The 115,343-nt window shown below is 60.9% G+C and carries 90 protein-coding genes, 3 tRNA genes and 1 pseudogene (1 of these 94 running past the window's edge); 50 read left to right on the plus strand and 44 right to left on the minus strand.

The window, feature by feature from the left end; translation table 11 throughout:
• Positions 1–281: 281 nt before the first annotated feature.
• A complete protein-coding gene (locus AC3A5O_RS19135; RefSeq protein ID WP_487753566.1) occupies positions 282–2,078 on the minus strand; it encodes a methyl-accepting chemotaxis protein in 1,797 nt (598 codons plus the stop codon).
• A gap of 247 nt (positions 2,079–2,325) precedes the next feature.
• Between AC3A5O_RS19135 and AC3A5O_RS19140 the strand changes: the two genes are divergently transcribed.
• From AC3A5O_RS19140 to AC3A5O_RS19150, 3 genes are all read left to right on the plus strand, one after another.
• The gene (locus AC3A5O_RS19140) at positions 2,326–2,592 is read left to right on the plus strand and encodes a DUF4212 domain-containing protein (protein ID WP_122564654.1); all 267 of its coding nucleotides are present in this window, start codon (positions 2,326–2,328) and stop codon (positions 2,590–2,592) included.
• Between the two features lie 11 nt (positions 2,593–2,603).
• Complete coding sequence (locus tag AC3A5O_RS19145) at positions 2,604–4,373, plus strand: sodium:solute symporter family protein (protein ID WP_122564653.1); 1,770 nt, start codon at positions 2,604–2,606, stop codon at positions 4,371–4,373.
• A 239-nt stretch (positions 4,374–4,612) separates the two neighbouring features.
• Positions 4,613–6,664: a TonB-dependent siderophore receptor gene (locus AC3A5O_RS19150; protein WP_487753567.1), complete on the plus strand. Its 2,052-nt coding sequence runs from the start codon at positions 4,613–4,615 to the stop codon at positions 6,662–6,664.
• Between the two features lie 228 nt (positions 6,665–6,892).
• On the opposite strand, the pseudogene AC3A5O_RS19155 reads toward AC3A5O_RS19150, so the two are convergent.
• Positions 6,893–7,225: pseudogene (locus AC3A5O_RS19155) on the minus strand (LLM class flavin-dependent oxidoreductase); the annotation flags it as partial.
• Positions 7,226–7,778: 553 nt separating this feature from the next.
• On the opposite strand from AC3A5O_RS19155, the gene AC3A5O_RS19160 reads away from it, so the two are divergent.
• From AC3A5O_RS19160 to nudC, 23 genes are all read left to right on the plus strand, one after another.
• Positions 7,779–9,188, plus strand: a complete 1,410-nt coding sequence (locus AC3A5O_RS19160) for a circularly permuted type 2 ATP-grasp protein (protein WP_122564651.1) — start codon at positions 7,779–7,781, stop codon at positions 9,186–9,188.
• A gap of 3 nt (positions 9,189–9,191) precedes the next feature.
• Positions 9,192–10,142 carry an alpha-E domain-containing protein gene (locus AC3A5O_RS19165; protein ID WP_003201699.1) on the plus strand — a complete coding sequence of 317 codons (951 nt, stop codon included), beginning with the start codon at positions 9,192–9,194 and terminating at the stop codon, positions 10,140–10,142.
• Positions 10,139–10,936, plus strand: a complete 798-nt coding sequence (locus tag AC3A5O_RS19170; protein ID WP_122564650.1) for a transglutaminase family protein — start codon at positions 10,139–10,141, stop codon at positions 10,934–10,936. The genes AC3A5O_RS19165 and AC3A5O_RS19170 overlap by 4 nt, the downstream gene beginning before the upstream one ends.
• A gap of 689 nt (positions 10,937–11,625) precedes the next feature.
• Entirely contained in the window at positions 11,626–12,228 is a 603-nt protein-coding gene (locus AC3A5O_RS19175) for a transposase (protein ID WP_436278771.1), read from the plus strand.
• Between the two features lie 68 nt (positions 12,229–12,296).
• Positions 12,297–13,859, plus strand: a complete 1,563-nt coding sequence (locus AC3A5O_RS19180) for a ShlB/FhaC/HecB family hemolysin secretion/activation protein (protein WP_487753618.1) — start codon at positions 12,297–12,299, stop codon at positions 13,857–13,859.
• 17 nt (positions 13,860–13,876) lie between these two features.
• The gene (locus tag AC3A5O_RS19185) at positions 13,877–15,676 is read left to right on the plus strand and encodes a DUF2341 domain-containing protein (RefSeq protein WP_305470928.1); all 1,800 of its coding nucleotides are present in this window, start codon (positions 13,877–13,879) and stop codon (positions 15,674–15,676) included.
• Between the two features lie 10 nt (positions 15,677–15,686).
• On the plus strand, positions 15,687–16,112 hold the full coding sequence (locus AC3A5O_RS19190; RefSeq protein ID WP_003201710.1) for an ExbD/TolR family protein: 426 nt from the start codon (positions 15,687–15,689) through the stop codon (positions 16,110–16,112).
• A gap of 2 nt (positions 16,113–16,114) precedes the next feature.
• A complete protein-coding gene (locus AC3A5O_RS19195) occupies positions 16,115–16,819 on the plus strand; it encodes an energy transducer TonB family protein (protein WP_487753568.1) in 705 nt (234 codons plus the stop codon).
• Between the two features lie 38 nt (positions 16,820–16,857).
• Positions 16,858–18,549: a putative porin gene (locus AC3A5O_RS19200; protein ID WP_487753569.1), complete on the plus strand. Its 1,692-nt coding sequence runs from the start codon at positions 16,858–16,860 to the stop codon at positions 18,547–18,549.
• Between the two features lie 15 nt (positions 18,550–18,564).
• The gene (locus tag AC3A5O_RS19205) at positions 18,565–19,212 is read left to right on the plus strand and encodes a DNA repair protein (protein WP_487753570.1); all 648 of its coding nucleotides are present in this window, start codon (positions 18,565–18,567) and stop codon (positions 19,210–19,212) included.
• A gap of 22 nt (positions 19,213–19,234) precedes the next feature.
• Positions 19,235–19,714, plus strand: a complete 480-nt coding sequence (locus tag AC3A5O_RS19210) for a YbjN domain-containing protein (protein WP_122564644.1) — start codon at positions 19,235–19,237, stop codon at positions 19,712–19,714.
• Positions 19,711–20,655: a peptidylprolyl isomerase gene (locus AC3A5O_RS19215; protein WP_122564643.1), complete on the plus strand. Its 945-nt coding sequence runs from the start codon at positions 19,711–19,713 to the stop codon at positions 20,653–20,655. Before AC3A5O_RS19210 ends, AC3A5O_RS19215 begins: the two co-directional genes overlap by 4 nt.
• A gap of 240 nt (positions 20,656–20,895) precedes the next feature.
• Positions 20,896–21,888 carry a LysR substrate-binding domain-containing protein gene (locus AC3A5O_RS19220; protein ID WP_487753571.1) on the plus strand — a complete coding sequence of 331 codons (993 nt, stop codon included), beginning with the start codon at positions 20,896–20,898 and terminating at the stop codon, positions 21,886–21,888.
• Positions 21,889–22,034: 146 nt separating this feature from the next.
• Positions 22,035–22,532 (plus strand): GNAT family N-acetyltransferase, encoded by a 498-nt coding sequence (locus AC3A5O_RS19225; RefSeq protein ID WP_122564641.1) that lies wholly within the window; start codon positions 22,035–22,037, stop codon positions 22,530–22,532.
• A gap of 97 nt (positions 22,533–22,629) precedes the next feature.
• On the plus strand, positions 22,630–23,124 hold the full coding sequence (locus tag AC3A5O_RS19230; RefSeq protein WP_305470935.1) for a hypothetical protein: 495 nt from the start codon (positions 22,630–22,632) through the stop codon (positions 23,122–23,124).
• Positions 23,125–23,216: 92 nt separating this feature from the next.
• Entirely contained in the window at positions 23,217–23,888 is a 672-nt protein-coding gene (locus AC3A5O_RS19235; protein ID WP_122564639.1) for a DUF3313 domain-containing protein, read from the plus strand.
• A gap of 118 nt (positions 23,889–24,006) precedes the next feature.
• On the plus strand, positions 24,007–24,507 hold the full coding sequence (tpx, locus tag AC3A5O_RS19240; protein ID WP_024779993.1) for a thiol peroxidase: 501 nt from the start codon (positions 24,007–24,009) through the stop codon (positions 24,505–24,507).
• 191 nt (positions 24,508–24,698) lie between these two features.
• Positions 24,699–26,015, plus strand: a complete 1,317-nt coding sequence (locus tag AC3A5O_RS19245) for an MdtA/MuxA family multidrug efflux RND transporter periplasmic adaptor subunit (RefSeq protein ID WP_487753572.1) — start codon at positions 24,699–24,701, stop codon at positions 26,013–26,015.
• The gene (locus AC3A5O_RS19250; protein WP_122564637.1) at positions 26,012–29,107 is read left to right on the plus strand and encodes an MdtB/MuxB family multidrug efflux RND transporter permease subunit; all 3,096 of its coding nucleotides are present in this window, start codon (positions 26,012–26,014) and stop codon (positions 29,105–29,107) included. The genes AC3A5O_RS19245 and AC3A5O_RS19250 overlap by 4 nt, the downstream gene beginning before the upstream one ends.
• A 220-nt stretch (positions 29,108–29,327) precedes the next feature.
• Positions 29,328–32,432: an efflux RND transporter permease subunit gene (locus AC3A5O_RS19255; protein WP_487753573.1), complete on the plus strand. Its 3,105-nt coding sequence runs from the start codon at positions 29,328–29,330 to the stop codon at positions 32,430–32,432.
• Positions 32,429–33,910, plus strand: a complete 1,482-nt coding sequence (locus tag AC3A5O_RS19260) for an efflux transporter outer membrane subunit (protein ID WP_487753574.1) — start codon at positions 32,429–32,431, stop codon at positions 33,908–33,910. Before AC3A5O_RS19255 ends, AC3A5O_RS19260 begins: the two co-directional genes overlap by 4 nt.
• A gap of 239 nt (positions 33,911–34,149) precedes the next feature.
• Positions 34,150–34,962 (plus strand): crotonase/enoyl-CoA hydratase family protein, encoded by an 813-nt coding sequence (locus AC3A5O_RS19265; RefSeq protein WP_305470944.1) that lies wholly within the window; start codon positions 34,150–34,152, stop codon positions 34,960–34,962.
• 6 nt (positions 34,963–34,968) lie between these two features.
• Positions 34,969–35,799, plus strand: coding sequence for an NAD(+) diphosphatase (nudC, locus tag AC3A5O_RS19270; protein WP_305492329.1), 831 nt, complete (start codon positions 34,969–34,971; stop codon positions 35,797–35,799).
• On the opposite strand, the gene AC3A5O_RS19275 is transcribed toward nudC, so the two are convergent.
• The gene (locus tag AC3A5O_RS19275) at positions 35,767–36,546 is read right to left on the minus strand and encodes a TSUP family transporter (protein WP_305470946.1); all 780 of its coding nucleotides are present in this window, start codon (positions 36,544–36,546) and stop codon (positions 35,767–35,769) included. The genes nudC and AC3A5O_RS19275 overlap by 33 nt on opposite strands.
• A gap of 373 nt (positions 36,547–36,919) precedes the next feature.
• Here AC3A5O_RS19275 and AC3A5O_RS19280 point away from each other — a divergent pair.
• Together AC3A5O_RS19280 and AC3A5O_RS19285 are read left to right on the plus strand one after the other, a co-directional pair.
• Positions 36,920–36,993 (plus strand) — tRNA-Cys (locus AC3A5O_RS19280).
• Between the two features lie 194 nt (positions 36,994–37,187).
• A tRNA-Leu gene (locus tag AC3A5O_RS19285) sits at positions 37,188–37,274 on the plus strand.
• Between the two features lie 244 nt (positions 37,275–37,518).
• Here AC3A5O_RS19285 and AC3A5O_RS19290 read toward each other — a convergent pair.
• The 4 genes from AC3A5O_RS19290 to AC3A5O_RS19305 form a co-directional block, all read right to left on the minus strand.
• A complete protein-coding gene (locus tag AC3A5O_RS19290; RefSeq protein ID WP_305492330.1) occupies positions 37,519–37,911 on the minus strand; it encodes a RidA family protein in 393 nt (130 codons plus the stop codon).
• 198 nt (positions 37,912–38,109) lie between these two features.
• Entirely contained in the window at positions 38,110–38,772 is a 663-nt protein-coding gene (locus tag AC3A5O_RS19295; protein ID WP_305470951.1) for a hypothetical protein, read from the minus strand.
• 51 nt (positions 38,773–38,823) lie between these two features.
• A complete protein-coding gene (locus AC3A5O_RS19300; RefSeq protein WP_305470953.1) occupies positions 38,824–39,156 on the minus strand; it encodes a chorismate mutase in 333 nt (110 codons plus the stop codon).
• Positions 39,157–39,233: 77 nt separating this feature from the next.
• Positions 39,234–41,096, minus strand: a complete 1,863-nt coding sequence (locus AC3A5O_RS19305; RefSeq protein ID WP_487753575.1) for an NAD(P)-binding domain-containing protein — start codon at positions 41,094–41,096, stop codon at positions 39,234–39,236.
• Positions 41,097–41,213: 117 nt separating this feature from the next.
• Between AC3A5O_RS19305 and AC3A5O_RS19310 the strand changes: the two genes are divergently transcribed.
• Positions 41,214–42,074: a LysR family transcriptional regulator gene (locus AC3A5O_RS19310; RefSeq protein ID WP_305470955.1), complete on the plus strand. Its 861-nt coding sequence runs from the start codon at positions 41,214–41,216 to the stop codon at positions 42,072–42,074.
• A 1-nt stretch (position 42,075) separates the two neighbouring features.
• Here the strand turns inward: AC3A5O_RS19310 and AC3A5O_RS19315 are convergent, their stop codons facing one another.
• The gene (locus AC3A5O_RS19315; protein ID WP_305470957.1) at positions 42,076–43,533 is read right to left on the minus strand and encodes an MFS transporter; all 1,458 of its coding nucleotides are present in this window, start codon (positions 43,531–43,533) and stop codon (positions 42,076–42,078) included.
• A gap of 222 nt (positions 43,534–43,755) precedes the next feature.
• Here AC3A5O_RS19315 and AC3A5O_RS19320 point away from each other — a divergent pair, with 222 nt between their 5' ends.
• Both AC3A5O_RS19320 and AC3A5O_RS19325 read left to right on the plus strand, forming a co-directional pair.
• Complete coding sequence (locus tag AC3A5O_RS19320; RefSeq protein ID WP_305470959.1) at positions 43,756–44,514, plus strand: SDR family oxidoreductase; 759 nt, start codon at positions 43,756–43,758, stop codon at positions 44,512–44,514.
• A gap of 79 nt (positions 44,515–44,593) precedes the next feature.
• Complete coding sequence (locus AC3A5O_RS19325) at positions 44,594–45,100, plus strand: nuclear transport factor 2 family protein (protein WP_305470961.1); 507 nt, start codon at positions 44,594–44,596, stop codon at positions 45,098–45,100.
• Between the two features lie 58 nt (positions 45,101–45,158).
• On the opposite strand, the gene AC3A5O_RS19330 is transcribed toward AC3A5O_RS19325, so the two are convergent.
• Both AC3A5O_RS19330 and AC3A5O_RS19335 read right to left on the minus strand, forming a co-directional pair.
• The gene (locus AC3A5O_RS19330) at positions 45,159–46,553 is read right to left on the minus strand and encodes a heavy metal sensor histidine kinase (RefSeq protein ID WP_487753576.1); all 1,395 of its coding nucleotides are present in this window, start codon (positions 46,551–46,553) and stop codon (positions 45,159–45,161) included.
• Positions 46,526–47,221 carry a heavy metal response regulator transcription factor gene (locus AC3A5O_RS19335; RefSeq protein WP_134924472.1) on the minus strand — a complete coding sequence of 232 codons (696 nt, stop codon included), beginning with the start codon at positions 47,219–47,221 and terminating at the stop codon, positions 46,526–46,528. Before AC3A5O_RS19335 ends, AC3A5O_RS19330 begins: the two co-directional genes overlap by 28 nt.
• A 215-nt stretch (positions 47,222–47,436) precedes the next feature.
• Between AC3A5O_RS19335 and AC3A5O_RS19340 the strand changes: the two genes are divergently transcribed.
• The 3 genes from AC3A5O_RS19340 to AC3A5O_RS19350 are packed head-to-tail and all read left to right on the plus strand — an operon-like array spanning position 47,437 to position 49,507.
• Positions 47,437–48,048 carry a hypothetical protein gene (locus tag AC3A5O_RS19340; RefSeq protein ID WP_109755454.1) on the plus strand — a complete coding sequence of 204 codons (612 nt, stop codon included), beginning with the start codon at positions 47,437–47,439 and terminating at the stop codon, positions 48,046–48,048.
• Positions 48,049–48,099: 51 nt separating this feature from the next.
• Positions 48,100–48,744: a cytochrome b/b6 domain-containing protein gene (locus AC3A5O_RS19345; RefSeq protein WP_439653598.1), complete on the plus strand. Its 645-nt coding sequence runs from the start codon at positions 48,100–48,102 to the stop codon at positions 48,742–48,744.
• A complete protein-coding gene (locus tag AC3A5O_RS19350) occupies positions 48,737–49,507 on the plus strand; it encodes a molybdopterin-dependent oxidoreductase (protein WP_487753619.1) in 771 nt (256 codons plus the stop codon). Before AC3A5O_RS19345 ends, AC3A5O_RS19350 begins: the two co-directional genes overlap by 8 nt.
• Positions 49,508–50,449: 942 nt before the next feature.
• Here AC3A5O_RS19350 and AC3A5O_RS19355 read toward each other — a convergent pair.
• The 4 genes from AC3A5O_RS19355 to AC3A5O_RS19370 form a co-directional block, all read right to left on the minus strand.
• Positions 50,450–51,562: an alkene reductase gene (locus tag AC3A5O_RS19355; RefSeq protein WP_305492335.1), complete on the minus strand. Its 1,113-nt coding sequence runs from the start codon at positions 51,560–51,562 to the stop codon at positions 50,450–50,452.
• Positions 51,563–51,729: 167 nt separating this feature from the next.
• Positions 51,730–53,964: a xanthine dehydrogenase family protein molybdopterin-binding subunit gene (locus AC3A5O_RS19360; RefSeq protein WP_487753577.1), complete on the minus strand. Its 2,235-nt coding sequence runs from the start codon at positions 53,962–53,964 to the stop codon at positions 51,730–51,732.
• A complete protein-coding gene (locus AC3A5O_RS19365; RefSeq protein ID WP_305470973.1) occupies positions 53,961–54,434 on the minus strand; it encodes a (2Fe-2S)-binding protein in 474 nt (157 codons plus the stop codon). Before AC3A5O_RS19365 ends, AC3A5O_RS19360 begins: the two co-directional genes overlap by 4 nt.
• On the minus strand, positions 54,431–55,711 hold the full coding sequence (locus AC3A5O_RS19370) for a cytochrome c (protein ID WP_487753578.1): 1,281 nt from the start codon (positions 55,709–55,711) through the stop codon (positions 54,431–54,433). Before AC3A5O_RS19370 ends, AC3A5O_RS19365 begins: the two co-directional genes overlap by 4 nt.
• A 295-nt stretch (positions 55,712–56,006) precedes the next feature.
• Here AC3A5O_RS19370 and AC3A5O_RS19375 point away from each other — a divergent pair, with 295 nt between their 5' ends.
• Both AC3A5O_RS19375 and AC3A5O_RS19380 read left to right on the plus strand, forming a co-directional pair.
• Positions 56,007–57,206: an MFS transporter gene (locus AC3A5O_RS19375; RefSeq protein WP_305481499.1), complete on the plus strand. Its 1,200-nt coding sequence runs from the start codon at positions 56,007–56,009 to the stop codon at positions 57,204–57,206.
• Positions 57,207–57,300: 94 nt separating this feature from the next.
• Positions 57,301–58,224: a LysR family transcriptional regulator gene (locus AC3A5O_RS19380; protein WP_305483181.1), complete on the plus strand. Its 924-nt coding sequence runs from the start codon at positions 57,301–57,303 to the stop codon at positions 58,222–58,224.
• A gap of 124 nt (positions 58,225–58,348) precedes the next feature.
• Here AC3A5O_RS19380 and AC3A5O_RS19385 read toward each other — a convergent pair whose 3' ends face one another.
• The gene (locus AC3A5O_RS19385) at positions 58,349–58,711 is read right to left on the minus strand and encodes an NUDIX hydrolase (RefSeq protein ID WP_487753579.1); all 363 of its coding nucleotides are present in this window, start codon (positions 58,709–58,711) and stop codon (positions 58,349–58,351) included.
• A gap of 288 nt (positions 58,712–58,999) precedes the next feature.
• Here AC3A5O_RS19385 and AC3A5O_RS19390 point away from each other — a divergent pair, with 288 nt between their 5' ends.
• Both AC3A5O_RS19390 and AC3A5O_RS19395 read left to right on the plus strand, forming a co-directional pair.
• Positions 59,000–59,185 (plus strand): hypothetical protein, encoded by a 186-nt coding sequence (locus AC3A5O_RS19390; RefSeq protein ID WP_305470982.1) that lies wholly within the window; start codon positions 59,000–59,002, stop codon positions 59,183–59,185.
• A gap of 76 nt (positions 59,186–59,261) precedes the next feature.
• Positions 59,262–59,489, plus strand: a complete 228-nt coding sequence (locus tag AC3A5O_RS19395; RefSeq protein WP_014338117.1) for a PLD nuclease N-terminal domain-containing protein — start codon at positions 59,262–59,264, stop codon at positions 59,487–59,489.
• Between the two features lie 33 nt (positions 59,490–59,522).
• Here the strand turns inward: AC3A5O_RS19395 and AC3A5O_RS19400 are convergent, their stop codons facing one another.
• The 3 genes from AC3A5O_RS19400 to AC3A5O_RS19410 all read right to left on the minus strand — a co-directional run bounded on the left by AC3A5O_RS19400 (position 59,523) and on the right by AC3A5O_RS19410 (position 60,705).
• Complete coding sequence (locus tag AC3A5O_RS19400) at positions 59,523–59,948, minus strand: hypothetical protein (protein WP_122564627.1); 426 nt, start codon at positions 59,946–59,948, stop codon at positions 59,523–59,525.
• Positions 59,949–60,068: 120 nt separating this feature from the next.
• Entirely contained in the window at positions 60,069–60,299 is a 231-nt protein-coding gene (locus AC3A5O_RS19405; protein ID WP_092164357.1) for a hypothetical protein, read from the minus strand.
• 151 nt (positions 60,300–60,450) lie between these two features.
• Entirely contained in the window at positions 60,451–60,705 is a 255-nt protein-coding gene (locus AC3A5O_RS19410; protein WP_122564626.1) for a DUF6555 family protein, read from the minus strand.
• Positions 60,706–60,943: 238 nt separating this feature from the next.
• Between AC3A5O_RS19410 and AC3A5O_RS19415 the strand changes: the two genes are divergently transcribed.
• Both AC3A5O_RS19415 and AC3A5O_RS19420 read left to right on the plus strand, forming a co-directional pair.
• Positions 60,944–61,843 carry a polysaccharide deacetylase family protein gene (locus AC3A5O_RS19415; RefSeq protein ID WP_305470985.1) on the plus strand — a complete coding sequence of 300 codons (900 nt, stop codon included), beginning with the start codon at positions 60,944–60,946 and terminating at the stop codon, positions 61,841–61,843.
• A gap of 101 nt (positions 61,844–61,944) precedes the next feature.
• Positions 61,945–62,136 carry a DUF2188 domain-containing protein gene (locus AC3A5O_RS19420; protein WP_305470987.1) on the plus strand — a complete coding sequence of 64 codons (192 nt, stop codon included), beginning with the start codon at positions 61,945–61,947 and terminating at the stop codon, positions 62,134–62,136.
• Positions 62,137–62,321: 185 nt separating this feature from the next.
• Here the strand turns inward: AC3A5O_RS19420 and AC3A5O_RS19425 are convergent, their stop codons facing one another.
• The 3 genes from AC3A5O_RS19425 to AC3A5O_RS19435 all read right to left on the minus strand — a co-directional run bounded on the left by AC3A5O_RS19425 (position 62,322) and on the right by AC3A5O_RS19435 (position 65,446).
• Positions 62,322–64,118, minus strand: coding sequence for a DAHL domain-containing protein (locus AC3A5O_RS19425; protein WP_487753580.1), 1,797 nt, complete (start codon positions 64,116–64,118; stop codon positions 62,322–62,324).
• Positions 64,119–64,379: 261 nt separating this feature from the next.
• Positions 64,380–65,234, minus strand: a complete 855-nt coding sequence (locus tag AC3A5O_RS19430) for an SPFH domain-containing protein (RefSeq protein WP_122564622.1) — start codon at positions 65,232–65,234, stop codon at positions 64,380–64,382.
• A 124-nt stretch (positions 65,235–65,358) separates the two neighbouring features.
• Positions 65,359–65,446, minus strand: a tRNA-Ser gene (locus tag AC3A5O_RS19435).
• 124 nt (positions 65,447–65,570) lie between these two features.
• Between AC3A5O_RS19435 and AC3A5O_RS19440 the strand changes: the two genes are divergently transcribed.
• Positions 65,571–66,242 carry a Bax inhibitor-1/YccA family protein gene (locus tag AC3A5O_RS19440; RefSeq protein WP_122564621.1) on the plus strand — a complete coding sequence of 224 codons (672 nt, stop codon included), beginning with the start codon at positions 65,571–65,573 and terminating at the stop codon, positions 66,240–66,242.
• 474 nt (positions 66,243–66,716) lie between these two features.
• Here AC3A5O_RS19440 and AC3A5O_RS19445 read toward each other — a convergent pair whose 3' ends face one another.
• Positions 66,717–67,154, minus strand: a complete 438-nt coding sequence (locus AC3A5O_RS19445; protein ID WP_122564620.1) for an Lrp/AsnC family transcriptional regulator — start codon at positions 67,152–67,154, stop codon at positions 66,717–66,719.
• A gap of 133 nt (positions 67,155–67,287) precedes the next feature.
• Between AC3A5O_RS19445 and AC3A5O_RS19450 the strand changes: the two genes are divergently transcribed.
• Complete coding sequence (locus tag AC3A5O_RS19450) at positions 67,288–68,181, plus strand: DMT family transporter (protein WP_122564619.1); 894 nt, start codon at positions 67,288–67,290, stop codon at positions 68,179–68,181.
• 19 nt (positions 68,182–68,200) lie between these two features.
• Here the strand turns inward: AC3A5O_RS19450 and AC3A5O_RS19455 are convergent, their stop codons facing one another.
• The 16 genes from AC3A5O_RS19455 to AC3A5O_RS19530 form a co-directional block, all read right to left on the minus strand.
• A complete protein-coding gene (locus AC3A5O_RS19455; RefSeq protein WP_305470991.1) occupies positions 68,201–69,826 on the minus strand; it encodes an NADP-dependent glyceraldehyde-3-phosphate dehydrogenase in 1,626 nt (541 codons plus the stop codon).
• Positions 69,827–70,068: 242 nt separating this feature from the next.
• The gene (locus tag AC3A5O_RS19460) at positions 70,069–70,983 is read right to left on the minus strand and encodes an autotransporter domain-containing protein (protein ID WP_122564617.1); all 915 of its coding nucleotides are present in this window, start codon (positions 70,981–70,983) and stop codon (positions 70,069–70,071) included.
• Positions 70,984–71,277: 294 nt separating this feature from the next.
• Entirely contained in the window at positions 71,278–73,737 is a 2,460-nt protein-coding gene (locus AC3A5O_RS19465) for an autotransporter family protein (RefSeq protein ID WP_487753581.1), read from the minus strand.
• Between the two features lie 181 nt (positions 73,738–73,918).
• Positions 73,919–74,722, minus strand: coding sequence for an endonuclease/exonuclease/phosphatase family protein (locus AC3A5O_RS19470; protein ID WP_487753582.1), 804 nt, complete (start codon positions 74,720–74,722; stop codon positions 73,919–73,921).
• Between the two features lie 225 nt (positions 74,723–74,947).
• Complete coding sequence (locus AC3A5O_RS19475; protein WP_122564614.1) at positions 74,948–75,712, minus strand: PIG-L deacetylase family protein; 765 nt, start codon at positions 75,710–75,712, stop codon at positions 74,948–74,950.
• A gap of 248 nt (positions 75,713–75,960) precedes the next feature.
• Positions 75,961–78,120 carry a glycogen debranching protein GlgX gene (gene glgX / locus AC3A5O_RS19480; RefSeq protein ID WP_122564613.1) on the minus strand — a complete coding sequence of 720 codons (2,160 nt, stop codon included), beginning with the start codon at positions 78,118–78,120 and terminating at the stop codon, positions 75,961–75,963.
• A 227-nt stretch (positions 78,121–78,347) separates the two neighbouring features.
• Positions 78,348–78,701 (minus strand): DUF2934 domain-containing protein, encoded by a 354-nt coding sequence (locus AC3A5O_RS19485; RefSeq protein WP_122564612.1) that lies wholly within the window; start codon positions 78,699–78,701, stop codon positions 78,348–78,350.
• A 20-nt stretch (positions 78,702–78,721) separates the two neighbouring features.
• On the minus strand, positions 78,722–81,508 hold the full coding sequence (locus tag AC3A5O_RS19490) for a malto-oligosyltrehalose synthase (RefSeq protein ID WP_487753583.1): 2,787 nt from the start codon (positions 81,506–81,508) through the stop codon (positions 78,722–78,724).
• The gene (gene malQ, locus AC3A5O_RS19495) at positions 81,505–83,583 is read right to left on the minus strand and encodes a 4-alpha-glucanotransferase (RefSeq protein WP_122564610.1); all 2,079 of its coding nucleotides are present in this window, start codon (positions 83,581–83,583) and stop codon (positions 81,505–81,507) included. Before malQ ends, AC3A5O_RS19490 begins: the two co-directional genes overlap by 4 nt.
• The gene (gene treZ / locus AC3A5O_RS19500) at positions 83,580–85,382 is read right to left on the minus strand and encodes a malto-oligosyltrehalose trehalohydrolase (protein WP_122564609.1); all 1,803 of its coding nucleotides are present in this window, start codon (positions 85,380–85,382) and stop codon (positions 83,580–83,582) included. The genes malQ and treZ overlap by 4 nt, the downstream gene beginning before the upstream one ends.
• Before the next feature lie 7 nt (positions 85,383–85,389).
• A complete protein-coding gene (gene glgA / locus AC3A5O_RS19505; RefSeq protein ID WP_122564608.1) occupies positions 85,390–86,961 on the minus strand; it encodes a glycogen synthase GlgA in 1,572 nt (523 codons plus the stop codon).
• A gap of 648 nt (positions 86,962–87,609) precedes the next feature.
• Complete coding sequence (locus AC3A5O_RS19510; protein ID WP_487753584.1) at positions 87,610–88,572, minus strand: D-2-hydroxyacid dehydrogenase family protein; 963 nt, start codon at positions 88,570–88,572, stop codon at positions 87,610–87,612.
• 11 nt (positions 88,573–88,583) lie between these two features.
• On the minus strand, positions 88,584–89,615 hold the full coding sequence (locus tag AC3A5O_RS19515; RefSeq protein ID WP_487753585.1) for an alpha/beta fold hydrolase: 1,032 nt from the start codon (positions 89,613–89,615) through the stop codon (positions 88,584–88,586).
• A gap of 85 nt (positions 89,616–89,700) precedes the next feature.
• Complete coding sequence (locus AC3A5O_RS19520; protein ID WP_122568558.1) at positions 89,701–90,135, minus strand: YqaA family protein; 435 nt, start codon at positions 90,133–90,135, stop codon at positions 89,701–89,703.
• Positions 90,135–90,581 carry a DUF411 domain-containing protein gene (locus AC3A5O_RS19525; protein WP_060742242.1) on the minus strand — a complete coding sequence of 149 codons (447 nt, stop codon included), beginning with the start codon at positions 90,579–90,581 and terminating at the stop codon, positions 90,135–90,137. Before AC3A5O_RS19525 ends, AC3A5O_RS19520 begins: the two co-directional genes overlap by 1 nt.
• A 233-nt stretch (positions 90,582–90,814) precedes the next feature.
• Positions 90,815–92,809, minus strand: a complete 1,995-nt coding sequence (locus AC3A5O_RS19530) for a methyl-accepting chemotaxis protein (RefSeq protein ID WP_487753586.1) — start codon at positions 92,807–92,809, stop codon at positions 90,815–90,817.
• A 238-nt stretch (positions 92,810–93,047) separates the two neighbouring features.
• Here AC3A5O_RS19530 and AC3A5O_RS19535 point away from each other — a divergent pair, with 238 nt between their 5' ends.
• Positions 93,048–93,236, plus strand: coding sequence for a hypothetical protein (locus AC3A5O_RS19535; RefSeq protein WP_042731964.1), 189 nt, complete (start codon positions 93,048–93,050; stop codon positions 93,234–93,236).
• A gap of 9 nt (positions 93,237–93,245) precedes the next feature.
• Here AC3A5O_RS19535 and AC3A5O_RS19540 read toward each other — a convergent pair whose 3' ends face one another.
• Positions 93,246–93,626 carry a fe2+ zn2+ uptake regulation protein gene (locus AC3A5O_RS19540; RefSeq protein WP_122568560.1) on the minus strand — a complete coding sequence of 127 codons (381 nt, stop codon included), beginning with the start codon at positions 93,624–93,626 and terminating at the stop codon, positions 93,246–93,248.
• 296 nt (positions 93,627–93,922) lie between these two features.
• Between AC3A5O_RS19540 and pvdQ the strand changes: the two genes are divergently transcribed.
• Entirely contained in the window at positions 93,923–96,271 is a 2,349-nt protein-coding gene (pvdQ, locus tag AC3A5O_RS19545) for a bifunctional acylase PvdQ (protein WP_487753587.1), read from the plus strand.
• A gap of 238 nt (positions 96,272–96,509) precedes the next feature.
• Here the strand turns inward: pvdQ and AC3A5O_RS19550 are convergent, their stop codons facing one another.
• Complete coding sequence (locus tag AC3A5O_RS19550) at positions 96,510–97,508, minus strand: FecR family protein (protein ID WP_487753588.1); 999 nt, start codon at positions 97,506–97,508, stop codon at positions 96,510–96,512.
• A gap of 165 nt (positions 97,509–97,673) precedes the next feature.
• The gene (locus AC3A5O_RS19555; protein ID WP_487753589.1) at positions 97,674–102,488 is read right to left on the minus strand and encodes a dermonecrotic toxin domain-containing protein; all 4,815 of its coding nucleotides are present in this window, start codon (positions 102,486–102,488) and stop codon (positions 97,674–97,676) included.
• 211 nt (positions 102,489–102,699) lie between these two features.
• Here AC3A5O_RS19555 and AC3A5O_RS19560 point away from each other — a divergent pair, with 211 nt between their 5' ends.
• Together AC3A5O_RS19560 and AC3A5O_RS19565 are read left to right on the plus strand one after the other, a co-directional pair.
• Positions 102,700–103,731 (plus strand): Ldh family oxidoreductase, encoded by a 1,032-nt coding sequence (locus AC3A5O_RS19560; RefSeq protein WP_122568564.1) that lies wholly within the window; start codon positions 102,700–102,702, stop codon positions 103,729–103,731.
• A gap of 126 nt (positions 103,732–103,857) precedes the next feature.
• Positions 103,858–104,571: a GntR family transcriptional regulator gene (locus tag AC3A5O_RS19565; protein WP_092164402.1), complete on the plus strand. Its 714-nt coding sequence runs from the start codon at positions 103,858–103,860 to the stop codon at positions 104,569–104,571.
• 428 nt (positions 104,572–104,999) lie between these two features.
• Here AC3A5O_RS19565 and AC3A5O_RS19570 read toward each other — a convergent pair whose 3' ends face one another.
• Together AC3A5O_RS19570 and AC3A5O_RS19575 are read right to left on the minus strand one after the other, a co-directional pair.
• Positions 105,000–105,950 (minus strand): PDR/VanB family oxidoreductase, encoded by a 951-nt coding sequence (locus tag AC3A5O_RS19570; RefSeq protein WP_487753590.1) that lies wholly within the window; start codon positions 105,948–105,950, stop codon positions 105,000–105,002.
• A complete protein-coding gene (locus AC3A5O_RS19575; RefSeq protein ID WP_305471020.1) occupies positions 105,947–107,032 on the minus strand; it encodes an aromatic ring-hydroxylating oxygenase subunit alpha in 1,086 nt (361 codons plus the stop codon). Before AC3A5O_RS19575 ends, AC3A5O_RS19570 begins: the two co-directional genes overlap by 4 nt.
• A 282-nt stretch (positions 107,033–107,314) precedes the next feature.
• Between AC3A5O_RS19575 and AC3A5O_RS19580 the strand changes: the two genes are divergently transcribed.
• The 4 genes from AC3A5O_RS19580 to AC3A5O_RS19595 all read left to right on the plus strand — a co-directional run bounded on the left by AC3A5O_RS19580 (position 107,315) and on the right by AC3A5O_RS19595 (position 114,817).
• Positions 107,315–107,740, plus strand: a complete 426-nt coding sequence (locus tag AC3A5O_RS19580) for a GlcG/HbpS family heme-binding protein (protein WP_122568567.1) — start codon at positions 107,315–107,317, stop codon at positions 107,738–107,740.
• Positions 107,741–108,079: 339 nt separating this feature from the next.
• Complete coding sequence (locus AC3A5O_RS19585) at positions 108,080–108,916, plus strand: AraC family transcriptional regulator (protein WP_354338696.1); 837 nt, start codon at positions 108,080–108,082, stop codon at positions 108,914–108,916.
• A 54-nt stretch (positions 108,917–108,970) separates the two neighbouring features.
• Complete coding sequence (locus AC3A5O_RS19590; protein WP_487753591.1) at positions 108,971–109,573, plus strand: LysE family translocator; 603 nt, start codon at positions 108,971–108,973, stop codon at positions 109,571–109,573.
• Between the two features lie 144 nt (positions 109,574–109,717).
• Positions 109,718–114,817: a dermonecrotic toxin domain-containing protein gene (locus tag AC3A5O_RS19595; RefSeq protein WP_487753592.1), complete on the plus strand. Its 5,100-nt coding sequence runs from the start codon at positions 109,718–109,720 to the stop codon at positions 114,815–114,817.
• Here AC3A5O_RS19595 and AC3A5O_RS19600 read toward each other — a convergent pair.
• A protein-coding gene (locus AC3A5O_RS19600) for a class I SAM-dependent methyltransferase (RefSeq protein ID WP_305481516.1) crosses the window boundary here: on the minus strand, positions 114,792–115,343 show its 3' portion. The gene runs 414 nt beyond the window's last position; the window shows 552 of its 966 coding nt (coding positions 415–966); the start codon falls outside the window, past its right edge; it ends in the stop codon at positions 114,792–114,794. The two genes, AC3A5O_RS19595 and AC3A5O_RS19600, sit on opposite strands and share 26 nt — an antisense overlap.

The following is a 115,343-nucleotide window of genomic DNA, read 5'->3' on the forward strand; positions in this document are numbered from 1 at the left end:
GGCTGACACACCGCTTTCGCGAGCAAGCCCGCTCCCACAGTTGTTTTGGGTTGGTTTCAGCATTTGCATACGCCACAGAACCCTTGTGGGAGCGAGCTTGATCGCGATAGCGGAGTGTCAGTTAATGATAATGTCGACTGACCCGACGCCATCGCGAGCAAGCTCGCTCCCACAGTTGTTTTTGGGGTGGTCTCAAGAATTGCATACACCACAAATCCCTTGTGGCGAGGGAGCAAGCTCCCTCGCCACGGGGTAGTTGTCTGGCTTGATTGCGGTGTTGATCACTCCGCCAACAACACCGCCGCATCGAAGCCCACCCGCAAATTGCCCCAATGACGGCCGTCAAAGAAGAACGGGACGTCGATCTCGGTCATGATTTCCCCGGTATCGCGCAGGTAGGTCTGCAGCAGGAAGCGCTGGACGTTGCCCGCCGCGCGCAGGCCGATCGGGTCGTTGAAGATTCGCTTGTTGCGGCACACCGGCAAATCCACTGCCCGGTCGCCGGTCGGCGGCTTGGAGACCCAGCTGTTGTTCACCGGGCAATAGCCCTTGCTGTCGACAATGAACGAAACCTTGCCACCCGGCGTGCTGCGGGTGAGTTTGTCGCATTCTTCCTGGCAGACCTGGGCAAAGCGTTCGGTGTAGCTGGCCATGTACTGCTTGGGATCGGTGCCGGGAATCAGTTGGTAATTCTGATCGAACAGGTTCAGGCCTTCGCGTTGCAGTGCTTCCAGGCGAACCTGTAGGGTGTCGCGGCACTCGCTGGCGCGGGTGATGGCGGCATCCAGCTTGCCGTGGCCGAGTACGAAGCGACCGAGCAGCGCCTGGACCTTTTCGGCCACGCCGGACAGGTCGCGGGTGGCCGTTGCCGAATGCTGCATGCGCTGGTCGATCAACTGGCTGTCGGCATGAATCTGGGTGACCCGATCATTGATCCCGGTGTTGCTGGCGGCGAATTGCTGGATATGGGTGGCGATGTCCGCCAGCTTGCCGTTGGTGGATTCGAAATCGCCGATCATGCTCTCAAAATGGCCAGAGGCGCGTTCCACCACTTTCTGGGTTTCCCGGGCGCTGTGGCTGATTTGCGTGGTCTGTTCGTGAGTGGAACTGACTTCATCGAGCATGGCGTCGATGTTGCGCGAGATATCATCGGTGGCCCGGCTGACGTTTTGTGCCAGGGTCCGCACTTCATCGGCCACCACCGCGAAGCCACGGCCGCTTTCGCCGGCCCGGGCGGCTTCGATGGCGGCATTGAGTGCCAGCAGGTTGGTCTGGGCAGAGATCTGCTGGATCAACCCGACAATCGACTTGATGCTCGAGGAACGCTGGTTCAGGGCGCTCACCAGGGTGGAAAATTCACCGAGGCTGCTGGAAATCTCACTGATGTTGCCGGTCACTTCCAGTAGCTCGGCGTAGGAATCGCGAGCCATGCTCAGGTTCTGGGCGGTGGTGCTGGAGATGCCCTGGGTCTGGCGCGAGACTTCTTCGATGCGGCCCACGGCGGTGTTGCTCTGGTCCATCACTTCCTTGGCGAAGCGGGCCTGGTGGGTGGCGCTGTCGCTGGAGTCGCTGATGTTCTTCAGCGAGCGGGCCGATTCGACGGCGATGTGCACGGTCAGCGCCTGGACGTTGCTGATGATCTCCCGCTGCTTGGCCAGGAATCGGTTGCAGGTGCCGGCCAGCGTGCGGATCTCGTCGTGAGTCACCAGCGGCAGGTCCTTGGACAGATCGCCTTCGCCGTTGGCGATCTCTTCCAGGGCCTTGGTCATGGCGGTGACGGGGCGCACGATGAGATGACGGAAATACCAGACCATGAAGCTGATCATGCCCAGCGTCAGGACCGCGCCGAAGAGCAGGGCATGGGTCAGGCTATCGAGCCGGTCTTCGATCTGCCCCAGCAATGCGCCGTCCAACTGCGCGTTGCGCAACAGCAGCAAAATCTCGGCGCGGGCGCTGAGGGCTACCCAATAGAGCAAGCCACTGACCAACACCAACAGGAAAAGGCTCGACAGCTTTTTGGTGAGGGTATCGAAAAACTGCATTTCGATAGACTCGTACAAGGCCTTTAACGTCTGCATGCCGCTGCTCCTGGGCAAAAAAATCTCTTAATGGAATACATTCGACCGCGAGCGCCAAAGCTTTAGGACGGTAGGGCGATTTGATATCACTCCGGCATCTAGATGCTGTTTAGCGCTCCCTGTGGCGATTAGGCAGGGATGTCAATGCTTAATGGCGCGAATTAGACGAAAGTCGTACTAGCGTCATGCCCAGTGACTGCTACGGTTTGAAGTGCAAAACAATAAAAACAAACGGGAGGGCACCTCCATGTCCACTGAAAAGCAACAGGCTGCGCGCGCCTACTGGAAGGAAAACCTACGCTGGATGGTGATATTGCTGGCCATCTGGTTTCTGGTGTCCTTCGGCTTCGGTATTTTGTTGGTTGATGCACTCAACACCGTCAGTTTCTTCGGTACCCCCTTGGGGTTCTGGTTTGCCCAGCAGGGTTCCATCTACGTCTTTGTGCTCGAGATCTTCTTCTATGTCTGGAAGATGAATCAGCTCGATCGCAAATATGATGTTCACGAAGACTGAGGGCGGCGCACATGGACACAAAAACCCTGATCTATCTGGTCGTAGGCGCCTCCTTTGCGTTGTACATCGCGATTGCAATCTGGACGCGTGCCGGTTCCACCAGCGAATACTACGTCGCCAGCAAGGGCGTGCATCCGGTGCTCAACGGCATGGCCACCGGTGCGGACTGGATGTCGGCGGCATCGTTCATCTCCATGGCCGGGATCATTGCCTTTGCCGGTTACGATGGTTCGGTCTACTTGATGGGCTGGACCGGTGGCTACGTGCTGTTGGCAATGTGCCTGGCGCCGTACCTGCGAAAATTCGGCAAGTTCACCGTACCCGAGTTCGTCGGGGCGCGTTATTACTCGCAGACGGCGCGGGTGGTGGCGGTGATCTGCGTGATCTTCATCTCCTTTACCTATGTGGCAGGGCAGATGCGCGGCGTCGGGATCGTCTTTTCCCGTTACCTGGAAGTGGATATCAACGTCGGTGTCATGATCGGCATGGCCATCGTGTTCTTTTATTCGGTATTGGGTGGCATGAAGGGCATCACCTACACCCAAGTGGCGCAGTATTGCGTGATGATCTTTGCCTACATGGTGCCGGCGATTTTCATCTCGATCATGATCACCGGCAACCCGATACCGCAGTTGGGCTTTATCAGCGAGGCCGCCGGCTCGGGGCAGAGCGTGATCGAGCGGCTCAACGGTTTGGGCGCTGAATTGGGCTTCACCGCCTATACCAATGGCACCAAGTCGACCATGGATGTGTTTTTCATCACCATGGCGCTGATGGTCGGCACCGCGGGCCTGCCTCACGTGATCGTGCGGTTCTTTACCACCCCCACCGTTCGGGATGCACGCAAGTCGGCAGGCTACGCATTGCTGTTCATCGCCATCCTCTACACCACCGCGCCGGCCGTGGCGGCGTTCGCGCGGACCAATCTGCTGACCTCCATCCCTAACGTCAGTTATGCCACCGCGCCGGCCTGGTTCAAGGCCTGGGAAAACTCCGGGCTGATTGCGTGGGCGGACAAGAACAACGACGGCATCATCCAATACAGCCCGGGTGCGGCCCTGGTCGGAGCGCCGAGTTTTACCGGTGAGCGTGGGGCGCATGAGCAACGATTGCTCACGAACCAGCTCTCGCCGGTGCCCAATGAACTCTATGTCGACAACGACATCATGGTGCTGGCCAACCCCGAGATCGCCGGCCTGCCGGGGTGGGTGATCGCGTTGATCGCGGCCGGTGGCCTGGCGGCGGCGCTTTCGACGGCGGCGGGGTTATTGCTGGTGATCTCCACCTCGATTTCCCATGACCTGCTCAAAAGCAACATCATGCCCAGGATCAACGAAAAGCAGGAGTTGCTCGCAGCACGCATTGCCGCCGGTGTGGCGGTGCTGATTGCCGGATTGTTTGGCATCTATCCACCCGCATTCGTCGCCCAGGTGGTTGCGTTCGCCTTCGGGTTGGCGGCGTCTTCGTTCTTCCCGGTCATTGTCATGGGGATCTTCTCCAAACGCATGAACCGCGAAGGCGCGATCGCCGGGATGATCGTCGGGCTGACCTTCACGTTCACTTACATCGTCTACTTCAAGTTCATCAACCCGACGATGAACACGGCTGAACATTGGTGGCTGGGGGTTTCCCCTGAAGGCATCGGTACGTTGGGCATGCTCTTCAACTTCCTGGCTGCTGTGGTGGTGTCACGTTTTACCGCACCGCCACCGGAGCACATCCAGCACCTGGTCGAAGACATCCGCGTACCGAGAGGAGCCGGTGCCGCCATCGACCACTGACCGCACCCGCCCGAGACTGGGAGGGAAGCATCAAGGGTGCCGGACTTATCATCCGGCGCCCTTTTTTGTGCGCAGAGTCAAGCAGGGAGATGTTAGAAAGATTTACTGGGAATCATTCTCAAAGTATATTCGCTCTCATTACTATCCCTCTGTGAGTGCGCGTCTTGAATCGTTCCACCCCTCTCACCTACCGCAATGCCCTCGTCAAATGTGTTTTACCTGCGCTGTCCTGCTGTTTCATGGCAAGCCCCTTGAGGGCACAAGACACTCTGGAGCTGCCCACCACCAACGTGCAGGGCAGTCGTGTCACTCAGGACGAGGGCTATACGACGTCGCAAGCCAGCACGGCGAGCAAGAGCGATGTACCGATCAAGGAAGAGGCGCAATCGATCAACGTGGTGACCCAGCAGACCCTGGCCGACTACCAGGTGCGCTCGCTGAACGACGCGATGAAGTTCGTCAGCGGCGTCAGCCAGGGCAACACCTTGGGCGGCTCGCGGGACTCGCTGGTCAAGCGCGGGTTCGGTACCAACGACGACGGCTCGATCCTGCGCGACGGCGTGCGTTCGAACCTGGGGCACAACTTCAGCGCTACCACCGAACGGGTCGAAGTGCTCAAGGGCCTGGCCTCGATGCTGTACGGCGCGCTGGAGCCCGGCGGCCTGATCAACGTCATCAGCAAGAAACCGGAATATGTTCAAAGCACCACGTTGAGCGGCTCGGCCTACAGCGAAGGTGGCGGCACCATGGCCTTGGACACCACCGGGCCGCTGGGCGACACCGGCCTGGCCTATCGACTGATTGCCGAGCGTAAGCATGAGGATTACTGGCGCAACTACGGCGTCAATGAGAGCACCCTGGTGGCGCCGTCCCTGGCGTGGACGGGGGAACGGGCTTCGTTGAACCTGAGTTATGAATACAACGAATATTCAAATCCGTTTGATCGGGGAACGATATTCACCGATGGGCATCCGGCCGATATCGACTACGACAAGCGTCTTGATGAGCCTTGGGCCAAGAGCGTCGGTATTCGCGAAACGGCCACGGCACGGTTCGAGTATGAGCTGAGCGAGGCGTGGAAGACCCGCGTGACTTATGGGTGGAACAATGATCGGTACAGTCTTTCGATCGCGCAGCCGAGCCTGTCGAAAACCGGTGTTTTTCAGCGAGCCGCCAACGGCGCGCACTACGACGACGAAACCCGTTATGCCAGTTGGGATTTCATGGGCAAGCAAGAGTTGCTGGGCCAGCGTCATGACTTGTTGATCGGCGTCGATAATCAGGTTTCCGATCAGTTTCGTGGCAAGACTTACCGTGGAAAGGCTCAAGCTGGTTTCGATATCACGTCGCCGGTTTATGGCGGTTTGGCTGAGCCCAGTGTGATCAGTACAACTCAAAGTGATCTACGCAATCAGTTGAACTCCAGTTCTGTCTATTTGAAGGACAACTGGCATCTCGATGATCGCTGGATATTGGTATTGGGCGGTCGTTATCAGCACTACGATCAATACAGCGACCAAGGGCTTGGTAAGGACTACGAAGTCAATCGCGATGACAACGGCGACGCCTTCGTACCGTTCCTCGGCTTGGTCTACAAAGCCACCGATACCCTGTCGCTGTACGGCAACTACAGCCGGTCGTTCAAGCCCAATGACACCGTGGATGACGCCGGCAATACCTTCGATCCGGAAGAGGGTCGCAGCTATGAAATCGGCGCCAAGTACGATCCGCTACCAGGCCTGAACATCAACCTCGCGTTGTTCGACATCGTCAAGAAAAACGTCGTGACGTCCTCCACGGTCAATGGCGTGACGCTGTCGGAAGCCGCCGGCAAAGTCGGCTCCCAAGGCCTGGAACTCGACATCACCGGTCGCCTCGCCGACCGCTGGGACCTGATCGGCACATACGCCTATACCCACACGGAAATCCTCGACGATCCGGACGACGAAGGCCATCGTCTGGCCGACGCCCCCAAACACACCGCCAGCCTGTACCTGTCCCACCACCTGAACGTGCCTGCCGAATTCGGTACCTGGCACGCCGGTGCCGGTGCGCGTTATGTCGGCGAACGCGCCGCCAACAACGCCAACGATTTCTGGCTGAGCAGCTACACCGTCGCCGACGCCTTCCTGCGTTGGGAGTCGCCGGTGTTCGGGCACAAGACGTCGTTGCAGCTGAATGTCGACAACCTGTTCGACAAGCAGTACTACCCGTCTTCCACTGGCAGCGAGGTGCAAGTCAATGTCGGTGAACCACGTACCGCTCGCCTGAGTGCCAGCGTAACGTTCTGATCCATTCAGAAAACAAAATGCCCGGACTTTGAAGTCCGGGCATTTTTTGTGGGATCACCTTCACATTTCGGTCGCCATCGCGAGCAAGCTCGCTCCCACATTGGCTGCGGGTGCTCATCCAGTTTGTGTTCGCCATGAATCCCCTGTGGGAGCGAGCTTGCTCGCGATGGCGGTTCAATTGACTGACCAGAACAGGCGCTCCCGCTATCAGACTTCAAGAGCTGCGGATCACCGAAACGCCGGCACTACCTGCTGGATGAACAGCTCCAGGGATTTTTTCTTCTCGGCATGGGGCAGGCTGTTGTCACACCAGAAGCTGAATTCATCCATCCTCAGTTCCTGGTAATACTTGATCCGCTCGACGACCTGCTGCGGGGTGCCGATCATGGTGTTCTTGCGGATGTTTTCCAGCTGGAATTCCGGGCGCTCGGCGAACTTTTCTTCCGGGCTTGGCGCCAGGAAGCCGTTGACCGGCACTTGCTTGTTGCCGAACCAGGCATCGAAGGTGCGATAGAACTTCGAGATCGCCTGGGCGCCGACCTTCCAGCCTTCGAGGTCATCCACTCCATAGACGTGTGATAGGGCTGCTTCGCAGCCCAGCGGGAGCAAGCTCCCTCGCCACGAATATTCATCACCCCGAAGTCCGGTGTGTCAGCTATCGTTGGGTTAATCCCGGCGTTTGAGCGGTGGGTATAAATTTCCCCTTTTCAGGGCATTCGACGCCGGCATCCCGCCTGCGTGCACCGATTCGACCCGTTTGTGGCATTGACGCCGGGAACTGAAATAAACGTTTCAGCCTTCAAACAGTTTTTCGTCGCAAAATCGAAAATAAATTTCGCTTTTCTGTCGTTCTGCGATGGTTTTTCCAGCATTGGTGCGATGCACCGCACTTAGGCACAGCCCTTGCTAAGACTCCAGAACCACAGAGCCAGCCAGAGGTATTCGATACGTAGATAAACAGGGGGGCGCACGTCATCCGGACGCAAAGGCCTGATCAGAGACCCATGCCGAAGAGGTATTCAAGAGAACCAGGGCTCATAAAAAGGCAAGGCCGCACTGAGTGGAATGACGACGTAATAAGAAATGCCGTGTACGACACGGCTGGGAGTTGGCTATGCCCCACGCTTTTTTTAATGAAATGTATGACGCCCAGGGTGACTGCCGCCCGCATTACCAAGCCTTCTCGCGCTGGCTGGCGGACACACCGCTTGAACTGCTCGAACAACGACGCCGCGAAGCCGACCTGCTGTTCCATCGCGCCGGTATCACCTTCACCCTCTATGGGGACGAGCAGGGCACTGAACGGTTGATTCCGTTCGACATCATCCCGCGCAGCATCAAGGCCAGTGAATGGCAAATGGTCGAACGTGGCTGCATCCAGCGGGTCCAGGCCCTGAACATGTTCCTGGCCGACATCTACCATGGGCAGCACATCCTCAAGGAAGGGATCATTCCTGCCGAACAGGTGCTCGCCAACGAGGGTTACCAGATTGCGATGCAGGGCCTGAACCTGCACCGGGGCATCTACGCCCATATCGCCGGTGTCGACCTGGTGCGCGACGGTGACGGCAGCTACTACGTGCTGGAAGACAACCTGCGCACCCCCAGCGGTGTGAGCTACATGCTCGAAGACCGCAAGATGATGATGCGCCTGTTCCCCGAGCTCTTCGCCGCCCAGCGCGTGGCCCCCATCGATCACTACCCGAACCTGTTGCTCGATACCCTCAAAAGCTCCAGTCCCCTGGAAAACCCCACCGCCGTGGTGCTGACCCCGGGACGCTTCAACAGTGCCTATTTCGAACACGCGTTCCTGGCCCGTGAAATGGGCGTGGAGCTGGTGGAGGGGGCCGATCTGTTCGTGCGCGATGACCACGTGTACATGCGCACCACCGCCGGCCCCCGGCAGGTGGACGTGATTTATCGTCGCCTTGACGATGCCTACCTCGACCCGCTGTCGTTCAACCCCGATTCGATGCTGGGCGTGCCCGGGCTGATCGCTGTTTATCGTGCAGGCAACGTGGTGCTGGCGAACGCGGTCGGCACGGGCGTGGCCGATGACAAGTCGATCTACCCCTACGTCGACGAGATGATCCGCTTCTACCTCACCGAAGAGCCGATCCTGAAGAACGTGCCCACCTGGCAGTGCCGCAAACCCCAGGACTTGTCCCATGTGCTGGCCAACCTGCCCGATCTGGTGGTCAAGGAAACCCAAGGCTCCGGCGGCTACGGCATGTTGGTCGGCCCTGCGGCCACTGCGGCGGAAATCGAAGACTTCCGTACACGCCTCAAGGCCCGTCCCGAAGCCTACATCGCCCAGCCAACCTTGAGCCTGTCCACGTGCCCGACGTTTGTCGAGAGCGGCATCGCACCGCGCCACATCGACCTGCGTCCGTTCGTGCTGTCAGGCAAGGAAACCCGCCTGGTGCCCGGCGGGCTGACCCGCGTGGCGCTGCGCGAAGGATCGCTGGTGGTGAATTCGTCCCAGGGCGGCGGCACTAAAGACACTTGGGTAGTGGAGGACTAAGACATGCTTTCAAGAACTGCTTCGGACCTCTATTGGATGTCCCGCTACCTGGAGCGCGCCGAGAACCTGGCGCGCATGCTCGAAGTCAGCTACTCGCTGTCGCTGATGCCCCAGGCCGGGCGCAGCGATGGCCACGCCGAGCTGGCGATGTCACTGCTGGCGGCCGGCACGCTGGACGACTACAACGCTCGTTATGACGCGCTCAACACCGAGCGCATGCTGCATTTTTTTGCCCTGGACGAAACCAACCCCGGCAGTATCTACAGCTGCCTGCGAGCCGCGCGGACCAATGCCCATGCCGTGCGCGGGCGCATCACCGCCGACATGTGGGAAAACATCAACGCCACCTGGCTGGAAATGCGCAACATCGCCAGCAACGGTCTGGGGCGCTATGGCATCAGCCATTTCTGCGAGTGGGTCAAGGAGCGCTCGCACCTGTTCCGTGGCGCGACGTCGGGCACCATCATGCGCAACGATGCCTACTGTTTCATTCGCCTGGGGACCTTTATCGAGCGGGCGGACAACACCCTGCGCCTGCTGGACGCCCGCTACGAGATGTTCGGCGAGGAGTCGGAGGAGGTCAGCGACAATTCGGCCCGCGGCTATTACCAGTGGAGCGCCTTGCTGCGCGCGCTGTCTTCGTTCGAGGCGTTCAACGAGATCTACCGCAACGCGCCCAATGCCGAGCAGGTGTCCGAGATGTTGTTGCTGCGGGCCGACGTTCCGCGTTCGCTGCATGCCTGCATCGAGGAACTGGACCATATCCTCGCCAGCTTGCCGGGCAACAATGGCCGGCCGGCGCAACGCCTGGCCGCCGAGCTGAACGCGCGCCTGCGCTATTCCGGAATCGACGAGATCCTGGCGTCGGGCTTGCACCAATGGCTGACTGATCTGATTGGTCAGATCCGCCACTTGGGCCAGACCGTCCATGAGTCTTACCTGGAGGTCGTATGAAACTGTCCATACGCCACGACACTACTTACAGCTACGCCGATGAAGTCTGCACCAGCATCCAGTTTCTGCGCCTGACGCCCCGGGACACTCAGCGCCAGCGCATCCTGGAATGGCACCTGGAGCTGCCGCGGTTGGTGCGTAGCCAGGTCGACCCTTATGGCAACATCCTGCACGTGATGACCATGGACGAACCCCACGGCGCCTTGGTGCTGACGGCTTATGGTCAGGTGGAGATCGATCAGACGGTGGAGATGGAGGGGGACAGCCAATCGCCGTTGCCGTTCCTGCGTACCAGCCGTCTGACCCAGGCGGATGACGTGCTCAGTGCCTTCGCCGTGGAGCAATGCGGAGCCCGGCGTGATCGAGCGGCGCTGACCGACTTGATGAATGGTCTGGCCGCCCGCATGCCCTACAGCCCGGGCACGACGGCTGTCAGCAGCACCGCCGCCGAGGCGTTTGCCGGGGGGAGCGGGGTGTGCCAGGACCACACCCATGCGTTCCTGGCCTGCGCGCGTAGCCTGGGGATCCCGGCCCGCTACGTCTCCGGATACCTGTGCACCGAAGACGAAAGCCACCTGGCGAGCCACGCCTGGGCGGAAGCCTGGCTGGACGACGGCTGGTACAGCTTCGACGTGACCAACCGCCTGACCCGCCCTGACCGCCACCTGAAACTGGCGATCGGCCTGGACTACCTCGACGCCTGCCCGGTCCGGGGCATGCGCCGGGGTGGCGGGGCGGAACAGATGCAGGCGCGGGTGCAGGTGAGCTCGATGGTGCAAGTGCAGCACCAATAACAGCACAGGCCTCATCGCCAACACCCGATCCCCTGTGGGAGCGAGCTTGCTCGCGATGAGGCCGGCCCCTTCGGCATTAATGCAACCTGACCCTCCGCCATCGCGAGCAAGCTCGCTCCCACACCGGAATGGGTGGTGGACACAAATCTTGTATCCACCCGAGAACCCTTGTGGGAGCGAGCTTGCTCGCGAAGACGGCAGCCCATCCAACATCCCCGCCAACTGACCCATCGCCATCGCGAGCAAGCTCGCTCCCACACTGGAATGGGTGGTAGACACAAATCTTGTAACCACCTGAGACCTCCTGTGGGAGCCGAGCTTGCTCGCGATGGCGGTCGCCCGGCCAACATCGCCGCAAGCTGACCCACCGCCATCGCGAGCAAGCTCGCTCCCACACTGGAATGGGTGGTAGACACAAATCTTGTAACCACCCGAGAACCCTTGTGGGAGCCGAGCTTGCTCGCGATGACGGTCGCCCGGCCAACATCGCCGCAAGCTGACCCACCGCCATCGCGAGCAAGCTCGCTCCCACAAAACCCTCACGCCTCTACACCCTCAAAAATGAAGCTTTCATGACAAAAGTTCGGTAGCACATCGCCATTCCCGTCATGCCTGTGTGACGTGTTCGAGGGGACCTTTCAGGTCGTTTGGAGCCGGGGCGCGAAGCCGGGAGTGAGGCGATGGGGACTATGGAACGTTATTCGAAAGTGGGCATGCAGGAGCTTGACCAGCGGCTGTCGAAGATCGTCGAGGCGGCGCGCAAACAGCCGGTCTCGGTGTATCGCTACGGTGCGCCGTGGGTCTGGATTGTTTCCCAGGATGACTGGCAGGGCGCGCTCAAGGAAGTGTCCAGCTACATTCCGCAAGGCCATTCACTGGTCTTGCTGCGTCCGCAGATCGACGACCTGCTGGATGACCATCGCGATGTGCTGCAAGGCCTCAACGCCGGTGCCCAGATGCTGATCGCGCCGCAAACCGCCATGCACATCCTCTTGCTGCAACTGCTCTATTCGGTGCCCAGCGAGCAGCAACTCTACGAACAACTCAATTACAACCTGCTGTTCCGCTGGTTCGTCGGCCTGGATCTGAACCAGAAGGTCTGGAGTTTCAACGTCCTGAGCAGAGACCTCGCCACGCTGCTGGGCGATGCACGGGCGGTGCGGCTCATCCAGAAAATCATCGGTGAAGTGTTCTGTGGCGCCTTGCTGCAAATGCCGGAGTTCTCCTTGAACTTCGCGCTGCTGCACACCTGGCTGGCCCGGCACGCCACAACATCGACCATAAGCAATTGAGCCGTACTTTGAATTCAGGGGGTGATGTGGAGCATTTCTTCAAATCGCGGCCGGCGCTGTGGGGCTGGCTGTTGCTGGCGGTCGGGGGGCCGTCCGCGTTGGCCGCCGAAGGAGGGCAGGAGGCCGAAGCGGCGCCGGCGCGCCTGGTGGACGTGAACGAGTATTTCGTGCGTGGCAACACCGTGCTCGATGCCCGGGCCATCGAGGAAGCGGTGTACCCGTTCCTCGGTCCGCAAAAGGCCTTGAGCGACATCGAAGGCGCCCGGGAAGCCCTGCAAAAAGCCTATCAGACCCGTGGTTATCAATCGGTGTTCGTCGAACTGCCGGAGCAGAAAGTCGAAGACGGCATCGTCTACCTGCAAGTCAGCGAGACCAAGATCGGTCGGGTGCGGGTGGTAGGGGCCAAGCACTATTCGCCCGTTGAAATCCGCGATGATGTACCAGCGCTGAAGGAAGGCGAAGTACCGGATTTCGCCCGGGTCCAGGCAGAGCTGGCGCTGTTGAACAAGACCCCGGGACGTCAAGTCATGCCGCTGGTGCGCGAAGGCCAGCGCCCCGGGACCATGGACGTGGATTTGCAAGTCGAAGACCAGAATCCCTGGCAAGCCAGCCTGGGGCTGAACAACGACTACAGTGCCGACACCGAAAAGCTGCGCACGGTCGCCAGCCTGGGCTACAACAACCTCTGGCAACTGGGCCACAGCGTTTCGCTGACTTTCTTCACTGCGCCCCAGGACACCGAAAACGCCAAGGTCTGGTCGGGTTCCTATACCGCGCCGCTGAGCGAACGCTGGAGTGTGCAGTTCTCGGGGTACCAATCCGACAGCAACGTCGCCACCGTCGGTGGCAGCAACGTATTGGGCAAAGGGCATTCCTACGGGGTGTCGGCGATCTACAGCCTGCCGTCCACGGGAGCATGGGCCAACAGCTTTTCGGTCGGGGTGGATTTCAAGGACTTCGAGGAAGAGCTGAACCTGGGCGGCGCCAGCGACAAGGCACCGCTCAAGTACGCGCCGTTCACCTTCGCCTACAACGGCTTTCGCTACACCGAACACAGCCAGTTGGGCCTCGGCCTGAGCCTGGTGGCGGGCACCCGGAGCCTGCTGGGTTATGGCAGCTCCGACGAAGAGTTCGACTACAAGCGCTATCGCGCCAGCCCCAGTTTCGCGGTGCTCAAGGGCGACGGCAATTACACCTTTACCTTCGGCAATGACTGGCAGACCGCTTCCAAGGCGGCCTTCCAACTGGCCTCCGGGCCGCTGGTCTCCAACGAGCAATTCTCCGCCGGTGGCGCCACCTCGGTGCGCGGCTATCTGGCCGCCGAGCGCACCGGCGATGACGGCTACCTGCTGTCCCAGGAGTTGCGCACCCCGTCCCTGGCCAAGTTCCTCGGCAGCTATGTCCAGGAGTGGCGTTTCTATGCCTTCGCCGAAGGTGCGCAGCTGTATTTGCGTGACGAACTGCCCGACCAGGATGCCGACTACAGCCTCGCCAGCGTCGGCCTCGGCACCCGTGCGAGCTTGAGCAAGTGGCTGTCCGGCAGCCTCGATTGGGGCTATCCGCTGCTCGAAGGGCCGAACACCTCGAAACAGGAATCGCGCCTGCACTTCAACCTGCAAGCGACGTTTTGAACCCAGGAGTCATGTCCATGCAACGCTTATTGTTATCCCTGTTTATCTGCCTGGGGCTGGTGCTTCCGGCGACCGCCAACGCCTGGTGGCAGGACGACTGGCACTATCGCAAACAGATTTCGGTGGACACCACGCCCCAGGGCGCCGCCATCGCCCAGGCCTTGGGCCGCACCGCATTGCTGGTGCGCCTGCACACCGGCAACTTCACCTTCGACGGCGTCAAGGACGACGGCTCGGACTTGCGTTTCGTCAGCGCCGACGACAAGACCGTGCTCAATCACCAGATCGAAAGCTTCGACCCGTTGATGGGCATGGCGCTGATCTGGGTCGACGTGCCCAACGTTGAGGGCGGCCAACGTCAGGACCTGTGGATGTATTACGGCAACCAGAAGGCGCCGGCCACGAGCAGCGGCCAGTTGACCTTCGACCCGGACTACACCGCGCTGTACCACTTCGACGGCGCCACCGGCGTGCCGCCCAAGGACACCACGGCCTACGGCAACAATGCCCAAGGCGCGGCCGGCGTGAGCATCGACGGCGTGATCGGGCGGGCCGTGCAGTTCAACGGCCAGCCGCTGTTGCTGCCGGCCAGTCCGTCGTTGCAACACAGTGCCGGCGCGGCGTTCACCTTCAGCACCTGGCTGCGCCAGGACCAGTCCAGCGGCGAGCAACTCATCCTGGCCCGTCGCGAAGCCGCCACCAGCTTGTTGGTTGGGGTCAACCAGGGTGTGCCGTTCGTAGCGATCAATGAGCAGCGCGCGGTCTCGACCCAGCCGCTGAACCCTGGCCAGTGGCAGCACCTGGCGCTGACCGCCTCGGGCGACCGGGTCGTGCTGTACGTCAACGGACGTGAAACCGCGAGCCTCGCCGTGGCGATGCCGGCGTTCAATGCGCCGATAGCCTTGGGCGCTGACGTTGCCGCCGGTGCCTTCGCGCCCTTCAGTGGCGCCATGGACGAAGCGCGCCTGTCCAAGGTCGCCCGCCCGGCGCCGTTGCTGTTGGCCGACGCCAATGCCCAGGGCGCCGAAACGAAACTGGTGGCCTACGGTGTCGATGAAGAGCAGTCGGGCTTTGGTTTCGGCAGCCTGGGCTTTCTGCTCAACGCCGTGCCGCTCGACGCTTGGGTGATCATCGGGGTGCTGGTGCTGATGATGTTCCAGTCGTGGATCATCATGATCCGCAAGAACCGCATGGTCAGCCGCCTCAGCGCCGCCAACGAAGCCTTTCGCGAGCAGTTCGCCAGGATCGGCACGCGCCTGGAAATGTTCGCCGACGACCAGGACCTGGCCCAGCGTCTGCAACATTCGTCGCTGTGGCGCTTGTACCTGGTGGCCGTCAAGGAAATCCGCACCCGTCGCGAGCAGGGTGCTGACACCTCGTCGGTGTCAGCGGCCACCATCGAAGCGATCCGCTGTTCCATGGACGGCGTGCGCACCCGCGAGAACCAAGCGCTGAGTTCGAAGCTCTCGTCCCTGTCCAACGCCATCGCCGGCGGTCCATACATCGGCCTGCTCGGCACCGTGCTGGGGATCATGGTGGTGTTCCTCGGCACGGCCATGGCCGGTGACGTGAACATCAACGCCATCGCCCCGGGCATGGCCGCGGCCTTGCTCGCCACCGCCATGGGCTTGTTCGTCGCGATCCCGGCGTTGTTTGGCTACAACCGCCTGATCACCCGCAACAAGGAAGTCAGCGCCGACATGCGGGTCTTCGTTGACGAGTTCATCACTCGCCTGGCGGAGATGCACGGTGAAGGCCAGTCCGGTGAAGCGGCGCATCGCCGTAATCATCACGCCCCATCGTCCGTACCGGCCTGAGGAAATCGCCATGGCTAGCGTAAACGCTTCACACGATGACGACGATGACGCGGCGGTCGACAGCATCAACATCACGCCGCTGGTGGACGTGCTCATGGTGGTGCTGGTGATGTTCATCCTCACCGCCACGGCCCAGGTGTCGGGTATCCAGATCAACCTGCCCAAGGCCAGCGCCTCGGTGTCGTTGTCCGAGGCCAAGACCAAGGCGATTTCGGTGAACGACGGCGGGCAGGTCTTCCTCGATGCCTATCCGGTGACCCTGGCCGAACTGGAAGAGCGCCTGCGCATCGAGAAGGCCCAGAGCCCGGACTTTCCGGTGATCGTGCGCGGCGACGCGACGGTGCAATACCAGAAAGTCATTGAAGTGCTGGATCTGTTGCGGCGCCTGGAACTGTCCCAGGTCGGTCTCGTGACCGGCAAACCGAGCCAGGGCTGATCATGACCGCCAGACTTCCCATCGATCCGCCCCCGGTGAAGACTTCGCCGCTGCGCCTGCTCAAGTGGGCTGCCGGCCTGCTGCTGGGCGCCGTGGCGGCCTGGCTGCTGTGGCAGTGGGCCAACGACATGAGCGGTGTACGGCGAGAGGCGCCAAAAGTGCCAACCATCATCCCGCTGCCGCCTCCGCCCCCACCGCCGCCGGAGAAACCCAAGGAACCCGAGCCTCAGGTCGAGGAAAAGGTGGTCGAGCCAGAGCCGACCCCGGAGCCCGAAGAGGTCAAGCCCGAAGAAGAAGCACCGCCGTCACCGGTGGATGACCTGGCCAACCCGATGCAAATGGATGGCGATGCCCAGTCCGGCGACGACGCGTTCAACATCGGCGCCGGCAAGGGCGGCGGTATGGCCGGGGCAGGGGGCGGGCGCTTGGGCAATGGCACCTACAGCCAGTTCCTGGCGTTCACCTTCCAGCGTCTGCTGCGGGAAAACCCCGACTTGCGCAGCCTGGCGTTCTCGCTGCAGGCCGATGTCTGGCTCAGTGCCGTGGGCGAAATCACCCGGGTCGAGCTGGTCAAGTCCAGCGGCAACCCGCAAGTGGATGAGCAAGTGATTTCCGCCCTGCGTGCCGCGCCCCATTTGAGTGAACGGCCACCGGCCTCCTTGACCTTGCCCGTGCGCCTGTCCTTGCAGGGACGGCGGCCGGGTTAACCGACTATTTGAAGTTTGCCAACAGGAGTTGTGTGCAGATGATTTCCAATGTGAATCGATTGTCGTGGGCGATCGGCCTGGTAGTCCTGAGCCTGGCCGGACACGCGGCCGCGGCCCCGGCGCCTTCGGAAAACGCCACGATCAATCTGATCCGCCTGCTGGTGCAGCAGGGCGTGTTGAAGCAGGACCAGGCCGACGGCCTGATCGCCCAGGCCGAGCGGGAAGCCGTGCAGGCCCGCCAGGCCGCCACGGCGGTTGCCGCAGCGCCCGCCGGGGCACCGGGGGACGTGCGGGTGCAATACGTGCCGAACATCGTGCGTGAGCAGATCCGCGACCAGGTCAAGGCCGAAGTCATGGCCACCGCCAAGCAGGAAAACTGGGCCCAGCCCAACACCTTCCCGGATTGGGTCTCGCGCATCAGTTTTGATGGTGACATTCGCCTGCGGGATGAGTCGCGCTATTACTCAGGCACCAATAGCAACGAAATCGTCGACTTCGCCCGACTCAATGACAAGGGCCCTTACGATGTCAACCCCAACAGCAGTTCCAGCCTGCCGCCGTTGCTCAATACCCGCGAAGACCGGGAAAACCTGTTCCGCCTGCGCGCCCGCCTGGGCATGAAGGCCGTGATTGCCCCGCAATGGACGGCGGGCATCCGCATCGGCACCGGCTCGGACAACAACCCGGTGTCCACCACTCAGACCCTCGGTGGCGGCTTTGGCAAGAAAGACATCTGGCTCGACCAGGGCTACTTGACCTGGAAGCCCTCGGACGAATTGACCCTGACCGGCGGGCGTTTCGCCAACCCGTTTTTCTCCACCGACCTGTTGTATTCCGGTGACCTGAACTTCGATGGCGTGGCGGCGAATTTCAACCACAAGCTCAATCAGGACTGGGGCGTCTTCGGTACTGTCGGTGCATTCCCGGTGGAGTACACCAACGACACCAGCACCAGCAACGGCAGTGACAAGGAAGAGAGCGAGAACAAGTGGCTGTACGGTGCGCAACTGGGGGCCAACTGGGCCATCAACGACAGCAACCGGATCAAGGGGGCGATGGCCTATTACCGCTTCGACGACATCGAAGGCCAGCGTTCTTCGCCGTGTCAGCCCTGGGCCGGTGATCCAGGTTGCGACAGCGATGGTTCGCGGGTGGCGTTCATGCAGAAGGGCAACACCGTGTTCCTGCTGCGCGACATCACGCCCAACCCCCTCAACCCGTCCACCACGCCACAGCCGCAATACGTCGGCCTGGCCTCGGAGTTCAACCTGCTGGATCTGAACTTCGCGTGGGACACCGATCTGCCTGAAGACCTGAAGCTGCGCAGCCAGGCCCATTATGTTCACAACCTGGGCTACGACGAAGGCGAGATGCGCAAGCGCTCCGCAGGGCAGTTCGCCAACAACCTGGACAGCGATGGCGAGGTGGAAAGCGGTGCCAACGCCTGGATGCTCCAGTTCACCCTTGGCAACTCCCTGGAACTCAAGCGCGAAGGCGACTGGAACCTGTTTGCCGGCTACAAGTACATCCAGCCGGACGCCTTGCCGGACGGCTTCAACGATTCGTCATTCCATCTGGGTGGCACCAACGCCAAGGGGTATTTCCTGGGCGGCAACTATGGCTTGGCGAGCAACGTCTTCGCCACCGGTCGCTGGTTGAGTTCCGAAGCGGTGTACGGCGCGCCGTACGACATCGATGTCTTGCAGCTTGAAATCAACACGCGCTTCTAAGCGCAGGGAGGCCTCATGAAAAGGCGAGCCAAATACCCATGCCCGAGTGCGTTGCTGATATTGGGCCTGTTGCTCAGTGGCATGGCTCACGGCGAAGGCCTGGAAGAGCGGCTGCGGGCACAACTGCGCAGCACCACCGCCCAGTTGCAAGCCCTGCAGAGTGAGCAGGCCCAGGCCAGCGCCGCCCGGCAGGCTGCGGAGAGTCAGGCCAAGGAGGCCCTGGCGCAGATCAAGCAATTGACTGCGCAATTGAGCAAGGCCCAGGCCCTGAACGAGCAACTGGCCGGGCATCAGCAAAACCTGCAAAGCCAGGCCCAGGCCCAGGTGGCGGCCAGCAACGAGCAGGTCGGCAAATTCAAGAAAGCCTACGAGGAATTGTTGACCCTGGCCCGTGGCAAAGAGACCGAGCGGGCGCGTTTGGAAGCGCAATTGAGCGAGCGTGACACACAAGTGCAGCAATGTTCGGTCAAGAATCAGCAGATGTACGAAGTCGCCAAGACACTGCTGCATGCCTACGAAACCATCGATGTGACCGACATCATGAAGATCCGCCAGCCGTTCGCGGCCAAAACCCGGGTGCGTTTCGAAGAGCTGGCCCAAGGGTTTGGCGATGATCTCTACAAGAACCGTTTCGATGCGCCCCAGGCCTCGATCACTCACTGAACAGAACAAGGAAGAATCGAACATGACCTCAATGATTGAAAACGTCGGTGCAAAATCCCTGACCGAGTTGTTGCAGGCCGCGGGCTATCGGGTCAACGAAACCGAGCAGAACGGCATCGTGCAACTGCTCAGTGCCAGCCAGGGCATCGGTTTCGCCGTGCGTTTCGGCAATCCTGCGGCGACGGCGGGGGAATACCTGGACTTCACCTTCAGCTGTGCCTTGCGGGTGCAGGGCGAGTTGCCGGCCGGGTTGGCGGAACTGTGGAATGCCTCGCGGCGCTTTGCCCGGTTGTCGCTGCAAGGCGAGTTCCTGGTGATGGAAATGGACGTGGTGGTTGCGGCGGGCGTGAGTGCCGATCATCTGCGCAGCAATCTGGAACTGTGGGATCGACTGTTGCAGGAGTTCATTGTCTACCTGCGTGAATACAGCCAGAACGCGGCGCGGGTGCAAACCCCGGCCGAGCCTGTTGAGGCGCCCTTGGAGGAGGCCGTCGCATCGTGAAAAAGCCGACCTTCGTCATCAGTGCCGCAGCGCTGGGCCTGATCGCCGTGGCGCTGGTGCTGGGCCTGCGGCCGGGCAGCGATCCGGTCGCCGCGGTGCAGACCGCCAGCGTTGTTGCGGCCGACTCGCCGAGCTTGGCCCGATTGGGCAACCAGCAGGTCAGCCCCGAAGAACTCAAGACCTTGCTGGCCGCACTGGCCCCCGAGGTACGCCAGCAAATGCGTGGCAACCGGGCTGCGCTGGAGGGCTGGATCCGTACCCGCCTGGCGGAAAAAGCCGTGTTGGAGCAGGCCGATGCCCAGGGTTGGCGTCAGCGGCCCGAGGTCGAGCGGCAGACGCGAGCGGCGGCTGAGCAGATCGTGTTTCGTGACTATTTACAGTCGGTCAGCCAGGTGCCGGCCGGGTATCCCAGTGAAGACGAGTTGAAGCAGGCTTACGACGCCGGCAAAGCCAACTGGACCGCGCCGGCGCTGTACCGGGTCAGCCAGATTTTCCTGGCGGCCACCGAGCCGCAAACCGTGGAGGCGGTGCGCCGGCAAGCGCTGGAATTGAGTAAAAAGGCCCAGGCGTCGCCCGCTGAGTTCGGTGCCCTGGCCAGCCGTTTTTCCCAGGACCGCACCAGTGCCGAGCGCGGCGGTGACAGCGGTTTCCAGCCGCTGCAGCAATTGGTTCCGCCCGTGCGTGAGGCGGTGGCACGCTTGAAGGTCGGCGCGGTGTCGGACCCGGTGCAAAGCCCGGCAGGGTTCCATGTCATCAAGCTCACCGAACAACAACCGGCCCGAGAGGCGACCCTGGACGAAGTCCGCGAGCGCCTGACCCAGGCCCTGCGTGCCCAGCGCCAGGAACAGATCGCCAAGGCGTACCTGGACGGCATGCTCGACACGGCAACGTTGAGCATCGATGGCGCGCAGTTGAGCAAGGTGTTGGAGGAGGGGCTTTAACCGCGGCATTTTTTTTGATGTGAACACCTTTGTGAGATGACACCTTTTATGGCGAGGGGATTTATCTGTGGGAGCAAAGCTTGCTCGCGATGCAAACGCCTCGGTTCCCAGGGAGACCGCGTCATCTTCATCGCGGGCAAGCCTTGCTCCCACAGATGAATCCCTTCGCCATAGGGAGCAGCGCTGTATCTGGAACGCCGCGCAGCCCCAAGTATTCGTACAACCGACAGGGAGTCACCCATGACCTTCATCGAGCCCGCAGGACGCCAGGCTGTCACCCCATACCGCACCCCATACCGCACCCCGTTGCGTGCCCCCGACCCGTGGCTGGCCATGGCCGGTGGTATCGAGCCGCAGGTGGCGCAGTGTTTCCTGGTCAGTGCCCGTTGCGGCTGCTTCATGCAAGCGGCCCGCAGCCTCAACGTCAAGGCGACCTGGCTGCGCAAGCAGTTGGCGCAGTTGGAGGCGCGGTTGCAACGTACGCTGTTCAGCTTCCAGGGCAGCGCCTTGACCCTCAGTCGCGAAGGCCGGCAATTGCAGGCGCGCTTGATCAGCCTGGCCCACGAAAGCGCGCCGCCCCTGAACGATCAGCCCTTGATTCGCCTGGCCGTGGCCGAGTCGATTCTGCATGACATTCTCGGGCGCGACCTGATTTCGTTGCTGCGACGCAACGCCAGCGTGCGACTGCAGATCATCACCCTGGACAGCGAACTGGCGCTGCAAGCCGTCAGCGCCGACCTGGTGCTGTGGTTGAGCGATGCCCATGCGTCGGTGCCGGGGCCGAGCTTTGCCACGTTGCCCGCAGATCGATTGGCGCGGCTGGACTATGTGCCGCACATCGCCAAACGTTACTCACGACCGGCCACGCGCCCAGACTGTCTGGACGACCTGAACGACTACATGCTGGTGCAATGGCAGGCGGACCGACACGTGGACGGCTTCGCACCGTGGAATGCCTTGATAGAACAACGTCGGGCCGGTGTGGTGCAGGTGCAATCCTACGAATTGATGCTGGAAATGATTCGCTGCAGCGCCTGCATCGGTCTGTTGCCGCAATACATGAGCCGCTTCGATCGAGGCCTGGTGGCGTTGCCGCAAGTGTTCAGCCTGTCGATGCAGCGGCACCTGTGGATGGCCGTCAATGCCCTGGCCGAAGGTTCGCCAGAGGTGCAGATGCTGCGTGAGCTGATCCACCACACACTGGATGAGCGCCGGGATTGGTTCCAGACCTAGTTGCATCACCATAACCCTGTGGGAGCGAGCTTGCTCGCGATGAGGCCAGCACATTCGGTATCAAAACCACTGCCCCACAGGTTTCCCCCACAGCTTGACGCGGCTTATAGTGCTCGGCCTTGTCGCGCCTCCAGGAAGGAGCCCCCATGTCCGAGTCTTCGATCACCCTAGCACGCTTCACTGAAGCCCACATCGCCGGTGTCACCGCGCTCTACAACGACCCGGCGGTGACTCGCCAGGTGTTGCAAATGCCTTTTCAGTCCACCGAAACCTGGCGCAAGCGTCTGGCGACGGATGACGAGCGCTTGCTGAAACTGGTGGCCCTGCACGCGGGTGAAGTCATCGGCAACCTGGGGCTGGAGCAATTTTCGCGGGTGCGTCGGGCCCATTGCGGCAACCTCGGCATGGGCGTGGCTGTCGCCTGGCAGGGCAAAGGCGTGGGGTCGAGGCTGCTGGCCGCGGCGCTGGACGTTGCGGACAACTGGATGAACCTGCGCCGGGTCGAACTGACGGTGTACGCCGACAACGAAGCGGCCATTGGGCTGTACCGCAAGTTCGGCTTCGAAACCGAAGGCCTGATGCGCGACTATGCCGTGCGTGACGGACGTTGGGTGGACACCCTCGCCATGGCGCGGCTGCGCTGAGAGGTCAGCCACGCAGACAAAGTGGCTTTTACGTACGCCGGCGTCCTGGACCTGTCATCATCCAGCTTCGCAGTACTCCCTAATCGAGGAACGGCCCATGGATGATGTACAGCAATTGGGCGAGATGCTTCGTCACTACGCCGACAGCGAAGCGCACAAGAAACAACTGCACCAGGCCCAGTCGGCGGCTTGGGCAGAGCAGATCAAGGCGCTGTACGGGCAAATCGAGCAATGGCTGGCGCCCGTCATGACGCTCGGCCTGCTGGAACTGAGCCGTGAGACATATGTGGCCCACGGCTCGAACGTTCCGGTAGAAACATCCGCTTTCAAGACCGAAAAACTGACCTTGGCCATTACCGGTAAACCGGTGGAGTTCGTGCCGGATGTGATGGGCGCGGGCGGACTGGTTTCTTTGTCGATCATCGGCCTGACCGCGACCCGTCACGGCAGTATTTCCCTGGTGTGCCAGCCGCCCTCGACGCAATGGCAATGGCGCCGGACCAATGGGTTGAAGGACCCCGACACGTTTGCCTTCGATGCAAACTTCCTCGCACAACAATTACAGAGCCTGATACCCCGCGAGCGCGGCTGAATCACTTGTTCTTTTCAGGGCAGGCAAAAACCTGTCCATTGGCTATACCTGTAGTTCCGGCCCCGCCTCGTGTGGCTTACAGGAGTGACAGCATGAAGTTTTCGTCGATGATCGGCTTTGTTTGCATGGCCTCGCTCGCCTTGACGGGGTGTTCGAGCAAAGTCACCCAGCCGGATGAATATTCCGGATTCCTGGGCGATTACAGCCGCCTCAAGGAAGAGAAGTCGCCGTCGGGGGCCGAGGTCATGCGTTGGGTCGATCCGAAGATTGACCTGGACAAATACACCAGCCTCTATGTCGAGCCGACGCAGCTTTATCCCAAGCCGCAGGCGACCGTGAAGATCCCCCAGGCCACGCTGTCGGGTATCACCGCCTATTACGATCAGGCCCTCATGCGGGAAGCCGGGAAATCCTTGCCCCTGGCGACCGCTCCAGGGCCGGGTGTACTGGTGATACGGGCGGCGATCACTGCCGTCAGTAGCAAGACCGAAGGCTTGAAACCTTATGAGGTGGTTCCGATTGCGCTGGTGGCGGCCGCTGTCAGCACCGCCAGCGGTATTCGCGACCAGGAAACCACCCTGGGCACCGAAGCGGTTTTTCTCGACGGTGGCAATAACTCGGTGGTCGCCCAGGTGGTGCGCAAGGGCACGGGCAAGCCACTGTCCAACGAATCCCAGGTCATGAAGCCCGATGACGTCAAAGGGGTCATCGATGGCTGGGCGTCGGATCTGCATCAGTCGTTTCTGCAGCTCAAGGCCAAATAGCCAGCGCCGTCGCCGGGGTGTCGATGCCATGACTTTTTATGTCCGGCCATAGGTCGCAGGCGTATTTCGTGGTTAACTCCGGCCTCACCATTTTCAAACTGTCAGAAGGAATCCGTTCATGGCTCAAGTCACCCTCAAAGGCAACCCGGTCCAAGTCAACGGCCAGTTGCCACAAGCCGGTTCCAAGGCGCCAGCCTTTTCCCTGGTTGCCGGCAATCTGTCGGACGTTTCCCTGAAGGACTTCGCCGGCAAGCGCAAAGTGCTGAACATTTTCCCGAGCGTCGACACACCGACCTGCGCCACCTCCGTGCGCAAGTTCAATGCCCAGGCCAACGAGCTGAACAACACCGTGGTGCTGTGCATCTCCGCCGACCTGCCATTTGCCCAGGCGCGTTTCTGCGGTGCCGAAGGCCTGGAAAACGTCCAGAACCTGTCCACCCTGCGCGGCGCCGAGTTCATTCAGAACTACGGCGTGGCGATTGCCGACGGCCCACTGAAAGGCCTGACCGCCCGTGCCGTAGTGGTGCTGGACGAAAACGACACCGTGCTGCACAGCGAGCTGGTCAAGGAAATCGCTGAAGAGCCGAACTACGACGCGGCCCTGGCTGTTCTGAAATAAATGGCATGAAATAAGGTATTTATTACAATTGTTAACGGCCTGGCCTTGTCCAGGCCGTTTTCTTTTGTGCTTCAAGGCCTTAGCTGTCTATTCGAAAGGTAAGCCCAACGTAAATTGCCGGTAAAGGCGCTTTGCTAAATACCCGCCAGTGCTTATCGTTCAGCCTCCCGTAAAAGAAGTTCACGCGCCCAATGGTTGATCACTCCATGCAATCCTCTGTTTCCCGCAATTCCCGTCGCTGGCTGTTCGGCCTGTTCGTCCTGCTGGTCGTTGCGGCGCTGGCCTGGAAATTCTGGCCCGGTGGCTCGGCCCAGAAACCTGGGGCAGGGGACAAGGCTGCGGCGGGGCACGTGGGCCGCTCCGGTGGCATGCGACCAGGGTTCGGCGGGGCGACGGGGCCAATCCCGGTGCGGGTGGCGCCGGCGGTGACCGGGGATTTCCCGCTGTACTTCAAGGCGCTGGGTACGGTCACGGCCCTCAACACCATCAACGTGCGCAGCCGCGTGGGTGGCGAGTTGGTCAAGATCGCCTTCGAAGAGGGGCAAATGGTCAAGGCCGGGGACTTGCTGGCCGAGATCGACCCACGCCCGTACCAGAACGCCTTGCTCCAGGCCGAAGGCACGTTGTTGCAGAACCAGGCCCAACTGAAAAATGCCCAGGTCGACCTTGAGCGCTATCGCGGCCTGTACGCCGAAGACAGTATTGCCAAGCAGACCCTCGACACTGCAGCCGCGCTGGTGGGCCAGTACCAAGGCACGGTCAAGACCAATCAGGCGGCGGTCAACGACGCCAAGCTCAACCTGGAATTCACCAAGATCCGCGCGCCGATTGCCGGCCGCGTAGGCTTGCGGCAACTGGACATCGGCAACCTGGTGGCGGCCAACGACACCACGGCCCTGGCGGTCATCACCCAGACCCAACCCATCAGCGTCGTGTTCACCTTGCCGGAGAACAACCTCGATACGGTGCTCGCCCGTTATCGCAGCGGGGCGAAGCTGCCCGTCGAAGCCTGGGACCGGGGCGACGTGAAACTCCAGGCCAGCGGTGTGTTGCAAAGCTTGGACAACCAGATCGATGTCACCACCGGCACCTTGAAGTTCAAGGCACGCTACGACAACCGCGACCAGTCGCTGTTCCCCAACCAGTTCGTCAATGTCCACCTACTGGCCGACACTCTCAAAGGCGTGGTCCTGGCGCCGACGGCGGCCATCCAGTTCGGCACCAATGGCACCTTCGTCTACGCCTTGGAGGGCGACAAGAAGGTCACCATCAAGAAGCTGAAGATCGGTGCCAGCGACGGTGCGAACACCGTGGTCACCGAAGGCCTGGTCGCTGGCGACCGGGTGGTGCTCGAAGGCACCGATCGTTTGAAGGAAGGCAGTGAAGTCGAAGTGGTCAACGACAGCCAGGACGTGCCCACCACGCCGACCGAGCACCTGCAGGGCAAGTCCGCGGCGGCGCCTGCTGAGCCGGCCACGGCCGACAAGGCGAACAAGGGCGACGCATGAATATCTCGCGGCTGTTCATCCTTCGCCCGGTCGCCACTACCCTGAGCATGCTGGCGATCATCCTCGCCGGCCTGATCGCTTACCGGTTGCTGCCGGTGTCGGCATTGCCCCAGGTCGACTACCCGACCATCCGCGTGATGACCCTGTACCCGGGCGCCAGTCCCGATGTGATGACCAGTGCGGTCACCGCGCCCCTGGAGCGGCAGTTCGGGCAGATGCCGGGCCTGACGCAAATGGCCTCCACCAGTTCCGGCGGCGCGTCGGTGATTACCCTGCGCTTCAACCTCGACATCAACATGGACGTTGCCGAGCAGCAGGTGCAGGCCGCGATCAATGCCGCCACCAACCTGCTGCCCACGGACCTGCCGGCGCCGCCGGTGTACAACAAGGTCAACCCGGCCGACACCCCGGTGCTGACCCTGGCGATCACCTCCAAGACCATGCTGCTGCCCAAGCTCAATGACTTGGTGGACACCCGCATGGCGCAGAAAATCGCCCAGATCAGCGGCGTCGGCATGGTCACCATCGCCGGTGGCCAGCGCCAGGCCGTGCGAATCAAGGTCAACCCCGAGGCCCTGGCGGCCAACGGCCTGAACCTGGCGGATGTGCGCACGCTGATCGGTGCCTCCAACGTCAACCAGCCCAAGGGCAACTTCGACGGCCCGACGCGGGTCTCGATGCTCGACGCCAACGACCAACTGACCTCGCCCAAGGACTACGCCGAACTGATCCTGGCCTACGCCAATGGCGCGCCGTTGCGGCTCAAGGACGTGGCGCAGATCGTCGACGGGGCCGAAAACGAACGCCTTGCCGCCTGGGCCAACGAAAACCAGGCCGTGCTGCTGAACATCCAGCGCCAGCCGGGGGCCAATGTCATCGAGGTGGTGGACCGGATCAAGGCGCTGCTGCCGAGCATCACCGATAACCTGCCGGCCGGCCTGGACGTCACCGTGCTGACCGACCGCACCCAGACCATCCGCGCCTCGGTCACCGACGTGCAGCACGAGTTGCTGATCGCCATCGCCCTGGTGGTCATGGTGACATTCCTGTTCCTGCGTCGCGTCAGTGCCACGATCATCCCGTCGGTGGCCGTGCCGTTGTCGCTGATCGGCACCTTCGGCGTGATGTACCTGGCTGGTTTCTCCATCAATAACCTGACCCTGATGGCCCTGACCATCGCCACCGGTTTCGTGGTGGACGATGCCATCGTCATGCTGGAGAACATCGCCCGCTTCATCGAGGAGGGCGACAGCCCGTTGCAGGCCGCGCTCAAGGGCGCGAAGCAGATCGGCTTCACGCTGATTTCCCTGACGCTGTCGCTGATCGCCGTGCTGATCCCGCTGTTGTTCATGGCCGATGTGGTGGGGCGCTTGTTCCGCGAATTCGCCATCACGCTTGCGGTGGCGATCCTGATTTCCCTGGTGGTGTCCCTGACCCTGACGCCGATGATGTGCGCCCGCTTGCTCAAGCGTGAGCCCAAGGAGGCCGAGCAGGGCCGTTTCTACCGTGCCAGCGGCGCCTGGATCGACTGGCTGATCGCCGCCTATGGGCGCAAGTTGCAGTGGGTGCTCAAGCATCAGCCGCTGACCCTGCTGGTGGCGGTGGGCAGCCTGGTGCTGACGGTGGTGCTGTACCTGGCCGTGCCCAAGGGCTTTTTCCCGGTGCAGGACACCGGGGTGATCCAGGGCATTTCCGAGGCACCGCAATCGATCTCCTTTGCCGCCATGAGCGAGCGTCAGCAGCAACTGGCCAAGGTGATCCTCGCCGACCCGGCGGTGCAGAGCCTGTCGTCCTACATCGGCGTGGACGGCGACAACGCCACGCTCAATAGTGGGCGCCTGCTGATCAACCTCAAGCCCCACAGCGAACGGGATGACAGCGCCACCGATATCATTGCCCGCTTGCAGCCACAGCTGGATCGACTGGTGGGCATTCGCCTGTTCATGCAGCCGGTGCAGGACCTGACCATCGAAGACCGGGTCAGCCGTACCCAATACCAGTTCAGCCTGTCATCGCCGGACGCCGAATTGCTCAGCCTCTGGAGTGGGCGCCTGGTCGAGGCCCTGGGCCGCCAACCGGAACTGACCGACGTGGCCAGCGACCTGCAGGACAAGGGCTTGCAGGTCTACCTGGTGATCGATCGCGACGCGGCTTCACGCCTGGGCGTCTCGGTGTCGAACATCACCGATGCGCTGTATGACGCTTTCGGCCAGCGGCAGATTTCTACCATCTACACCCAGGCCAGCCAGTACCGCGTGGTATTGCAGGCCCAGGCCGGGGAACGGCTCGGGCCGCAGGCGCTGGACCAGATCCACGTCAAGACCACCGATGGCGGGCAGGTACGGTTGTCGAGCCTGGCCCGGGTCGAAGAGCGCCAGGCGCAACTGGCGATTGCCCACATCGGCCAGTTTCCAGCGGTGATGATGTCGTTCAACCTGGCGCCGGGCGTGGCCTTGGGGCATGCGGTGGAGGTGATCGAAAAGGTCCAGCAGGACATTGGCATGCCGGTGGGTGTGCAGACCGAATTCCAGGGTGCGGCCCAGGCGTTCCAGGCGTCGTTGTCGAGTACCTTGCTGCTGATCCTCGCAGCGGTGGTGACCATGTACATCGTCCTGGGCGTGCTGTACGAGAGTTACATCCACCCGATCACCATCCTTTCCACCTTGCCCTCGGCGGCCATCGGCGCCTTGCTGGCGTTGATCCTCAGCGGCAATGACCTGGGCATGATCGCGATCATCGGCATCATCCTGTTGATCGGCATTGTCAAGAAGAACGCGATCATGATGATCGACTTCGCCCTCGACGCCGAGCGCAACCAGGGCATGGACCCACAGACGGCGATCTACCAGGCGGCGTTGCTGCGTTTCCGGCCGATCCTGATGACCACCCTGGCGGCCTTGTTCGGCGCGGTGCCGCTGATGCTCGCCACCGGTTCCGGCGCCGAACTGCGCCAGCCCCTCGGCTTGGTGATGGTGGGCGGGTTGTTGGTGAGCCAGGTCTTGACGTTGTTCACCACGCCGGTGATCTACCTGTACTTCGATCGACTGGGGCGGCGGTTCGCCAGGCCGGATGCGAAAGAGGTGGGGGTATGATGGCGGCGCCCGGAATCCCGGAGCATGAGGGCTTTCTGTGGCGAGGGAGCTTGCTCCCGCTGGGCTGTGGGAGCAAAGCTTGCTCGCGAAACAGGCGCCTCGATTCTGCAAGACCGCATCGCGTCCATCGCGGGCAAGCCTTGCTCCCACATAGCGGGAGCCAGCTCCCTCGCCACAAAAGCCTTTATCGTTTGTCGCCTGAAGCCTGGGGCGGCCGTTTATGAACCTCTCCGGCCCGTTCATCCGCCGCCCGGTAGCGACCATGCTCCTGAGCTTCGCCATCATGCTCCTCGGTGGCGTGTGTTTCGGCCTGCTGCCGGTTTCGCCCCTGCCGCAAATGGACTTCCCGGTGATCGTGGTCCAGGCCAACTTGCCAGGGGCCAGCCCCGAGGTGATGGCATCGACGGTGGCAACGCCTCTGGAGCGTTCCTTCGGCGCTATCGCCGGGGTCAATACCATGAGCAGCCGTTCCAGCCAGGGTTCTACGCGGGTCATCCTGCAATTCGACCTGGACCGCGACATCAACGGCGCCGCCCGGGAAGTGCAGGCGGCCATCAATGCGTCGCGCAACCTGTTGCCCAGCGGCATGCGCAGCATGCCCACCTACAAGAAGGTCAACCCGTCCCAGGCGCCGATCATGGTGCTGTCGCTGACCTCGGATGTGTTGGAAAAAGGCCAGCTCTACGACCTGGCGTCGACCATCCTGTCCCAGAGCCTGTCCCAGGTGTCGGGCGTAGGTGAGGTGCAGATCGGTGGCAGCTCGTTGCCGGCGGTGCGTATCGAGCTGGAGCCACAGTTGCTCAATCAGTACGGCGTGGCCCTGGACGATGTGCGCAAGGCCATTGCCGACAGCAACGTGCGCCGGCCCAAGGGTTCGGTGGAGGATGATCGGCGCATGTGGCAGGTCCAGGCCAACGACCAGTTGGAAAAAGCCAAGGACTACGAAACGCTGATCATCCGCTACCAGGACGGCTCGGTGCTACGGCTCAAGGACGTGGCGAAAGTCACCGACAGCGTCGAGGACCGTTACAACAGCGGTTTCTTCAACAACGATGCCGCTGTGCTGCTGGTGATCAACCGCCAGGCTGGCGCCAACATCATCGAGACGGTCAACGAGATCAAGGCGCAACTACCGGCGTTGCAGGCGGTGCTGCCGGCTAGCGTCAAGCTGAACCTGGCGATGGACCGCTCGCCGGTGATCAAGGCCACCCTGCATGAAGCGGAAATGACCTTGCTGATCGCCGTGGCCCTGGTGGTGCTGGTGGTGTTCCTGTTCCTCGGCAATTTCCGCGCCTCACTCATCCCGACCCTGGCGGTGCCGGTGTCGCTGGTGGGCACGTTTGCGGTGATGTACCTGTACGGTTTTTCCCTGAACAACCTGTCGCTGATGGCGCTGATCCTGGCGACCGGGCTGGTGGTGGACGACGCCATCGTGGTGCTGGAGAACATTTCCCGGCACATTGACGAAGGCGTGCCACCGATGGAGGCGGCGTACCGGGGAGCCGAGGAGGTGGGCTTTACCCTGCTGTCGATGAACGTCTCGCTGGTGGCGGTGTTCCTGTCGATCCTGTTCATGGGCGGCATCATCGAGAGCCTGTTCCGTGAATTCTCCATCACCCTGGCGGCGTCCATCGTGGTGTCGCTGGTGGTCTCGCTGACCCTCACGCCGATGCTCTGCGCCCGCTGGCTCAAGCCCCACCTGCAAGGGCAGGAAAACCGCTTGCAGCGCTGGAGCCAGGGGCTCAATGAGCGGATGGTCCGTGGCTACGCCACCAGCCTGGACTGGGTGCTGCGTCATCGGCGCCTGACCTTGCTGAGCCTGCTGGTGACCATCGGCGTGAACGTCGCGTTGTATGTGGTGGTGCCGAAGACCTTCATGCCGCAGCAGGACACCGGCCAACTGATCGGTTTCGTGCGTGGCGACGATGGGCTGTCGTTCAACGTGATGCAGCCGAAGATGGAGATCTTCCGTCGTGCCGTGCTCAAGGACGAGGCGGTGCAAAGCGTCGCCGGTTTCATCGGCGGCAACAACGGCACCAACAACGCCTTCATGCTGGTGCGCCTCAAGCCGATCAAGGAGCGCGGGATTTCCGCGCAGAAAGTCATCGAGCGCCTGCGCAAGGAAATGCCCAAGGTCCCCGGCGGCCAATTGATGTTGATGGCCGACCAGGATTTGCAGTTCGGTGGCGGTCGCGAACAGACCACTTCGCAGTACTCCTACATTTTGCAAAGCGCCGACCTGGCCTCGTTGCGCACTTGGTACCCCAAGGTCGTGGCGGCCTTCCGGGCCTTGCCGGAGCTGACTGCCATCGACGCCCGCGACGGTGGCGGGGCGCAGCAGGTGACGTTGGTGGTGGATCGCGACCAGGCCAAGCGCTTGGGCATCGACATGGATATGGTCACCGCGGTGCTCAATAACGCCTACAGCCAGCGGCAGATTTCCACCATCTATGACAGCCTCAACCAGTACCAGGTGGTGATGGAGGTCAATCCCAAGTACGCCCAGGACCCGAGTACGCTCGAACAGGTCCAGGTGATCACCGCCGATGGCGCGAGGGTGCCGCTGTCGGCCATTGCCCATTACGAGAACAGCCTGGAGGATGACCGGGTCAGCCATGAAGGCCAGTTTGCGTCCGAGGGTATTTCTTTCGACATGGCCGAAGGTGTCACGGTGGAGCAGGGCACCGCGGCCATCGAGCGGGCGATTACCAAGCTCGGGATGCCCGAGGATGTCATCGCGAAAATGGCCGGCACCGCCGACGCGTTCGCGGCCACCCAGAAGAGCCAGCCGTTCATGATTCTCGGCGCGTTGCTGGCGGTGTATCTGGTGCTGGGAGTGCTGTATGAAAGCTACATTCATCCGCTGACCATCCTGTCCACCTTGCCATCGGCCGGGGTCGGCGCCTTACTGTCGATCTACGCATTGGGTAGCGAGTTCAGCCTGATCTCGCTGTTGGGGCTGTTCCTGCTGATCGGCGTGGTGAAGAAAAACGCCATCCTGATGATTGATCTGGCGCTGCAATTGGAGCGTGCCGGGCAGACGCCGCTGGAATCGATCCGCAGCGCCTGCCTGCTGCGGTTGCGGCCGATTTTGATGACCACACTGGCGGCGATCCTTGGCGCCTTGCCGCTGCTGCTCGGCGCCGCCGAAGGCTCGGAAATGCGCCAGCCGCTGGGCCTGACCATCATCGGTGGGCTGGTGTTCAGCCAGGTGCTGACGCTCTACACCACGCCGGTGGTTTACCTTTATCTCGACAAGCTGCGCCATCGCTTCAACCGCTGGCGTGGCGTGCGCACTGATGCTGCCCTGGAAACTCCGCTATGACCGACCGTTCGCCTTTCAATCTTGCCGCAACACTGGCGACCGTCCGTGGTTCGCGGGCGCTGAGCCTGGCGCTGTGCGTGGCGATGCTCAGTGCCTGCGCCATCGGCCCGGATTATCAGCGTCCCGCGGCGGCCGCCCCGGTGCAGTACAAGGAGGCCCAGGGCTGGCGCCAGGCCAACCCCAGCGATGCGCTGGCCCGAGGCGCCTGGTGGGAGCTCTACGGCGATACGCAACTCAATGGCCTGGTGGACAAGCTCAACGCGTCCAACCAGACCGTGGCCCAGGCCGAAGCCCAGTACCGGCAGGCCCAGGCACTGGTGCGCAATGCCCGTGGCGCCTTTTTCCCCACCGTGGACCTGACCGTTGGCAAGACGCGCTCCAGCCAGGGCACCGGCAGCAGCAGTTCGAGCTTGAGCAGTTCGTCCAGCGGCATTCGCGACACCTACAGTGCCCAGGCTGGTGTCAGCTGGGAGGCCGATGTGTGGGGCAAGTTGCGCCGCACCCTGGAAGCCGATGAGGCGAGCGCGCAAGCCAGTTTCGCCGATCTGGCGGCGATGCGTCTGAGCCAGCAATCGGAACTGGTGCAGAACTACTTGCAGTTGCGGGTGATCGATGAACAGAAGCGCCTGTTGCAGACCACCGTCGATAACTATCAACGCTCGCTGAAAATGACCGAAAACCAGTACCGCGCCGGGGTGTCCGGCAAGGACGCGGTGGCCCAGGCGCAGAACCAGCTCAAGACCACCCAGGGCGACCTGATCGACCTGATCTGGCAACGGGCCCAGTTCGAAAACGCCATCGCCGTACTCATCGGCCTGCCACCGGCCGAGTTCAACCTGGCCGAGACTGGAGATATTCCGTCGCTGCCGCAGATTCCGGTGGCGCTGCCGTCGCAACTGCTCGAACGCCGGCCGGACATCGCCTCGGCAGAGCGCTCGGTGATGGCCGCCAACGCCAACATCGGTGTCGCCAAGGCCGCGTATTACCCGGACCTGACCCTGAGCCTCAGTGGCGGCTACAGCAGCAGTACCTACGACAACTGGGTGAGCGTGCCGAACCGCTTCTGGTCGGTAGGGCCGCAATTGGCGATGACGCTGTTCGATGGCGGTCAGCGTTCGGCGGAAGTCGACCGCACCGTCGCGGCCTACGACCAGACCGTCGCCACCTATCGCCAGACCGTGCTCGACGGCTTGCGTGAAGTGGAAAACTACATGATCCAGCTCAAGGTGCTGGAAGACGAAGCCCGCGTGCGCCAGGAAGCCCTGGACGCCGCCCGGGAATCCCTGCGCCTGACCCAGAACCAGTACAGGGCCGGACTGATTGCCTACCTCGACGTGGTCACCGTCCAGGCCACCGCGCTGAGCAACGAACGCAGCATGCTGAGCCTGCAACAGAGCCGCTTGATTGCCAGCGTACAGTTGATTGCGGCGTTGGGTGGGGGGTGGGATGGGCAGTTGCAGGCGGATGAAAAACCCTGATCACTGTGACGGGGTAAGTGGGAGCAAGGCTTGCCCGCGATGAAGTCCATGCGGTCTTCAAGAATCGAGTTGCCTGTTTCGCGGGCAAGCCTTGCTCCCACAGAGGTCTCCCTTTTCCATAAAGATTTCCTTGGTCATGTCGCCAGTCAGTCCCGCTTTTGGCCGATGCACTGCCTACGTCCCATCGCAATGGCTTGTTATAGTTCAGGCCTCTTTTCAACCGGTAAAGGATCACTGCCATGTCGCAATACCAAGCGTTCCACGTCGAACTTGCAGACAACATCGCCCATGTGCAGATCAATCGTCCGGAAAAGATCAACGCGATGAACGCCGCATTCTGGAGCGAGATCATCGAGATCTTCCAATGGATCGACGACACCGATGAGGCGCGGGTGGTGGTGCTCAGCGGTGCCGGCAAGCATTTTTCCTCAGGGATCGACCTGATGATGTTGGCAGGCGTGGCCAACGAGTTGGGCAAGGACGTAGGACGCAATGCACGGTTGCTGCGGCGCAAGATCCTGCAACTGCAAGCTTCGTTCAACGCCGTGGACAATTGCCGCAAGCCCGTGCTCGCGGCCATCCAGGGTTATTGCCTGGGCGGTGCCATCGACCTGATTGCCGCGTGTGACATGCGGTATGCCGCCGAGGACGCGCAGTTTTCCATCAAGGAGATCGATATCGGCATGGCCGCCGATGTTGGCACATTGCAACGCTTGCCCCGGATCATCGGGGACGGCATGCTGCGTGAACTCGCTTATACGGGGCGCAACTTCGGTGCCGACGAAGCGCGCAGCATCGGCCTGGTCAATCGTGTCTACAGTGACACCGCCAGCCTGCTCGACGGCGTGATGGGCATCGCCCGGGAAATCGCCGCCAAGTCGCCGATTGCCGTGACCGGCACCAAGGCCATGATCAGCTACATGCGCGACCATAGCATCGACGACGGCCTGGAATACGTCGCCACCTGGAACGCCGCCATGTTGCAATCGACCGACCTGCGCGTGGCCATGGCCGCCCATATGAGCAAACAGAAACCCGAATTTCTGGATTGACTGACCATGATTTCACGCTGGACCACCGCAGTACTCGATACCGATCTTCCTGGCGGCTGGGCCGTGGCCCGCAGCCCGGAAGGCTTTCTGTTCGATGACAACGGCGCGCTGTTTCCCCGCGAATGGCTCAAGCGCCAAGACCTGTCGATCCTCGCCGAGCATGGCATCGGTCACCTGGATGGCGAGCCGGTCTACCTGTTGGAGTTGCACAGCCCGCTGGACATCCCCGGTTGCAACTGGAAAGGCCTGCGGGCCTTCATGCTCGAGGATGACCACACACTGTACAAAGTGTTGGGCTACGCCGCACAGATCGGCACCTGGGCTCGGGAGCATCGTTTCTGCGGCAGTTGCGGCAAGCGCATGAGTCAGATCCGGCTGGAGCGGGCGATGTATTGCGATGCCTGCGACCTGCGCCACTACCCGCGGATCTCACCGAGCATGATCGTGTTGATTACCCGCGGCGATGAAGTCCTGCTGGCCCGTTCACCGCGTTTCGTCACGGGTGTCTACAGCACCCTGGCGGGGTTTGCCGAGCCCGGCGAGTCGGCCGAGGATTGCCTGGTGCGCGAGGTCCGTGAAGAAGTCAGTATCGAGGTGAAGAACATCCAGTACATGGGCAGCCAATGCTGGCCGTTTCCCCATTCGATGATGCTGGGTTTTCACGCTGAATATGCCGGCGGCGACATCGTGCCTCAGGAAGATGAAATCGAGGACGCCCAATGGTTCAACGTCCACGACCTGCCGCCGTTGCCGGCCTCGCGCTCGATCGCCCGCTACCTGATCGACCTTTATGTGGCGCGGCGCTTAGGCCACGCTGAACCAGTGCTGCCAGGCTAGGCGCACGGTCAAGCCCAGCACCACGGTGATGAACACCGGTCGGATGAACTTCGCGCCGCCGCTGATGGCGGTGCGAGCGCCGAAGAACGCACCGACCATCACCGACAGGCCCATGCTCAGGCCGATGACCCAGTCCACTTGTCCGGAGAAGATGAACACCGACAGCGCCGCGATGTTGCTGACGAAATTCATGCTGCGCGCCACGCCACTGGCCTTGACCAGGTCGATGGGGTAGAGCAGCAGGCTGCTGACCGTCCAGAACGCACCGGTACCCGGCCCGGCTACACCGTCATAGAAACCCAGGCTGAAGCCCTGGGGCGACTGCCACGTTTTCTTGATCGGTGCATCGCTGTCCAGCGGCGCCTTGGGCGTGCCGCCAAACAACAGATACAGGCCGCAGGCGAAGACGATCACCGGCAGCATCTTGTTCAGCCACTCGGCAGGCAGGTAATGGGCGACGATGGCGCCGCTCAGGGCCCCGACCAATGTGCCGACGAGGGCGTGGGTCCACTGCCTTGGGTGGAACAGCTTGCGCTTGTAGAAGGTGAAGCTGGCTGTCGCCGAGCCGAAGGTCGAACTGAGTTTGTTGGTGCCCAGGACCAGGTGGGGTGGCAGGCCTGCGGTCAGCAGCGCCGGGGTGGTCAGCAGTCCGCCGCCACCGGCAATGGCATCGATGAAACCGGCAATGAAGGCGACAACGGCAAGAATAGCGAGGGTAGTGAGGTCAACGCTGAGTTCAAAAGGCATGGAATGGGCTTATTTGGCAGGTCGCAGAAGGGCTGCGGGAAGGCCGGTATGTTACCCATAATGGTGCAGGGCTGCGACTGCCTCCAAGGCCTGTAACATCCCGTGGCGAGGGAGCTTGCTCCCGCTGGGTTGCGAAGCAGCCCAAAACCTTCGCACCCATGTGGCTGTCTGACGGAAGCTGACCGTTGGACGAATTTTTTTTGAAATCAAGGGGTTGTCAGCCTAGGCAAATGAGTACATAATTGCGCCCATCGAACGCACTGGGATGTAAAAAATCTCAATGTTTTCAAGGAGATAGCGCTGAGTAAGTGGCTGATTTCCTGATCAGGTTTGTACCGCGATTGATGTGGCTGCATCGCATCAAACGTCTTGAGGCCGAATAGCAAAATGGTTATGCAGTGGATTGCAAATCCACCTACGCCGGTTCGATTCCGACTTCGGCCTCCACTTTTAAAAAGCTCTGTAGATCTATGATTTACGGAGCTTTTTTTATTTCGAAGCGTTGAAAGGTTTTGTGTTGAAAAGGGCACAAGCTACCTTGCTTCACAGGGGAGGGATGTATATATTCCCCCTCTTGCTGCACCAGCCAGGACTTCGGCTCATTGGATTCTGCCGACGCTTCCATGGCTAACCGCGCTACCGCCCGAATGGCGAAACTGGTAGACGCATGGGACTTAAAATCCCCCGCTCGTAAGGGCGTGCCGGTTCGATTCCGGCTTCGGGCACCATCTAATATCAAGGGTTTGCGAGCGAAAGCTAATGCAAACCCTTGTTCGTTTGCGGTCCGCAATTTTGATATTGGTCCGCAATTCGTGGCCGTTAGTCACTTTGTAGGGGTGACCTTCATCCCCTGTCGCATCCGGATGTACGGTGTGCAGAAGTCGCGCATGAAACAGCACGTTCGCTCAATCAGTACTGCCGCCTGGATGGGCACCCATCCAGGATTTGTATATTCAGGTGCCTGTCAGAAAATTATCGCTCTACGGCGACGCATTTGATTTCCACGAGAAGGCCAGGTCGGGCCAGTTCACTGACGCCTATGCATGTCCATGCACAAGTGCTCCTAGGAAAGACTTCATCCTTCACGCGTCTAAAAATTGGCATGTGGCGGTGCATATCGACGTGGTAAGTTGTCATTTCGACAACATCTTCAAATGTGCAGCCACCGGCTTCCAAGACCAGTCGGAGATTGTCCCATGCTGCCAAAAACTGCTGCTCAGGGTCTTCGATAACTGATAATTCCGGCGTCCGGCCTACCTGACCGGCGCAGTAAAGAGTTTTTCCTACCTTTACAGCTGGTGCATAACCAGCCTGCTCGCAGAGCAATCTCATACCATCTGGAACAATGATCTGACGATCAGTCATGGTTGTCGCCCAAAGTATAAACGGATACGCAAGCTAACCCAGGTGTCAGAGTGGCGTCCATTCGGGGCACTCTTCATTAATCCTTGTTCTTGTGGCTCATTAGCTATAGCGGCGCCCTCGATCGACGCATAAAGCATGAGCGCAAGTCATTATTGATCAGAAGAATTTGGGGTCCTGGTCCACTGTTATGCTTGCTTATTAGTCAACCATGATTGTGTCGTCATCACCTTGAAATATCTCTGCGTAAAGCCGAGCGACTTTGGGAGTGAGGTTTTGAACGGAAGGAATCAGGAAGTCTGAGGGTGGTGCGAGTCGTTTTACGTAGATGACTTCGTAAACCCTGCGCACGGTTCCAGGCTCTGTTTCTTCTTGGTCGAAGCCAGGCATTATCCCTACGGCTTTGTAACCTGCGTGTTCCAATGCCTGTTGCATATACGAAGCGCTGGTTGTTGCCATGCCATAGATCAAGCCCGCCCCCATGAACGTTCCCATTTTTTCTCCCAGGTCCTGGGCGGCAATGGCCAGTCTTGTCTGCCTATGAGGTTTGGCTACCGCGCCCACTCGCCCGAAGATGACATCAGCGCCATCAATTTTTTCCCACGTTGCTATGGCGACAATGTTATGGCTCTGACGAACCACGATAGCGAATATTCCGCGCTCCAGATTGCCTTCGAACACCACGTTGTCTACATAGAATTGTCGGTCCAGGAAGTGGCTTCCTAGCCCTACCGAAATGGAGGGAAACCACGTACGGAAAAAATCTATCGCGACATCGATCTCTGCGCATTTCAGGTAATCCCATGTGTAGCCAGAGGGCAAAACAGTAAAACTGCGAATTTGATCGATCGTTGGCCATTTCATGTGGTTTCTCGTTTCGGTTGTCTGATTGCGTCTGGTGAAGGGAGGCGTTTTTCACGCCAGAGGGGTAGCGTCATTGCAGAGTTGCTGGTCATGCCTGGTCGCGAATTGTCTGTGACGATCGACTACTTCGCTGATGACAAACTGCATCAGCCTCTGAACGAAGGCCGTATCCAGGTTGGCCTTCTGGGCGAGTGCTGTCAGACGTTCGTATTGATGCCGCTCTCTATTTGCATCTACCGCAGGCAACTGATGTCGAGCTTTGAGTAAGCCGATCTCATCAGTACAGCGGAACCGTTCAGCGAGCATGTGGATGAGTGCGGCGTCGATATTGTCGATGGTTTGTCTGAATGCCGAGAGTTGACGCGTGATGTCGGGATTTTCCATGGATGACCTCGTGGCAGTTGTTCTAAGGGTCTTGTCTGTGTCCCTTCATGATTGGATGGAGAACCTGAGCAGGCGCTTTACGCGGGATCGGGCATGCTCAACGATTTTTCCAGCCACTGCGTGACTACCTTTAAAGCCGAATCTGAATTGCGTTCATAGATCAGTCCGTGGCCGTTGCCGTGTATACCCAGTGCCGGTAGATCCAGGTGGTGAATGTTGGCACCGGCATTTCGCAGGAAAGGGACGATGCTGGATGCGTAAGAAGCAAAGGCTGATGTCTCGCCTGTCACCAGCGCTACCGGAACACCCTGCAATCCGGGAATTTTCAGGGTTGATGGTTCTGCTGTGCGGACTTGCTCCGGCGTTTTGCGAGGCGGATCGAAGGTCAGAGGGGCGGCGGTCAGTCCCCAGTCGAGGCTGCCTATACCCGGCGTGTGGCCAAATACCGGACCCATAGGCTCCACCGCCACAATCCCTGCGATCAGGTCGGGTCGACGATCGGCGACCAACCAGCCACTGGGCCCGGAAGCGGAGTGTGTAACGATGATGGCCTTGCCGATTCTGTCGAGCAGTTCGGCCAGTCGATCCGCGTCGAGAGTCTGCGAGGCCGCAAGGTCAGCCGGCATGGGGCCGTAAGCTGCAATGAAGGCGTCAAACGCTGCTTCGTCATCCGGCTCAAACGGCCATTGCGTTTCTCCGCCTCCCTCTGGAAAGTACACTTCGCGGGCGCGCTCATAGGAAAACGCCGGCCCCATCGGGCCCATGATGTCGGGATGATAGGGCGATCGCCCGTGACCCGGACGGTCGACGCGAAAGACTACGAAGCCCGCTTCGACGAACCGCTGGGCCCAGCCCGGACGACCATCGGGGGTATCCAGCCATTCGGTGCCCTGCAGCGTGCCACCGTGCACCAGCACCACGGGATAGGGTCGAGTGATGTGCTCGGGGGATTCCCAGGCTACGTACATCGGACCTTTCTGGAAGCTTTTACCGTTCTGGGTAATGCGCGCTCCGGTCACCCAGAAGTTGCCACGCCGCGAGCGTTTTACCGGTGCGGTTCGCCAGGGTTGCTCGGAATGATCGGTTGAATGGGTAGCGGTCTGCGTAGCGAAAGCCGACCAGTCCTTGTCGCCATACCCCCGGGCCACCGCCGACGTCATTTTTGATCGCACAGCCGCCGCCGCAGGCAGTTCCAGGTCCTTGAGACGGCCCGTATCAATAGCCAGATTTATATCCTTGAGACCAAGAGACAGTTTGAAGCCCGGCTCAAAGCTGCTGTTGATGATGTTCTGCCCATACCGTTGATAACTGGGGCAGGCGAACAGCGTCTGGGTCATGAAGTTGATGAAAATCGAAGGGCTCAGTCCGTGGCGTTGGACGAGTCCGCTTGCTTCGCCCAGCGACTGGATGGCTTGAGTGATCATCATGTTGCCGGCGATTTTTGCGATACACGCGTGATCAGGTTGATCGCCCAAATACCAGGTCTTTTTCCCGAGCAGGTCAAACAGCGGTTGAACCGTCGAGACAGCTGCCTGCGATCCGGCCGCCAGGATATTCAACTCGCCGTTCGCCGCCACGGCGGGCACGCCGAAGACCGGTGCCGCGATCAATGCAATGCCGATTGCATCATGTACGCGCTGCAACTCCACCATGAGCGAAGGCGACAAGGTCGACATCACGACATGCACGCAAGCCTTGTCTGCATGTTCCAGAGCTGCGCCGGACAGTAGCACCTCCCTGACGGCAGCATCATCGGCAAGCATGCTGATAACGACCTCTTGCTGAAATGCCGAGGCCGGCGATTCGAGAACGCTGACGCCTTCGAGATCCATGATCGCCGCGTGACTGCGATTCCATGCCGAGAGCTGATGGCCATCCCGGACGAGCAATGGAATGATCGCTCTGCCCATGCTTCCCACACCGATAAAGCCAATCTTCATTCGCAGTCTCCGGTTGGTGTTCGATGAAGGTGAATGGAGACAAGTATGTCGGGCCTGGGATTGCTACGGCACTGCCATTGCTGCACTCTCACTGTTCATTTTTGTTCGGGGTAGAGCATGGACTGGAGTGACGTGCGGGTCTTTCTCGCGATTGCCCGAAGCGGGTCATTGGGCGCTGCCGCCAAGCAGTTGGGTGTTAGCCATCCGACCGTGGGGCGGCGCTTGCAGGTGCTTGAACAGTCCAGTGGCCAGCCCATTTTTCTTCGTACCACCCAAGGCCTGGTACTGACCGACAGCGGAGAGAAGCTGCTCAGCCTGGCGCAGGAAATGGAGCAAAGTGCGTTGGCCATCGAAAGGCGCCTTGCGGGGGACAGCGCACAGCCAGAAGGTGTGTTGCGCATTTCTTCCGCTGACTGGTTCGCCTGTTATGTGCTCGCCCCGGTCCTGAACGAACTGGGGCGACGTTATCCGCTGATCGTGCCCGAGGTCATCGCGGGGCATCGATTGTTTGACCTTGCTCGTCGCGACGCCGACATTGCGTTTCGGATCGTTCCTTTCACCGAACCCGATATCGTTCACCGCAAGCTGACTACCCTGAGCTATGGGTTATACGCCGCCGTCGGATCTCCTGACCCCGAGCCACAGGGTGACGGGGTTTGTTTGATTACCATGAGTATTGCCCAGTCTCATTATCCCGATGTGCAGTGGCTGCAGCGGCGTTACCCTCTGGCCCGTACTGTGTTCACCAGTAGCAGCCGCACAGTCCAGGCGCAAATGTGCGCGCAAGGGCAGGGTGTCGCCGTATTGCCCCGCGTCCTGGGCGACCAGTTAACGGCGTTGCGGCTGATTGATCCGCATGAACCGCCACCGGGTCGCGACATATGGATGGGTTACCACCAGGACATGCGGCAGATGGACAGCCTTCGTGCCCTTGCCGACCTTGCCTCGAGCATGATCGGCTCGCAGGAGGGCCGTTGACTCATTCTGCCGGGCGCATGGCTGCCGTTTGCAATTGCGCAGCAGGTTGGCGCGCCAGGGTAAGGCTGAGTCCCGCGCCCAAGGCCAGGCATGCCGCGATGCAGAGTATGGAAACGGTGAAGGCGTGGGTGATGGCAGCCGCGTCTGTATCCGTGCCCAGAAGGGTGTAGAAAATGCCGCCTATTATCGCCACGCTCAGTGACGTGCTGATTTGCAGGGTGGAACTGGTAATGCCCGCAATCATGCCGGAGTACGCCGGCGCCACACGTCCTGTGATCATGCGCATCAATGTCGGAAGGGCCAGTCCTTGTCCGAAACCGATCAGAAACAGAAGGACGGCAAGGGGCAGCGCAGGAGGCGTGACGGCCATCGGTGTGTGCGCCACGAGCCAGGCCAGGAGCACGAATCCCAACACTTCAAGCCCCATCCCGACCGGATTGACGTACGCGCCCAGAAAACGCCTGAATTGAGGGGTGGAGAGCGGTCCCAGCAAAAATCCCGCGCCGAAAGGAAGGAAGACGAGGCCTGCATTGAGTGGGCTCGTATGCAGCGCTCCCTGTAGATAAATGGAAAACAGCAAGAAAAACACGCCGATCGCGTAAAAGGTCAGGGCGACGAGCAAGGCCCGGCCCAGCCCAGGCGCGCGCAGTGCGGCAGGATTAAGCAACGGTGCGCCTTGCGCCTGATGCAAACGGGCTTCGTAGCGCCAGAACAACCAGGCCAGCAGCGGCACCGCTGCAAGCGACAGCCAGGCCCACAAAGGCCAGCCCGCTTCACGCCCCTCGATCAGTGGAACGATCAGAGCCGCAAGCGTCACCATCGACAACAGCGTTCCGCCCAGATCCAGCTTGCTTGTCTGTGGTGCGCGGGTTTCCTTGACCACCGGAATGGCGATCAGAATGACCAGCAACGCAATCGGTAGATTCACCAGGAATATCGCCCGCCAGCCCAAATCCATCAGGTTGAGCGATATCAATATCCCGCCAAGTGCCTGGCCGACCACCGACGCCAGGCCAAAGACCGCGCCATACAGGCTTAGCGCCAAGGGTTTTTCGGACTCGGGGAATATTGCCTGCACTGAGGCGAGTGCCTGAGGTGCCATGATGGCTGCCGTCACGCCTTGCAGCGAGCGTCCGGCGATCAACACCCAGGGGGAATCGGCGATGCCGCAGATCAGTGAGGCAACTGCGAAACCAACCAGGCCAAGGAAAAACATCCTCATGCGACCATAGATATCACCAAGCCGTCCGCCGGTAATCAGTGTCACGGCATAAAGCGCCGCATACGAGGAGATGATCAACTGTTCGGCGGAGGAGGCCGTGCCCAACGATTGCTGAATCGAGGGCAGCGCTACGTTCACGATGAAAAAATCCAGCGGCGGTAAAAACGCACCGACCAATAAGATGGCGAACATCAGCCAGCGCCGCGGTTCGGATGGGGCGACTTTTTTCTGAAGCATAAGGTCTCCTGTCTGACACCATTCGGTCCCAGAATATTCTCGATTGCGGGTCATGCTCTGAATCAGCTGGCTCCAATCTAAACGATCAAACCTTCGCTTACGCCTCACATAATTGAACGGCCAATGTTCATTTATGGCAGTGCCGCTCAGCTCCTGACTCCTCTCAAAATGGCCGCACTGTGGTTTCAGTCGAGCCACACAACCGAGACTGAGGAGTCAGATATGTCAGGTAAATTCGCTAATCAGGTTGCAGTCGTCACCGGCGCATCCACCGGGATCGGATTTGCGATTGCGCAGGGCTTGATTGCCGAGGGGGCGAAACGCGTCTACATCACTGGGCGTTCTGCAGCCACGCTGGAAGCGGCGGTGGCCAAGCTCGGCGATAGAGCGGTCGCGGTCATTTCCGATGTCGCGCGCCAGGCTGATCTCGATAAGCTCAAGGCGACGATTGAGGCCCGCAACGATCAGTTGGACTCAGTGTTTGCCAACGCGGGTATTTGCGAAAAAAACCCGCTGGGCGAGACCACTGAGGCGGCTTACTTCAACATGTTTGACACTAACGTGAAGGGCGTCTTTTTTACTGTGCAGACGTTGATGCCTTTGCTGAAAAATGGTGCTTCGATCGTGTTGACGGCTTCTATCTGCTCCAGCAATGGGATGGAAGGGCTGAGCCTCTACAACGCATCCAAGGCTGCAGTGCGATCCTTCGCAAGGACTTGGGCCAACGAACTCAAAGGTCGCAAGATTCGAGCGAATGTCCTGAGCCCTGGCTTCACCCGTACCCCTCTGATGGATAACGGCTTGAAGATGAGTGAAAGCGACATTGTCGCGCTGCGCCAACATGTCGAGCGGATCACGCCGCTGGGGTATATGGCCCAGCCAGAAGAAATCGCCTCGTCGGCGCTGTTCCTTGCATCCGCCGATGCGAAATATGTCAACGGTGTGGAGCTGATGGTCGACGGCGGCCTGTCGCAGATCTGAACACTCGCTCAACCGTAACGCAGCCCTCGCAGAGGGTTGCCTTCGTCGCTTTTGCGAAGCTTCAGCAGGACACCTCATCATGAACATTGAAGAACTGACCACCCGACTGGACGCCCTGGAAAGTCGCGCCGCCATCGAGTCGTTGATCAGCGCCTACGCCAATGCCTTCGACCGCATCGACGTGTCGCTTCTGAGCGCGATCTGGCACGAAGAATCGACACTCGATCTACCGGGTTTCGGCCAGGCCGGAAACCGTGACGAAATCCTGGCGATGGCGCAAAACAGCTGGCGTCGGATGCCACATATGCATCACTGGATGGCCAACCCGCTGCTCCAAATCGAGGGTGACAGCGCGGTGGGTACGGTGGCTGCGGATTGCCTGTTCCATGACATTGAAAAAGGCCCGGTGCAAGTCAGCGGGTTGTACCATGACAGGTTTGAACGTCGGGACGGAAAATGGGCGTTCTTGTCACGTCGTTTTGAACTGCATTTCCTGACACCGTTGAAAGATTGGGTACCCATATCGGGTGATGAAAAGTACGCAGTGGAGCAACATCAGAGCCGGAGCACGCTTTCAAAGGGATAACGTGCTTGCATGATGTTCAGTGAAGGCGCGAACGACAAACGCTGCCCGCTGATGTCGTTCAAGCTGCTGGGAATGACAGCGAAAAACGGATAGTTCCGGGTTTCGGCTGTTTGACACGTACGTGCCCCCCATGCAGCTGCATGATTGCCACGACGATGGCGAGGCCAAGGCCGTAGGAGTCGGAGTTCTGGTGGCGAGACGCATCGCCGCGGTAAAAGCGGTCGAAGAGTTTGCCCAGGGTTTCATCGCTCAGCACAGGCCCTTGGTTCTCGACCTCAATCCGGGCACCGCCGTTGGTTTGCGTCACCCGCATCAGAATCTCTGTGCCCTCGTAGGCATAGCGAATTGCATTCGCCACTAGGTTGCTCAAGGCTCTGCGCAGCAGCAAGGGGTCGGCGAGCACGTTGCCATCGCCTGTTATCTGGAAGCTCATTTGCCGCTCTTCGGCCAATCCTTCAAAATATTCGGCAATGCGCTGTGATTCGTCATGCAGCGACAGTTGCTGGCGCTCTACCACTGCTTGCGCTTCATCGGCGCGCGCAAGGAACAGAATGCTTTCGACGATGCGCGAGATCCGTTCGAGCTCCTCAAGGTTCGAAGCGATCAGTGCCTGATAGTCATCCTCGCTGCGGCGTTGGCGAAGGGCGACCTGGCAATGCCCCATCAGCGATCCCACCGGCGTGCGGATTTCATGGGCAAGGTCGGCGGAAAACTGCGTCAACCGCTGATAACCCTGGGCAAGGCGATCGAGCATCGCGTTATAGGCGTCACTCAGCTGTTGCAGTTCAACCGGCGTATCGGCGCTGTCCATGCGGCTGTGCAGACGCTCGGGCGTTATGGCTGCCGCATGGGCGGCCATTTTGCGCAGCGGGCGCAGCCCTCGACGCAGTACCAGGTAACCCAGCAACGCGGTTGCCAGAAAGGCAAGGGCAACGGCCAGATAGATACGCTCGCGATACGCCGCGAGCATAGCCATTTCCTTGCCCATGAGGTGCGCGGCGGTCAGTCGGACTTCACGTCCACCCGACGTCGTGACGACGGTCGCGGCGCGCAGCATTGTCCCCGAATCGGTCACGCCGCTGCGCAGGTCACTGACGCTCAGCTTTGTATCCTGGCCGATCACCGGCAGTTCAGGCAGCGTGACGTTGAGTGGGTTGACCTGGATTACCGGTGGCTGCCCCGGCTCTTCAATGATGAAGATGTCGTCTTCACTGTCGAGCATGTTCTTGAAAATCTGGGGGCTGTCGCGCAGCTTTTCGATGGCGAGCTCGTAGTGCAGCAGCTTGCGGAAATGCTCCAGACGGCCCATGACCGCATGATCGCTGTATACCAATACCGAGGCTTTCATCGTCTGATACAGATAAACGCCTGCACCGGCCACGGCCAGCATCGCTACCATGGAAAATGCCACGGTCGATCGCAGGGTCAGAGAGGGTTGGCGTCGGGACCGCATGGCCTCACCTCGCAGACATAGCCAATACCGCGAATGGTATGGATCAGCTTGATCGGGTAGGGCTGGTCGACCTTGTTGCGCAGGCGCTTGACCGCTACGTCCACCACGTTGGTATCGCTGTCGAAATTCATGTCCCAGACTTCCGAAGCGATCTGTGTCCTGGACAGCACATCACCTGCCCGACGTAGAAACAGATGCAGCAGGGCGAACTCCTTGTTGGTCAGCACAATCACCTGCTGTTGGCGTGTAACGCGGCGCCGGACCAGATCCAGCTCCAGGTCGGCGAGGTGAAAATGGTCGGCTTCGCGCACTACACCGCGACGCAAAATGGTGCGGATGCGTAACAGCAGTTCGGTAAACGAAAAAGGTTTGACCAGGTAATCATCGGCGCCCAGTTCCAGACCGCGAATGCGGTCTTGCAACTGGTCGCGCGCGGAGAGGAACAGCACGGGTACGTCTTGTCTGGCGCGCAAGAGCTCGATGATCTGAAACCCGTCGATCCCGGGCAACATCACGTCCAGCACGATCAGGTCATAGGTCGTATGCAAGGCCATGTGCAGGCCGTCGGCACCATGCTGGGTCCAGTCGACGTTATAACCGGACTCGCCGAGCCCCTTTTTGAGGTACTCACCTGTTTTGGTGTCATCTTCGATCAGCAGGATATGCATCGTGAGGCGCGCTCGGGTCTCTTCATTGCAGGATTCATTCCGCGACACGGGTATCTCGGCTGTGCAGTGTAACGAGATGAGGCGGCACAGTCGGTTACATTTCTGTCATTCAAAGGCAGGGCTGGCGAATGACAAAAATGTCATTCGGCGGTCATCGTGACGTCCCGGTCTGCGGTCGAGGATGGCGGCACATCAACCCATGAGGAATCGTCGCCATGCAACTCAAACACGCCTTGTCTACCACATTCGGTTTGTTGATGCTCAGTGCTGCCGTCATTGCCACCGCGGCCGACATGCCGGTCATCAAACCGTTGCGCGGTACGGTGGAGAGCGTCAGCAACAACACGCTGACATTCACTGTCCGCTCCGGCGCCCAGCAGACTATCGGACTGACAGACAAGACCGGTATCAACCGGGTATCGAAGGCCAATATCGACTCGATCAAATCCGACAGCTTCATTGGCTCGGCGGCCATCCCGCAGGCCAACGGAACATTGAAGGCGCTGGAGGTCACAGTATTCGACGCCAGCCTCAAGGGCAGCGGCGAAGGTCATTACGGCTGGCAGAACGCGGATGGCAGCACAGGCACCATGACCAACGGTACCGTGGGCAAATTGTCCAAAGCTGACGGCCGCACATTGACCGTCAACTACAAGGGCGGCGAGAAACAAATCGTCGTACCGGATGATGTGCCAATCGCCTACGTCGAGCCAGGCAAAGCCGATGAACTGGTCAAAGGTACGAAAATTGTCGTGTTCCCCGCCGCAGATGGCACCACCGCACGCGGCATTGCGGTCGGCAAGGATGGCTTCCAACCACCGATGTAATCACCTGAAAAAGGCTGGGGCGCTGTCGTCTGGCAACGCTCCGCTACATGGATGGCTTCGAAGGGGAAACACGTGAGACAGAAAAAGCTTCATCCCTGGCCGATTCGCCTCACCCACTGGCTCAACGCCGCCTGCATGGTCTGCATGTTCATGAGCGGCTGGGCCATTTACAACGCCTCGCCGCTGTTCGGCTTCAGGTTTCCGGTGGCGGTTACCGTGGGCGGATGGCTGGGCGGAGCGCTGGCCTGGCATTTCGCATTCATGTGGCTGCTGCTGGTCAATGGCGCGATCTATGTGGTGTATGGGGTCGTCAGTCGCCACTTCAAACGCGAGTTGCTGCCCATCGGGCTTGCCGCGTTGAAGCATGATTTGACGGATGCTTTGCGCTTTCGGCTGGTGCATGAAAAGGGTGTCTATAACGCAGTACAGCGCCTGATGTACTGGATGGTGCTGGCGGCAGGCGTGCTCGTCGTCATCTCGGGTGTGGCGATCTGGAAACCCATTCAACTGCAAGAGTTGGTCGCGCTACTGGGCGGCTATGACGTTGCTCGTTATGTACATTTCGGGGCGATGGCGATGATTGCTGCATTCGTCGTGATTCATCTGGCCTTGGTGATTTTGGTACCGAAAACCCTGCTGCCAATGATTACGGGTGGAGTGCGGTCTCTTGATACCGGGAAAAATGGCCATGACTGAACCCAGAAAAAAAACTCTTCAGCGCGTCAGGCTCGAGCCTGCGCAACAGCTTGAACTTGAGAACATTCAGCGCCGCCATTTTCTTCGTGCCGGCTTGACCGTGGGTGCGATGTCGATGCTGACCGGTTGTAACCTGCAGGACGGCGATCAGGTCGACAAGGTCCTTTGGGCCATGTCGCGCTGGAACGATCGGGTCCAGGCCTGGCTGTTCAGCGGACATAAACTGGCGCCGACCTTCACCAGCGCGCAGATCACCACGCCATTTCCGTTCAACGCATTCTATGGTCAGGACGACATCCCGGAGGTGGACTTGGCAAGTTACTCGCTCGCCGTCTCCGGCCGGGTCAGGGACAAGGCTCCATGGACACTCGAAAGCTTGCGCAAACTGCCGCAACGTAGCGATATCACCCGGCTGATCTGTGTCGAGGGCTGGAGCGCGATCGGGCAATGGGGAGGCGTACCGCTCAAAACCTTCCTGGAACACATCGGGGCCGATACCACAGCGAAATTTGTCGGCTTCAAATGTGCTGATCATTACTACTCCAGCCTGGACATGCCGACGGCCTTGCACCCGCAGACACTGCTGGCGCTGAATTACGCTGACGTCGCGTTGCCGCCCGAGTACGGCTATCCCCTCAGGGTTCGAGTACCCACCAAGTTGGGCTTCAAAAACCCCAAGCATGTTGTCGAGATTTTCGTGAGCAACGACAACCCGGGCGGGTATTGGGAAGACCAGGGATACAACTGGTTCAGCGGGATCTGATGAGGAAAAAACCTGGACACTGAACGGCCGATTGGAAACAGGCCGCGTTAGCGCAACTCCTTCCTGTTGCTACACAGTAACGCCAGGAACACTGGCGCGACTCATGACATCAGGCTTGATACAAGGCGTTCCTATGACCGGTATATCTGCAGTACCACTCGCTACATCAATCTTGCCGACTCCAGAAAACAAGATGCGGGCAACGACCAACGGAGCAGACTTCCGCTCCCAATTGCAGGCTCAGTCCAGGTCAGGCGTGCAGCAGCCGGACACGACCAGCGCACAGGTGTTATCGGATTCGGCCTCGAATGGGTCACGCCGACCGGAGATAGAAGCCATTCTTCAATTATTGGCATGGCGCAAGAACGCCGACAGCATCCCGAGCAGACCAGGTCGATCAGTGCCAGGTACGCGAGCCAGTGGTCTGGATATTGCGGACTTCAACTTTCCCGATCGAGACGTTTTGGCTAGCAGTGAGGTTATCGAACAGGCCTGCGCAAATGAGGAGGGTAGAGGGCCCTACTCAAAGTCCTTTGATGAGCGGACCGTGTGTACTTTCAATGGCGAAGAAAGCCAATTCCCTTCTGACGTTATCTGCGAAGAGGGGTTGAATGCGTTCGCTACCGCAGTGGCTCTTTCCCCGATAACCCTCACCTGGTTACCGATTGAAATTGTTAGAGCACCACTACGGTCGCCTGGCATACGGATTTTTCGCCGTCGCAAGCCCTCTTCAGCCCAGAGTTACCTTCTCGACCGGTCAAATCCAGAGGAGGGGGATTAGAAACAGACGGATCTCGATAGCTCTTTCGCCGTAGGCCAGTATTTCTACGGAGAAAGCAGCTACGCCAATGCTCGCCTCTATCACCTTTCCACAATTCGCGCCGAGATTTAAAGCCTTTAAGCACGCCTTAAAAGTTATTAACCCGTAACGGCATGTTCTTGTCAGGCATGAAATGGATAGTCAATGTAGCCATGCTGATCGCCTCCAAAAAAGCTGCTCGGGTCCGCCGTATTGAGTCTCAGGCCATCATGAAGCCGACGCGGCAGATCAGGGTTTGCCAGGAATGGTCTGCCGAATGCAATGATGTCAGCGCGGCCCGAGGTCAGCGCTTGTTCGGCGGAGTCGGCGTCATATCCGCCCGCAAGTATCAACACGCCGTTCCAGGTGTGGCGCAGTTGGGCGATGATCGCGTCCCAGCGCGGGTCGAAATGTTCGTCCTTGACTGTGCCGACCATCGCTGGCTCGACCAAGTGGAGGTACGCCAGATCCCATTGGTTGAGCGCTTCGACAAGGTGGCCGAACGTCGCCTCTGGGGTGTCATCGCCCATGCCCATGAAGCGCCCCATCGGCGTCAGGCGCACGCCAACGCGCTCGGCACCGACTTCTTCAGCAACTGCCGCAACCACTTCCAGCAGAAAACGCGCGCGATTCTCCACGCTGCCGCCATAGGCATCGTCACGCTGGTTGCTGTTGCTGTTGAGAAACTGGTCGAGCAGGTAGCCATTACCGGCATGAATTTCCACGCCGTCCATGCCCGCATTCAGCGCGTTGCGCGCGGCCAGGCGGTAGTTCTCGACGATGTCTGCGATTTCCGCCGTTTCCAGAGCGCGCGGCACGGGTACATCACCCCAGACGCCGTTGCCGTTTTCATCGACGATAAAAGTCTTGCCGGGCACCGGCAGAGCGCTAGGTGCTACGGGCAGGCCGGCGTCGGGTTGAAAGCTGGGATGGGAAACACGACCGACGTGCCACAGTTGCATGAAGATTAACCCGCCGGCCTCGTGCACCGCGGTGCTGACTTCTCGCCACCCCTGGACCTGTCCCGGGGTGTAGATGCCCGGCGTCCACGCGTAACCCTGAGCCTGGCGAGAGATTTGTGTGGCTTCGGTGATGATCAGCGCCGCGCTGGCACGTTGGCGGTAGTACTCGGCGTTCATCGCCGTCGGCACATCGCCCGGTTGGCCGGCGCGTGAGCGAGTCAATGGCGCCATGGCGACGCGATGGGCAAGGGTGTAAGGACCAAGTGCGATGGGTTGGAACAAACGACGGGTCATGGGTAGCTCCAGATTTTAATAAGTGGGATTCAAACGCAGCAGCGCTGCGAATCAGTGCAGGTAAATTAACCGGGGGCCGCGAGGGTGATAATCCGTGACCGACGCCACGCTGTTTTGCGCATGACGCAATGGCGCCCATGCTCATCACCGATGAACACGGGCGTGGCTCAGGCTGGTTGTGTCGAGCGGGTCAGCGGCAGGTTCAGCCAGCGGCGCCCGGTCGCATTGGCGACGGCATTGCCAAGGGCGGCGGCCATCGGTCCCTGCACGATTTCAGCGGCACCGAGAAAGGGTTGTCCGGGCTGGTCGAGCAAATGCACATCGACTTGTTTCGGCAGTTGGGTGAAACGCAGAATCGGATAACCGCTCCAGTCGTAGCTGTGAATGCCCCCTGCGTCGTAAGCGACTTTTTCGTACAGGGTCCAGCTGGCAGACTGCACGATTCCGCCCTCGATCTGATTGCGCAGGCCATCGGGACTGACGATCTGGCCGACGTCTACCGCCGTGACCACATGATCGATGCGGATTTCGCCGCTCTGCGGATGCACCCGCAGCTTCACCGCGATGGCGCAGTAACCCATGATGTTTTTATAGCGGGCAAAGGCGAAACCGATGCCTGCGCCGGGCTCGCTGCTTTTTTGCGGCCAGCCGATAGCATCACGTACACGTTCCACGACCGCGCGGGCACGTGGGTCGCTCAGATGGGTCAGACGCAAAGCGACCGGGTCGATTCCGGCCTTGATCGCCAACTCGTCGATACTCGCCTCAATGGCGAATATATTGATATGCGCACCGAGCGAACGCATGGCCGAGGTGCGAAAGGGCATTTCGGTGACAAAGTTCATGTTGATGCGCGTCGAGTTCAGGTCGTACAGCGGCACCGCGTTGCGATCACCATCCCCTTCGGGCTGGGCGATCGGCACCGACGGCGCAGAGGTGTAGGGCTGAGCCAGCAGGCGTGCCGGCAACAGGCGTCCGGCGTTGACGATGCGTTCGTTGTGCGGAGTGGTCCATAGCTCGTAGGCCCAGTCCTGCAAGCGGCCCTGCGTGAGGCCGGCGTCGACCTCAGTGACCATTGCCGAGCTATAGGGCTCCCAAAGATTTTCCTGTTCGCGCATCCATTGCACGCGCACCGGCATACCGGGCACGCGCATGGCAATCAATGCCGCATCGGCGGCGGCATCATCGGCACCGTTGTGCCCGTAACACCCTGAGCCCTCGGTATGAATACAGCGCACCCGCGCAGAGGGCAGGCGCAGCATTTCGGCAATGCCGGCGCGCAGCGGGTAAACGCCTTGGGTGTGGGTCCAGACGGTGAGAGCGCCGTCCTTGAACCAGGCCACCGCACACGACGGGCCTATCGAACCATGCATCAGATATTGCTTGGTTACCCGCGCCTGGAAACGCGTGCCGGCCTCGCCGCTTGGCGTGCCGTTGTTGCTGATCGGATAGCGCCGCGAGGGCAGGCGTTTGAGCAGGTCATGAATCTCCACCGCCTCTGGAATCGCCTCGCCGCCGCTCCATTGCGCAACTTCGCTGGCACTGCGCATGGCTTTGATCGCTTGCCACTCATCACGGGCGACCACCGCCAGATAGTTTCCGTCGCGGATCACCTTGACCACGCCAGCCAGCGCCTCGATAGACGCTTCATCGAATGCTTGCAGCATGCAGCCCGGACGCGGAGGGCGGATCACCCGCGCATGCAGCATGCCCGGCAGGCGCATGTCCTGGACGAATGCCGCGCCGCCGCTGACTTTCGCCGGGACGTCGAGGCGCGGCAACGAATGCCCGATCAGTTTGAAGTCGGCGGTGGCCATCGCCGGTGACTGAGCCTTGGCGTATTGGTGCAAATCGACATGCTTGACCGCCTCGGCGTAACTCATCCGCTGACCGGCTGGGCCTTCGATCGTACCGTTGCGGGTGCTCAGCAGCGCCCCATCGACATGCCAACTGCGCGCAGCGGCATCGACGAGCATTTCTCGCACCTGCGCGGCAGCGTTATACAACGCGGTACCGCTATCGAAAATGCTGTGGCTGCCGGCGGTGTAGCCTTCGTTGGGCGTCAGCGCAGTGTCGGCGGTGAGCAAGTCGATAGATGTTGCCGGCACCTGCAAACGCTCGGCGGCAATTTGCAGCAGTGCGGTTTTCACCCCGGTGCCCAATTCGACCTTACCGGTGTAGACGGTAATGCCGTCGGCGCCAATGCGGATCCAGGCGTCGAGATAGGGGTTGGTGCGCAGGCTTCCGGGGAGGTCGGGGGCGAGTACCACGGTGCCGAGCGTATCGACTTCCGTATCAGCCAAAACGCGCCGCGCCACCGGCATCAGGGTGAACGCCATCAGCAACGCACCGCCGCGCAGGAAGGCGCGCCGACTCGGGTTCAAACCATTCGACTCACTCATGTCAGGCTCCCGTTTTGCCCGGCCACCTGTTTGATCGCCTCGATGATCCGCAAGTGCGTACCGCAGCGGCACAGGTTGCCGGCCATGTGTTCGCGGATGGTGGTCTCGTCCGGGTGTCGATTGCGTTCAAGCAACGCTTGCGCGCGCATCAGCATGCCCGCAATGCAGTAGCCGCATTGCGCGGCCTGTTTCTCGATGAACGCCGCTTGCAGAGGGCCAGGTTTTTCCGCGCTGCCGAGGCTTTCCACGGTGCGGATTTTTTTGCCATCGAGGCCGGCGCAGGGCGTCAGGCAGGCGAACACCGGCTGATCATCGACGATCACCGTGCAGGCGCCGCATTGACCGAGACCGCAACCGTACTTGGCGCCGTTGAGGTTCAAGTGATTGCGCAGCGCATACAGCAGTGGCATGTCCGGCTCCAGCTCAAGCGGTTGGACGGCTCCGTTGACGTTGAGAATGATCTGGCTCATTTCGTCTCCTGACGTAACGCTTCAATAGTGGAAGAGAGTTCGGCCCAAGGCTGATCGGGTCTGGCTTGCTGGCGCAGATACGCGGCGAGGGCGCCGAGTTGCGCGTTGTCTAGGCTGGCGGCGAACGCAGGCATCACCGGGCCGGGCGATCCGGGCGTGGCGGACAAGCCTTCGAGCACGGTTTTGAGGAAGTTGCGTGGACTGGCCGCTTGCAGCGCCGAGGTGCTTTGCAGTCCCGGGCGACCATCGATTACGCGCATCGGCGCCGCCGGGCCATGGCACCCGGCGCAGGCGGCGCTGAAGAGCAGGGCGCCGGTCGCATGGCCTGCCGGTTCACTGGCGGGCGTCTTCGACGGCGTCTGCGTCGCTGTGTGCGGACTCTCCAGGCTGAGCAGGAATTCGGCAATCGCTTCGGCTTCGCTGGCTGGCAAGCGTGCCAGACTCAAGCTGACCGGACGCATCGGGCCGGCGGGCGTACCGTGGCCATCGACTATGTCTGCGCGCAGATAGCCAACCAGTTGCTCGCGACTCCACGGGTTGTCGCGTTGGCCCAGACCGACCAGCGCTGGCGCTTGCCAGCCGTCAACGCTGCCGCCCTGCAAATATTCCGATGATTTTTCCGCGCCGATCAGGTTCAGCGGCGAATGACAGCCGGCGCAATGGCCCGGGCCGTCGACCAGATAACGCCCGCGATTCCACGCCTCGTTGCGCTGTGCTACCGGCGTCAGTGGCTCTCCGTGCAGGTACAGCAAGTTCCAGAACGACACCAGTGGGCGAATGTTCATCGGAAAATTCATCTGGTTTTGCTTGGCCGGCGCGTGCACGGCGGGACCGCTCATCAAGTAGGCATAGGCGTCGGCGATGTCTGCTTCGCTCATGCGCCGGTAGTGTACGTAGGGGAACGCCGGATAGAGGAAGTGGCCATCGCGAGCAATACCCTGACGCATCGCCCGTTCGAACGCCGGCATTGACCACAGGCCAATACCGGTCTGCGCATCCGGGGTGATGTTGGTGCTGAACAGGGTGCCGAACGGCGTCACCAGCGGCAGCCCGCCGGCCAGATATTCACCGCCGGGGCGGGTATGGCACACCGCACAATCGCCTGCCTCCACCACCCGCGCCCCGCGTTGCAACTGCGCGGCATCGAATGTTGTCGGGCGTTCGATGGGCGCAATCGGCGGGCGCCACATCAGCAAAACGGCGCTGATCAGGCCGAGCACGGCGACCAGCGCCACGCAGATCCATAGCGTTTTGGATTTCAGGAAGTGGCTGTTCATGGGACGGAGAAAAACGCGGCAGGCAATGGCAGAACGGGTGGGATACGGGTCATGAAAACGCTCCTTGTGACGGCCTGGGAAGGGCGCCGACCTGGACGGCTGCGCCAAGGGCCAAAGCGTAGAGAAACCACCAGCGCTGGAGAATTAGCCGCGCACGCAACAGCGCGTTGCGCCAGAAGCAATGCCTGTGACGTTGCGCGGGACGCATTACTGCGTTGCCTGCCACATGGATTCTGCGCATCGACACATGGCCGTAGCCTTGGCACCACTTTCTTGAACTCAATGAGGTGTCATCATGCTCACGGGCAACCCGGCCGTTGCGACCAACGCCGAACAGTCGGCGTCACTTTCCGGCCTGATGGTCGCGTTCCTGGCGTTCTGCTGTGGTGCGGTCGTGGCCAATCTCTATTACGCTCAGCCGATCGTTGAGCTGATTGCACCGCAGATCGGGCTGTCCAGCACCAATGCCAGCCTGATCGTTTCGCTTACGCAGTTTGGCTACGCGCTGGGCCTGTTGTTGCTGGTGCCGCTGGCCGACCTGATGGAAAACCGCCGTCTGGTCGTCGGCTTCACCCTCGCGGCGAGTGTCACGTTGTTGTGCGCCGGCCTGACCCATTCGCCATCGATGTTCCTGGTGTTGTCTTTGCTGATCGGCCTGACGTCGGTGGCCGTGCAGATCCTTGTGCCACTGGCGGCGCACCTGGCGCCCGAGGCCAGCCGTGGCCGCGTCGTCGGCAACATCATGAGCGGTCTGCTGTTGGGAATTCTGTTGTCGCGGCCACTGTCGAGCCTGTTGGTCGAAGTGTTCGGCTGGCGCGGGGTGTTTTACAGCGCTGCGACCCTGATGGCGGTCATCGCTCTGATTACCGCGGTGGCACTGCCGCGTCGGCTGCCAACTCATAAAGCCACGTATGCTGCGTTGATCGGTTCGGTGTTTGCCTTGGCCCGGCGTTATCCGGTGTTGCGTCAGCGCTCGCTGTATCAAGGACTGCTGTTTGCCAGTTTCAGCCTGTTCTGGACTCTCGCACCGATTGAACTGATGCGTCACCACGGCTTCACCCAGTCACAAGTGGCGATCTTCGCTTTGGTCGGTGCGGTGGGGGCCATTGCGGCGCCGATTGCCGGGCGTCTGGCCGATGCCGGACATGGTCGCCGTGGCACGTTGGTCGCGTTGTGGCTGGCGCCGGTGTCGCTGTTGATCGCCGCGCTACCGGGCAGTGGCTATATCTGGCTGGTGGTGTGTGCGGTGCTGCTGGATTTCGCCGTGCAATTGAACATGGTGCTCGGCCAGCGTGAGGTGTACGCCCTCGATCCACACAGCCGTGCGCGCCTTAACGCGGTGTACATGACCAGCATTTTCGTCGGCGGCGCGGTGGGATCTCTGGTCGCGAGCCCGCTGTACGAGCATTTCGGCTGGAACCTGTCCGCCGTCGCGGTGGCGCTACTGCCAGCGCTCGCGCTCGGGTTGTTCCTGAGCCGCAAGGCCGATGTCTGAACTCCCGGCGGGTGCGTTCAAGCACGGCGGTACAAGACGACAGGCGAACAGTGATGCACAATCATCCGCGTTCCCTTTCGACCGGACCTCGCTGATGGACAAGTTGCTGGCACTGAAAATGTTTGTTGAAACCGTGCGTTGCGGGGGCTATTCCTCGGCAGCGCGCAAACTCGGGATTTCAACGTCGTCAGTGACACGGCAAGTGGCTGGGCTGGAACACGAGCTTGGCGCGAGCCTGCTCAATCGCACCACGCGCAACACCAGCGTGACCGTTGCCGGCCAGACCTATTTCGAAAAAGCCGTGGCAATTCTCGAGGCTATCGACGAAGCCGATGCCGTAGTCGCTGACCGTGGCAGCGAAGCGCAGGGCCGTCTGCGCATCAGCGTACCGGTGGAGTTCGGTCGGCGTCTTATCGCGCCGCACCTGAATCGCTTGCTCGAGCGGCATCCGGGTCTTGAGATCAGTCTGTCGCTGAGCGATCAGGTCAGTGACCTGCTCAGCGAGCAGATCGATGTTTCGGTCCGGTTGGGATCGTCCGTGGTCAGTGAAGACATTGTTAGCAAACGCGTGGGACATTTCGAACGGTGGGTGGTGGCCAGTCCAGATTATCTGGACCGGAGTGGGGCGCTGTGTCACCCACGGGATTTGCTTGAGCATCAATGCCTGCGTTTCGACTACGGGGGCACACACCAGCACTGGACCTTTCAAAATGAAGAAGCGCCCATTCAGCTCAACGTCCACGGGCGCCTGCAAAGCAACAATGCCGACATCCTGCGCGAAGCTGCCATCGGCGGAGGCGGGGTGACGTTGCTGGCTGACTGGCTGGTGCGCGATGATGTTGCAGCCGGCCGGCTGACCCGGTTACTTGAGCATTACGAGGTCAATCCCGGCAGTGCCAGCACTTGCATCAACGCGTTGTATTTACCCAATCACCGTGGGTCCAGTCGGATCAATGTATTTATCGATTTTCTCAAGGAAATCCTCAGTCTCAATCCCTGTACCACGCAAACTGAGTAGCCGTTTCCAGCTAACTTGTCCACAGTCGTCGGTACTTTATGCAAGCCTTGGCCGTCCGGCGAAGCCTGGTTGCTGACTTGATGGGTGTCCTGGAGTCGCCACGGCGTCTATCACGGAAAGTGAGTTACAACCGCCGCCGAAACGCCTCGAGAATTTCCCGGGTGCCTTTTTTCATCTGCAATTGCGCAATGGCCTCCAGTGGGTGCCAAAGGCAATCGCTGATTTCATTCTGTGGCCTGGCTGCCCTTGAGTTGCTGACCGACGCTTCGAATACATGGTGTTCGGTTCCGCCGTCGCAAATTCGCATCAGATACAGCAGATGTTCGGCGCCCAGCCCGGTTTCTTCAGCCAGCTCCCTGAGTGCAGCCTCGGCATGGGTTTCTCCGCGCTCGACGGTGCCTCCCGGCAGTGTCCAGCGGCTGTTGGCTTTGCGAACCAGCAGAACGTGGCGATCTTCCTCGCAAATGACGGTCGCTCGAATTTTCATGGCCGTGCTCAATCAGTGACTGTCATTAAATTGAAATATAACTGCAATATTTGAGCCTGACATCAATTGGCTTTGCTCAAACTGTCGATTTTTCTCAATGTCTTATCCAGTACGACCGCGACGGCGCGAGAAAGACCGAGCTTATTTGAGGCAGTCATCGCCCTATCCCATCTCTCCGACCACCAGCACTAGGCTTTCGACCGGTTATCGCCTCAAATGAATCAGCTTCAAAAAAATGAATCCATGTTGGGTGCATTGGCCGGCCCCTCCAGGGGAAGGAAGCGAGATATGACCACCGTTGAAGACTTCAAGATCAAATCCCATGAGCTCCTGGTGGAGCTCGATACGGCGACAGCGGAAATGATGAAGCTCATATGTGTCCATCAAATGAGCGGATCGACTTGGGATGAAGCGGTCCAGCGTCAACATGAAGCCTATGAGCAGTGGGTCGCTTATCTGAATGAGCGGAGTTAGGTGCCATGGGCGAAAAATCTTTGAACGGCGCCTGAACGGCTGTGCCTAATCCTTGGACCAACAAGAGGATTAGGCCATGTCTGAATTAGCCAGTTACTTCTGGATCGCTGTTGCGGTGCTTTTGCTGCTCGTGGACCTGTGGGCGATCGTCAGCGTCTTTCGAAGCGACAAGTCGGCCGGCACCAAGGCTGGTTGGGCGCTGCTGCTGATCATCCTGCCAGTGTTGGGCCTGGTCATCTGGGGCGTAGCCGGGCCTCGTGGCGTCAAGGAGGGGCCGTCGTCACCGGAGCACAGCAAGGGCTAGAAACGAAAAAACTGCGCTGCACGCGCCAGCCCGTCATTGGTTTTTCCACTCACCGCCGGTGCTTTCGCAGTCTTTCTGGGCCTGCTGCAACTGCTCGACACCGTAGTAATACCAGTTCACTTTGGCATTATCGGGAAGGTTGGCCGATCCACCGCGCTTGTCTTTGCTGGTTGAGCGCGGGTTGGCCAACGCTTCCTGGGTCAGCCTGGCTTGGCAGGTCGCTACATATCCCTCGGCACAACGCTCGACTTTACGTTTTTGGGTGCTGAGTGTTCCCTTGCTTTCGTTGCTGCAAGACCAATCCAGGGTCTCGGCGGGCACGCCTTTGTATTCGTAGCAGCTATGGCTTTCGATTACCGGAACCGACTGGCTCTGGGACTGGGTGATGACGTCGCAGCCTTGGGCCATGACGGCGGCGGGGCTCGCACAAGCGATCAATAGCAGGATTCTGGCATTCATGTGGTTCTCCCTTTGCGGCTTTTGCACCAGTACCTATCCATTTCGAGGCGCAAAAAATGTCCGCGTTCCATCGGTTTTCCAACCGGTAGAACTCAAGGGGAACACCTCTGACGTAGCGTGTCAGCGGAACTTGGGCAGCGGTGGCTCAGCGGGCTTGAGTGACGTCAACGCGCTCTGGATCGACGGAGCGTCTTTTTCGATGTCGTTGAGTCGGTCGCGGATACGCACTGCGGTAGGATGACCGCCTTGGTGGTCGACCCAATCGGCGATTTCCTTGCAAGCTGCCGTGAGCCGGGCCTGACGGGATTCCAGCAGGGTGAGCAGGGTGGTGATGGACTCTTTTTCGGACATGTCACACCTCCATTCAGGGTTGATGAGGCAGCACGAAACCCGCCAGGGGCGGGTCATGCTGTGGTTTAAGCGTAGTTGAGTTATTTCGGATCTGTCGAAGAATCCGGCGCCCGGTCAGACAACCGGCGCGCCGGAAACGGTACGCGTGATGTCAGCCGGATTCCTTGACCCAGGCTGGCGCGACGCTCGCCCGCCAGCGCACATCGGTAATGCCGTATTTTTCCGCAAGGGGCTTGGAAACCCGCTTGACCTTCTCCCTGCCGAATTTCGGTATGCGCCCGACCCCCGCGTCGCAACTGGCCCAATGCCAAGCCTCAGAGTTATTCATCGTTTCTGCGCGAATAATGAATGACTTGGGTTCGCCATGAAGCATGTAGTCAATGATGTAAAGCGATGGCCCGCCCATAAATCCTCCCTAATTAGTCCTATACGGATGGATACAAAGGCAATCGGAAAATTCCATCGAATTTCCAGACGGTCGCATTAATACCGACCAGGCTCAAGCGAGGGGCAGCGGCAAATTTTGCGCACAGCCATTGTTCACAGCAAGGAACCAAACCCGGTTACCCTTCTCCAAGGTGGGCTTAAACACCGTCGGCCAGGGATCAAAGGCGAAGCAACGCGGCATCAACTAAAGGCAAAACATGAAAAAAATCGCCAGGGTCCTGTTCATAGCAGCCCTCGCCATCGGTTTATCGGGTTGCATTGGCACCCCCATCGAACTGACGCCGCAAACCGAACAACGCTTGCACGAACAACCCCCAATCCGTTTCCTGCTGACATTCGATGATGGGCCCAGCGCCTCGTCTATCTGGAACCCCAGCCTGGAGGTGCTGGACGCACTCGCAGACAACCCGGTACAGCCCGGCATCAAGGCGGTGTTTTTTCTGCAGACCCGCTCGCCACGGGCCGGTGGCAGCGATATTGGCCGCTCGGTGATGCATCGTGAGCAGCAGGAGGGCCATGTGCTGGCCTTTCATACGGCGACCTACTGGCACACCAATCACCGGTTCCTGAGCCCTGATGAGCTGGAGCAATCGCTTACCCAGGGCGGGAGTGATATTGCCGCCATGACTGGCGCGCCACCGTCCCTGGTAAGGCCTCCCTTCTGGAGCTTCGACAGGCGCACCGCTGCGGCCTATCGACAACATGGCCTGCACATTTTGTTGACCGACTTGAGCGCAAATGACGGCAAGGTCTGGGGCATTACGATGAGCCCTCGGCGGCGGATCAACCTGACCCGACAACTCTCCGAAGTGCGCGAGCGCATCGCCGCCGGGCAATTGCCAGCGGTGGATGGGGTCATCCCGGTGGTGGTGACCTTTCACGACATCAATCGTTATACCGCCCGACATGCCCGCGAATACCTGCAGATCCTGCTCGATAGCGCCAAGGCGACCGGTCTGAGGACCGCCGCCAGGCCGTTCTATGATGACCGCCAGGCACTGGAGCGAGCGGCCTTGGCCCGGACGGTCGATCACAGCGCTGAGCCCGTCCATTTGCCGGGGCTGTGGGACTGGTTGTGGGATTCGGATTCCCATTGAAGGCACCGCGAGTGCAGTCGGTGTTGCGACGTCCGGTCGGTCCCGATGGGCAATCAGCGTGTATGGTAGGCGGTGAACCCTTGTTAAAGTCGGAGGTGAGTATGAGTACTGCGATGATGACGAAAATGCACATCAACGGTTATGACGTGCTCAGCGTAAACAGCGGCCCTTGGAGAGTCTGTACCCAGGCTGACCGGTTGGGCTCCTTTGCTTCCCGCGAGGAAGCGCTGGCCTACGCGGCTGCGTTGCCGACCCGGAGAAGCCGTAGCGGCCGGCCTGGAAGTCCGAAATAGGTGGGAGCGAGCTTACTCGCGATGCGGCCAGTACATTCAAAATCTTGCTAACAGGCACACCGCTATCGCGAGCAAGCTCGCTCCAACAGTTTTTCCTGGGTGCCTCAACAGTGTGCTCACCAGAGATCCCCTGTGGGAGCGAGCTTGCTCGCGATGGCGATAGGTCAGCCTGCGCCCTTTTATGATCAGGCGCGCGCCAGCTCCAACGGGATCTCCAGGGTAAACAGGGCCCCTTGCCCCGGTCCATCGCTATGGACATGCAGACGGCCGTTCATTTCAACCGCCGCCAGGGCGCAACTGTGCAGGCCAAAGCCATGGCCGTCCTTGCGGGTGGTGAAACCATGGTTGAAGATGCGCGCCAGGTTCTCCGGGGAAATGCCTTCGCCACGGTCCTTGACGCTCAGGCACAGCGTCGTTTCGTCGAGGATACGGATTCCCAGGGTCATTTCCCGCGGATGCTCGCTGATGTGCGACATGGCGAATTTGGCGTTGCTGATCAGGTTGATCAGGATCAGCAATAACCTGTGCTTGTCCCCCATGATCGCGGGTACGTCCTGGTAATCCTTGATGACGGTGACGTGATGCCGGCTGAGGGCGCCCGAGTTCATGCGTAGCGCATCTTCGAACAGGTCGCTGATATTGAGCGGTTCGATCAGCCTGGCGGCCCCTGCATAAGTTTGTTGAGTCGTGACGATTTCCTTGATGTGATCGATGCTCTTGGTCAACTGTGCCAATTCCTCGATAAGCAGTCTCTGCTCGGCGGCAATGGAGTCGACCAACTCGTTGAAGTAACGCGGCAGCAACCGGCCTTTTTCATCGAAGGTCATGAACCGGCCAAGATCTTCGGCGTGTTCATTCATCATGTTGACCGCTTTCGTGAGTCCGAGCGTTTTGCTGCTCCTCAGTTTGCGGGTCACCAACTCGGCAGAAATATTGACGCTGTTGAGCACATTGCCGACGTTGTGCAGCACATTCGTCGCGATTTCGGCCATGCCCGCCATTCGGGCCGCATCCACCAGTTCGCGCTCGGCTTCCATCAGCTCACGGGTGCGCTCCTGCACGCGCTCTTCCAGGCGTTCGTTGGACGATTGCAACGCCTGGTTGATCTGATTGATCACGGCGTAGCTGCGAACCAACCGCACTGCCAGGTAGATCATCAACAGCGCCATCAGGCTGGCGCACACGGCCAGGTAAATGTGGTATTGACGGTCGGTTGCGGCCGTCCTGCGCTGTGTCTCGTTCAACAGCTCATTGATGTTGTCCAGTTCCTGGGCAACCGGGATGACGCTGATGCGGTCAAGCAGGTCATTGACGACCGGTTGCTCCTGGATAACGGTCTTGACGTGCTGGATCAGGCTAATGAAGAGCGTCTGATCGGTCGCGGGCAACCGGTCGATGTACGGTTCCAGCGCAGTTAACTTACCTTGCACTTCCTTGGCTTTGTCCGTGGTGGCATAAAGCGCGAACTCCAGCGTTGTCAGGGCCAATTCAAGCACATTGGACGCCGCGGTCAGGCGCTCCATGGGGCTTTCGATGTTCATGTCCTTGAGCAGCGTTTGAATCTGGTCTTCGACCTGCGGCAACGCATCCAGGGACGTGCGTAGATTGGCGTTGTGTTGTTCGAATTGCTCCACCAGCAAAGTCTTGTTCTTGACGGCATCCACATAACCCTTGCGCCGGGACGCCCAAAGCGCCGACAAAGGACCGGAGTTATTGAGCTGTTCCAACTGCTGCCAGCGACTGTCGGCCTCGGGTGGCGGCGCCAGTGACAGGTTACTGTTCACGCCGATCTTTTTCCTCAGGATCTTGCTGTTCCAGTTCGCGTCGGATTGTTTGAGCTGACGAATGAAGTCGCGGGATTCGAAGTAGGTCGACGAGTCGTACGTGTATGACTTGATCAAAAAGAATATCAGTGCGGAAAACACAATGAGCGCGACGGCCAGCAGGGCGGGCCATTTATATTTTTTTATAAGCGTGGTCACGCTGTTCTCCTGTGGGCACTGATCGAAGGAGTCGGTGAATTTCCGGGGAGAGGGAGATGCTCAAGGCATGAGCCGAAGGGGAGGCAAGGTAATCGTCGTACGGTGGATCGTGTCGGTCTGCTTTTGCCTGGGTACACGTTGAGCTCCCTGCTAACGATGAACGTCGGGTTCATTGCCGAGTGTAGCGCTACGAGAGGGGCGATGCTTGCGAGGACGCTCCGGGATGGAGCGGGCGCGACCAGGCAGGCCGCGCCCGTGGCGTTACTTGATGTCTATGAAGGGCAGGGCGCTGTTCGGCAATACGGTGGTGGGCAGCACGCCATTCCAGCGCTCGGCCTTGGTCAGTTCCACCAGGTTCTGGTTGCTGGCCAAGGCCTGGGCCCGGGCCTTGATAGCCTCGGCTTCGGCTTTGCCGCGCAGTTCGGTCGCCAGCGCGTCTGCCTTGGCTTGGGCTACCTGCGAATCAGCTTCCGCCTGAGCCTGGGTCACCCGGATCTGTGCTTGGACCTGCTCGGTGGCGAGCTGTTGTTCGCGGGTCTTGACCTGGACTTCAGCGGCCATGCGCGCTTCGATGGCTTTCTCGTAGGCGTCACTGAAGTCGATGTTTTCGACCTGGACGCTGTCGATGATCACGGGCCCGGTGATGGTGGCCTTGATGGCCGTGGAAATATCGTTGACCAGTTGAACGCGGTTCTGCACGGCAGCCACGGCGTTGAACTTGCCAAAGACGTTTTCCACCTGAGTCGGCACCTGGCGGCTGATCATCCGGTCACGGATGCCTTCAAGGTCCTTGAACTGGGTATAGACCTTCGCCACATCGGAAGGGGCGATATGCCAGGACACGGAGACCTTGAGCTGGGCGGACTGTTGATCCTTGCTGTAGGCCTGCAGGTCTTCATAAGCCGTGACTTGGCTCTGGACGCTGATCATACGTACGGATTCGATGAAGGGCGTCTTGAAGGACAGACCCGGTTCAACCACCCCGACCAGCGCTCCGTTACGCAGCAGCACGCCGCGCTCGGTCTCGTCGACCGTGTACCAGCTGCCGAACAGCACGCACAACAAGACGATGCCGACGATTGCAGCAACGATGGAGCCGATGGTTTTGCTGGTCACTTTTCTTTCCTTGAGTGGCGGGGTGGGGTTTGCCATAGCGATCTCCAATGCTGAAGCTGCAATAGGTATTTCGAATGCCGGACACGAAAAAGCCCTGAATAATCAGGGCTTTAACGTTAGAAGATGGCGGAGGCGATGGGATTCGAACTCATGGACCTGTTACAGTCGACGGTTTTCAAGACCGTTGCCTTAAACCACTCGGCCACACCTCCGTATTGCGTTGCGGGCGCCATAATACCCGAATGAAACACACTGTCAAACTCTCTACGTAGCTTGTTACAGAGCGTCTGTTATGATCCTTGCCACTGAATGTTTCAAAACCGGAGGAGTGTCGCCATGCGCGAACAGGATTACGCAGTGAACAACAGCGTGCAGGCTGAGCAGCTAGAGGTTAGCCGCGTCCTGCGCAACACTTATGGCCTGCTGGCACTCACACTCGCTTTCAGCGGTGTGATGGCCTACGTCGCACAACAGATGCGGGTGGGTTACCCGAACATCTTTGTCGTGCTGATCGGTTTCTATGGCCTTTTCTTCCTCACCAACAAACTCCGTGATTCGGCCTGGGGCCTGGTGTCGACTTTCGCCCTGACCGGCTTCATGGGCTTCCTGCTCGGCCCGATCCTCAATCGCTACCTGCAAATGCAGGGCGGCGCCGAAGTGGTCAGCTCGGCCTTTGCCATGACCGCCCTGGTATTTGGTGGTTTGTCGGCCTACGTGCTGATTTCCCGCAAGGACATGAGTTTCCTCGGCGGTTTCATCACCGCAGGTTTCTTCGTCTTGATGGGGGCCGTGCTGGCCAGCTTCTTCTTCCAGATCAGCGGCCTGCAACTGGCGATCAGCGCTGGCTTCGTGCTGTTCTCGTCGGTCTGCATCCTGTATCAGACCAGCGCTATCATCCATGGCGGCGAGCGTAACTACATCATGGCGACTGTCAGCCTGTATGTATCGATCTACAACTTGTTCGTCAGCTTGCTGCAGCTGTTTGGCCTGATGGGGCGTGACGACTGATTGTACTGTGATGAGTGAACAGCCCGCTTCGGCGTGATGCTGTTCACATAGTGGAAACGGCGTTTTTCAGAGATGAAAAGCGCCGTTTTTTTTGACATTTTTTGGATGGGTTGGTGTGTATATCCGTTTCTTCGGTAACGGCTACTTAGGGTTCCGCCCTGACGGCGGGGCACTTTTGGAAGAGCCCACTGCGCAATGCCTGCGTTCGGCCAGCGTGGTTTACGGGGCGTCCAGATCAAGATCAAAAGCAAAGCAAGAGCGGGGGGATGCCCAGCATCTATGTGGCTGAGCCACCGCTATCGCGAGCAAGCTCGCTCCCACACTGGATCTTTGGCTGGCACAAAATCCGTGTGCACCGCAAAACCTGTGGGAGCGAGCTTGCTCGCGATAGCGGTTTCGCAGTCAATGAAGAGGTTGAACAGGCTGGCCTCTTCGCGAGCAAGCTCGCTCCCACAGGGCAAACCAGGCGGACGCCTATGCCATCGGCGGCAATCGCCGCTTGACCGGGGTCTTCTTGACGATGGCCGTATTGGTCTCGGCGTGGATATTGAGCTTGTCCAACACCGTATCCAGCTGTTCCATCGAGCGCACGTGCAGGCGCGCGATGAAGCAGTCGTCGCCGGTGACCTTGTCGCACTCGGTGAATTCAGCGATGCCCTGGATCTGCCGCTCCACTTCCTGCAACTGTCCCGGCAGCGGGCGGATACGCACGATGGCCTGGAGTTGATAGCCGAAGCACTTGGGATCGACCTCGACGGTGTAGCCCCTGAGCACGCCGCGTTCCTCGAGCCGGCGAAGGCGCTCGGCGACGCTGGGGGAGGACAGGCCACTGAGATTTGCCAGGGCCTTGAGAGAGCGTCGGGAATCTTCCATCAGGGCACTGATGAGGATCTGGTCAATGTCGTCAGTCATTTCAGCTCCATTAGGCGAATGCGTGAAGTTGCCTTGATAAAAAAGGTCGAAAGGCAGTTTAGCCTTTTTCAAGCCATGGAGAAGGCCCCGGTCGGCTCGGCATACTGTGTCCACTTGCTGAAGGAGCCTGAAGATGGACAAGACCTTACGCCGCGGTTCGCTGGAAATGACCGCCGCCATGCTGATTTCCGGAACCATAGGTTGGTTCGTGCTGGTTTCCGGTTTGCCGGTGCTGGACGTGGTGTTCTGGCGCTGCGTGTTCGGCGCCGTGACCTTGTTATTGATCTGCGCCGGTTTCGGCTTTTTGCGCCCCGGCATCCTCACCCGTACCACCTTCCTGCTGGCGGTGCTCAGTGGTGTGGCGATCGTCGGCAACTGGGTATTGCTGTTTGCCTCTTACTCCCGTGCTTCGATTGCCATCGGCACGGCGGTGTACAACGTCCAGCCGTTCATGTTGGTAGGGCTGGCGGCGTTGTTCCTGGGGGAGAAAATCACCGTGCAAAAACTGTTCTGGCTGGCGGTGTCGTTTCTCGGAATGCTGGCCATTGTCAGTGCCCATGGTGACCAAGGGCAGGGCGGCGGTGACTATCTGCTGGGTATTGCGTTGGCGCTCGGGGCTGCGTTGCTGTACGCCGTCGCGGCGTTGATCATCAAACGCCTGACCGGCACGCCACCCCATCTGATCGCGCTGATCCAGGTCAGCACTGGCGTGCTGCTGTTGGCACCTTGGGCGAACTTCTCGGTGTTGCCGCAACACGCCCAGGCCTGGGCCAGCCTATTGACCCTGGGCATGGTGCACACCGGCGTGATGTACGTGCTGTTGTACAGCGCCATTCAACGGTTGCCGACCGCGTTGACTGGGGCATTGTCGTTCATCTATCCGATCGCAGCGATCTTCGTCGACTGGTTCGCCTTCGGCCATCGCCTCGAGCCGCTGCAATGGCTGGGGGTGGCGGCGATTCTGCTGGCGGCTGCCGGCATGCAACAGGGCTGGAGCATCAAGTGGCGTCGCCCAGCCCTGCCGTAGCCCACCGTCCGGGCGTGGATCAGAAGATGTAGTCCGTGGTCAGGAAGTTGGAATCCCGCTCACGGATGATGTCGCTGATCAACGCCTTGTTGCTGTCCTGGAACTTGGTCGCCACCAGTGTGCGGATGGAAAAGGTGCGCAACGCATCGTGAACGGACAAGGTGCCCTCGGCCGAATTCTTGCGGCCATTGAACGGGAAGGTGTCTGGGCCCCGCTGGCACTGGGCGTTGATGTTGATGCGGCCGACCTGGTTGGCGAAGGTGTCCACCAGCTTGCCGACTTGTGCCGGGTTGGTGCCGAAAATGCTGAGCTGCTGGCCGAAGTCGGACTCCAGTACGTAATCGACCACCGTATTGAGGTCGCGGTACGGCACGATGGGAACGACCGGGCCGAACTGTTCTTCGTGGTAGACCCGCATCGCCGTGTTCACCGGGTACAACACCGCCGGATAGAAGAATGAGTTGCGCGACTCGCCACCGTGGGCATTCTTCACTTGCGCACCCTTGGCGACCGCATCGGCCACCAGAGAATGCAGGTAGTCGACCTTGCCCGCCTCGGGCAACGGCGTCAGCGCCACACCGTCTTCCCACGGCATGCCGGGTTTCAGGCTGGCGAGCTTGGCGTTGAATTTCTCGATGAATGCCGGCGCCACGTCTTCATGGACAAACAGGATTTTCAGCGCCGTACAGCGTTGGCCGTTGAAGGACAGCGAGCCGGTCAACGCCTCGCTGACCGCGTTGTCCAGGTCCACGTCCGGCAGCACCAGCCCGGGGTTTTTCGCATCCAGCCCCAGGGCGGCACGCAAGCGGTGCGGGCGCGGGTGGAGTTTCTTCAGGTCGCTAGCGGCCTTGTTGGTGCCAATGAAGGCGAATATATCGATCTTGCCGCTGGCCATCAGCGCGCTGACGGTTTCCCGGCCGCTGCCGTAGATCACGTTGATCACGCCCGCCGGGAAGCTGTCGCGGAAGGCTTCGAGCAGCGGCCGCACCAACAGCACGCCGAGCTTGGCCGGCTTGAACACCACGGTGTTGCCCATGATCAAGGCAGGGATCAGCGTGGTGAAGGTTTCGTTCAGCGGATAGTTGTAAGGCCCCATGCACAAGGCCACGCCGAGGGGAACGCGGCGGATTTGCCCGAGGGTGTCCTGTTCCAGTTCGAAACGGCTGGAGCGGCGGTCCAGTTCCTTGAGGGCATTGATAGTGTCGACGATGTAATCGCAGGTACGGTCGAATTCCTTCTGGGAATCCTTGAGGTTCTTGCCGATCTCCCACATCAGCAACTTGACTACGGCCTCGCGCTGTTCGCGCATACGCGCCAGGAAGGTTTCCACGTGACGGATGCGCTCGGCGACGCGCATCGTCGGCCATTGGCCCTGGCCGCGATCGTAAGCCCGGACGGCGGCGTCGAGGGCGGTGAGGGCGGTCTCGGCATCCAGCAGCGGCGTGCTGCCGAGGATCACTTGTTCATCGCCCAACTCGCCGGTCAGGTAGACGGGACTGCGGACAACGGCCAGCGGCCCTTGCCAGGTTTTCAAGACGCCGTCGACCAGGTATTCGCGCTGCTCGATCCGCCCTTCGAGGCGGTAGGCGTCGGGGATGTCGGCGGCACCGGGGAACAGGTTGGTGAGGAAGGGGGCGGTGGTCATGTCGTTACTCCATCAATGAAATGAGCCATGGGCGGACGGCTTGCAGGTAGGAAACGCTTTTAGCGTTATACGCCTTTTTTAAGTGGCGGCAGATTGCTTGCGCCGGACGACGTTGTAGGAGCCGCCGAGCGAAGCGAGGCTGCGATCTTTTCCCAAACACTTGAGTCCCAAGTGAAAGATCAAAAGATCGCAGCCTCGCTTCGCTCGACAGCTCCTACACAGCTTCTGCTACGGGATAGGGATCACCAGCGCATCCGCACCCCCATGCTGGTAATGACGCCGTTGAGGTCGTTGTCGTCGACGTCACTGCTGTAATCGGCGCTGACATACAGGCTGACCGCCGGCGTGACCCGTGCCACCAGGCCCAGGCCGACTTCGACGGTGGAGGATTTTCGGCTGCTGCTGATCTTGTCGACCTTATCCAGGGACACGGTGCCAACGTTCTGGACGGTGTGCCACAGGTTGGTTCGCAGGTAGGGTTCCACACCGAGACCGTTGACCTGATAGGTCCCTTTGAGTCGTGCGCCAACACGACCGCTCCAACTGCTCAGTTCATCGCCGTTGCCGTTCTCGGCGTTCGGTGTGTCGAGAGTGACGCGCTGGTTGATCAGTTGTGCCTGGGGTTCGACCACCCAGTGGGTGCTGATGCCGATGGGAAAGCCACCTTCAACCGACAGTGTTACCGCATGGCCTTCGGTGGCCTGGCGCTGGCCTTGTTCGGTACGGCTGTAGCCGTTGACCCGGCCGCCGCTGGCGCTCAGGTCGATGTGCCAGCCTGTAGGGCCGGTGAGGCTCCAATAGGCACCGAGGCTCGAACCTTTCAGGTTGAGGGCATCTTTGCCCGGTTCGGCCTGCGCGGGCATCACCAACACGCCGCCGCCGGTTGAAATGATTTGGTTATGCCCGCTGGTCAGCCCCATGCGCTGGGTATGGCCGCTGTCGTTTCGCAAGGTGAACAGGGCGGGGCTTTTGCCGGAAGCAGCCTCACTTCCGATGAGTGCCGTATCGAGGTGGGTGGGCGGTGTTCGGTCGTACCAGGGTTGCACGGTTTCCTCGGCAGGCCAGGCCTGAGCCTCCATGGATGAAAGCAGCAGCAACGACGTAGAGACGGTATGGAAAGGGGTGGTGAACGCTTGTGGACGGGGGGAAGTTTTCATGGGGGCCTGCCTTGCAATCGCATGCATTTCTCGCTTTTTGGCGTCTCTCCTACCCCGAATGAGGGGCGACCGAATGGATTGAGGCAAGCCTTTGGCGGCCCGTCTTGACGGGTTCCAGAGGCCTGCCCCTGACTGTATTTCCGGGGGTAGTACGGTGTAGTCAAGAAGACTGATGGCAGTGCGTCAAGAAACTGAACGATGAATGGCAAGATGAAATCAGCGCCAATAAAGCGCTGATTTAAATTGGTTATTAAGAAGGCTGTTTAAGCGTAAGACCTCCGTCGCAGCGTCTGCCTACCAACTGATCCGCACACCAATATTGCCGCTTGTGCTCTGTTGCTGGTTGCTGTCGAGGTTGTTGCTGTAGTTGACAGCGGCGTAAACATTGACCGCAGGCGCCAGGCTAACGATGACGCCGACGCCCAAGTCGCCAGTGGAGGCGCGCTGTTGGGTCTCGACCCGCTCCGTATCGTCGAACGTCACCGAATCGGTACCGGAAAACGTGTGCCAGAGATTGGCGCGCAAGTACGGTTCCACGGGCATGCCGCTGACCTGATAGCGACCCTTCAGACGAGCGCCGACACGGCCGGTCCAGGCACCGTCGGAATCGAATTCGACCTTGGAGATCCCATCGTTTTGCGTATCCAGGGAAACCTTCTGGTGGATGACCTGGGCTTGGGGTTCGAACACCCAGTCTGAGGTTACCGCGAAGGGATAGCCGGCCTCCGCCGAAACGGTCAGGGCGTGCCCGCGATTATCGATTTTCAGGCCGCGTTCGGAACGGTTGTCGCCGTTCAGTCGCGTGCCCATCACCACGGCATCGACGTAGCCGCCGCTAGGGTCGGTGAGCGTCCAGTAGAGCCCATAGCTGTCGCCGTCGAGTTCTATCTTGCCGGCGTGCCGGCCTTCGAAACCCAGGTTGAAGCCTTTGACCTTGCCGTTCAATTCCGTGTGCCCGACGAAGAAGCCAATGCGCTGGGTCTGGCCGCCGGACAGTTGCGAGCTGTATAGATCGTTGCCCACCTGGAACCCTTTGATCGACCCATCGAACTGCGGCGTCACCGTGCCGGCCCAGGTTTTATTCAGGTCTGTGCCATAGACCCGGCCCCAACCCGCGCCGAATGCGCCGGTTTCCGTGAGCAGGCGCTGGTCACCTTGACGGTCATGGAATGTGCCGAGGGCCATCAACGTCAATTGCGCCGCCGCCGGAGGCAGCACCGACCAGGTCGGCACTTCCGGGCGATACAACGGGATGGGCGCCGCGCCGGGCACTGCGGTTGGCAAGGGCGGCAGCGTCGGCACGGGTGGCGCACCCGGCGCGGGAGGCGCGGTCGGGATGGGGGCTGGTACTGGTCCGGCGACCACGGTGGAGCGCAGGTACCAGTTGTTTTCATTGCCGGTCACGCCGCCCTTGAACAGGCGGTAATCGAACGCACCGGCCGAGATGGACTGCCCCTGCGAAAAGGCGTTGATGTCACTGACCGCGCCACCCAGGGCCTGGACCACTTCGATGCCGTCCTGGGTCGTCTGTGCGCCCGTGCCGCCGAGGTTCGTGACTATGATGGTGGTAGTGCCGGTGAGCGTCCCGCCATTGACCACCAGTTTGTCACTGGCAGAACCATCGGCACCAACGGCCGTTTGCACATGCAGCTGGCCATTGTTGCCGACGTAGTTGCCCTGGACGGTAAGCGTGTCGTTGGTGCGGGTGTTGCCCTGGGTAAGGTCTATCGTGCCGGCGTTGTTGAGCGTCGCCAGTTGACCGGCGGTAAAAGGCGCGATGACGCCTTGGGTCGCCGTCAGCGTGCTGTCGCTTTCGATGGTGAGCGTCCCGGTGGCGGTGGCGCTGTCACCCAAGGTCAGGGTGTCGTTAAGGTCCAGTTGGGAGCCTTGGGTGAGGTTGATCGTTTCCCAATTGAGGTAACGGGCGCCGGTGCTGGAGGTGCTGCTTTCGAAGGTCAAGACGTCCTGGCCCAACTCACCGTCCACGCTGGGCGTGGTGGCGAGCGTTGTTTCATCGAGAGCACTCAACTGCGCCGTGTCGTTGCCCACACCCATTAAAACGGCGGAGTGAATGAGGCCGCCGCTCCACTGGAACTGGTCATCGCCGGCACTGGCCCGGACCTCGCCGAGTATTTCGCCACCGCTGACGGTGATGCTGTCGTTGCCGCCGCTGACGCTGACATTGCCGCCGATGCGTCCCGCGGAGAGGATGATGGTGTCCTGACCGAAACCGGTCACCAGGTTGCCAATGATATTGCCGCCTGACATGTCGAAAACGTTGTCATCGAGTTTCATGTCGACCCGGCCGATGGTACCGCCGGTCATCTTCGCAACGTCGCCGTCTTCGAATGCGTCAACGATGGTTCCACCGTTCATCTCGAACGTATCGAGGCCGTCCCCTTGGGCCAGGGACAGGATCCTGCCGCCATTCATGATGAAATCGTCCACTCCAGAGCCCTGCTGTACATCGCCGTCGATCACGCCGTTGGCGTTGATCACGATGCTGTCGACGCCGGCGCCGAACGTGACGTCGCCGGTAATGAGGCCGCTGCCGTTGGCGGGCATGGTCAGGCTGTTGTTACCCGAAAGGTCCGTCAGCCCGGGGCTGGTGCCGCTGTCGCAGACATAGGAATCATTGCCTGCGGTCGGTACCAGCGTGCAGGCCGCCATGGCGGAGGATGCGGGTAACAGGAAGGGGGCCGATACGCACAAGGCGTTGAACAGCCGATTGAATCCTTTATCGTGCCGAATCATGTGCTATCCCTCTGCATCGGCATCCCCATGGACACCGGTTCCAGCATCGGTTGCGCAACAGATGGCACACAGGGCCTGGCAACGCTCGCTGTATGGAAAGGCACCCTAGCAACGATTAAAGGGCGTCGCTACTGTCAGAACTTACAGGTCAACGCTCAGAAAGAGGGAGGGAAGGCTCGCTTTACAAATGCACTTCCACCGAAAGCGGCAGGTGGTCGCTCAGGTGGGTCCAGGGTTTGTTGCTCAGTATTTGCGGGGAATGACTGCTGGCGTTGCGCAGGTAAATGCGGTCCAGGCGCAACAGCGGGAAGCGGGCCGGGTAGGTCCTGGCGGGGCGGCCAAGGTGCTGCTCGAACGCTTCGTGCAGGTAACCACGGCGGGCAAGGGCGAGGTTGCCGCGCAGTTGCCAGTCGTTGAAGTCACCGGCAATGATCACCGGGGCATCCTCGGGCAGCGAATCGAGCAATTGGCAAAGCAGTTTGAGTTGTAACTGGCGATGGCTTTCCAACAGGCTCAGGTGCACGCAGATCCCATGGACCGCAGCGTGGCCCGGCACATCCAGCACGCAATGCAACAACCCGCGCCGCTCGGGCCCGGTGATGGACACGTCGAGATTGCGAAACTGGCGGATCGGGTATTTGGAGAGCAAGGCGTTGCCATGATGACCATCGGGGTAAACCGCATTACGGCCGTAGGCGAAGTCGCTCCACATGCTGTCGGCGAGGAATTCGTACTGGGACGTCTGGGGCCAGTTGTCGTAGCGTGACGCGTGGCGGTCATGTTCACCCAGTACCTCTTGCAGGAACACCAGGTCGGCGCCGGTACTGCGCACCGCTTCGCGCAATTCGGGCAAGATGAAGCGCCGGTTGAGGGCGGTAAAACCCTTGTGGGTGTTGACCGTCAGGACCCGCAGTCGATGAACCGCCGCAGGCGCGTCCGATTTTTGTATTGGTTCGACGGCTCGCCAATCGGGATCTTGAGTCACGTTCACTCCTGAATCAGACGTACTTGTTCATGCGACTGACCCAAGGCACCGGCAGTTCCGGATTTTTCATACCCTTGTCGATCGCCATCGCGAGCAAGCTCGCTCCCACAGGGACTGGTGGCGTACAGAAGTAGCAGTTCCAATGTGGGAGCGAGCTTGCTCGCGATGGCAGTGGGTCTGAACCGCCGCCATCCGCGAACAACCCCAGCTTTTACAGGTGCGTGTTCAGATGAAGACAATCTCATAGGGCAAACCCATCCGGTCAAGGATGACCCTGGGCAACAAGGGGGCGATGCCGCTCGCCGGTTCGCCGGCGAGTTGGCTGACGTAGGCGTGCATGGCGTGACGTTTGCGGGCGGTGGTCCAGACGTCGAGGCGCAGTTTGCGGGCCCGGTGCCAGGGGATTTTATTTTGTTCGCGGACCGGCCAGTGCCAGGCCCACACCGGGAGCTCGTTGAACGCCACCCCGATCCTGTCGGCGGCCAGCGCCCCGGCGCGTCCGACGGTGTCGTGGTCGCTGTCGCCATCCTGGCGCCAGGTGCTGAACACCACGTCACCGGGTCGCAGGTGACGGGTGATAAAAGAGGCCAGCTCGGCTTCGTGTTCGGCCAGGTTTTTTTCCGGAAAACCGCCGCGTACCCACTGCAGGCCATGGGCGGCGATGCCCAGGCGATGCAGGGCGTCGACGCTTTCCTGGGGGTGGGGACGGTGCGTACGCAGGCGTTCGTCGTTCCACAATGGTGAGCCGGGGTGGGCCAGGGCGCCATCGGTGACCGAGATCAGCAACATAGGCTGGTCCAGGTTGCTCAGCAATTGCAGCAATCCGCCACAGGCCCCGACTTCATCGCCCGGGTGCGGGGCAAGGATGACGGCGCGAGCGCCAGCGGGAATGAGTGTCTGGGTACTGATGATCGGAATATCGGCCAGTTGCGCAGCACTGTTCCAGATTTGCGGGTGCTGCCGGCCAGGCAAGCGAGAGGCGGGCTTCATAAGTGACATCCTTGTATGTGTTCAATCTTTCAGCCATGCACCGGGCCTACTGTCCGATGGCACCGATGTGGGCATGACTGCGATTCACAGCGCTCCGAATCCTGGAGACTACCGCAGGGGAAGTATTGACCATGTCAGCCGATTCGTCTCGTGACACGTGCGTCTGAACTGCATTTTTTTCTTCAAACTGAACGGTGTGGCTGGAAAAACCGCATCCTTGCGGTCCCCATCGGTTAACTGCGAATCGTTCAATCCTCTTCTTCGCGTTGCAGCTCGAACAGCAGCAACGAGCGTCCGGTGACAGAGTATTCGGATTCGAAATCGAAGCGCTCCTGGCCACGAACGGTCGGCTGGTTGGTGTCGACCATGCAGGTCCAGAAACTGCCCTCGGGGACTTCCGGCAAGCGGAAGTTAACGATGTCATGGTGCGCATTGACCACCAGCAGCAGCGTCGCATCGCCACCCTTGCGTCGAATGCCGGTCTCCTGGGCGCGGCCATCCATCAGCATGCCCAGGCAGCGACCATTGCCGTCTTGCCACTGTTCGATGCTCATTTCGCTGCCGTCCGGGGCCAGCCAAGTCACATCCTTGACCCCGATGTCCTCGTTGTAGTTGCCCACCAGGAAGCGTCCGCGGCGCAGGATCGGGTAGGTCAGGCGCAACTTGATCAGGCGTTTGACGAACTTGAGCAGCGCCGCGCCATCCTCGCTCAGGTCCCAGTTGACCCAGCCGATCTCACTGTCCTGGCAATAGGCGTTGTTGTTGCCGTGCTGGGTACGGGCAAATTCGTCGCCGGCGACGATCATCGGCGTGCCTTGGGCCAGCAGCAGGGTGGCGAAGAAGTTGCGCATCTGCCGATGGCGTAGCGCGTTGATCTCGGGATCATCCGTCGGGCCTTCGACGCCATGGTTCCAGGACAGGTTGTTGTTGCTGCCGTCCTGATTGTTCTCGTCGTTGGCTTCGTTGTGCTTGTCGTTGTACGACACCAGGTCATGCAAGGTGAAACCATCATGGGCGGTAACGAAGTTCACCGAGGCGTACGGGCGCCGACCACGTTGGTTGAACATCTCGCCCGAGGCGGTCATTCGGCTGGCGAAGTCGGCGAGCTGGCCGTCATCCCCCTTCCAGAAGGCCCGCACCGTGTCGCGAAACTTGTCGTTCCACTCGACCCAGCCCGGCGGGAAGTGCCCCACCTGATAGCCACCGGGGCCACAGTCCCAAGGCTCGGCGATCATTTTCACCTGGCGCAGCACCGGGTCCTGGCGGCAAGCGACAAGGAAACTGTGGCGCTCGTCGAAACCGTCATGGTAACGACCGAGAATGGTCGCCAGGTCGAAGCGGAAGCCATCGACGTGCATTTCCGTGGCCCAGTAGCGCAGGGAGTCGGTGACCATTTGCAGCACGCAGGGGTGGCTCAGGTCCAGGGTGTTGCCGGTGCCGGAGTCGTTGATGTAATAGCGTTTGTCGTCGGGCATCAGCCGGTAGTACGAGGCGTTATCGATGCCGCGCATGGACAGGGTGGGGCCCTGTTCGTTGCCCTCGGCGGTGTGGTTGTAGACCACGTCGAGGATGACTTCCAGGTTGGCCTCGTGCAGGTGGGCGACCATCTCCTTGAACTCGGCGATCTTGCCGCTGGCCAGGTAGCGCGGGTCGGGCGCGAAGAAGGCAATGCTGTTGTAACCCCAGTAATTGGTCATGCCTTTATGCAGCAAGTGCTGGTCATTGACGAAGGCATGGATGGGCAGCAGCTCCACCGAAGAAACGCCCAGCTTGCGGATATGCTCCAGCACATCGTCGACCATCAGCCCGGCGAACGTGCCGCGCAGGTTCTCGGGCACCGCAGGGTGACGCATGGTGAGGCCGCGTACGTGGGTTTCATACAGGATGGTTTTGTCCCAGGGCACGCTGACGCGATGGTCGTGGCCCCAGGTGTGTGCGGGGTCGATGACCTTGCACTTGGGGACGAACGGGGCGCTGTCACGCTCATCGAAACTGAGGTCGCCGTCGGGGTGGCCGATGGTGTAGCCGAACAGGGCTTCGGACCACTTCAATTGGCCGACCAGTTGCTTGGCGTAAGGATCGATCAGCAGTTTGTTCGGGTTGAAGCGATGGCCGTTCGCCGGGTCGTACGGGCCATAGACCCGATAGCCGTAGATCAATCCCGGATGGGCATCCGGCAGATAACCGTGGTAAATCTCGTCGGTGTACTCCGGCAGCTCGATGCGTTCGAGCTCGACTTCGCCGGCATCATCGAAAATGCATAGTTCGACCTTGGTGGCATTGGCTGAAAACAGCGCGAAATTGACCCCGAGGCCATCCCAGGTTGCACCCAGTGGAAAAGGCAGCCCTTCACGAATCCGCGAGGCCTCGATAACGGGCGGCGGCGTGGTTTTGTTTGGACGGGTCATAGTTGCTCCTGCAAAAAACAGACAGATACAGCGGTGCGGTTCACTTGAAAGGGATGGCATCACCCTTCACCTGTAGCGAGGGGATTTATCCCGTTATGTGGGACAAAGTTGCTTCCTTGTGGGAGCAAGGCTTGCCCGCGATGAAGAGATGCGCTCCTTCAGACATCGAGGCGCCTGCTTCGCGAGCAAGCTTTGCTCCCACCTGGCGAAGAGACCGATAGGATGAATCAAACCGCCGGCGGTTTGCGCGGTGCTCGTGGCTTCTTGTCGGCTGTCTTGTTCGCCGGTGGCACTGTCGCGGCAGTCGCCGCAGTAGGCTTGGCCGCTGGCTTGACCTTGGGGGTGGTGTTTTTTGCGGCAGGCTTGGCCGTGGTGCTCTTGGCGGCAGCAGGCTTGGCGCCGTCGGTTTTGCTGGCCGCCGATTTACTCGCGGCCTTGGGTGGCTTGCTGGGCGCCAGCGCTTCGGCTTCGGCCAGTTTGCGCGCCATCTCCCAGTGGCGTTTTTCCTGCCCGGTGGGTTTACCCTCGGACTCCCAGATCTGATAGGCGAATTCGCGAATGCGTTTATCGTCGGTACTCATCGCAGTGCTCCTGATTCAACTCAAGATTGGATAAAGACATTGACCGGGAAATTCCCCAGCGCGGTGCTGATCAGCAGCTCCCTTTGGGGTGTGACTGTGACGCTTGAAAAAAGTCCCTTCAGTTTTTCATCCTGGGCGGCGAACGGTAACGATATGCGGGTATCGCCCCAATCCGACGCAGCCACCAGCGGCACGGCACTGTTTTCCAGCAAGTGCGCCGCATGGACCGGTACGACAATGATCGCCCGTTGTTGCGAGTCCTCGCGCATGAAGGCCAGTATCCGCTGGGCCTGTTCGCCGAGCACTTCCAGCGGTTGGTAGCGGCCCTGGCGCCATAACTGCGGATACTCGGCCCGCACGGCCAGTGTCCTGGCGATCAAGGCTTGCTTGATCCGGCCGTCACGCCAATCGCGTACCAACGCGGTAGGGGTGTTCTCGGCGCGCATCGCCTCGCGGCGTGCCTGGAAATCCACCGGGCGACGGTTGTCCGGGTCCACCAGGCTGAAGTCCCAGAACTCGTTGCCTTGGTACAGGTCCGGTACGCCGGGTACGGTCATGCGCAGCAAAGTTTGCGCCAGACTGTTGAGGGCACCCGCCGGGGCCACGGCCTGGACCGCCTCGGCGATGGCGCTGCGCAAGGGCAACCCCTCATCGCCCAGCAGCAGGCGTTCGAGGAACATCTGTGTGGCTTGTTCGTAAGCGTCGTTGACCGCCGCCCAACTGCTTTGCAGCTTGGCTTCACGCAAGGCCTTGCGTTGCCATTGCCACAGGCGCTCGTTGTAGGCGGCCAATGCCTTGTGGTCCTGATGGTCAAGGTCCAGCGGCCAACTGCCGAGCAGTGCCTGGTAAAGGATCAGCTCATCACCGGCCGAGGGCGCCGCCGGATCGCTGTGCAGTGAAGGCGCGAGGATGCGCCATTGTTCGACGCAGGCGGCGTACCAGTCGGCGCGTTCGCTGAGCACGGCCAGCCTGGCGCGGGTGTCTTCGCCGCGCTTGTGGTCGTGGGTGGCGGTGGTCATCAGGTTGTCGGGAAAATGCTCGAGGCGTTCGAGACACGCTTGGTGGAATTCCTGCACCGGGGCGCTGAAACGCTCGGTGTTATAGCCCACGTCATTGCGCGACAACAGCACCGCCGAGCGATAGAGGGCGGTGTCCTCCACGGCTTTGGCGGCGGCCGGCGAGGTCAGTTGCTGGAAGCGCACGCAGGCGTGACGCAGGCGTTTGCGCTGGCTGCCGCGCGGGCGTTGCCGCCAGGGCATTCCACCGAGCCAGCCGGCCAGGCAATCGAGCACCGGCCAGTCGGCTTCGCTGAGGGTTTGCCGGGCGCCTTCCAGGGCCTGGTTGAAAAACATTTCGTCTTCGGCGGCGCGTCCCAGGGGTGTGATGTAGGTGCGGTACACCGGGAAATGCACGATCAACTCCTGCAAGGCCCGTCGAATCGCGCCCAGCGTCAGGTCGCGGGTCATCACATCGTCCCGGGCCACTTGCAGCAAGGCCTGGGCGACGCTTTCGAAATCCCCGGCCAGGGAGCCATTGAGTATCTGCTGGCGGGCCAGGCGGGCTTCTTCGATGAAGTGCGCCGGCCGCTCACTGTGCCGGCTCCAGAACTCGGCGAGGGGAGCGGCGCCGGCCGGGTCATGCTGCAGCAGCGAGACCTGGTTCATGAACTCGTAACCGGTACTGCCGTCGATGTTCCAGTCCCGCCGCAAGGTCTCGCCATCACCAAGGATCTTTTCGACGAAAATCGGCAAGTGTCGGTTCGGCGACAGTGAATCGACGCGTCGGCGTAGTTTGCGGCAGTAACCCCGAGGGTCGGCGAGACCGTCGATGTGATCGATCCGCAGCCCGTCCACCAGTCCCTCGCCGATCAACTCGAAGATCTTTGCATGAGTGGCTTCGAATACTGCTGGACGCTCGACCCGCAGCCCGCCCAGTTCGTTGACATCGAAAAAACGCCGCCAATTGATATCGTCCGCCGCGGTGCGCCAGCTGGCGAGGCGGTAGCTCTGGCGCTCCAGCAACTGATGCAGGCGTTCGAAACCCAGGGGCTGGGTGGAGTCATAGCCACTCAGGTTGTCCTCGATGGCGGCCAGGATCCCGGTTTGTGCCACCAGCGCCTGCAACTCCGTTTGCAACGGGCGGGCGAGGGTGTGGGCATCGGTCTGGTAATTGAGCGTGGTGAAGCGCTCAGCCAGGGTCTTGAGCGCTTCGGCTTGCTCGACGGGCGGGGTTTCGGCCGGTTTGAGCAGTTCGCCGTAGTGCATCGGGCAAATCGGGAAGCGGTGTTCATAGTGCTCGACGTAGAAGCTGCCGTGGGTGGCGTCGAAGCGCAATTGCAAGGTGCCTTCCTGCAAGGCCACGCCGTAGTCGCTGCCCAGAAACGGCAGTAACAATTGGCCTTCCATCAGCGGGTCCGGGGAATGCCACTGGATGTCGAAGAACTCGCCGTACGGGCTCAGGCGTCCCCATTCCAGCAGATCCAGCCACCAGGGGTTGTCATTGCCGCCAACAGCCATGTGATTGGAGACGATGTCGAGGATCAAGCCCATCCGGTGCTCGCGCAAGGCGGCGACCAGACGCTTGAGCGCGGCTTCGCCACCCAGCTCGGGGTTGACCAGGGTCGGGTCGACGACATCGTAGCCGTGCATGGACCCGGCGCGGGCCTTGAGCAGCGGCGAGGCATAAATGTGGCTGATGCCCAGCGAGGCGAAGTACGGCACCTGGGGGATGGCATCGTCCAGGGTGAAGCCTTTATGAAACTGCAGGCGCAATGTTGCCCGCAGGGGTTGGATCAACGTCTGTTTCATCGGTCACGCTCGTTCGCCTGAAGCCTCGCGCAGGCGAGTATTTCCAGACGCCGGGCGGCGTCCGGGTGATCCAGCAACGCCTGGCTTTGCCCGGCGAGGCGGCGGCGCCAATTGGGATGGGTGTCGGTGGTACCAGGCAGGTTGGCCTGCTCCTCGATGCCCAGGGCATCTTCGAGCGGCAACAACACCAGCGGCGCGCGGGTGTGGCCGAGGAAACGCACGCTGGCATCCAGCACCTGGTCGGTCTCGCGATGTTCTTCGCGAAAGTTCTGCGGATCCTGGTTGAGCACTTGGCGCAGGCCTTCGCGTTCGCGCTCGCGGTGTTTGCGCCAGTCCATTTCGGTGGGGGAATCGATCAGGTCCAGCCGGGCGTTCCAGTCGATGTCGTGACCGTGCCACCAGCCGTTGAGCGTCGGCAAGTCGTGGGTGCTGGTGGTCGCCAAGGCGTTGTCCGGCCAGTCGAGGATAGGCTTGAAGTGGGTGTTGTCCTGTTCGAACAAGAGCACGCGCATGCCGAGGATCGAGCGTGCGCTGAGTTTGTCCCGCAAGCCCTCCGGTACGGTACCGAGGTCTTCGCCGAGGACGATGGCCTGGTGCCGATGGGATTCCAGTGCCAGCAGGCGCAGCAGGTCGTCCACTGGATAATAAAGGTAGGCACCGTCGCTGGGCGGGGCGTCGTTAGGGATCACCCAGAGCCGTTGCAAACCCATGACATGATCGATGCGCAAGCCACCAGCGTGGGCGAAGTTGGCCCGCAGCATTTCAATGAAGGCGCGAAAGCCGTTGCGCACCAGGCCTTCCGGGGAGAACGCCGAAATGCCCCAGCCTTGGCCGGAGCGGTTGAGAATGTCTGGCGGGGCGCCCACGGTCAACGATGCGAGCAGTTCGTCCTGGCGACTCCAGGCCTGGCTGCCACCGCCATCGGCCCCCACCGCCAGGTCGGCGATCAAGCCGATGCCCATGCCGCTGGATTTGGCTGCGCTCTGGGCGCGTTCCAGGCAACGGGCGATCAACCATTGGCAAAAGGCGTAGAAACCGATCTCGTCGGCATTTTCTTCGGCGAAGTGGGCCAGGGCCGAGCTGCGCGGATCGCGCCATTCCTCCGGCCACTGCCGCCAGTCGAGGCTTTCGCCCCGGGCGGCGCGTTCGGCCTGCAAGGCCTCGAAGCGGCAATGGTTTTCCAAGGCTTCGCCGCTGGTGTGGCGGAAACTGCTGAAGTCTTCGTGCAGCGGGTGCGCACCCTGGCTGAACCCGTCGTACAGGGCGCGGAGGATTTTCTGCTTGGCCTGGGCGGCGACCGGCCAATCGATCAGCGGCTGCTCTTCCAGGGCGCGCAGTTGGTTGGTCAAGCCGGTGGCGTCGATAGCGGAGCGCAGGGCGCGTTCACCGAGGATGGTGCCGGGCGCGGCGTACAGGCTGTTGAGGAACAGTCGGCTGGACGGTGAGTAAGGGCTGTAGCGCCCGGTGTCGCTGCTGAACATCGCGTGCATCGGGCTGATGGCAATGGCTTCGGCACCGCGCTCGCCAGCCACACGGGCCAGTTCTTCCAGGGCCTGGGTGTCACCGAAGCCACCGTCACCGGGGCGTCGCAAGGCATACAGCTGCGCGCTCAGGCCCCAGGCCCGTGGCGTCGGGTCGTCCACGGCATCGGCCACGCTGTAGCAGCGGGCGGGCGCGACGGCGAGGGTGAAATGCTGGTCCCGGATGCTGACGTGCTGATAACCCACTGGGATCATCCCCGGCAGCTTGGCGTCGGCATCGAGGTTCAGGTTCAGTGTCGCGCCGTCTTCGAGTTTGATTTCGCAAGGTGTCCCGGCCTCGAAGTAGCGGCTCAAGTCCAGGCTGGCCCCGACGTCGGCGGTGATCAGCGGTGGCAGCTGATGGTTCTGTTGATCTTCCTGCAACTGCAGCAGGCTGGCGTCGATTTCCTGGGCGCTGCCGGCGGGATGGCCCAGGCCAGTGAGGACTGAACGCAAGACGGCCGGCGAGACCTTCTGGGGCCGGCCGTTGGCATCGATCCAATCCACCGCCAGGCCCGCTCGGCTGGCGAGGATTTCCAATTGCGCATCGCTCATAGGCGCTCTCCAGTGATGTTGGGCAAGGTTGTCGCCTGCGTCAGACTGACCAGCGCGCTGTGGGGCGCAAGGACGCCCTGTTGCAACAGACCCATGACGTGCTGCGGATGTTCGAAAAGAATGCGTGCCTCTTCCGGGGCGTGGTGTTCGACGGGCTGATCACCAAGGTTCAGGTCGATGCGCAACACACTGCCATCGCCCAGTCGCCAGCGCGCGCAGACGGCGCCGTTGCCCAGCACATCGGCCCCCAGGGCCTGGGCGCCGGGCAGGCGCGGGACGATCTCTTCACGGCGGATTTTCAGCAGTTGGCGATACAGCGCCTCGCTGGCCTGCTGTTCCGCTCGTTGCGGTTCCAGGCTTGGCCGTGAAGCCTCGAAGGTGCTGGCCGCGTTCGGGTCGGGAATCCGCTCGCGTGTCTGCGGATCGGCAAAGGCACTGAACGCCTTGAACTCGTTGCGTCGGCCTTCGCGCACCAGCTCTGCCAGCTCGCCGTGATGACTGGTAAAGAACAGGAACGGTTGTTCGGCCGCCACCTCGTCGCCCATGAACAGCAGTGGGATCATCGGTGACAACAGCAACAATGCCGTCGCCGCTTGCACGGCCTGGGGCGCGGCAAGCTGATGCAGGCGTTCGCCCAGGGCACGGTTGCCAACCTGGTCGTGGTTCTGCAGGAACAGCACGAACGCGCTCGGTGGCAAGTGACCGCTGGGTTCTCCCCGGGATTCGCCGTGGCGATTGAGGTGGCCCTGGAAGACGAAACCCTGGCTCAGGCAGCGTGCCAGTTGTTCCGTCGGTTGCTCGGCATAGTCGGCGTAGTAGGCGTCGGTCTCACCGGTCAGCAGCACGTGGAGGGCATTGTGGCCATCGTCGTTCCACTGGGCGTCGTAGCCCTGTTCCAGCAGGCTGGCCTGGTTGTGTTCGTTTTCCACGGTTAGCCAGACATGCCGGATCGGATCTACCTGTTCGCGCACCCTGGCCGCCAGTTCCTGGAGAAAGTCCGGGTCTTCGATGGCGTGTACCGCGTCGAGGCGCAGGCCGTCGAAACGGTACTCCAGCAACCACATGAGCGCATTGTCGATAAAGAAGTCCCGCACTTCGCGGCGGCGGAAATCAATCGCCGCGCCCCAGGGTGTGTGCTTGTCTTCGCGGAAGAAGCCCTTGGCATAGCGGTGCAGGTAATTGCCGTCGGGGCCGAAGTGGTTGTAAACCACATCCAGGATGACGGACAGCCCATGGCCGTGGGCGCTGTCGATCAGATGCTTGAGCTGTTCAGGTGTGCCGTAGGAGGCCTGGGGTGCGTAGGGCAGGACCCCGTCGTAGCCCCAGTTGCGATCGCCGGGAAACTGCGCCAGTGGCATCAGCTCGATGGCGGTGACGCCCAACCCGGCCAGGCGAGCCAAATGCTGTTCGACGCCGTTGAAGCCGCCCAGGGCGCCCACGTGCAATTCGTAGATCACGGCTTCGTGCCAGGGGCGGCCGGACCATTGGGTGTGCCGCCACGGGTAGGCATGCGGGTCGACCACCACGCTGTGGCGGTCGATGTCGCCGGCCTGGGCGCGAGAGGCCGGGTCCGGCACCTCCAGCTCGCCATCGATGTTGTAGCGATAGCGGGTGCCGGCGGGGCAACGGGTCTGAATCATGAACCAGCCGTCGGCTTGGGGCAGTAGCGGTATTGAATCTCCAGTGTCGAGTTCGACACTGACAAAAAAAGCATCCGGGGCCCAGAGGGCGAAGCGGGTGTGCTCGTCATCCAGCATGACCGCCCCGTGGGTCCATGTCTCAGGCGTCCTTGACGTCATTGTTACCTCATTGTCTGGCCGATTTTCCCAGTGACTTCGCCACCAGCTGTTCGTAGAGTTCGGCGTAGGGTTCCACGGCCTTGCACCAGTTGAACGGAGCAGACATGGCCCGGCAGCGCATGGCGTTGAGCAGGTCGGGGAATTCGAAGACCTTGAAGGCTCGGCTCAAGGCTTGTTGATAGCTCTCTACGGTGGATTCATCGAACAGGAAGCCGGTGATGCCATCTTCGATGGTGTCCGCCAGGCCTCCGGTATTGCGCGCCACCGGCAGCGAGCCGAAACGTTGGGCGTACATCTGGCTTAAGCCGCAGGGCTCATAGCGCGACGGCATCAGCAGGAAATCGCTGCCGGCGAACATCCGCCGCGCATCGGTTTCGTTGAAGCCGATGCGCACGCCAATGCGGCCGGGGAAGCGCAGAGCCAGTTCGCGCATGGCCTGTTCTTCCTCCGGTTCGCCGCGGCCGATGATGGCGATCTGGCCGCCGGACTCGACGATGAACTCGGCGACCGCTTCGGTCAGGTCCAGGCCTTTCTGGTAGACCAGGCGCGACACCACGGCGAACAACGGGCCCGTGGAATCGTCGAGACCAAACAGTTCCCGTACATGGCTCGCGTTGACGGACTTGCCTTCCCAGTCGCCCATGGCGAACTGGCGAAACAGGTGAGTGTCGGTGGCCGAGTCCCAGCTTTCATCGATGCCGTTGGGGATGCCGCTGAGCAAGCCTTGTTGGGTCTTGGCCGCGAGGAAACCGTCGAGCCCGCAACCAAACGCCGGGGTGGTGATCTCCTGGGCGTAGGTGGCGCTGACGGTGGTGATATGGCTGGAGTAGGCCATCCCGGCCTTGAGGAACGACAATTTGCCGTAGAACTCCATGCCTTCCTGTTGCAGGGCGTGCTCGGGGATGCCCAGTTCCGGGCAGGAGGCCAAGCTGACCACACCCTGGTACGCCAGGTTGTGGATGGTAAACAGGGTCGGGGTGCGTTGCCCGCGCCAGTGCATGTACGCCGGCGCCAACCCGGCTGGCCAGTCGTGGGCGTGGACCAGGTCCGGGCACCAATGGATCTGCGCCAGGTTGGCGGCGATGTCGGCAGCCGCCAAGCCCAGGCGGGCGAAGCGAATGTGGTTGTCGGGCCAGTCGCGGCCGTTGTTGGCACCGTAGGGCGAGCCTTCGCGGGCAAACAGTTCCGGGCAGATCAGTACGTAGATCACCAGGCCGTCGGCCATGTCCATGCGCCCGATCTTGCAGGGCGGCAGCGCGGCGTGGCCGCCCAGCTCGCCGACGACGTGGATCGGATTGCCGCTGTTCATCACTTGCGGATAACCAGGGATCAACACCCGGACATCATGCAGCCCGGCCATGGCCCGGGGCAGTGCCGAGGACACGTCGCCCAAGCCGCCGGTCTTGACCAGGTCGGCGATTTCCGAGGTGACGAACAGGACTTTCTTGCGATTGGGGTTCTGTCGAACGACGGGGAGCAGTGCCTTGCCGCCGGTGGCCAGCACCGGGGCCGTCGGCGATTCGGCCGCCGGCGGTAATTGAGAACGGACGTGTTGTGGTTCCAAGGCAGCACTGATCATACATATCTCCCATTTTCTCGATCTGTTTCCGGCACGCGCCAGAGCTGTTGTTTCATTGGCCAAATCCTGCGGCCAGGCGCACAAGCGCAACGCAAGGAAAGCGAACGGCTACCCAAACGCGGCGAAGCGAATCAGCTGAAGGAGCTGTTGCAATGACCAGTGCAAGGACTGCACCAGTCGCTGTTGCCCTACCTCTAACCTGACCTGTCGCCGTTGCGAAAAGTTTCGACTTTTTTTCGTCTGGATGACCGGTCGGTTTTCCCCCCGGTTAGGCAGTCTAGGTCAGATCCTAGAGCGGTGCGCCTCGGTTCGTCGCATTGTCCGACAATCACGTTTTTTAGCGGCAATGTCTTACACGACGAAGAGGAATACGCACCGACGAAGTGCAGTTTCCTGCAAAGAAAAAAGTGTAGGGGGAGGGGGTTGGTTCATTGCCGTGCGCGATGGAATGGCGTGCTGCACCATCAAGGGGCGGGTGGAATAGAGGCGTTTTAATGGCCAATAACACCCTGGCAAACACACTGTCTCCTGTGGGAGCGAGCTTGCTCGCGATAGCGGTGTGTCAGCCACAAACCTTGCAACTGATCCTCCGCTATCGCGAGCAAGCTCGCTCCCACAAGGGGCATGATGGTGGGTGATGTAGCGGGTTCAACCCGCCGGCGTCAGCAATCGAATCGGCGTGCCCTTTGCCCAGGCCTGCAGGTCTTCGATCATCAGGGAATAGAACTGTTGGTAATTCTGTCGGCTGACGTAACCCACATGAGGCGTGGCCAGTACGTTGTCCAGGGTGCGGAAGGGATGGTCGGCAGGCAGGGGTTCCTGGGCGAAGACGTCCAGGGCGGCGCCAGCCAGGCGCTGGTGCTGGAGGGCGTCGATCAGGGCGGTTTCGTCGACGATCGGCCCGCGGGAGGTGTTGACCAGCAGCGCTTCGGGTTTCATCCAGCCCAGCGCCTGGGCATCCACCAGGCCGCGAGTGCGTTCGCCGAGCACCAGGTGGATCGAGAGAATGTCGGCCTGTTCGAACAACGCCTGCTTGCTGACGTAGGTCACGCCGACTTCGGCAGCCCGCTCGGCGCTGAGGTTCTGGCTCCAGGCGATGACTCGCATGCCGAACACCTGGCCGAACTGCGCCACCCGTGTGCCGATGCTACCCAGGCCGAGGATCGCCAGTGTCTTGCCGTGCAGGTCGCCGCCCAGGCCTTGCTGCCACAGGCCGGCGCGCAAGGCATTGGCTTCCGGCACCAGGTTGCGGGTCAGGGCCATGATCAGCGCCCAGGTCAATTCGGGTGCGGCGTGCTTGTAGCTGTCGGTGCCGCACACCTGGATGCCCAGCTCGGCAGCGGCCTTCAGGTCCAGGGCGGCATTGCGCATGCCGCCGGTGAGCAGCAGCTTGAGATTGGGCAGGCGGCGCAGCAGGCCTTCGTCGAACACGGTGCGTTCGCGCATCACGCAAATCACTTCGAAGCGCTGCAAGCGTTCGGCGAGGGTGTCGCGGTCGGCGGGATAGTCGTGGAGAAACGTCACCTGGCCGATGCTGTCCAGCACCGACCAGTCCACCACATCGCGTGCCACATCTTGCCAATCGTCTATGACTGCTATTTGCACCGCCATGGAACACCTCGTCAGGGAATGGGTTTGTCCAGCCAGCCCAGCAGGGCCTTGTGGAACCGATCCGGCTCTTCCATCTGCGGGGCATGCCCCAGATTGGGGAACTCCACCAGGGTCGAGCGGGGAATCAGCCCGGCCACCTGCTTGCCCAGTACCTCGTAGTGGCCCAGTTTGGCCTTGACCGCCGGCGGCGCGATGTCGCTGCCGATGGCGGTGGTGTCGGAGGTACCGATCAACAGCAGGGTGGGCACGGTCAGGTCCTTGAACTCGTAATAGACCGGCTGGGTGAAGATCATGTCGTAGATCAGCGCCGAGTTCCACGCCACTTGCGTATGACCCGGGCCCTTGTTCAAGCCGGCGAGCATGTCCACCCAACGGTCGAACTCAGGTTTCCAACGGCCGGCGTAATACGTCGTGCGCTCGTAATTGCGAATGCCCTCGGCGGTGACTTTCAGCTCACGGGCGTACCATTGGTCCACGGTGCGATAGGGCACGCCCAGGGCTTTCCAATCCTCCAGGCCAATGGGGTTGACCATTGCCAGGCGCTCGACCTGATCGGGGAACTGCAAGGCGTACCGAGTGGCGAGCATGCCGCCGGTGGAATGGCCGAGGACGATGGCGTTCTGTACACCGAGGGCCTTGAGCAAGGCTTGGGTGTTGGTCGCCAGTTGCTGGAAGCTGTACTGGTAATGCTCGGGTTTGCTCGAGGTGCAGAAACCGACCTGGTCCGCCGCGATGACCCGGTAGCCGGCCTCGCTCAACACCTTGATCGAATCGCCCCAGGTGGCGGCGCAGAAATTCTTGCCGTGCATCAGCACCACGGTACGGCCATTGACCTTGCCTTGGGCCGGCACGTCCATATAGCCCATCTGCAACGATTTGCCCTGGGACTGGAAGGCGAAGTGCTTGAGGGTATAGGGGTATTCGAAGCCCTCCAGCTGAGCGCCGTAGGCCGGGCCTTCCGGCGGGGTGGCGGCCTGGGCGAGCAGGGGCAGGGCGACGGTGAAGAGCAGGCTGGGCAACCAGCGCGTGGGGGTTCGGGACATGGTCAATCTCCTTGTGGCCGCGGCCGATCCTGGCGCGACCCGATTATGGCGGTATTAACCACAGGCAACCGAACGGACCGAATGTTCAACCCATCCAGCCCAGCGTGGCGAGGGCGAGCACGCCATAGCGCAGGCCTTTGGCCAGGGTCACGATCAGCAGGAAGCGCCGCCACGGCTCGCCCATCACCCCGGCCACCAGGGTCAACGGATCGCCGATGATCGGCAGCCAACTGAGCAGCAGCGACCAGCGGCCGAAGCGCTGGTAATGCACGCGAGCCTTGTCCAGGTGAGCCGGGCTGACCGGGAACCAGCGTCGGTCCTTGAAGTGCTCCAGGCGCGTGCCCAGCCACCAGTTCACCAGCGAACCCAGGACGTTGCCGACCGTGGCGACCCCCAGCAACAGCCAGGTTTCGTGGCGCTCGCTGAGCAGCAGGCCGACCAACAAGGCCTCCGATTGCAGCGGCAGCAAGGTCGCCGCACCGAAAGCCGCCAGAAACAAGCCGATATAGGCTTCGCCCATCAGTGGGCCGGGTAATCCGCCACTACGGTTTGGGTCCCGTCTTTCTTCAGGCCAATCACTTGATAGGCATCGCTCATGCCGTCCATTTCCATGCCGGGCGAGCCCATGGGCATGCCGGGGGCGGCTACGCCGAGCAAGTCGTCGCGCTTGCTCAACGCCAGCACCTGGTCGGCCGGAACATGGCCTTCGACGAATTTGCCGTTGATTTCGGCGGTGTGGCAGGAACGCAGGTTTGGCGCCACGCCCAGGCGTTGCTTGACCGAACTCATGTCGGCCTCGACATGGTCGTTGACCTTGAAGCCGTTTTCTTGCAGATGCGAGATCCACTTCTTGCAGCAGCCGCAATTGGCGTCGCGGTGCACATCGATGGTGACGGGTTCGGCGGCCTGGGCCAAGGTAGTCATGAACAGGGCGCTCAAGGCGAGCAGGTGCAGGGGGTTGGCCATGAAGGAGGTCTCTTGTCGAACGGTTTGGAGGGAGGATAACAGAGTAGCGAGGGCAAGCTGACAGGGGGCTGAGGCGGGGATTACACAATTGTCAGGCTGGAAGGACGAACGCAGTCTTGTGGGAGCGAGCTTGCTCGCGATAGCGGTTTGTCAGTCACAATCTTGCAGCTGATCCGACTCTATCGCGAGCAAGCTTTGCTCCCACAGATCTGACACAGGTGAATGGAGACGCTTCAGCGCACCTTGAACCGCCCCATGATCGTATTCACCCGACTATTGGCGTCCAGCAGTTGCCGGGTGTTGGCCTCGCTGGCCAGGCCACTTTCCACCAGTTCCTCCACCATGTGGCGGATTTGCACCATGCTGCGATTGATCTCCTCGGTCACCGCGCTCTGTTGCTCGGCGGCCGTAGCGATCTGGGTGCTGAGGCTGTTGATCTGGCTGACCGAGCCGGCCATTTCGTCCAGGCCCGAGTTGACTCGGGAGGTCGCATCGGCCGCCGACTGGCAACTGGCCTGGGTGTTTTCCATGGCCGAGACCGACGAACTCACGCCTTGGGTCAGGCGGGTCAGCATTTCGTTGATTTCCGAGGTACTGGCCTGGGTACGGGCGGCGAGAGCGCGGACTTCGTCGGCCACCACGGCAAAACCACGGCCTTGCTCCCCGGCACGGGCAGCCTCAATAGCGGCGTTGAGCGCCAGCAGGTTGGTCTGCCCGGCGATGGCGCCGATCACGCCCAGGATCTCGGTGATGCGCTGGGCGTCTTGTTGCATGCTCTCGACCTTGCGGGTGGCGCTGGCGACTTCATCGATCAACGCCACCACACTGCTGGAGGCCTCACCGACCACGACGCGGGAGCGATCGGCATGCTCGTTGGCGCGTTGGGTGAACGCCGCAGTCTCGGCCGCGTTTTGCGCGACGCTTTCAGCCGTAGAGCTCATCTGGGTGATGGCGGTCACGGTCTGGTCGGTTTCCGAGGCGTGGCGCATCAGGATTTCGCTGGTATGGGCCGAGGTCCGTTGCAGATCGCCCAGGCTCGACGCCATGGCGCCGGTGGCCTGAGTGACTTCACCGATCATGCCTTGCAGGTAAGCGATGAAGCGGTTGACCGAATGACCAATCGCCCCCAATTCATCCTCGGCCCGGATGGTGATGCGTCGGGTCAGGTCGGCATCGCCGGTGGACAAGGCGTCGATGTTGCCTTTGAGCACCTTCATGCGATTAGTCAACTGGCGGATCGCGTAGAGCTGCATCAAGACCAGCAGGATCACCATCGGGATCTGCAGCAGGCTCAACGTGCTCAGTACATCGTCGCGCTGGGCGGTGATCAGGCGGGTCGGCAATGCGGTGGCCAGGAACCACGGCGAACCTTCGATAGGGCGCATGAAGAAGGTGCTGGCCTCGCCCTTGTTGTCGAACTCGACCCGCTGCAACGGCTGGTCGCGCTGGGCCAGGCCCGCCTTGACCTGGGCGGCGAATGGCGAGGTGGCCGCCAGTTCGCTGATGTTCTTCAGCACGATCGGCCCGCTGATGCGCGAACTGTTGCTGATGATCTTGCCGTCGCCTTCGACGATCAGCATCTCGGCGCTCAGGTCGGCTTCCTTGCGTGCCACCAGCTCATTGAAGAAGCCCAGGGTCACGTCGATGGTGGACACGCCGTAAGGCACGCCGTTTTTCTGGATGGCCATGGCGCAGTTGGTGCGCGGTTCGGCGCTGGCGTCATCTTTATAGGCCGCAGCCCAGGCGCATTTGCCAGGTGGAGTGGCCATGCCGCCCTTGTGCCAGGGTTGTTCGTAATAGTTGGGCGCGGCGTCACTGTTCCAGAAGGTATTGACCACCAGTTTGCCGGACGCGTCGCGGTGCCAGAACGTGCTGAACTTGCTGCGTCCCTCGGCCCGCTGGTTGGGCAAGGGCCAGATCCCGCCGCCGAAGACTTTCAACTCGCCGTACTGATCCACCAGCCCCGGCAACACTTTGTCGATGGCATCGCTGTCGAGCAGCGGGATGGTCTGGGTGATGCTGCGTTGCTGCGCCTGTACCTTGTTCAATTCGCCCTGGATCTGCTCGGCAACCTCGGCGATGCGGTTCAGGACCACTTGCTCCTCGGTGTGGCGCAGCTTGGGCGCGACCAGATAACTGATGCCCACCACCGTCAGGAGGGACAGCACCAGCATGAAAATAACCAGAAACAGGGTGTAGCGTGCCTGAATAGTTCGGAATGAAGGCATGTGGGAAGTCCTTGCACGAAGGCGACTTTCTGGAGCAGGCGGATGGGCAGTCCTGACTATATCGGCCTGGGAGGACGCAGCTTTAGAGGTCAGTTGGTCGAGGGATAGAACGAGTGGATTGCACGAAGACACGCCTTCGGCTGTACCATGGGGGCCGTCGGCAACCCGTCATCCAGGCGATAGGGTGCGGACTTGACAAGCCTTCGGATACAGAACGGATACATTCAGGAAATTGGCAATGACTCATTCACAACGTTTGAAATACTCGATTCTGATCGTCCTCGTCGTCCTGGCTATCATGCTGGGGCTGTCCTGGATGCAGGGCAAGGGCATGATCAGCGAGCAGTTGTTTCAATACATCGCCATTGCCGTGGCGGTCATCGTGGTGGTGATCAACGGCGTAATGCGGCGCAAGGTCAAGCCCTGAGCGCCGGCTTCATTCCTCGGCCTCGAGCACGGCCATCGCGCTGGGGTGCAGGCGGTAGCTTTTATCGGCGTTGAGGGTCACGACCCCTTCGCTGCACAGGCGCTTCAATACCTCGCGCACGCTGAGAAAGGACAACGGAATGTCCAACCCCAATAACTGGCTGTGCACACCACGCACACCCAGGCAGCGGTTTTCGTGGGCGGCCTTGAGCAGCGCGTCGATGACTTTAAGACGAATCAGGCTGGTCCTGAGCCCGAAGCTCTTGAGCAGGCGCCTGATGTGGTCATTGCCGCCGCGCTCTGGCGGCCTGTCGAATTCACGGTGAGTGGCGTTCAGCGAGACGCCGGTTGGCCTTGGCTTGCCCTCCATGGGCAGTTGCGCGTTACGCATGCAGAAACTCCTTACCAGCCTGATCAGAAAAGGTCACGAATACTCTCCTGTTATAGGACGAACGAGGACGCGCAATCATGAGGACGATGATGTGAAAAAATTGCCCCCGCTTCGTCAAACCCCCGTGTTCAAGCGGCGCAAGGCCATTAATTTTTTTTCGTCCGGTTCGTTTTCAAGGTAGGCACATTCCGGTTCAGCACGCGGCGTGTGATTTCCCAGGCGGGCCGAGTGTTTGTCGACTGGCGCAGCGGCAGCCGTCCTGGTCTCTGAAGTTTTCATCAGGAGTGAACGTGAGAATGTCCGGGCAGTTATCGAGGGTTGGCCTTGCAGGCGCTTTTCTGGGGATCGCCCTCGGGCTCAGCCCCGTGGTCAATGCGCAGGACGATGGACAGCAGGCCAGTGCCGAGATCCGTCGCACCCGGTTTGGCGTGCCACATATCCGCGCCCAGGACGAACGTGGACTGGGTTATGGCATCGGTTATGCCTACGCCCAGGACAATCTGTGCCTGCTGGCCAATGAGATCGTCACGGTCAATGCTCAGCGCTCGCGTTACTTCGGGCCCGAGCAGGTCACGGTCGAACAGCGGGAGAACCGCGCCAGCGATCTGTTTTTCAGCTGGCTCAACACACCGCAAGCGGTCTCCGGTTTCTGGCAGGCCCAGACGCCTCAAGTGCAACAACTGGTTGAAGGCTATGCGGCGGGCTACAACCGTGCGTTGGCCGAGCGCAAGGCCAAGGGCCTGCCTGAGCAATGCGCCAGTGAGTGGGTGCGGCCGATCACCGCGCTGGACCTGGTCAAATTGACCCGTCGCTTGTTGGTGGAAGGCGGCGTCGGCCAGTTCGCCGAAGCTCTGGCTGGCGCACAACCGCCTCAGGCGACGGCACTCGCCACTGCTCCGGCCGCGAGTTTCGCCGCTGCCGCGACCCGGCAGCAGCGTTTTGCCCTGGAGCGCGGCAGCAATGCCCTGGCCATCGGCAGTGAGCGCTCGTTTAATGGTCGCGGCATGTTGCTGGCGAACCCGCATTTTCCGTGGGTGGGCGGCATGCGTTTCTACCAGATGCACCTGACCATTCCCGGCAAGCTGGACGTCATGGGCGCGGCGCTGCCGGGCCTGCCGATGATCAACATCGGTTTCAGCCAACACCTGGCCTGGACCCACACCGTCGACAGCTCAAAGCATTTCACCTTGTATCGGCTGCAACTGGACCCGAAAGACCCGACCCGCTACCTGCTCGATGGCGAATCCGTGCCGATGAGCCAGCAGACGGTCGCGGTGGACATCAAGCAACCCGACGGCCAGGTGCAGACGGTTTCCCGCGTGGTCTATGGCTCGCAGTTCGGCCCGATCGTGCAATGGCCCGGCCGGCTGGACTGGGACAACCGATTCGCCTACAGCCTGCGGGATGCGAACCTGGAAAACGATCGTGTGCTGGCCCAGTGGTACGCCATGAACAAGGCCGTCACGCTCAAGGATTTGCAGGACGCCGTCCATAAGATTCAGGGTATTCCCTGGGTCAATACCCTGGCGGTGGACGACCAGGGGCAAAGCCTCTACATGAACGTGTCGGTGGTGCCGAACGTCGACGCCGACAAACTGGCCCGGTGCAGTGACCCCCGGGCCGGATTGCAGCTGATCGTGCTGGATGGCAGTCGCAGCGAATGCGCCTGGGGCAGCGATTCCAAAGCGGTGCAAAAGGGTATTTATGCCGCCGACAAGCTCCCGCAGTTGCTGCGCCGCGATTACGTGCAGAACTCCAACGATTCGGCCTGGATGGTCAACCCTGCGCAGCCGTTGTCCGGCTATTCCCCGGTGATCAGCCAGCAAGGCCAGCCGCTGGGCCTGCGGGCGCGTTTTGCGCTGCAGCGGTTGGGCCAGTTGGCCAAGGCCGGGCCGGTGAAGGTGGAGGATTTGCAGCGGATGGTCATGGACGATCAGGTGTACCTGGCTGACCAGGTGATGCCGGACCTGCTCGGCGTTTGCGCCGGTGACCTGGGGCCCGATGCGTCGGCATTGGCCGAGGCCTGCGCCAGCCTCAAGGCCTGGGATCGCAAGGCCAGCCTGAACAGCGGTGTGGGGTTCGTACATTTCCAGCAGATCATGGAACGGCTGCAGGCGCTGCCTGATTCGTGGCGCGTTGCGTTCGATCCCAAAGACCCGCAACACACCCCGCGGGGCCTGGCGATCGAGCGACCACCGGTGCTCAAGGCTGTGCGCGAAGCCATGTTGGCTTCGGTTGCGGCGGTGAAGGTTGCGGGGTTGTCGAAGGACAGCCGATGGCAAGACGTCCAGGTGGCCAGCAGCGGCAGCCGACAGACGCCGATCCATGGCGGCCCCGGGGAGTTGGGCATCTATAACGCGATCCAGAGCGTGCCGGGGGCGAACGGCAAATGGGAGGTGGTCAGCGGTACCAGTTACCTGCAAGTGGTGACGTTTGACGGTAAAGGTCCGCAAGCCCAGGGATTGTTGGCGTTCTCCATTTCCAGCGACCCCGCTTCACCTTATTCGGCCGACCAGACCCAGGCGTTTTCGCAGAAACAGTGGAGTGTGCTGCCCTTCACCGAACAGCAGATCAAGGCCGATCCGGACTATCAGGCTGTGATTATCCGTGAGCGCGATGAGGCGGGCAGGGTGGCGACGCAATAATCGCTGTTGTACTTGCAGGCGAAGGGGCCGTCACATTCAAAATGGATGCAGGTTGACCCTCCGTCATCGCGAGCAAGCTCTGCTCCCACAGGAGATTTTTGGCGTTTGGGAAACTACAGGCCGGCAGCGATCCAAACTGTGGGAGCGAGCTTGCTCGCGATGAGAGCGGCACATTCAAAATCCAGTCAGACTGATCCACCGCTACCGCGAGCAAGCTTTGCTCCCACAGGGGACGCAATTATTGGGCCGGCCGCTGCCCGATGGAATTGAGCACCGGGTTGCCGTCCTTGTTCTGGGTCAGGTAGACCGGCAGGACTTTGGGCAACGAAGCCACGAGATTTTGCACTTCGCTGATGTTGTACACACCGCCGACTCGCAGGCCGCCGGTGCTGTTGTCAGCCAGCATGACGGGACGCTCGAGGTAGCGGTTGATCAGCGGCAGCGCATCGCTCAGGGCCAGGTCATCCAACACCAACTTACCGTTGCGCCACGCCAGCGAACTGTCGTTGGGGGCTGTCTCGCGGACTTGGGGTTGGTGGTCGCCCGCCTTGTAGCTCGCCTGCATGCCCGGCGAAAGTTGCAGGCCGTTACGGGTGAGCGCCTGGTTGCTGGTGACCCTGACCGAACCTTCCACCAGGGTAATCCGCACCTGGTCCTGGTACATCCAGACGTTGAAGCGCGTACCGGTCACACGCACCTGGCCTTGGGCGGCGCGCACGACAAACGGATGCTGTTTGTCATGGCTGACGTCAAAAAACGCCTCGCCCTTTTCCAGGGTCACCCGGCGTTCGTTTTTGTAGTTGGCAAAGGTCAGCTCACTGCCCAGGTTGAGCTCCACCTGGCTGCCGTCCCCCAGGGTGATATGACGCACGCTCGTGCCGGCTTCGAACCGCTCGTAGGAATTGGCAATCCAGTTCAGGTTCCAGCCGGTGTAGGCGGCCACGGGCAGGCCGACGACGAACACCGCGGCGGCGACAGCCAACCGGCTCCAGCGCGACCGGGGTCTGGACGCTGGAGTGACGGCGGCTGCCTTGACACGTGGCAGATGATCGGCAACGTCCCAGATTTCCAGCATGGCTTCGTATTCGAACGCATGCAGGGGATCGGCATCATGCCACTGCTTGAATGCCTGCCGTTCGGCATCGGTGCAGTCGACGGCATGCAGTCGCATACACCAATGAGCTGCGGCATCGGTAATGGCGTCGTATTCGGCTTCCGAGAGGGTATGTTCGGTCATTGATTCGTCCTGGTTTGCCGCATTCTAACCTTCGGCATGAGCTGCCGAGAACTGCCGTCATGGCGTTTACGCATCAATGAGCGTGTTTTTTTGCTCAAACACGGGGGCATGGCCTACCGTCGCATACCTGGCGTGAAAAAAAGATCAAATAACCCTTTGCCCAGATCACTGCACCGCAAGTTGCCGGGAAGGGCGCACATCGAGTTGCCGCCCTAATTCGCAAATCAAGAGCGTGATCGAGTCGGCGTTGCGAAGTATGACGTCGATGCGCTTGTCCGGCAAAATCGGATCCAGAAAAGCATCGCGAGCGTGATCCATGGTTTTGGCGCCGGTTATCTTCAGGATCTCCTGAGTTGTCTCTTTGTATAAAGGCAGCAGCTCCACCTTCTTGTCGGTGTTGTCTGCGCTATCCCATTGCGTGAACAGTTTGGGTTTTGGGGTGGTCAGCGAAAGTCCGTTGAGCTGCAGGTCCTTTTGCTTGTCGTATTGTATTTGCCCTAGATAAGTCGCTGTTGAAATCAAGTCGAGGAATGGCAGTACCGAGTCCAGATAGGCGATGTCAAAGGTATTGAACAACTGATGGGAAATTTCATGGATGAAGGTCGCTCCCTGGGCATGGGCATCGACATTAAAGGTGTCGGGCACGACGGACTTGTACCAATCCAGTCCCATGTCGAAGAAAAACTGGGTGAGGTAGATTCTTCCCACCGCCGCCGGTTCGAGAACGAACGCAGTCGCCCTGTCCTCCAGGTATTTGAGGTTGCCGATAACGATGCGGTCCGCATTTTGCAGTTCCCAGGAGGGATCGGCCAATGCCTGGCATATCGGCGAGATTGCTGTCTCTATTTTGCTGATAAGACGGGCGTCGACGCTGCTGACACCAAAAAACAGTTTAAGGTATCTGTCCAGTCGAGAGCCCGGAAGAACCTGTTGCTTGAGTTGATGGAGATTGTACAGGGCATTGAACGAGTAGAACCGCGCCGTCTCCAGCGCCTGCACGATTGCATTTGCCCGGTGCGGATATTTCCGACGTATCTCAGCCATGCCTCGCGCTTCAATATTCAATGAACCTTTGGCTTTGAAGTCGCTATAGGTAATAGCCATCTTCGACCCAGCCTTGCCAAAACGGACGGTTTGGCGCTGTGGGTCGATCCCCCATGTCCGGCCGTCCGAGGACTTTTTCAACAACGGCCCTTCACCGTGCTCATGAATGATTCGCCAGGCTTGGTCGGCTTTTGCCACTTGAAAGACTTTGCCGGCCAAGGGGATATAAAGCTTGCCGTTTTCTATGGCTTTGTACGTTCCCTCAGCCAGGTTTCTTTGCAGGTCAGATAGGCTGACACCCGTGGCTTCGAAGACGCCCAGGTCGGTACGCAGTTGACCGGTGGAAGCGATGTCCTTCCAGTTGAGCGTCGACGGGACACTCGGCAAGGCCGGTCCAACGGGATCGAGCAGGCCGAATGTATCGTCGCGATTGAGCAGGCCCAGCGACACCATCTCGGCGGCGCCGGCGATGAAGTTGTGCAAGCCGGTTTTCCAGTCATGCGCTTGCAGGGCCTCGGAAGACGCCTTGAAGTCCTGGTAGCTTTCCCACAGCGTCTCTATGAACGTCAGTTTGCCCGGCAACTGTCTTCCCACTAACCGGATGCCCGAGCTGAACAGGTGCAAGGCAGTGGTCCAGTCGAATTGGCGCTTGTCCTGCGCCTGGGAACTCAACAGCTCTGCCAGCAACTTCGTGTTGTCATCGAACAGCGTGTCGAGCAGGTTGGTGCGGATAGGGTTGGAACCCAGGGTGATTTCCGAAAGGTGCCCAAGTGTCGAGGCGAACAGGTTCCTGAAAATGGCTTGCTGGTTCTCGGGAAGCCGGCGGATCAGCAGGTCCTGGAGCGCGCCGGGCGTGTTGAAGGCCGCGACCACGCTCGCTTCGTCCTTGAACTCGGTGAAGCAATGACCCGAGTGATAAGGGCAATACAGGACAAGGGGGTTGGTTGCCTGGGCGCTCGAACCCACCAGGTAGAGCCCCAATGCCTTGACCGCCGCCGCGCCGCCGGTCTTGATCAGCTCCACGGGGCGAAACAGCGCGCTGGCGCCTTCAACCGCACTGCGGGCGATGGCGTCCGGCATATCCAGTACCTGGCGAATCAGGTCGAAGGCCTTGCTGGAGAGATGTTGCTGTAGGTGCCGTGCGTGAGCGTGTTGCAGCAGTTGCCAGGGTAATTGTTGACGGAACCGGCGCTTCCTTTGCTGGACTGGCGCGCCAGAGCCGGAAAGCGTGTCCACGACCTGTGTTTTATAGGCGGTGGAAATATCCAATGACGACAATATTTGCCTGACCGCCGTCTCGTTCAAGCCGTCAGGCAGTTTGCGCGGGGCGGTCGACGAAACCTTGAAGCCGTTTCGGGTCACATCGACATGGTTCAAGGCAAAGTCGGTCAAGGCGCTGGCCGGCCCCACGACGGCAAGGTTCGGTGTGATCTGGAGGGTGTCGGGGTCGAGGTTTTTTCCAGGGAAGCGTGCGTCCAGTAACGCCCTGAGCTTTTTATGCACGTGGGTGCGCAATGGCTCGATACCGTCCAGGTAGTCCTTGGCATCGACCACGCTGTTCTTGTATTGCTCGAGCAGTTCGATATGCAAGCGTCGATCTTCCAGGGACGCCGTGCCGAGCCAGGCGGGCAGTTTCTGTTGTCGCCTGTTGGCTTGGGCGATGTCCACGGCGCGCTTCAGGTTGGTGGGTGCGCCTTTGGCCAGCAAGGCGTCGAGACTGTTGCGCAACGCCGATCCGCTGAGTTTCCAATCCCCAACTTTTAATGTGCTCAAGTAACTGCGCTCGGCCTTGAACTGTTCGATGAACGACTTCATCCGATTGACCAGCACATTGTCTTCCAGCAGTTCATAGGCCTGGAGCTGGTAGCGTCCGTGGGGTATGCGTTGCGCGGGCGCCAGGTTCGACAGCCAGGCAAAGCGTTTTCGAGTGTTCAGCAGATTCTTGTTCAACTGCTCCGTGGCCAGGTCGACGCTCGTAAAAGCCTGTAGGCCGCTGGTGGGGGACCAAAGGATGGCCATGCCCGAGTAGGGGGTATCCAGACCGCCGCGCTCGGTCAGTAAAAAGCAGTTGGGCAGGCGCAGGGAAACCGCGCGCCCCTCAGCGTGGCACGTCAGCTTCAACGAATAGACATCCGGTCGAAAGCCTCTGACGCCCAGGCGCTGCGTACGGTCCGGGTGGTCGGCGTCATGGGCGAAAACGTTCCTGATCAAGTCATGGGCGGCTGCCGGTAGCGTTCCGTCACGTTCTCTGAGTTCGGCCTCGGCGCGCAGGCCCAGTGAGAAAGCGTTGGTCAGTTCAGGCAGCAGCTTGTCCAGCCCGCTTTGCAGCGCGGCCGTGTTGGCGGGCGGCAACTGGATGAAGCGGGTGTGAAAAGTGTCTTCGACATCGGTGTAGCTCTTGATCTTCCTCTCCAGTTGGTCGGCCATGAAGTTGGACGGTCGCAGCTCTCCGTAAAACGCCGGTCGCGTGCCCCAATGCCCATCGGTTTTCTGATCCAGCAGGCTTTTGTTGATCAAGGTGCGGATATCCAGCGCCTTGTCGATGAGTGAGTGGAGGTTGACGTCGCCCTGGCGGGACATTTCCAGCGCGTAGTGAAGATTGTCCAGTTGCTTGGCAATGATCCCGTCAGCCAGGGTCTCGGCCACCGGCAAGTCCACTGATTCGCCTGACACTTGCGGCTGGTCGAAGCGCAGGAAACGGTTACGTTCCTCCAGGCTCAAGAGGTTGTAGAGCGCTTGCCTGGGCTCGGTGTGGGCGGGGGTGTTGAGCAACGCGTCCTTGAAACCCAGGTAATTGGCGACTTTTTGCAGGCCGTGGTTGGGGGTGTAGAGGTAATGGTCCTTGCCGCTGATCATCAACGAACCGGCCAATTCGACGAAGTGCGGTTGATATTCCCAGAGACGAATCGTTTCGATGAACAGCAGTGGTTCGTCCCGACGGGAGGGCCTGAACAGGCGAAGCAGTTCCTGGTTTTGCGCTTCGGTCAGTTGCCCTTTCTCGCGCGCGATCAGGATCGCGGCCCGCAGTGCGTCACGAATGACCCGGGCAAGAAAGTCGCGGCGCGACCGGTGGAACGGGCTGTTCGCCTGCCAGTAGGTATTGATGTGTTGGCTGAGTGTGGGGATCAGGTTCCTGGCCGTGGCCTTGATGATGCCTTCCCATTGTTGCGCTGTGTGTGCGCTCGTGCCGGGGTGAGTCAGGTCGACGTCATGCCCGGCGGGCCAGCCCTGATGGTGGAAGTACACCAGCACGGCGTCGCTCAGCGCAATGCTTTCAGTGACTGGGATTGCGTGGGTATCGCCCAGCGGGACGCCTTTGCGCAGGGCTACGCGGGCCTGTCGTTGATCGAAGTTGGGCAGCTGTTCGTTTAACGCCTGGTCCAGCATTGAGGTCAGTGTGGGCAGTTTGATCAGCTCATCCACCATGGCCAGGGCATTGAGGCTCTGGGCGTATTCGATGGCTTCGATCTGCGCCTTGAAAACGTCTCCGTTGATGATCTGGCTGGTTTGGGTGATGTCGTTTGTGCTGTTCAGTTCGCTGCGCTGGGAAATCGACAGGTAGCGAAAAAGATCGTCGCGCCCCGCGGTGTCCTGCAGCATCTCATCGATCTTGTTTTCGAGGGCGTGCGAGTCGTTGAATTTGCGGATCCCTCTGTCCGGTGTGTAAAGGAAGGCGGGCTTGACGTCGCTATCTGGCAGGGCCTTGAGGGTAAAGCAGCCGGCCAATGGGATCGGCACCTTGTTGTCGGCTTGGAGCAGAATCGTTTCGGCGGCCATCGGCGGCGTCTGCGCCGCACGTTGCGTATGGCTGGGCAGGGCGACATGGTGCAACCAGTCGAGGTCGGCCTGGGTCAGCCCATGAAGCGCGTTCAACTCATCCAGGCGAGTGGCGTTCAATATCTCGGGAAATAGCAGTGGCGTGGTTTCAGTGGTCATCGTTGCTTCTCGATCAAGGCGCCGCAAGACGGCGCGGAAGCGGCCAGACTAGGCAACGATGGATGGGCAACGGTGGTACATAGTTATTGCACGCAGGACTTCTTTGATCTGCGCTGGGGAAGGATTGACAGTGCGCGCCTGAAACAGTGTTTAATCACCGGGCGGGTCCTTTACGCTGTCGCTACCTCCAACAATCATTCCGGAGCTTCAGATGTCTGCGCCATCCGATCATGCCGCTTCTTGCACCCTGTCCTTCGATGCTCTGGTGAGCTTGCTGGAGAAGATTTTCCTGCGTCATGGCACGTCGACCGACGTCGCCCGGTGCCTGGCTGAAAACTGCGCCGGGGCCGAGCGCGACGGTGCCCATAGCCATGGGGTGTTTCGCCTGCCCGGTTATGTCTCGACGCTGAACAGTGGTTGGGTCAATGGCAAGGCCGTGCCAGTGGTCGAAGACGTGGCGTCAGGGTTCGTCGCGGTGGATGCCGGTAATGGCTTTGCCCAGCCAGCCCTGGCTGCGGCGCGGCCATTGCTGGTGGAAAAGGCCCGCAGCGCCGGCATCGCCGTCCTGGCCATTCGCAATTCCCATCACTTCGCGGCGCTCTGGCCGGATGTCGAGCCGTTTGCCTACGAGGGCCTGGTGGCGTTGAGCGTGGTCAACAGCATGACGTGCGTGGTGCCCCATGGCGCGGATCGTCCATTGTTCGGCACCAACCCCATCGCCTTTGCCGCGCCACGAGCCGACGGTGAGCCGATTGTCTTCGACCTGGCCACCAGCGCCATCGCCCACGGCGACGTGCAGATTGCCGCGCGCAAGGGTGAGTTGCTGCCGCCGGGCATGGGCGTGGACAGCCTCGGGCAGCCGACCCGCGACCCCAAGGCGATTCTCGAAGGCGGCGCGCTCCTGCCGTTTGGTGGGCACAAGGGCTCGGCGCTGTCGATGATGGTCGAGTTGCTGGCGGCCGCCCTGACAGGCGGGAATTTTTCCTTCGAGTTCGACTGGAGCAATCATCCGGGCGCCAAGACGCCATGGACCGGCCAGCTGTTGATCGTGATCGACCCCAGCAAGGCCGCCGGGCAAGACTTCGCCGAGCGCAGCCGGGAACTGGTCAGGCAGATGCATGGCGTCGGGCTGCGGCGGTTGCCGGGCGACCGTCGTCATCGCGAGCGCAGCAAGGCCAATGAGCAGGGGATTACCCTGGATGAGCAGACATTGGCGCAGTTGCGGGAATTGGCGGGCATTTGAACCACCGGCGGTGGCAGCCAGGGTGGTTGCCACCGGCGTTTATCACGGCTCCGCGTCAATGCCTTGCCGTGACACGTTGCGCCAAGCCTTTTACTATGACGGCTTCTTTTCTCTGGAATCGCCTGGATGAGTAAGCCCGGCCAAACGGTGCTGGTTGCGCTGCGCAAGATGATCGCCTCGGGTGAGCTGGCCGCTGGCGAGCGCTTGATGGAAATCCCCACGGCCGAGTTGTTCGGCGTTTCGCGCATGCCGGTGCGCATGGCGTTCCGCACCCTGGAGCAGGAAGGGCTGCTGGTGCGTTTTGGCGGGCGAGGGTTCCAGGTGCGTTCGGTCAGCGCCGAGCAAATCGCCGGGGCCGTGGAGGTACGTGGCGTGCTGGAGGGCCTGGCGGCACGGCAGACGGCCGAGCATGGTTTGTCTGAAGAAGCGCGCGCGATACTTGAGCAATGCCTGGTGCAGGGCGATGAACTGTTCGCCAAAGGTTATGTGACCGAGGATGACCTGGAGGTCTATCACGACCTCAACATGCGCTTTCATCAGGTGATTGTCGAAGGCAGCCACAACCCGGCGATCGCCGACGCCCTGGCGCGCAACGATCATCTGCCATTCGCCTCAGTCACCGCCCTGGCGGTGGACCGCCAGAACATGGCCGGCGAGTTTCGCCGCTTCAACTATGCCCACATGCAACACCATTCCGTGTTCGACGCACTGATCAATCGTCAGAGCGGCCGTGCCGAGGCGATCATGCGCGAGCATGCCAATGCGACCCTGCGCTACGCCGAAGTGTTCGGCTCGGCATTGGCTGACGAGCGGATGACGGTGATTCTGCGTTCGGAGTAACCCGCCCGGTTGCAGGTAACGGCTGGACTGTCATTCACCATAAATCCCCTGTGGGAGCGAGCTTGCTCGCGATTGCAGTGTGTCAGTCGCCATCAATGTTGCTGAGCCGACGCCATCGCGAGCAAGCTCGCTCCCACAATGGTTTTCGGGTGATTGGAGGACTTGTACTCACCACAAGTCCCCTGTGGGAGCGAGCTTGCTCGCGATTGCAGTGTGTCAGTCGCCATCAATGTTGCTGAGCTGACGCCATCGCGAGCAAGCTCGCTCCCACAATAATTTTCGGGTGATTGGAGGATTTGTATTCACCACAAATCCCCTGTGGGAGCGAGCTTGCTCGCGATTGCGGTGTGTCAGTCGCCATCAATGTTGCTGAGCTGACGCCATCGCGAGCAAGCTCGCTCCCACAGTGTTCCGTGTTGTTTCAGATGTTAGAGGTCTAGCACCAACATCGGGGTCTTCGATCTGGAGCAACATGGGGTGAACTGGTCGTTGCAGGCCTGCTCAGCTTCGGTCAGAAACATGTCCCGATGTTCCGGCACACCTTCCAGCACCCGCGTCAGGCAGGTGCCGCACACGCCTTGTTCGCATGAGATCGGAATCTCGATGCCATGGCTCTCCAGCACCTGCACCACGCTGCGGTCCGCCGGCACGTCGAACACCTCGCCGCTGCGCGCGAGCTTGACTGAAAAACTGCCGTCGGCGCGGGTGTCGGTAGGGGCGGCGGCGAAGTATTCGCGGTGCAGGCGGTCTTCCTGCCAGCCCTGGCCCTTGGCGGTGTCGAGCACGTGCTGCATGAAACCACCGGGCCCGCACACGTAGAGATGCAGGTCGTTATCGGGTGCGGCCAACACCCTGGCGGCGTCCAGCAGGGTTTCTGGTTCTTCATCGAAATGCAGAAACACCCGGTCAGCGTAAGGGGCTTGGCGCAGGCGTTCGACAAAGGCCGCACGGTCTCGGGAGCGGGCACAGTAATGCAGCTCGAACGTCGCACCGCTCTGGGCCAGGTGCTCGGCCATGCACAGGATTGGCGTAATGCCGATGCCTCCGGCAAACAGCAGGCTGCGTCGGGCGTGGGGAGCAAGCGAGAACAGGTTGCGTGGTTCGCTGATGTGCAAGCGCATGCCGGGCTGGATCTGTTCGTGCAAGCTGCGCGAACCACCGCGGGACGCCGGGGCCTTGAGCACGCCAATGAGGTAGCGATGCCGTTCTTCGGGATGATTGCACAGCGAGTACTGGCGAATCAGCCCACCGGGCAAGTGCACGTCGACATGGGCACCGGCGGTGAAGGCCGGCAATGGCTCGCCGTCGACACGGGTCAGTTCGTAGCTACAGATATCGAGGGCCTCGTTGTGTCGCGCCGTGACCTGGACTTCGATCATGGCCGTTGCTCCGCCGGTTGAGGCTGATGACTGCTGGCGATCAAGCCGGCTTGAGGCTCGCGCTCCCGTGCGATCCAGCGCTCCAGCACCCGCCGGGACTGCACGCCGCCGGCATCGATGTTGAGCTTGAGCAAGTTGCGCTGCGGGTGGTCCAGCAGGTTGCGCTGCTGGCGTTCGAGCATTTCCAGGTCTTCGCTGAAAATCTTGCCTTGGCCTTCGCGAATGGACGCGGTGAGGGCTTCATCCTGCGGTTGGAAGTGCCGGGCCATGCCCCAGAAATACCAGATCGAGGTTTCGGTTTCCGGCGTGATGAAATCCACCACGATGCTCGACGCCTTGAATTGCGGCGCGGCGTGATAACCGCCGTTGCCGGCGTGGGCCACGCCCACTTCGATCAACACATGGCTGGGCGGGGTGAAACGGCAGATCTGCCAGCGGTCCACCGGCACGTCATCGGCCAGGTTGTTGCCGCGCAAGGCCATGCGCCAGAACGGCGGGGCCATGATGTTTTCCATATGCCGGGCGGTGACCACTTCATCACCTTCGACGGTGGTCACCGGCGGCGCCTCGTCGATTTCCTTCTGGCCGATGCTCGAGGCGTGGACATAGGTTTCGTGCGTCAGGTCCATCAGGTTGTCGATCATCAGGCGATAGTCGCACTGGATGTGGAACAGGCCACCACCGTAGGCCCATTCATCGCTTTCAGCCCATTCCAGGTGATGGATCAGTGCCGGGTCCGCCAGCGCCTGGTCACCGGGCCAGACCCAAATGAAGCCATACCGTTCCTGCACCGCAAAGGTCTTGTTGCAGGGGAATCCCCGTACCCGTTGCCCGGGCATCTCGACGGTCTTGCCATCACCACCCATCACCAACCCGTGATAGCCGCATACCAGGTTGCCGTTTTCGACGTACCCCAAGGAAAGCGGGGCGCCGCGATGGGGACAGAAGTCTTCCACGGCTGCGACCTTGCCTGCATGCCCCCGGTAGAAAACCATCTTTTCACCACAAATCTGGCGACCCAGGGGTTTGTCGGCGATTTCATCGGGGGTGCAGGCAACGTACCAGGCGTTTTTGGGGTACATGACGGATCTCCAGGCGGATGTTGTTTTTATCTGTGGATCCATTAACTCTCTTAACTAATTTCGTTGTCAACGGTTTTGCTGGGTAAATTGACGATTGGCTATCTCAGTGGATCCATTGATGAGTCGTTGGGGCGATCGTTTAAACCGACAGGCCGCCGGCATCCAGGGCTTCAATGAACGGCAGCAGGTGCGCTATGGTTCGCAGAACGAAGTATTCCTGGACCTGCTGGGCGGGTGTCTGATTGTCTCGCGGGCTTGTTGCTGCACAACACGGAGTGATGCATGAAGACCAAAGCGGTACTCACTGAGCAGGACGTTGCGCAATTGCTGGTGGCGGCCAAGGAGCTGGCTCACCAGCGTCAATGGGCGGTGTCGGTTTGTGTGGTGGATGACGGGGGACATCCCCTCGGGCTGCTGCGCCTGGACGATGCCTCGCCGTTATCGGCCTACATCGCCACCGAAAAAGCCCGCACGGCTGCCATGGGCCGGCGCGACAGCAAGGTGTTCGAGGACATGATCAATGGCGGTCGCTACGCGTTTCTCAGTGCTCCGCATCTGCAGGGCATGCTGGAGGGAGGGGTGGCGATCCGTCATGACGGCCAGTGCATTGGGGCTATCGGGGTGTCTGGGGTCAAGGCTGAGCAGGATGCTGAATTGGCTCGTTTGGCGGTGGAGACGGTGTTGCCGGTGATTACTCCGGATGCCTGACGACGGAACCAGGTCTGTGAAGTTAGTTACCCTGTGGGAGCGAGCCTGCTCGCGAAGGCGGTCTCACAGATGATGACGATGTTTGATGTGCCGGCCTCATCGCGAGCAAGCTCGCTCCCACAGTGGGATTCACAGGGAAATGCCGATCTTGTGAACACCACAAAAAAACTGTGGGAGCGAGCTTGCTCGCGATAGCGGTGGGTCAGTCGACTTGTGTATTTACAGACTGAGCGCCTTCGCTAGCAAGTCCGCTCCCCACAGGGTTTGCACAAATCTTCCAGACACGCTCCTGATCAGCAGTTAATCTGCCAAGAGCACATTCGTTAAACGGGACAGGGCATGACAGCGCGCAACTGGATCGATCTCAAGCAGGACGCCACGTCCGGTATCGAGACCGTGCGTGCGCATTTCGAGGGTCATGCCTATGATCCCCATTGGCATGACACCTACCTGGTGGGAGTGACCGAGCAGGGCGTGCAGCAGTTTCATTGCCGCCGCCAGCAGCACAACAGCACGCCGGGCAAGGTGTTCCTGCTTGAGCCCGGTGAGTTGCATGACGGCAACGCGCCCCATGACCACGGGTTTACCTACCGCACGTTGTACCTGGAACCCCAATGGTTGGAGCGCGAGTTGCGTTCCTTGTTCGACGTAGCGCCGGACAACGCCCAATTGGGGTTCGCCGCCACCTTGACCGACGATGCGCGGCTGGCGAGTGCCACGGCCTTGGCCTTCCAGAGCCTGCATGAGCAGGAGATCCGCATCGTGCGCCAAACGGCCCTCGATACCTTGTTGGCCAATCTGACCCAACACCTGCACTGGCGAGCACGGATCAACCCGGACCCGCGGTTGCCATTGGTGGCGCAGCAAGCCCGGGATTATCTACACAGCCACCTGAGCGACGACATCGGCCTGGATGACCTGGCGCGGGTCACCGGCGTGGATCGTTTTCGCCTGACCCGTGCGTTCAAGGCCGCTTTCGGCCTGGCGCCCCATGCCTATCTGATCCAGTTGCGCCTGGCCCGTGCCCGGCGTTTGCTGGCCTCTGGCGAGAGTGCCGGTACGGTGGCGGCCATGCTCGGTTTTGCCGACCAGAGCCACTTGGGCCGCTGGTTCCAGCGCGCCTATCGCCTGAGCCCGGCGGACTACCGTAAGCGCTGCTCAATTGTTCCAGACTGACCACGACTTCCCAGGGATGATCAAACGATCGATCATCCACCGAGAAGTCGCTCCATGGACCAGTTACTGCCGTTTGCCTTGTTCGCGTTTGTCGCCTCCATCACCCCGGGCCCGACCAATATCCTGGTGCTGAGCCATAGCTCGCGCTTCGGCCTGGCAACCACCTTGCCGATCATCCTCGGCGCCTGTGCTGCAGCGGCCTTGCTGGTGCTCTTGGTTGGCACCGGGCTGGGAGATGTGCTGGCGCGCCATACCACCCTTCAAACGTTGCTCTCATGGGCGGGCATCGCCTGGCTGAGTTGGATGGCCTGGCAGATTTTCCGCGCACCGGCCCAGGCCATCGACCCGGACCGCCCGGTGGAAGGCCCGCGCCTGGGCCTGGCGGGGGCGGCCGGGTTGCAATTGGTGAACCCGAAAACCTGGATGATGGCGTTGGCGGTGGTCAGCGTCTTTGCGGGGGCCGAGGCCGACCGGACCGTGCGGGTCCTCTGGCTGTCCCTGGCGTTCTTCGCCATTTCCATCCCCTGCATGACCGTCTGGGCCTACCTGGGCCGCGGCGCCGCACGGTTCTGCCGTTCCGCCGTGGCGATGGGGCGGTTCAATCGGGTCATGGCGGTGATGCTGCTGGTGTCGGCGTGGTTGACGTTGGTGATGTAGCGGCGATCGACCTTCATCACGCGCAATCCCTTGCAACGGTTGGACGGTATCAAAACACCGTTGATTTGGAGAGCATCGGCCACGCCAGAACTAACGTGCTTTAGCGCTCGAACGAACACTCGACCCCAAGGAAGGAGGTCCATCATGTCTACTCAAGACACTCATATCGATTTTATCCGCTCCAGGCTCCCCGTCTGGTTGACGCGAGCCACACGGGCCCGGCAGACGCGTTTCAAAGTGCTCACCCGTCAATTGCAGCGCGACAGTGATGCGCTCAATGCACTGCTCAGTGATCTGCCGGGGCCCTATGCGTTCACCCTCGATCGGCTCAAGACCCAGCCAGAAGTACAGGATTGGAACCGGGTGATTGGCCCCGGCACGGTGGCAGACGCGGTACGCCGGGCCAGGGTCAGGCGAAGTTCCTTCGTCACCGACCCCTCGCTTTCGGTGATCGAAGCGGTCATGCGCAATTACCCTCCCGCCGACGCCGTCGCCGGCAGCGATTTCGATAACAAGGGCGAACTGTTCATCCAGGGCTGGCGAGGGGAGTTCTCCCAAGGGGGCGCCCCGTCTGACAGGGCGACCCTGGCCACGCCCCCGGCCCGTTTCGCCAGCCTCTGTCGCCGCATGGATGTGGGCGGGGCCTATCGACAGTTGCTCGAACAGAAAATGCCTCGTATTGCCGATGAGGTGCCCGCCATTGCCAAAGCCTACATGGCGTACGCCCGCAGCCAGCTCGCCTATGACGCCTACCAAGCCAAGCTGGAAGGGCGCCTGGATGAAACCGGTGAGCGGTTGCTGGCCCATGTGGGCGTTCATCTCGAAGACCGGCGTGTCTCCCCCCTGGCCTGTGAGGTCAAGGCGCTGGAGTTGCTCTCGGCCCCATTGTTTAGCGTCCGGTTGTACTGGGGACTGAAGGGCGATGCCCAGGGTGTTCGCCCGGTCGTCTTGCACATGCCCCATGACACCGAGGCGCCGCTCAAGCAGTTCCCCAGCTTGCAGGCGCTGTCGGCGGAGCTCACCGAACGGTTGCGCAAACGCCGCTATCGCCAGGGCCTGATGCATTACCTTCCGCTGCGTCTGCAGGCCAGCCTGGGCACGGCGCTGCACGATCAGGTGGAGTGGACGGTGACGGACAACCTCAATCTCTTCCAGGAAATTCATGCGCGCATCACCGGCTGGCGCGAGGGCGAGTGGGGTGAGGATGGCAATCAACGGTACATCCGGATACCCACGCCCAAGGTGGCCTGGGGCCTGAAAGACCTGCGCGAGGCCCCTTGGCACGCTTGCTACCACGAATGGCGCGGCCATGCTCTGGCCAACGCTTCGGCGCTGATGGTCCCGACCCGGGACCAGGACTGGCGTGCGCTGTTGGCTCGTCTCGACTATTGGGAGAGCCTTGTCGAGCGTTCGCTGATGGTTGCCGCGACCTTCTTCCCATTTTGCGCGCCCATCGGCATGACCGCTGCGGCGGTCGGTGGCGTGCGCCTGGTGTACGAAATCTTCGAAGGCATCCAGGCGTTCAACGAAGGCCACGCGCAAGAAGGGATCGAGCATATCTTCAACGTGTTGTTCGGGGTTGCTCAAGGTGCCTACCTGGGCTTCGTCGGTGGGGCCGTTGAACCCATGCCGGTACGCGACGGCACCACGCGCCTGTGGAATGGCGACGTCAGTGCCTTCGAAGCGCAACGCTTACCCCCCGTGGAGGCCGAGCAGGACGCCTGGGGTGTCTGGCGCACGGAAGACGAGGCGTGGGTGCGCATCGAGGATCGTTACTTCGAAGTACAGGGAGCACAGGACGCTTTGAACCTGCGCCTGCCAACCGGGCACCAAGGTGTGACGCCACCACTGGAATGGAGCCGTGCCCGCGGCTGGCAGTGGGCCCATCGCAACCCGTTGCAGCGCGATAACCTGGCGTTGCTGCGGACCTTTGCCGAGACCCCCGCCGAGCTGGATGACAACGCACTCCTGGCCTTGCAACGGCAGGTCGGCATCAGCGAGGCGCATTTGCGCTACCTGCAAGTCCAGGGGCGGCCGATGCCGGCGATATTGGCCGATGCCTTGGATGAAACACGGAATTGGCAATGGGTGCAGCACACCATTGAACGCCTGCGCCGGGGCGAAGCGCCGGGAGGCAGGCATTTTCGCATCGTCCAGACCCTCGTCGATCTACCGGGGTGGCCCGAGGGCTTGACGTTGCGCTACCACGACGGCGTGAGGCTCTACCCGGTGGGTGACATCGCCGATACGCGCTTCCTATGGTTGAGCAAAGCGGACCTGGAGCACGACGCCTGGGCCGCCCGCATCCTGGAAACCCTGAGCATGGACGAGCAAAACGTGCTGCTCGGCCAACGCAGTCTCGGCCTGCGCCCGCTGGAGCGCAGCCGCTTGTTGGCCGGACGCTGGGCCGGGTACCTGGAACGCAATGCCTCGCGGGTGAACGCGGCCATGGCCCGTCACGTCGTGCGCGATCCCTTAGCTGCCCCGGTGATGCGGACGTTCCCGAACCTGCCCGAATCCATCGCCAACGAACTGGTCCACGAGGTGGCAGGTCATGATCGGTTGCGCTTGCTGGAAGGCAAGGTGGCCGAGAACCTGGGCAAGCAGTGCGCCGAAGCCTTGCGCGAGCTGCGCCTGACCCGTGCCTTGCGCGCCCTGAAGCGGGGCGAAGGCACTGTCGATCGCGATCGCATCGTCATCGGCCTGCTGGGAGATGCCCCCCGGTTACAGGGTCGCGTGCATCTGCGTGTTTGGCTGCGCGAGCTGCAAGATCCGATAACCGTGGGGAAGGACGGCCCCTTGAAAACCATTCGCCAGGAAGGCGACAAGTACCGCCCCTTTGACGAAACCGGCGAAGAGTTGGCAAATCCCATGAGCCTGGAGGATGCGCTGCTGCGGGCGCTATCGGACGACGCGCGTCGGGCGCTGGGCTTGAATATCTGGGAGGCGGATAAGCTTCGGACCCAGTTGCTTGCACAGGCCCTGGAGGACCGGCAAGGCCTGCGTCCCTACCTGTCGATGAGGCGCCTGGGCAGTGTCGGATCGCGGCCGCAATGGTTGAACGGGCACTTGGTGTACCCCCTCAGCGGCCGTGGCAGACTGCCGCTGCACGACTGGCGCGGCAGCCTGGAGCAGCGTCTTGAGCGGCTCTATCCCAGCCATGGAGGGGAGCGTCTCATACAGCTACAGGCAAACCTGACGGAACAGGCCGGGCACCAAGGCATCAGCCTGGGCGAATTGGTCACCCAGTTGGAAAACGAATGGACCACGCTGGACGATGGGCTGCGCCAGTGGGTGGACCATGAGGGTTTCCACCACCCTAACGAACAGCAGTACGACCGTGAGACCCTGCTTGGGCAACGCAATGCCATCGCCAGTGAATTGCGTCGTGCCTGGCGGAGCGAAGCCGAACCGGGGCTGGAGGGTAGTGAGGTGGCATTACGCTTAGGGGCTTTGGACGTCGGTCGGTTGCCTCCCATCAGTGCACGTTTCGAGCATGTCCGTTTGGTGGCGCTGAGCCATATGGGCCTTAGCGAGGACCCTTCAGACTTCCTGAGATTGTTCCCCAACATCGATACGTTGAACCTGCAGGGCAATCATCTCACCACGATTCCGGTGGCGGCAGGTGAGTTACGTTCGCTGGTGGAACTGTCAATGGAAGGCAATCCGCTCCATCTGCACGCAAATGTCTTCGCGCCATTGACCGGTGCTGAACCCACTAGAATAGCCGCCCTGGACCTGACGGGGATCAGTAGCGGTCCGCAGATGGGAACCAGTGCGGACGTGATTGCAGCCATTGACAGCCTGGCCGCACTGCCGACGTTGCGTGAGGTGGTGTGGGCCGAAAACTTGGATTTCACACCCGAGCAGCTGCAGGCGCTGACTCGGTTGCCGGACTTGCGGGTGCTGGATCTGTCGCGCTGTGGCCTGCGCCTGGATGATGAGGGCAGTGCATTCCTGCGTACCGCGGCGGGTTTGCAGGAGCTACGCCTGAACGGAAATAATTGCAGGGACCTACCCGATTTGCCAGAGCTGACGAGCCTGTACGAGCTGGGAGTGGCCAGGAGCGGGCTCGATCGGGTGCCTCCGCTGGCGTTGGCGGTGCTGGCCAAGCATCCGTCCGCTCTGTACGTCCTCGATCTTCGAGGCAACCGCATCACCAATATCCTGGATGACTTGCTGCCCGCGCTCGACCGCTTGCCCGATCGGGGCTCGCTGGCCGTATGGCTCGATGACAATCCATTGCCCAGTCTTCAGATCCAGGCCCTGCGCGTCATATATCCCGACTCTTTCCAGTACACCGTCGATGACTGGCTCTACTTTTCCCCGGCTCTCAAGAGAGCGCTGGAGGTTGCCCGCGACGATCCCGGGATGCGGAGCTTCATTGACTGGTTCTCTGTTGGCATCCGCAACACAGAAAAGCAGACGTCTGGCGGGTTATCTTTCGCCGATCGCGGGAGGGCGGCCGCTGTCTTGCAGCACTACATCGGCTACGAGAACGCTCACGACCCGCTCCCGATGCTGGTTGGCGATTTCGACCAGCAATTGCGACAACTGCGCACGCGCCTGCAAGCCCGTATCCTGGATCGACAAACGCCAAACCTTGCTGAATTCGAGATGCATTTCCACTTGTTCGAATCGGTGATGCGCGCGCGCCTCGTTCGAGGAGGCGTGCCCTTTGCAACGTTCCTGGCAGAGCATTACGCCTATTGGAACCATGCTCTGACGGAGCGTTACCCCGACCTTGCGCAGCGCCAGCTACACATGACCCGTGAGGCATTCATCGACTGGCTCAGCGATGCCCAGGACACCTTCAACAGCAATGACCAGGCTCCGCGCGTGGGAGAAATGGCCTGGCGGCCCTACCTGGGGCTGATGTCCCGCGATTGGTCCGAAGGGCTGGCCTTCTGGGATACGCTGGACGACGATCTGGTGGAGGCCTTCAGCGAGCCGGTGAATCCGTCCCGATGGCCGCAAGTGATGCTGGACAACCTGGTGCAGCCGGACGCCAGCCTGCCCAGCCCATTGGAGCCCGTCACCCAAGGCGACCGGATCGTCTGGCGCGGCGTGGGGCTCGAGGCCGTGACGGATGTGGATTGGAGCGCACGCCAGCCGGTGATGCTCAACGAGGACCAACTGCGGCGGACCATGGCGATCTACCGTTCGGTCAAGAGCCGGGAGGTCGAATCGCTGGTGCGGCGGATCACCATGGGGCTGGTCAATGCATGGTGGCCGGTGCCGTAGGCGCTGTCGCCCTGAAGACCAAGGCCTTCAGGCCACACGCCGGGTCGATATCCGGGAATTCCGGTGGATTGTCCAGGCGTGCTTCGAACACCAGCCCGGGCGCTTCGCGGGTGACGCCGTCGATGAGGAAATCCGGGCCGGTGGCCGGGTCGTTGCTGCAGGCCAGGACTGTGCCGTGGGCGGTCAGCAGTTCCGGCAGGCGGCGCAACACCCGCTGGTAATCCTTGGTCAACAGGAAGCTGCCTTTCTGGAAGGTGGGCGGATCAATGATCACCAGGTCGTACGGGCCGCTGTTGATCACCTTGCCCCAGGACTTGAACAGGTCGTGGCCGAGGAAGCTCACCTGGCTCAGGTCGTGGTCGTTCAGCCGATGGTTGTCACGGCCGCGGCTCAGGGCCGCTCGGGACATGTCCAGGTTGACCACATGCTCCGCGCCGCCGGCAATGGCCGCCACGGAGAAGCCACAGGTGTAGGCGAACAGGTTCAGCACCCGCTTGCCACAGGCGTTGGCCCGCACCCAGTCGCG

This window comes from Pseudomonas sp. Soil_N_39 (assembly GCF_057655955.1).

Bases quoted from the DNA above. Each gene is read 5' to 3' on its own strand.
- AC3A5O_RS19135 (WP_487753566.1), bottom strand. From the start codon at position 2,078: ATGCAGACGTTAAAGGCCTTGTACGAGTCTATCGAAATGCAGTTTTTC.
- AC3A5O_RS19140 (WP_122564654.1), top strand. From the start codon at position 2,326: ATGTCCACTGAAAAGCAACAGGCTGCGCGCGCCTACTGGAAGGAAAAC.
- AC3A5O_RS19145 (WP_122564653.1), top strand. From the start codon at position 2,604: ATGGACACAAAAACCCTGATCTATCTGGTCGTAGGCGCCTCCTTTGCG.
- AC3A5O_RS19150 (WP_487753567.1), top strand. From the start codon at position 4,613: ATGGCAAGCCCCTTGAGGGCACAAGACACTCTGGAGCTGCCCACCACC.
- AC3A5O_RS19160 (WP_122564651.1), top strand. From the start codon at position 7,779: ATGCCCCACGCTTTTTTTAATGAAATGTATGACGCCCAGGGTGACTGC.
- AC3A5O_RS19165 (WP_003201699.1), top strand. From the start codon at position 9,192: ATGCTTTCAAGAACTGCTTCGGACCTCTATTGGATGTCCCGCTACCTG.
- AC3A5O_RS19170 (WP_122564650.1), top strand. From the start codon at position 10,139: ATGAAACTGTCCATACGCCACGACACTACTTACAGCTACGCCGATGAA.
- AC3A5O_RS19175 (WP_436278771.1), top strand. From the start codon at position 11,626: ATGGAACGTTATTCGAAAGTGGGCATGCAGGAGCTTGACCAGCGGCTG.
- AC3A5O_RS19185 (WP_305470928.1), top strand. From the start codon at position 13,877: ATGCAACGCTTATTGTTATCCCTGTTTATCTGCCTGGGGCTGGTGCTT.
- AC3A5O_RS19190 (WP_003201710.1), top strand. From the start codon at position 15,687: ATGGCTAGCGTAAACGCTTCACACGATGACGACGATGACGCGGCGGTC.
- AC3A5O_RS19195 (WP_487753568.1), top strand. From the start codon at position 16,115: ATGACCGCCAGACTTCCCATCGATCCGCCCCCGGTGAAGACTTCGCCG.
- AC3A5O_RS19200 (WP_487753569.1), top strand. From the start codon at position 16,858: ATGATTTCCAATGTGAATCGATTGTCGTGGGCGATCGGCCTGGTAGTC.
- AC3A5O_RS19205 (WP_487753570.1), top strand. From the start codon at position 18,565: ATGAAAAGGCGAGCCAAATACCCATGCCCGAGTGCGTTGCTGATATTG.
- AC3A5O_RS19210 (WP_122564644.1), top strand. From the start codon at position 19,235: ATGACCTCAATGATTGAAAACGTCGGTGCAAAATCCCTGACCGAGTTG.
- AC3A5O_RS19220 (WP_487753571.1), top strand. From the start codon at position 20,896: ATGACCTTCATCGAGCCCGCAGGACGCCAGGCTGTCACCCCATACCGC.
- AC3A5O_RS19225 (WP_122564641.1), top strand. From the start codon at position 22,035: ATGTCCGAGTCTTCGATCACCCTAGCACGCTTCACTGAAGCCCACATC.
- AC3A5O_RS19230 (WP_305470935.1), top strand. From the start codon at position 22,630: ATGGATGATGTACAGCAATTGGGCGAGATGCTTCGTCACTACGCCGAC.
- AC3A5O_RS19235 (WP_122564639.1), top strand. From the start codon at position 23,217: ATGAAGTTTTCGTCGATGATCGGCTTTGTTTGCATGGCCTCGCTCGCC.
- tpx (WP_024779993.1), top strand. From the start codon at position 24,007: ATGGCTCAAGTCACCCTCAAAGGCAACCCGGTCCAAGTCAACGGCCAG.
- AC3A5O_RS19245 (WP_487753572.1), top strand. From the start codon at position 24,699: ATGGTTGATCACTCCATGCAATCCTCTGTTTCCCGCAATTCCCGTCGC.
- AC3A5O_RS19250 (WP_122564637.1), top strand. From the start codon at position 26,012: ATGAATATCTCGCGGCTGTTCATCCTTCGCCCGGTCGCCACTACCCTG.
- AC3A5O_RS19255 (WP_487753573.1), top strand. From the start codon at position 29,328: ATGAACCTCTCCGGCCCGTTCATCCGCCGCCCGGTAGCGACCATGCTC.
- AC3A5O_RS19260 (WP_487753574.1), top strand. From the start codon at position 32,429: ATGACCGACCGTTCGCCTTTCAATCTTGCCGCAACACTGGCGACCGTC.
- AC3A5O_RS19265 (WP_305470944.1), top strand. From the start codon at position 34,150: ATGTCGCAATACCAAGCGTTCCACGTCGAACTTGCAGACAACATCGCC.
- nudC (WP_305492329.1), top strand. From the start codon at position 34,969: ATGATTTCACGCTGGACCACCGCAGTACTCGATACCGATCTTCCTGGC.
- AC3A5O_RS19275 (WP_305470946.1), bottom strand. From the start codon at position 36,546: ATGCCTTTTGAACTCAGCGTTGACCTCACTACCCTCGCTATTCTTGCC.
- AC3A5O_RS19290 (WP_305492330.1), bottom strand. From the start codon at position 37,911: ATGACTGATCGTCAGATCATTGTTCCAGATGGTATGAGATTGCTCTGC.
- AC3A5O_RS19295 (WP_305470951.1), bottom strand. From the start codon at position 38,772: ATGAAATGGCCAACGATCGATCAAATTCGCAGTTTTACTGTTTTGCCC.
- AC3A5O_RS19300 (WP_305470953.1), bottom strand. From the start codon at position 39,156: ATGGAAAATCCCGACATCACGCGTCAACTCTCGGCATTCAGACAAACC.
- AC3A5O_RS19305 (WP_487753575.1), bottom strand. From the start codon at position 41,096: ATGAAGATTGGCTTTATCGGTGTGGGAAGCATGGGCAGAGCGATCATT.
- AC3A5O_RS19310 (WP_305470955.1), top strand. From the start codon at position 41,214: ATGGACTGGAGTGACGTGCGGGTCTTTCTCGCGATTGCCCGAAGCGGG.
- AC3A5O_RS19315 (WP_305470957.1), bottom strand. From the start codon at position 43,533: ATGCTTCAGAAAAAAGTCGCCCCATCCGAACCGCGGCGCTGGCTGATG.
- AC3A5O_RS19320 (WP_305470959.1), top strand. From the start codon at position 43,756: ATGTCAGGTAAATTCGCTAATCAGGTTGCAGTCGTCACCGGCGCATCC.
- AC3A5O_RS19325 (WP_305470961.1), top strand. From the start codon at position 44,594: ATGAACATTGAAGAACTGACCACCCGACTGGACGCCCTGGAAAGTCGC.
- AC3A5O_RS19330 (WP_487753576.1), bottom strand. From the start codon at position 46,553: ATGCGGTCCCGACGCCAACCCTCTCTGACCCTGCGATCGACCGTGGCA.
- AC3A5O_RS19335 (WP_134924472.1), bottom strand. From the start codon at position 47,221: ATGCATATCCTGCTGATCGAAGATGACACCAAAACAGGTGAGTACCTC.
- AC3A5O_RS19340 (WP_109755454.1), top strand. From the start codon at position 47,437: ATGCAACTCAAACACGCCTTGTCTACCACATTCGGTTTGTTGATGCTC.
- AC3A5O_RS19345 (WP_439653598.1), top strand. From the start codon at position 48,100: ATGGCTTCGAAGGGGAAACACGTGAGACAGAAAAAGCTTCATCCCTGG.
- AC3A5O_RS19350 (WP_487753619.1), top strand. From the start codon at position 48,737: ATGACTGAACCCAGAAAAAAAACTCTTCAGCGCGTCAGGCTCGAGCCT.
- AC3A5O_RS19355 (WP_305492335.1), bottom strand. From the start codon at position 51,562: ATGACCCGTCGTTTGTTCCAACCCATCGCACTTGGTCCTTACACCCTT.
- AC3A5O_RS19360 (WP_487753577.1), bottom strand. From the start codon at position 53,964: ATGAGTGAGTCGAATGGTTTGAACCCGAGTCGGCGCGCCTTCCTGCGC.
- AC3A5O_RS19365 (WP_305470973.1), bottom strand. From the start codon at position 54,434: ATGAGCCAGATCATTCTCAACGTCAACGGAGCCGTCCAACCGCTTGAG.
- AC3A5O_RS19370 (WP_487753578.1), bottom strand. From the start codon at position 55,711: ATGAACAGCCACTTCCTGAAATCCAAAACGCTATGGATCTGCGTGGCG.
- AC3A5O_RS19375 (WP_305481499.1), top strand. From the start codon at position 56,007: ATGCTCACGGGCAACCCGGCCGTTGCGACCAACGCCGAACAGTCGGCG.
- AC3A5O_RS19380 (WP_305483181.1), top strand. From the start codon at position 57,301: ATGGACAAGTTGCTGGCACTGAAAATGTTTGTTGAAACCGTGCGTTGC.
- AC3A5O_RS19385 (WP_487753579.1), bottom strand. From the start codon at position 58,711: ATGAAAATTCGAGCGACCGTCATTTGCGAGGAAGATCGCCACGTTCTG.
- AC3A5O_RS19390 (WP_305470982.1), top strand. From the start codon at position 59,000: ATGACCACCGTTGAAGACTTCAAGATCAAATCCCATGAGCTCCTGGTG.
- AC3A5O_RS19395 (WP_014338117.1), top strand. From the start codon at position 59,262: ATGTCTGAATTAGCCAGTTACTTCTGGATCGCTGTTGCGGTGCTTTTG.
- AC3A5O_RS19400 (WP_122564627.1), bottom strand. From the start codon at position 59,948: ATGAATGCCAGAATCCTGCTATTGATCGCTTGTGCGAGCCCCGCCGCC.
- AC3A5O_RS19405 (WP_092164357.1), bottom strand. From the start codon at position 60,299: ATGTCCGAAAAAGAGTCCATCACCACCCTGCTCACCCTGCTGGAATCC.
- AC3A5O_RS19410 (WP_122564626.1), bottom strand. From the start codon at position 60,705: ATGGGCGGGCCATCGCTTTACATCATTGACTACATGCTTCATGGCGAA.
- AC3A5O_RS19415 (WP_305470985.1), top strand. From the start codon at position 60,944: ATGAAAAAAATCGCCAGGGTCCTGTTCATAGCAGCCCTCGCCATCGGT.
- AC3A5O_RS19420 (WP_305470987.1), top strand. From the start codon at position 61,945: ATGAGTACTGCGATGATGACGAAAATGCACATCAACGGTTATGACGTG.
- AC3A5O_RS19440 (WP_122564621.1), top strand. From the start codon at position 65,571: ATGCGCGAACAGGATTACGCAGTGAACAACAGCGTGCAGGCTGAGCAG.
- AC3A5O_RS19445 (WP_122564620.1), bottom strand. From the start codon at position 67,154: ATGACTGACGACATTGACCAGATCCTCATCAGTGCCCTGATGGAAGAT.
- AC3A5O_RS19450 (WP_122564619.1), top strand. From the start codon at position 67,288: ATGGACAAGACCTTACGCCGCGGTTCGCTGGAAATGACCGCCGCCATG.
- AC3A5O_RS19455 (WP_305470991.1), bottom strand. From the start codon at position 69,826: ATGACCACCGCCCCCTTCCTCACCAACCTGTTCCCCGGTGCCGCCGAC.
- AC3A5O_RS19460 (WP_122564617.1), bottom strand. From the start codon at position 70,983: ATGAAAACTTCCCCCCGTCCACAAGCGTTCACCACCCCTTTCCATACC.
- AC3A5O_RS19465 (WP_487753581.1), bottom strand. From the start codon at position 73,737: ATGATTCGGCACGATAAAGGATTCAATCGGCTGTTCAACGCCTTGTGC.
- AC3A5O_RS19475 (WP_122564614.1), bottom strand. From the start codon at position 75,712: ATGAAGCCCGCCTCTCGCTTGCCTGGCCGGCAGCACCCGCAAATCTGG.
- glgX (WP_122564613.1), bottom strand. From the start codon at position 78,120: ATGACCCGTCCAAACAAAACCACGCCGCCGCCCGTTATCGAGGCCTCG.
- AC3A5O_RS19485 (WP_122564612.1), bottom strand. From the start codon at position 78,701: ATGAGTACCGACGATAAACGCATTCGCGAATTCGCCTATCAGATCTGG.
- AC3A5O_RS19490 (WP_487753583.1), bottom strand. From the start codon at position 81,508: ATGAAACAGACGTTGATCCAACCCCTGCGGGCAACATTGCGCCTGCAG.
- malQ (WP_122564610.1), bottom strand. From the start codon at position 83,583: ATGAGCGATGCGCAATTGGAAATCCTCGCCAGCCGAGCGGGCCTGGCG.
- treZ (WP_122564609.1), bottom strand. From the start codon at position 85,382: ATGACGTCAAGGACGCCTGAGACATGGACCCACGGGGCGGTCATGCTG.
- glgA (WP_122564608.1), bottom strand. From the start codon at position 86,961: ATGATCAGTGCTGCCTTGGAACCACAACACGTCCGTTCTCAATTACCG.
- AC3A5O_RS19510 (WP_487753584.1), bottom strand. From the start codon at position 88,572: ATGGCGGTGCAAATAGCAGTCATAGACGATTGGCAAGATGTGGCACGC.
- AC3A5O_RS19515 (WP_487753585.1), bottom strand. From the start codon at position 89,615: ATGTCCCGAACCCCCACGCGCTGGTTGCCCAGCCTGCTCTTCACCGTC.
- AC3A5O_RS19520 (WP_122568558.1), bottom strand. From the start codon at position 90,135: ATGGGCGAAGCCTATATCGGCTTGTTTCTGGCGGCTTTCGGTGCGGCG.
- AC3A5O_RS19525 (WP_060742242.1), bottom strand. From the start codon at position 90,581: ATGGCCAACCCCCTGCACCTGCTCGCCTTGAGCGCCCTGTTCATGACT.
- AC3A5O_RS19530 (WP_487753586.1), bottom strand. From the start codon at position 92,809: ATGCCTTCATTCCGAACTATTCAGGCACGCTACACCCTGTTTCTGGTT.
- AC3A5O_RS19535 (WP_042731964.1), top strand. From the start codon at position 93,048: ATGACTCATTCACAACGTTTGAAATACTCGATTCTGATCGTCCTCGTC.
- AC3A5O_RS19540 (WP_122568560.1), bottom strand. From the start codon at position 93,626: ATGCGTAACGCGCAACTGCCCATGGAGGGCAAGCCAAGGCCAACCGGC.
- pvdQ (WP_487753587.1), top strand. From the start codon at position 93,923: ATGTCCGGGCAGTTATCGAGGGTTGGCCTTGCAGGCGCTTTTCTGGGG.
- AC3A5O_RS19550 (WP_487753588.1), bottom strand. From the start codon at position 97,508: ATGACCGAACATACCCTCTCGGAAGCCGAATACGACGCCATTACCGAT.
- AC3A5O_RS19555 (WP_487753589.1), bottom strand. From the start codon at position 102,488: ATGACCACTGAAACCACGCCACTGCTATTTCCCGAGATATTGAACGCC.
- AC3A5O_RS19560 (WP_122568564.1), top strand. From the start codon at position 102,700: ATGTCTGCGCCATCCGATCATGCCGCTTCTTGCACCCTGTCCTTCGAT.
- AC3A5O_RS19565 (WP_092164402.1), top strand. From the start codon at position 103,858: ATGAGTAAGCCCGGCCAAACGGTGCTGGTTGCGCTGCGCAAGATGATC.
- AC3A5O_RS19570 (WP_487753590.1), bottom strand. From the start codon at position 105,950: ATGATCGAAGTCCAGGTCACGGCGCGACACAACGAGGCCCTCGATATC.
- AC3A5O_RS19575 (WP_305471020.1), bottom strand. From the start codon at position 107,032: ATGTACCCCAAAAACGCCTGGTACGTTGCCTGCACCCCCGATGAAATC.
- AC3A5O_RS19580 (WP_122568567.1), top strand. From the start codon at position 107,315: ATGAAGACCAAAGCGGTACTCACTGAGCAGGACGTTGCGCAATTGCTG.
- AC3A5O_RS19585 (WP_354338696.1), top strand. From the start codon at position 108,080: ATGACAGCGCGCAACTGGATCGATCTCAAGCAGGACGCCACGTCCGGT.
- AC3A5O_RS19590 (WP_487753591.1), top strand. From the start codon at position 108,971: ATGGACCAGTTACTGCCGTTTGCCTTGTTCGCGTTTGTCGCCTCCATC.
- AC3A5O_RS19595 (WP_487753592.1), top strand. From the start codon at position 109,718: ATGTCTACTCAAGACACTCATATCGATTTTATCCGCTCCAGGCTCCCC.